Source organism: Microbacterium sp. 22179, from assembly GCF_052045715.1.
In the GTDB taxonomy this organism is placed as follows: Bacteria; Actinomycetota; Actinomycetes; order Actinomycetales; family Microbacteriaceae; genus Microbacterium; species Microbacterium galbinum.
Map to the genome: position 1 here is coordinate 1 of NZ_JBQEPJ010000002.1, position 112175 is coordinate 112175.

The window sequence follows — 112175 nt, forward strand, 5'->3', positions numbered from 1 at the left end:
CTCAAGGATCGGATGCTCCCACGACCCAGTCATCACAACCAGGCCCGAAGGGCAACTTCTCTATCTTACCCATCTCATCCGGCTTGTCAAGTCGGCGTGTCGAGCAGATCAGTGATCCGCTGCACAGCCAGACAAGCTGTAGAAGAGGTGAGTTTCCCATCCTAGACGCAAGCGCCTGTTCTCTCAAGTGAGAGTGGATCGGGAGTCGTTCTCCGCTTGAGGGGGGTGAAGCTCTAGGCTTTCTCCGCTTCCCTGTGGGGCGAACAAGTAATAAGTTACGGGGATTCCGGGGTTCTGGCAAATCGGGGCGCACCGCTCGGGCGTGTCGCAGGGGCTCCCGGATCGCCTTCGTCCCGGTCACAGGCGTTTTCCCGCCCGCGACGCGCCGGGGCTACGCTCGGCGCATGCCCACCTCACTGCTGCGACGCGTCTTCGAGGATCTGGCGATCACTCCCCCGGTGGACGTCGATGCCCCCGAACCGCGGGGCACCGTCCCCCTCCCCTCTCGGCTCGCGACGGACGAACTCGCCCGCTCCAGCGTCGCGGCGATCAGCGCCGTCGCGGGACGCGACCTCCGGACGATCGGCCTCGAGCGCATCGCCGTGGCGTATCGGAGCGATCGCTTCCTCACGATCGACGGCTCCTCTCCCCCGGTCTGGTCGCCGTTCTCCGGGTTCTGGTCAACTGGTGACGGTTGGCTCCGCACCCACGGGAACTACCCGCATCACGCGGCAGCCCTGCGTCGCGGCCTCGGCGTCGCGCCGAACGGTGACGCCACGGACGTGGCGGCCGCTCTCGCCCGTATCACCGCCGTCGACGCCGCCCGTGAGATCGCTTCTGCGGGTGGGCTCGCCGTCGTCGTGGAGCATGAACGTCCCGCGGTCGATCGTGCTCTGCGCACGACAGCACTCGTCGAGGTATCGCGTGACGGCACCCGCCCGTCGCTCGCAGACCTGTCGAGACCCCGGTCACCCGACGCTCCGCTCGCGGGGTACCGGGTGCTCGATCTCACACGCGTCATCGCCGGACCGGTGTGCACGCGCACGCTCGCCCTCCTCGGTGCCGACGTGCTGCGCATCGATCCTCCGCATCTGCCCGAACCGGAGTGGCAGCACCTCGATACCGGTCACGGGAAGCGAACGGCTCTCCTCGATGCCCGTTCCCCGCAGATGGAGGAGCTGCTGTCGTCCGCGGATGCCGTCGTGCTCGGATACCGTCCGTCGAGCATCGCGCGCCTCGGGCTCGATCCGGACGCGCTCGCGCGTCGGCATCCGCACCTGGTGATCGCCCAACTGAGCGCCTGGGGCGGCGAGCATCCGGACCGGGCGGGATTCGACAGTCTGGTGCAGGCAGAGTCCGGCATCTCCTGGATCGAGTCACGGGATGGGCGTGCGCCCGGCGCGCTCCCTGCTCAGGCGCTCGACCACAGCGCGGGATACCTGTTGGCCGCCGCCGTCTGCGTCGCTCTCCGTCGGCGCGAGCTCGAGGGCGGAAGCTGGATCATCTCGACCTCGCTGCGACGGATCGCCGCCGAACTGCTCGGGCTGCCCCGACACGATGTCCTCGCCGCCGAGCGAACGATCGACGGCTCAGGCCATACGACGCGGTTCTCCGTCGGCGGGCGGAGCATCGTGACCGTCGGCTCGGTGATTCCGGGATTCGACTTCGCAGCCCCGCGGCCCTGGGGACGGGATCAGCCGCGCTGGTGACGTGAGCGGCGCATCGCGAGTACGAGGCACAGCAGGATCGTGGCCGCTCCCCAGATCGCGCAGGCCGGAGGCAGCACCCGGTAGGCGAGGTGCTGCGCGGTGAACTCCGCGTCGAGTGGACCCCAGATCAACAGTCCCACGATCCACGATCCGATCAGGACGACGGGGAGCGACACCCACCAGGCGACGCGCACACCCTGCGGCACGCGGCGATCCAGGGTGGGTCGAGGCGACCGACGCCGCACCCAGACCAGCGCCCAGATGCCGATGATCGCCAGCCCGATCACGCTCGATCCGTGCTGCAGCCACTTGTAACCCGGTAGCGGGCCCCACATCTCGTCGAGCGCCGGGACCAGCTCGACGCCGGTACGCCCTTCGTGCGTGAAGAGGTCCCAGAGGATGTGCGAGATCACTCCGAGGATTAGCGACGCGGCGAGCAGCACCGGGTATGCCCGACGCCCACCGACTCCCACGGCCTCCCCCGCCGCCGCGAACGCCGAGCGATTCCACCCCTCGGGAAGCCGCCGCGCGACCCATGCCGGAACGAGCTCCGGCACGGCCGGACGCAGCACGACGCGCCACACGAGGAAGAGCACGAACGCGAGGAGCGCGGTCCAGACCACGTTCCCCGCGGTGTGGGTGAACTCGTAGTTCAGTCCCACGCCGCGGAGGAACAGCGGAAGGTCGGGGGTCATCGCCCCGATCGCGATCGCCGCCGGCACGAGCGGCGTCCGGACGAACGGAAGTGCGACCAGCGCGTGGCTGGGTGTGAACGGCATCCGTCCTCCTCGGTGTCGGCGCCGAGGCGCGACGGCACGGAACCGTCAGGCGATGAACACGCCGGCCAGGGTCTTCTTACCGCGACGGAGCACGGAGACCCCACCGGGGAGACCACCACGCACCGTGTCGTTCTCGTCTTCGACGCGCGCGCCGTCGATCGAGACGCCGCCCTGGGCGATCGCACGCCGCGCCTCGGAGAGACTCGACACCAGACCGGTCGAGACGAGTGCCTCGACCACTGGCGAGCCCAGCGCGACGGTCGTATTCGGGAGCTCCTCGAGCGCGGTCCGCAGCGTGGCCGCATCGAGTGCGGTCAGGTCACCCTGACCGAACAGCGCGTCAGATGCCGCGATCACCGCCGCCGTCGCCTCGACGCCGTGCACGGTCGCGCACACCTCGAGCGCGAGGCGCTTCTGCGCGGCGCGACGGAACGGTTCGGACTCGACGAGCGCCGCGTACTCCTCGATCTCGGCGCGCGAGAGGAAGGTGAAGACCTTCAGACGCTCGATCACATCGGCATCCGCGGTGCTCAGCCAGAACTGGTACATGCGGTACGGGCTGCACATCGATGCATCCAGCCAGATCGCATTGCCTTCGCTCTTGCCGAACTTGGTGCCGTCGCTGTTCGTGATCAGCGGGGTGCCGATCGCGTGCGCCGACGCCCCCTCGGAGCGCCGGATGAGATCCGTGCCGCTGGTGAGGTTGCCCCACTGATCGGAACCGCCGGTCTGCAGCACGCAGTCGTACTGGCGGTAGAGCTCGAGGAAGTCCATGCCCTGGAGGATCTGGTAGCTGAACTCGGTGTAGCTGATGCCCTCGTCGGAGTTGAGGCGGGCTGCGACCGCGTCCTTCTTGAGCATCGTGCCCACACGGAAGTGCTTACCGACCTCGCGCAGGAAGTCGATCGCCGAGAGCGGCGCCGTCCAGTCGAGGTTGTTGACGATCCGAGCGGCGTTGTCGCCCTCGAAACTGAGGTAGCGCTCGACCTGAGCACGCAGACGATCGACCCACTCGGCCACCGTCTCACGCGTGTTCAGTGTGCGTTCGGCCGTCGGCCGCGGATCGCCGATCAGCCCCGTCGACCCTCCGACGAGCCCCAGCGGCTTGTGACCGGCGAGCTGGATGCGGCGCAGCGTCAGCAGCTGCACGAGGTTGCCCAGGTGCAGGCTGGGTGCCGTGGGATCGAACCCGCAGTAATACGTGATGGGGTCTCCCGCGAGCAGGGCGCGCAGCGCCTCCTGGTCGGTGGACACGTGGACGAGGCCACGCCACACGAGTTCGTCCCACACGTTCTCGAACGTGGGGTCGATCGCCGGCGTCGCAGTCGTCAGAGCGGGATCAGACACGCTTTCCAGGCTATCAGCGCCGGATGCCTCACCCGTTCGCCGACCACCAGACGAGGAACGCCGCGCCGAGGGCGATCACCCAGCTGACGAGGCTGCCGACCAGGAAGTACTCGGCCCGCGCACCGGTCTCGCGTCCGCGCGAGATCTCGGGGAATCGCACGATGCCCTTGGCCGCGAGCATCGCCGCCAGGAGCGGGTACGCCGCAGCGAGCGTCAGCATGAGCACCAGGATCCGCTCGAGGGGGCCGATCAATCGCCCGCCCTGGAATGCACTACGCCGATCGATCGCCGCCGTCGGTTCGGATGCGGATGCCGATGACTCGCCGTCGGCCCGCTCCGCATCGGCGGGGGTCGGCTCGAGCTCTCGGCGCTCGACCGGGCGCCAGGTGTGTTCGCCGTCGAGAGCCGCGCGCACCACGAGGTTCGCGGATTCGAGAAGAAACGCCGCCGCACCGACCACCAGGACGGCGAGATCGAAGGAGATCGCGCCGACCGGCGAATCGAGGCGCCACACCTCGCCGATCAGGCCCGCGCCCGAGCGCTCGGGGAGAGTGACCACAGCGCCGACGCTGACGATGCCGAGCAGCACGGCCGGCCAGAACCCGGCGGGTGATGGATGGTCGTCGGGCATGCACCACACCCAGAGGCCACCGACCACGAGCGCAGCCAGCATCGGGAGCAGCGCATCGCCGACGCTGCCGAGCACGAGGAGCAGCACCGCGACCACCAGATAACCGATCCAGCGGCGCGCGGCGAACTGCCGCACGAGGTCGACGGCACCGACCGCGAGAAGGAGGAAGCCGGCGAGGATCATGCGATGTCACCGCGCAGCGTCGCCAGGCCGTCGATGAGCGCCTGGGCTCCGGCCCGACGCAGCGACTTGGAGACGCTGGGTTGGGTCACGCCCTCGATCTCGGCGAGTTCTTGCTGGGAGCGGCCCACCACGCGACCGTAGGTCAGCCGTCGCTCCCGCTCGCTCATCGCTCCCACCAGCTCGTCACGGACGAGGAGGTAGGCGTTCGATACCGCGATCGTCGACTCCATGACCTCATTCTGACCGGGGGCACCGACAATCCACGTGCGCGAGCGCGGGACCGCTCGTCGTTCGCGCTCGTGGGCGAGGTCGATCGCCTCACGTGCAGCCCACCATCCCGGCCCGTCGGGAAGCGCTCCGTGCGCGGAATCCACGCGGCGGACCTCACCCACACCGAGCCCGAACCGCAACCCGATGCCGTCGGGAAGCGCGAGATGGATCATCAGGAGCGACGTCATCGCCCCCTCGAGATCGCCATAGACGGCCTGCTGCTCGTCGCCCACTGTCGGGGTGAGGGGCTGCAGCGCCAGCGGGCGATCGCGCTCGGCCTGAGCGATCGCGTCGTCGAGTCGACGCTGGGCGACCCCGCGGTCGCTCAGCGAACGGGAGCCGACGATGTCGGCGATCACGGCGATGACCATGTGTATAACCGTACCACGCATATTCTTGAGTTATGCCTTTATGGGCTATATTCTCGAGATATGCCTGAATCGCAGAACGTGCAGAACGTCCCGTGGAGCGCCGGAACCTGGACCCATCCTCCCCTCTCGACCGAGAGCAGACAAGAGCTCATCGCCACCGCCGTCGAAGGAAGCGATGCCTGGCGGCACACCGCCTACGGATTCGTCCACGACACCGAGCACGCGCTCCTCGCCCCGCTCGCCGTCGGCGAAGCCATGGAGGTCACCTTCGACGCGCCCTGGACCGGAGAGTTCGATCAAGCCGGCGTGTTCGTGCGCATCGACGACGAGCACTGGATGAAAGCCGGCCTCGAGTACGCCGACGGGCACCTCGGCCTCGGCGCCGTCGTCACCGCCATCCGCTCCGACTGGTCCGTCGGGTACGTCGACGACTGGCTCGACACCGAGGTCACGGTGCGCGTGAGCCGGTGGGCGGATGCCCTGATCGTGCGTGCCCGCGCGGCCGACGGCCCGTGGCGACTCGTGCGGGTCGCCCCGTTCGACGGCGACGCCGCGGCATCCGCCGGGCCGTTCCTCGCCGGGCCGACGCGCAGCGGACTCGCCGTGCGGTTCTCCCGATGGACGCGGACACCCGCCGACACCGACCTGCACTGAGCACCGGGCTCCGGCCCACCGAGGCCGGAGCCCGGCTCAGATACCGAGCGCGTGCGCGGCGGCCTGTGCGCGGGCGACGAGTTCGGCGCGCTGCTCGGCCACGCGCACCGGAGCGGTTCCACCGATCCCCGTGCGCGAGGCGACGGAGCCCTCGATCGTGAGGACCTCGCGCACCTCCGGGGTCAGATGCGAGGAGACACCGGCGAGCAGCGCGTCGGACGCGTCCTCGAGACCGATCCCCTGCTCCTCGCAGGCGCGCACCAGCGCACCCGAGATCTCGTGCGCGTCGCGGAACGGCACCCGCCGCTTCACGAGCCACTCCGCGACATCCGTCGCGAGCGAGAAGCCCTGCGGTGCGAGAGCCGCCATCCGATCCGTGTCGAAACGCAACGTGGCGATCATGCCGGCGAAAGCGGGAAGCACGACCTCGAGGGTGCGAACCGAGTCGAAGACCGGCTCCTTGTCCTCCTGCAGATCGCGGTTGTAGGCCAACGGCAGTCCCTTGAGCGTCGCGAGAAGCCCCGAGAGATTTCCGATGAGGCGCCCCGACTTGCCCCGCGCGAGCTCGGCGATGTCGGGGTTCTTCTTCTGCGGCATGATGCTCGACCCTGTCGAGTAGCCGTCGTCGAGGGTCACGAAGCCGAACTCGCGCGTGTTCCAGAGGATGATCTCCTCCGACAGGCGCGAGACGTCGACACCGATCATCGCGGTCACGAAGGCGAACTCGGCGACCACGTCGCGCGCGGCCGTACCGTCGAGTGAGTTCTCGGCCGGACGATCGAGCCCCAGCTCCGAGGCGACGAGCGACGGATCGAGACCGAGCGTGGAACCCGCGAGTGCTCCCCCGCCGTACGGCGAGACGCCGGCCCGTCGACGCCAGTCGACCAAGCGCTCGAGCTCGCGAACCAGCGGCCAGCCATGGGCCTGCAGGTGATGAGCCAACAGCACGGGCTGTGCGTGCTGGAGATGCGTACGCCCCGGCAGGATCGCCTCGGGGTGCGCCTCGGCCTGCGCCACGAGCGCGTCGATCACCCGCAGGATGTCACGGGCGATCACCGCCGCGTGGTCGATGAGGTACATGCGCACGAGCGTCGCGATCTGATCGTTGCGACTGCGGCCGGCGCGCAGGCGTCCGCCCAGCTCCGGGCCGAGCTCGGCGATCAGCGCCTGCTCGAGCGCGCCATGGACGTCCTCATCAGTCGGCGCCGGGAGCAGCGTGCCGTCGGCGACCTTGCGCGCGACCGCGTCGAGGCCCGCGTGCATGCGCACCGCCTCCTCCGGCTCCAGATAGCCCGCCGCCTCGAGGGCCGTGGCGTGGGCATGCGAACCCGCGATGTCGTACGGGGCCAGGATCCAGTCGAAATGCGTCGACCGGCTCAGCTCCACGAGCTCGGGTGACGGACCGGTCGCGAACCGGGCACCCCAGAGAGCGCCCTCGTTCGTGCCGTCGCTCTTCGCGCCGCTCATGCGGATGCTCCGGCGAGGGCCGATGCCGAGCCGTTCTTACGCAGCAGCCACACCAGCAGCGCCTTCTGCGCGTGCAGGCGGTTCTCGGCCTCGTCCCACACCACGCTCTTCGGGCCGTCGATGACCTCGGAGTCGACCTCATATCCGCGATCGGCGGGAAGACAGTGGATGAAGATCGCCTCCGAGTCGGCGAGCGTCATCGTCTCGGGCGTCACCTTGTAGCCGCCGAGATCACGGATGCGCGCGATCTTCTCCTCTTCCTTGCCCATCGACACCCACGTGTCGGTGACGACGACGTCGGCGCCGGCCGCAGCCTCGACCGGATCGGTGTACAGCGTGATGGACCCACCTGTGTCGGCCGCTCGACGGTCGGCCGCCTCCACGACGTCCGCCCGTGGCGAGTAGTCCGCGGGAGAGGCGATGCGCACGTGCATGCCCGCCGTGACGCCGGCGAGTGCATAGGAGTGCGCCATGTTGCTCTGCCCATCGCCGAAGAACGTCAGCGTGAGCCCCGCGAGCTCGCCCTTGTGCTCACGGATCGTGAGCAGATCGGCGAGCAGCTGACAGGGGTGGAAATCGTCGGACAGCGCGTTGATCACGGGCACTCGGGTGCCCGCCGACATCTCTTCGAGTCCCGACTGCGCGTAGGTGCGCCACACGATCGCGGCGACCTGGCGCTCGAGAACCCGCGCGGTGTCCGAGGGAGTCTCCTTGCCGCCGAGCTGGCTGCTCGCGGTCGAGATGATGAGGGGCGATCCGCCGAGGTCGGCGATCCCGACCGCGAAGGAGACACGGGTGCGGGTCGACGACTTGTCGAAGATCACCGCGACCGTCTGGGGTCCGGCGAGGCTCTTGTCGGCCCACCGATCCTTCTTCAACTCGATCGCGAGATCGAGGATCTCGGCCTGTTCGGCGGGCGTGAGGTCATCGTCGCGCAGCAGATGGCGGGTCATGCGGATACCTTTCCGGGGAGCGTCGCGAAGACGTCGGAGAGCGTGGCCGCGAACAGCTCGCGGAACTCGGAGATCTCGGCGTCGCCGATCGTGAGGGCGGGCGCGATGCGCACCGTGTCGGGATTGGCCGCGTTGACGATGAGGCCGCGCTCCTGCGCCGCAGCGACCACCGCACCCGCGACCGGCTCGGCGAGGGCGACGCCGATCAGCAGACCGCGACCGCGCACACCCGAGACCAGCGGCGATTCCAATCCGAGGATCGTCTCGCGCAACTCCTCACCGCGTCGGGCGGCGTTCTCGACGAGCCCCGCGTCCTCGATCTCGGCGAGCACGGCATCCGCCACCGCGGTGGCCAGCGGATTCCCACCGAAGGTCGAGCCGTGCGAGCCGGGGGTGAACAGATCGCTCGCCGCGCCGTAGGTCACGAGCGCCCCGATCGGGAAGCCCCCGCCGATCCCCTTCGCGAGCGTGATCGCATCCGGGGTGATGCCCTCATGGCTGAACCCGAACCAGGCGCCGGTGCGCCCGGCACCGGTCTGGATCTCGTCGACGATGAGGAGCGCTCCGTGCGCGAGCGTCAGCGAGCGGGCGGCGGCGAGGTAGCCCTCGGGAAGCTCGACCACGCCGGCCTCGCCCTGGATCGGCTCGACGATGACCGCCGCGACGCGATCGTCCATCGCGGCTTCGAGCGCCTCGATGGTCGCCGGGATGTGCTCGACGCCGCCGGGCATCGGCTCGAACGGGGCGCGCATCGCCTCTTTCGCGGTCAGCGCGAGCGAGCCCATCGTGCGGCCATGGAAGCCGTTCTCGAGGGCGATGATGCGCGGACGCTCGGCACCGCCGTGCAGACGGGCGAGCTTGAACGCGGCCTCGTTCGCCTCGGCGCCGGAGTTCGAGAAGAACACCCGACCGTCGATCCCGGCCCCCGCCAGACGCTTGAGGCGTGCGGCGAGCGCGAGCTGCGAGGGGGTCGCGAAGTAGTTCGAGACGTGGGCGAGCGTCGCGGCCTGGCGAGAGACCGCTTCGACGAACACCGGGTGCGCGTGGCCCAGGGAGGTCACGGCGATCCCCGCGAGGAAGTCGAGGTGGCGTCGGCCCTCGGAATCCCACAGATAGGAGCCCTCGCCACGCGTCAGCAGCGCCAGGCGCGCTCCCGCGTTGAGTACGAGGTCGCGTTGCGCGTCGTCCTGCCAGATGGTCATCCTGCCACCACTTCCGTTCCGATTCCTTTGCTGGTGAAGAGTTCGACGAGCACCGAGTGCGGCACGCGTCCGTCGATGATCGCCGCGGCGTCCACTCCGCCCTCGACCGCGTCGAGGCAGGCGCGCATCTTCGGGATCATCCCCGACTCGAGACTCGGCAGCATGTCGATGAGGGCCGTCGACGTCAGATGGGACACAAGCGAATCGCGGTTCGGCCAGTCGGCGTAGAGTCCCGGCACGTCGGTGAGGATCACGAGTTTGCGGGCGCCGAGAGCGATCGCGAGCGCAGCCGCCGCCGCGTCGGCGTTGACGTTGAGGGAGTGCCCCGGGTGGTCGAGATCGGGCGCGATGCTCGACACGACGGGGATGCGCCCGGCGACCAGATGATCGATGACCGCCGTCGGATCGACCTGCACGACGTCGCCGACCCGCCCCAGATCGACCTCTTCACCGTCGACCATGACCCCGCGACGGCGACCGCCGAACAGGCCCGCGTCCTCACCGCTGAGCCCCGTGGCGATCGGGCCGTGGGAGTTGATCTTGGTGACCAGCTGCGGGTTCACCTGGCCGGTGAGCACCATGCGCACCACGCCGATCGCCTCGGTGTTGGTGACGCGATACCCGCCCTTGAACTCGCTGGGGATCTCGAGGCGTCCGAGCATGTCGGAGATCTGGGGGCCGCCGCCGTGCACGACCACCGGCTGCACGCCGACGTAGCGCAGATACGCGATGTCCTGCGCGAAGGCGTCCTGCAGTTCGTCCGACACCATGGCGTTGCCGCCGTACTTGACCACGACGATCTGGTCGCGGAACTTCTTCAGCCACGGCAGCGACTCGATGAGCGTCGTCGCCTTCTGCGCCGCCTCTTCGGCGGGAGTGTCCTGGATGTCGGTCATGAGGCGTAGGCGCTGTTCTCGTGCACGTAGTCGTGGGTGAGGTCGTTCGTGAGGATCGTGGCGGATGCCTCGCCCGAACGCAGGTCGATGACGAGGTTCGTCGCCCGAGGCGTCAGGTCGACATCTTCGCGCGGACGATCCGGACCGCCTGCGGTGCACACGCGCACGTCGTTCATCCAGACGTCGACGTCGTAGGGGTCGAACTGCGCGGACGTCGTGCCGATGGCGGCGAGCACCCGACCCCAGTTGGGGTCGTTGCCGAAGATCGCCGCCTTGAAGAGATTGTTGCGGGCCACCGAACGGCCGACCTCGACGGCATCCTGCTCGGACACCGCGCCGCGCACCTCGATCGTGATGTCGTGGCTCGCGCCCTCCGCATCGCCCTGCAGCTTGACCGCCAGTTCCTGGCAGAGCTCGCGCAGCGCCGAGCGGAACGCATCCAGGTCGGGCTTCACCCCGCTCGCCCCGTTGGCGAGGAGGGTGACCTGGTCGTTGGTCGACATGCATCCGTCGGAGTCGAGCCGGTCGAACGTGGTGCCGGTCGCTGCGCGGAGCGCGGCATCCGCCTCGAGCGGCTCGAGATCGGCATCCGTCGTCACCACGACCAGCATGGTGGCGAGTCCGGGAGCGAGCATTCCCGCGCCCTTCGCCATGCCGCCGATCGTCCATCCGTCGCCCTGCACGACCGCCGTCTTCGCGACGGTGTCGGTCGTCATGATCGCCTGGGCCGCGGCGTCGCCGCCGTCGGCGGACAGCGTGGCGATGGCCTGGTCGGTACCGGCGAGCACCTTCGCGCGGAACACCTCGTCACCGGTGCCGATCAACCCGGTCGAGCACACGAGCACGTCACCCGCGCTGATGTCGAGCAGCTCCGCGGCCTTCTCGGCCGTCTGGTGCGTGGTCTGGAATCCGAAGCTTCCGGTGAAGCAGTTCGCGCCACCGGAGTTGAGCACGACCGCCTCGACGACGCGATCGGCGATCACCTGCTGCGACCAGATGATCGGGTTCGCCTTGGCGCGGTTGCTCGTGAACACGGCGGCGCCGACCTTGCGCGGGCCGCGGTTGACGACGACGGCGACATCGGGCTTGCCGGTGGACTTGAGGCCGGCGGCGACGCCTGCCGCTTCGAAACCTGCGGGGGCGGTGACGCTCACGGGGCGACTCCGTTCACTGAGAGCGCGCGGTCCTCGGGGAGGCCGAGCGCGATGTTCATGGACTGGATGGCGGCGCCGGCGGTCCCCTTGACGAGGTTGTCGACCGCGGCGACCACCGTGACCCGATTCGCCGCACGGTCGATCGCAAGACCGATCAGCGCGGTGTTCGCACCGAGCACGTCGGCGGTGCGCGGGAACACGCCCTCGGGCAGCAGCTGCACGAAGGTCTCGTCACCGTAGGCGTTCTGCCAGGCGGCGCGGATGTCGACGTCGGACGCACCGGGCACGATCGGCGCGGTCGACGTCGCGAGGATCCCCCGCGACATCGGCACGATCACCGGGGTGAACGAGATGCGGATGCCGTCGCCCGATGCGCCGGTGCTCGCGGGCGCCGCTGCGGCGAGCGCCTGCCGGATCTCGGGGATGTGCCGGTGGGTGCCGCCCACGGCGTAGGGGTTCGCGGTGCCGAGGACCTCGCTGGCGAGCAGGTTGGTCTTCAGGCTCTTGCCCGCACCGGAGGGGCCGACCGCGAGCACCGAGACGATGTCGCCCGGGTCGATCACACCGGCGGCGACCCCGGGGGCGAGGCTGAGGCTGACGGTGGAGGCATTGCAGCCGGGAGCAGCGATGCGTGTGGCACCGCGCAGGCGCTCGCGCTGCTTCGTTCCGTCGACGAGGAGCTCGGGCACGCCGTAGGTCCAGGCATCGTGGAAGGGGCCTCCGTAGAACGCGTCCCAGGCGTCCTGCGACGTCAGACGGTGATCGGCACCGGCGTCGATGACGAGCGGAACGTCGCCCAGCGCATCCGTGTACTGCCCGGACTGTCCGTGCGGGAGCGCGAGCACGACGATGTCGTGACCCGCGAGGATCTCGGGCGTGGTGTCCTGCAGGGTGAGGTGCGCGAGGGAGCGCAGGTGGGGCTGATGCTGGACGAGCGGCTGTCCGGCGTTCGAGTGCGCCGTGACGGTGCGGATCTCGATGTCGGGGTGAGCGGCGAGGAGGCGGAGGATCTCGCCGCCCGCATAGCCGGATGCGCCGGAGACGGCGACGGAGTACGTCATGCTTCTACCTTAACGGTCGGGGCTGTCGGGGACCGGGGCGGCGACACCGGTGCTCGACCATCGTCCGCCGGGATCGGCAGGCAGGAGCGCGGGGTCGCCTAACGTCGGCGGTCGCGGCGTCGGCGCACCGGAGCGGCGCTCGGGACGAGCGTCGAGACAGCGGAAGCGGCCGAAGGCATGTCGCGACGATAGCGCGCCCTCGACGGCATCCGCAAATCCGTCACGTCACCGAGCGTCACTCGAGCTCGGCGAGGAGTTCCACCTCTTCCGCGCGGCTGAGCCCGGCGCGGCGCGGACGATCCACACCGCGCAGGAGCTCGTCGGCCACGACCCGCGCGGCCGTCGCGTCGAGCGGGCTCAGCGCGCCCCCCGTCGCGAGGAACCTCTTGTTGCGACGGGTCATGAATCCGGTCATGTCGACCGGCAACCAGAGCGGCAACGAGCGCACGCCCATCCAGTACTCCACGCTGCGCGCGCGCAACCACTCCTCGCTCGCCTCGCGCACGCCGCCGGTGTGTCCGGCGGCGCCGCGCACGATCTCGAGCATGTCGGCGAGCGGGATGCTGTCGCCGACCGCGTTCACCGCGCCGACGGCTCGCGAGGAGGCGACGTACGCGGCGAGGTCGTCGACGTCGACGATCTGCGCGGTCCGGCCGGCCAGGGGCGGTACCAGCACCGGTCGCTCCCCCGCCCGTGCGAACGCCGCCGCCCAGTAACCGAAGCGGTCGCTCGGGTCGCCCTCGCCCACGATCAGACCGGGTCGCACGATCAGCGCCCGATCGCCCAGCGCGGCGACGGCATCCTCCGCCGCCGCCTTCTGCGCACCGTAGTCGGCATCCTCCGCGCGGGAGGACGGATGCCGTGGCGCGCTCTCGTCGGCGCCCACCGTCTCGTCGTCGGCGTACACCGAGACGGACGACACGAAAGTCCAGCGGGCGGCGCGGTCTCCGAGCTCGTCGACGGCCCGGGCGACCTGGAGCGCCGAGGACGAGACGTCGACCACGAGGTCCCATTCGCCGTCGAGCGCCGCGTACGGATCGGCGCCGGTCCGGTCCCCGACCACGAGCGTCGCCCCCGGCGGCACCGGGCGGGCCCCCCGCGCGAGGCAGGTCACGGCGGCGCCCTCGTCGAGGAGTCGGCGGGCGATCCGGCTCGACAGCCATCCGGTGCCGCCGAGGATCAGGGCCTTCGTCATGACACCAGCACACCAGGATCGGCGCGCCGACGGAAGCGCATCCGCTCAGAGCAGAGTGTCGGATGCGCCTGACACGATGGGGCCATGCTCACGACCCTCGCCGTCTCCGGCTACCGCTCGCTCGTCGACGTCGTCGTGCCGCTCGATCCGCTCACCGTGATCACGGGGGCGAACGGCACGGGCAAGTCGAACCTCTACCGCGCCTTGCGCCTGCTCGCGGCGACCGGCCACGGCCGCGCGGTCGCCGCCGTCGCACGGGAGGGAGGCCTCGATAGCGTGCTGTGGGCGGGCCCCGAGACGCCGCAGGGTGAAGGAGCCCAGGGCACACGGCGCAGCCGACCGATCTCGGTGCGCCTCGGCATCGCCGCCGACGAGGTCGGGTACCTCATCGACCTGGGCCTGCCGCAGACCGACGCGCGCAGCCTCTTCACGCGCGACCCGGAGATCAAACGCGAGCAGTTGTTCAGCGGCCCGTTCGCGCGGCCGGGAACGCTGTTCGTCGATCGTCAGCGCGGCGGCGTGCGGGTGCGGGGCGACGACGGCTGGGAGTCGGTGGATCAGCCGATGGGACCGGGCCAGAGCGTGCTGCTCGACCTCGTCGACGGCACCGCGCGGTGGGAGACGGCATCCTTGCGCTCCCGGATCGCCAGCTGGCGCTTCTACGACCACTTCCGCACCGACGCGTCCGCCCCCGCGCGACAGCCGCAGGTCGGAACGCGCACGCGCTGGCTGAGCGACGACGGCTCCGACCTCGCCGCCGTGTGGGCGACGACGACGGAAGCCGGACGCGGCGCTCCGCTCGACGAGGCCGTCGACCGCGCCTTCCCGGGATCACGCGTGCAGATCTCCGTCACCGACGGCTCGTTCCGGTTGCAGCTGCGGCAACCCGGGTTGCTGCGCCCGCTCGACGCCGCCGAACTCTCCGACGGCACGCTCAGGTACCTGCTGTGGTGCGCGGCACTGCTGCCCGCCGACCCGCCGCCGCTCCTCGTCGTCAACGAGCCCGAGTCGAGCCTGCACGAGAGCCTCATCGATCCTCTCGGCTCATTGCTCGCTCATGCAGCGTCCCAGACGCAGGTGATCGTCGTCACCCACTCGGCACCCCTCCGCCGCGCACTCGCCGAGGCGGGCGGGTCGGTCGTCGAGCTCGAGTCGAACGGCTACGGAACCCGTGTGCGCGATCAGCTGCCGCTCGAGCGTCCGAGCTGGCACTGGCCGTCGCGCTAGCGGGAACGCTGCGCGACGGCCAGTGCCTGCGAGGGGATCGTGTGGGACTCAGTCGCGGAGAGCCGCCCCGAAGCGCTCGGCGGCGACGGCGACGCCCGCGAGCTTGGCTTCGCTGGCCTCGGCCGCCGTGAGAGTGCGATCGTCGGCGCGGAAACGCAGGGCGAAACTCAGGCTCTTCGAACCCGAAGGAACGCCCTCGCCGCGGTAGTCGTCGACCAGGCGCACTGATTCGAGGAGCGCACCCGCGCCCTCGGCGAGTGCTGCCTCGACGTCCGCGGCCGGAACCTCGATCGGCACAGCGAGCGAGACGTCCTGCGTCGCGGCGGGGAAGGTCGAGAGCGATGCGGCGACGATGCGCTCGCCCGCGAGGGAGAGCACGAGATCGAGATCGACCTCGAGCACGGTCGCTCGCCCAGGGAGATCCGCATCCGCGGTGACAGCGGGGTGGAGTTCGCCGACGTAGCCGACGACCCGATCCGCGACGCGCAGGTCGCCCGTGCGTCCCGGGTGGAGGGCGGCTCGCGTGCTCTGCACGACGTCGATCTCGACGCCTGCGGCCGTCGCGATCACGCGCACGGCGTCGAGAGCATCCGAGAGCCCGGCCGCCTCGGCCGGACGTCCCGGCTGGCGCGGGGTCGCGTTCCCGGTCAGGAGAGCGGCGAGGAAGCGGTTCTGCGGCGGGATCGATGCGTTCAGCTCGGCGAGGGTCTCCTCCGAGGGGCGCTCCCCGAGTGGCGGAACCTCATCCGTGCCGTAAGTCGTCCCGGCTTCGGGCAGGAACACCGCACCCGTGTCGAAGATCGCGAGGTCGGTGAGTCCGCGTGAGATGTTGCGGTGCGCCGTCTGGAGCAACCCCGGCACCAGCGAGCGTCGCAGGAACGGCGCCTGGCCGTCGAGCGGGTTCGCCAGCCGGATGCTGGGCAGGTGCTCTCCCGTCGCCGATCCGTGGAGGTCGTTCTGCGCCTCGGTCGTGAACGGGAAGGCGGGGGTCTCGACGAAGCCCGCGGACGCCAGGGCGTTCGCCACCCGGCGGCGGCCCTGCTGGTGCGCGGTGAGTCCGCGGCCCGACGGCGGCGTGGGAAGCACCGAGGGGATGCGGTCGAGGCCGTGGATACGGGCGACCTCTTCGGCGAGCGTCCACTTGTCGGTCAGATCGGGACGCCAGGTCGGAGGGATGACGGTCCACCCGTCTTCGGCAGCGGTCACCTCCGCACCGATCGTGGTGAGGGCGCCGGTGATCTCGGTCTCGGTGTAGTCGACGCCGATCAGGCCCTCGACGAAGCCTGCGGGCAGGTCGATCTCGCCGACGAAGACCTCGGCGAAGAGCGCGCCCCCCTCGTCGGTGAGCGTGCCGCCGGCCAGCTCGACCATGAGGTCGGCCGCACGACGGGCCGCCACGAACGGGATGAGCGGGTCGACGCCGCGCTCGAAGCGCTTGGACGCCTCGCTGGGCAGCTTGTGCCGGCGTGCGGTGCGCGCGATCGTGGTGGGATCGAACGACGCGGCCTCGATGAGGACATCGGTCGTCGTGTCGCTCATCTCGGTCGTGCCGCCGCCCATGACGCCGGCGAGGCCGATGGGTCCGGATTCGTCGGTGATGAGCAGATCCTCGACGTGGAGCGTGCGCTCCTGGCCGTCGAGAGTCGTCATCTTCTCGCCCGCCCGAGCGCGGCGCACCGTGATGCCGCCCGTGAGCTTGTCGAGGTCGTAGCCGTGCAGCGGCTGGCCGAGTTCGAGCATGACGTAGTTCGTGATGTCGATCAGCACGCCGAGCGAGCGCATGCCCGCGAGCGAGAGCCGCGCGATCATCCAGGGAGGTGTCGGGCGGGACGGGTCGACCCCGCGGACGACCCGGGTCACGAACTCGCTCGCGCCCACACGTCCGCGCACGGGCGCCTGATCGTCGACGATCGCGACATGGCCGGTGCCCGGCTGCAGCTCGGCGAAGTCCCGCTCGGCCGGGTCGCGGAACTCCGCTCCCGTCGCGTGCGAGTACTCACGGGCCACGCCGCGCAGGGAGAAGGCGTACCCGCGGTCGGGCGTGACGTTGATCTCGACCGCGACGTCGTCGAGCCCGAGGAGGGCGATCGCGTCGGTACCGACCGGGGCGTCGATCCCCAGGTCGGACAGCACGAGGATGCCGTTGTGCTCGTCACCGAGCCCGAGCTCCCGCGCCGAGGCGATCATGCCGTCCGACACGTGCCCGTAGGTCTTGCGGGCCGCGATCGGGAACGGGCCGGGCAGCACCGCGCCCGGGAGCGTCACGATGACCTTGTCTCCGGCGACGAAGTTGTGGGCGCCGCAGACGATGCCGCGCACGCCGCCGTTCGCCTCGCCGACGTCGACCTGGCACCAGTTGATGGTCTTGCCGTTGGACTGCGGTTCGCCCTCGAGCGAGACCACCTGTCCGACGACGACGGGACCCGTGATGTCGAAGCGGTGCACGTCCTCCTCTTCGAAGCCGACCGTCACCAGTGCCGCAAGGACGTCCTCGGGGGACGCATCCGCTGCCACATCGACATACTCACGCAACCACGAAAGCGGGACGCGCATCACACCACCATCCCGTACTGCTCGCTGAATCGGACATCGCCCTCGGCCATGTCACGCATATCCTGCACATCGCTGCGGAACATGAGTCCCCGCTCGATGCCCATGCCGAACGCGAAGCCGCTGTACACCTCGGGATCGATCCCGGCCGCACGCAGAACGTTCGGGTTGACCATGCCGCAGCCGCCCCACTCGATCCACCGTGCGCCGCCCTTGAAAGTGGGGTGCCACAGATCGAGCTCGGCGGAGGGCTCGGTGAAGGGGAAGTAGTTGGTGCGGAAGCGCATCTTGGCCTCGGGACCGAACAGCTGCTTCGCGAAGTGGTCGAGCGTGCCCTTGAGGTGCGCCATCGTGATGCCCTTGTCGATCACGAGACCCTCGAACTGGGTGAACACCGGCAGGTGCGTCGCATCGAACTCGTCGGTTCGGTAGACGCGCCCGGGGCAGAGCACGTAGATCGGCACCTCGCGGTCGAGCATCGAGCGCACCTGGACGGGACTCGTGTGCGTGCGCATGACGAGGTGTCGCGAGGCGGGGTCGACGTAGAACGTGTCCTGCTCCTGCCGGGCGGGGTGGTCGACGTCGAAGTTGAGCGCGTCGAAGTTGAACCACTCGTGCTCGAGTTCGGGACCCTCCGCGATCTCCCATCCCATGCCCACGAAGATGTCGCAGACCTGGTCCTGGAGCAGGGAGAGCGGATGCCGCGCACCGACGCGCGTGCGCGACGGCACCGCCGTGATGTCGATGCGTTCGGCTTCGAGGCGCGCCGCGACCTCGGCGGCAGCGAGCTCGGCCTCCTTGGCGGCGAGCGCCTGCGTGACCTGACCGCGCCCCTGGCCGACGAGCTTGCCGAAGGCGGCCTTGTTCTCGGGGGCGACCTGACGCATCGAGGCGTTCAGGACGGCGAGGGGCGAACCGTCGGCCACGTGGGCGGCACGGGCCGCCTTGAGCTCGGCGGTGTCGGTCGCTGCGTTGATCGCTGCCAGGGCTGCGGCGACGGCTGCTGCGACCGCTTCCGGGGTGATTTCTGGAGTCTCGGACACGAGAGACGAGTCTACCGGCGCGGGGTGGCGGGATCGGACGCCCCCGCCACCGTCATGCTCCGGGGGCCGTGCTTCGCCCGCTGTCGGTCCCGCGCTGCAGGGTGATCAGTTCGGTGTTCGTCTCGCCGGCGTGCTGACGCGGGTCCGGAGCTGCGTCTCCCGCCTTGGGCGAACGCTTGGTACGGCGCTGCAGACGGAACGCGATGTAGGAGAGCACCAGGCAGACGGCGACGTACATGGAGCCACCGACGATCGCCGCAGGGATGAGCGGAGAGCCGTAGGGCGCCTGGTTGCCGATCTGGTTGATCACGTACAGCAGCTCCTGGTACGTGATGATGAAGCCGAGAGCCGTGTCCTTCAGCGCGACGACGAGCTGCGCGATGATCACGGGCATCATCGCTCGCACGGCCTGCGGCAGGAGGATGAACCACATGACCCCGCTCTTGCGGAGTCCGATTGCGTACCCGGCCTCGGCCTGCCCGCGCGGCAGCGACTCGACACCGGCGCGCAGCACCTCGGCGAGCACCGAGCCGTTGTAGACGATGAGCGCGATCACGACCGCGAAGTAGGGCGACATCTTGATGCCGACGACGGGGAGGCCGTAGTACAGCAGCATCATGAGGACGAGCACGGGGACGGCGCGCAGCACCTCGATGATCCACCGGACCGGTTCCCGGACCCAGGCGTGCTCGGAGAGACGCCCGATGCCCAGGACGAAGCCGAGGACGAGCGAGCCGACGCCGGCCGCGGCGAAGGCGGCGAGCGTGCTGAGAAGCCCCTCGCCGAAGCGGACCCAGACCGCGGAGTAGGAGAAGATGTTCCACTTCTCCGCCGAGAACTGCCCGGTGGCGAAGAGCCGCCACACGACCCAGCCGAGCACGGCGAGCACCACGAGCACGGTCGCGACTCCGATGAGTCTGTTGCGCGCGATGGCGCGGGGACCGGGGACGTCGAAAAGAACGGAACTCATCGCGAGATCCTCCACTTGTTCTCGAGCACTCGCTGGACCCAGGCGAGCAGCAGCACCAGCACGACGAAGATGACCATGACCCACAGCAGCACGACCAGGGCGCTCTCGCCGCGCTCGCTGAGTGCGGCGCGGATCGTGCCCAGGTTGACGACGGAGAAGCCCGCCGCGACCGTCGTGTTCTTCATGAGGGCGATGAGCACGCTCATCATCGGGGGGACGACGGATCGGGTCGCCTGCGGCAGGACGACGTAGCGCATGACCTGACCGAAGTTCAGGCCGATCGCCCGGGCGGCCTCAGCCTGCCCGACGGGCACCGTGTTGATACCGGCGCGCAGCGCCTCCGCGACGTAGGTGGCCGTGTAGAGACCGAGGGCGATGACCGCGAGCAGGAGGGAATTGACGCGTTCGCCGAGAAGGATCGGCAGGCAGAACGCGAAGAAGAACATGACCAGGGTCAACGGGGTGTTGCGGATCCAGTTCACGTAGACGCCGCCGACCGCGCGGGCGATCGGGACCGGGGACACTCTGGCCGCGCCGACGATCAGTCCGAGGACGATCGCGATGAGACCTCCACCCAGGAACAGCGCGATCGTTCCCCACAGCGCTTCCCCCCAGAGATCGAGGTGGTCGGTGATGACTCCCACTGGTGCTCCTGTCGATTCGAATTGGCGCGACGCTCTGCCGATGGGCGGGGCGGCCGAGGATATCGGCCGCCCCGCTCGGATCAGCTGATCGGGTCGACCTCGGGCTGGGTCGCCTTGACTCCGGAGGCTCCGAGGTTGTTCTCGAAGATCTGCTCCCAGACGTCGCCGCCGTCGGTCAGCTGCGTGTTGAAGTACTCGACGAGTGCGGTGTCATCCTTCGCCACACCGATGCCGTAGCGCTCCTCGCTGAAGGGCTCGCCGACGACCTTGAGGTTGTCGGGGTCCTGAGCCGCGTAGCCGATGAGGATCGCCTCGTCGGTCGTGACGGCGTCCACCTGGCCGTTCTTGAGGTCCTCGACGCACTTGGAGTAGGTGTCGTACTCCTTGGTGGGAACCTCGGGGTAGTTGGTGTTGATGTTCTGGATAGGCGTGGAGCCCGTGGCCGAGCACACCGTGGTCGAGGAGTCGAGGTCGTCGACGCTCTCGATGTCGCTGTCGGCCCCGACGAGGAGGCCCTGGCCCGTCACGAAGTACGGACCGGCGAAGGAGATCTGCTCCTTGCGCTTGTCGGTGATCGAGTAGGTGCCGACGTAGTAGTCGATGTCACCGTTCACGATCGCCTGCTCGCGGTTCGCCGAGGCGATCGCCTGGAACTCGATCTTCTCGGGGTCGACCCCGAGGGATGCGGCCATCCAGCGTGCGATGTCGACGTCGAAACCGGTGCGCTCGCCCGTCACGGGGTCGAGGTAGCCGAGCCCGGGCTGGTCCTCCTTGACGCCGACCTTGATCGTCCCGCTGGACGAGATCCGGTCGAACGTCGGGCTGCCGTCGAGGCTGACATCGGTCGCCACCGTCCAGGGCGTGCTGCTCGAGGCGTCGCCGCCGTCGTCGCCGCCGCCGGTGCCCGTGCTCGACGGGGTTCCGCTGTTGCAGGCGGTGAGCGCGAGCAGCGCCACCGCCGCGATTCCGATACCTGCCAGTGTCCGTGTGCGTCGCATGTGCGTCTCCTTCGTGTGCTGTGGGTGCAGGGTCTGGGGTGATCAGTGCGTGAGGAGCTTCGAGAGGAAGTCCTTGGCGCGATCGCTCTTCGGATGGGTGAAGAACTCCTCGGGCGTGGCCTCTTCGACGATCCGACCGTCGGCCATGAAGACCACGCGGTCGGCCGCCTTGCGGGCGAAGCCCATCTCGTGGGTGACGACGATCATCGTCATGCCCTCGTGCGCGAGCTCGACCATGACGTCGAGCACCTCGTTGATCATCTCGGGGTCGAGCGCGCTGGTCGGCTCGTCGAACAGCATGACCTTCGGATGCATCGCCAGCGCTCGCGCGATCGCGACGCGCTGCTGCTGCCCGCCCGAGAGCTGGGCCGGAAGCTTGGACGCCTGCTTGGCGACGCCGACGCGCTCGAGCAGCTCCATCGCCTCGCGCTCGGCGTCGGCCTTCTTGAGGCCGCGCACCTTGATCGGGCCGAGGGTGACGTTCTCGAGGATCGTCAGGTGGGCGAACAGGTTGAACGACTGGAAGACCATGCCGACGTCGGCGCGGAGTTCGGCGAGGCCGCGTCCCTCGGCGGGCAGCGCCTTGCCGTCGATGCTGATGGTCCCGCTGGTGATCGTCTCGAGGCGGTTGATGGTGCGGCACAGGGTCGACTTGCCCGAGCCGGACGGGCCGATCACGACGACGACCTCGCCGGCGTTCACGGTGAGGTCGATATCGGTCAGAGCCTGGAACTCGCCGTAGTGCTTCTGCACGTTGTCGACGACGACAAGGGCTTTACCGGTGGTCATCTTTTCTCCAAACTCGCCAGGTCGTCGGCAGTGCTCGATCGGGGGTCGGCCCCGGTGGGTTCAGTCTTCGCGCCACCCGTCCCCACGGGCATCCGCGTTCATCGTCGAACGGTGCGCGACGGACCTCACGATCGCAGAGCCCCCGGGCGCTGTCAGACTTCTTGAGGATTTCTTGAGGGTCGTAACAAGGGCGTTACGCAGCGGTCCCCGAGGGGCGCGGCGCCGTCATCCGCGCTGATCGCGATAGAAGTCCACCGCTCCGGGATGGAGGTCCACGGGCACGGTGAAGATCGCCTGACGGCGGCTCAGGAGCGCCGCCGCCGGCACGTCCTCCGCCATGCGCGAGCGCGCGTCGAAGAGCACCGTGAGCACGTCCTTCACGACCGCATCCGGGGTCGCGGACGCGACGATCAGGTAGTTCGGAACCGCCATCGTCGGCACCGATTGCGCGATCCCGTAGGCGCCGGCGGGGAAGTCCGACGAACGGTACGCGTCGGAATACCGTGCGTTGACGGCGTTGACCCAGTCCTGTTCGATCGGCAGCAGCCGCAGGGGCAGCGAACCCGAGAGGTTCTCGATGCCGGGCGTCGGCAGTCCCCCGACCCAGAAGAACCCGTCGATCTCGCCGCTCTCGAGCGCGGCGATCGACTCGCGCAGATCCAGCTGCGGATTGCTCACCGACGCGGCATCCACCCGGGCGGCGTCGAGGATGCGCGTGGCGATGACGTTGACGCCCGATCCGACGGCGCCCAGCGACACCGTCCGCCCGGTGAGATCGGTGATGTCGTCGATCTCGGAGTCCGCCCGCACGACGACGTGCACGTACTCGTCGTACAGGCGCGCCGCCGCCTGGATCGGGAGAGGCTCGTCGAACGCGCCGCGTCCGGCCACGGCGTCCGCAGCCGCATCGCCCTGGGCGAAGCCGAGCAGCGCCTCGCCGGACGCGACCCTGCGCAGGTTGTCGACGGAGCCGTCCGTCTCCATCACCTCGGCCGATACGCCGAGCGCGGTCGAGAGTTCCTCGGCGAAGTGCCCGCCGTAGTCGAAGTAGACCCCCGTCGTGCCTCCGCCGGCGATGACGGCCGTGCCCTCCGCCCACTCGCCCGCGCGCGGGCTGCACCCGCTCGCGCCGAGGACGACGACGGCGGCGCAGACCGCGGCAGCGGCACGGCGCGCGAGCCGGAGCATCCGATCCCTGGTCATTCGAACCCCCCGTTCGTGAGCACGAGCGACACCAGGAGACCCCCGCCGTCCGGCGACGACACGACCAGTTCGCCGCCGATGGATGCGAGCAGATCGGTGGCGATCGCCAGCCCGAGTCCCGTACCCGGGGTGTCGTCGCTGTCGGCGCTGCGCCAGAATCTGTCGGTGGCGTACTCCACCTGATCCCCGGCGAGCCCCGGCCCGCGATCCCGCACGGTCAACCGACAGCGTTCGCCGTCGCGTTCCACCCCCAGCTCGATCACCGAATCGGCCGGCGAGAACTTCACGGCGTTGTCGATGACCGCATCGAGTGCGCTCTCGACGATCGTGCGATCGGTGACGCACATGACGATCCCCTCCCCCGTGCGTCGGAAGCCGATGCCGCGGGGCCCCGCCACCTCGCGCCAGGCATCGCTGCGACGCTCGACGAGCGTGGTGAGGTCGACCGCGGAGAACATCGAATCGGCGCGACCGCTGCGGGCGAGGTTCAACATGGTCTCGAGGATCCGAGTCATCCGGCGCCCTTCCTCGCGCGTCTCCTCGATGTCGTCCTTCCAGTCGTCATCGAGCCCCGTCGCCAGGTGCTCGACGCGCAGCAGCAGGGCGTTGAGAGGATTGCGCAGTTCATGCGAGGCGTTCAACGCGAACTCCTGCTGGCGGGCGAGGCTGCGCTCGATCTCCTCGGCCATGCCGTTGAAGACCCTCGTCATCCGCCTCAGTTCGGGCGGCCCGGTGTCCTCCGCGACGCGCGCATCCATCTCACCGTGCTCGATCGCCACCATCGCATCGTCGAGCCGCCGCACGGGCGAGAGCACCCAGCGGGCGAGTTGGAACACCAGGAGAACGCCCAGGGAGATCGAGACGAGGGCGACCCCGATCAGGATCAGTAGCTGCTGCAGGATCGCCGTGCGCGGAGCCTCCACCTCGGCCGAGATCATCACCGCGCCGATCACATCGCCGTCGTCGAACACCGGCTCGACCATCGTGGCGTCCGAGATGATCCAGGGGAAGAAGGCCTCCGGGGCCTCCGCGCGGCGGCCGGAGAGCGCGAGTCGCACCTGCTCGGCCTCCTCCTCGGAGAGCACCCCCGGCTCCGACTCGCTCGCCGCCCAGACGGATCCGGTGAGGTCGTACACCGCGATCTCGATCCCGTAGACCTGCTCGAACCTGCGCGCCTCGCCCTCGAACACCCCGGCAGCATCCGAGCGGAGCGCCTGCCGGGCCGTCGTGGCGAAGTAGCCGAGGTCACCGATCTGTTCGGTGTAGACCGCCTGCTGGATGCTGCGCGCGGCGCTCCATCCGGTCGCGCCGCCGAGAGAGAGGAGGATCGCGACCAGGGGCACCAGGAACACGATCACGAGCCGCTTGCGCACCGGCTACGACCCCACGAGTCGATAGCCGACGCCACGCACCGTCTCGATCACCCGGTGTGAGCCCGTCTTCTTACGGATGGCTCCGACGTGCACCTCGAGCGAGTGACCGAAGCCGCGCCAATCGGTGTTCCACACCTCGCGGATGAGCCGATCCTTCGGAACGGCGACTCCGGGATAGCGCGCGAGCACCGCGACGATGTCGAACTCCTTGGGCGTGAGGTCGACCGCCTGGTCGTCGACCCGGAGCTGCCGTGCCACGAGATCGATCGCGACAGCACCGCCGTGGATCGTGACCACGCCGTCGGACTCGGGACGCACCGCTCGCGAGCGTCGTGTCACCGCCTCGATCCGGGCGAGGAGCTCGTGCACGTCGTACGGCTTCACCACGAAGTCGTCGGCGCCGGCACGCAGCCCCTTGATGCGCTCGGTGACCTGGCTGCGCGCCGTCACGACGACGATCGGCACGTCGGAGCGGCCACGGATACGGCGGCACAGATCGATGCCGTCGACGTCGGGCAGACCGAGATCGAGGAGAACGACCTCGGTGTCCGCCCCCAGGAGATCCATCGCCGCGGCGCCGTCGGACGCCCTCACGGTCGCATACCCCGAACGGGCGAGGAAGGCGTCGAGCGCCGCGGCGACGCGATCGTCGTCTTCCACGATCAGTATCCGCATGCGCTCCCCTCCTCTCTCCGTCGGCGGTGACGGACGGGCAGGAGCAAAAGTATCAGCCGACCGTCGCGGCGCGCTGCGCGAACGCGCTCTCGTACAGGCACACGCTCGCGGCGGTCGCCAGGTTCAGCGACTCCGCCTTGCCGAAGATCGGGAGGCGCAGAACGCGATCGGCCAGCGCCAGAGCGTCGTCCTCCAGGCCTCGCGCCTCGTTTCCGAACAGCCACGCGGTCGGCTCGGCGAGCACGCCCTCGGCGCGCGCGGAGAGCAGGTCGTCACCCTTCACATCCGCGGCGAGGATGCGCAGACCGGCTTCGTGCGCGCGGATGATGACGTCGTCGAGTTCCCCGCCGACCGAGACCGGGAGGTGGAACAGCGATCCCGTCGTGGCGCGCACGACTTTGGGGTTGTACGGATCGACCGTGCGTCCGGTGAGGACGACGGCATCCGCTCCCGCCGCATCCGCCGCGCGGATGATCGTCCCGAGGTTGCCGGGATCGCGCACCTCCTGGCAGATCGCGACCAGGCGAGGGGATGCCGCGAAGACGTCCCGCACGGACGTCGGCGTCTGCCGGACGACGGCCACGAGCCCCTGCGGAGTGACCGTATCGGCCATCGCGTTCAGGACGTACTCGGTGACGTGCTCGACATCGATGCCGGCATCTGCGGCCTGAGCCCGGATGTCGGGATGCCTCTCCCACCCGGTCGGGGTCGCGAAGAGCTCGACGATCGCCTCGGGACGGTAGGTCAGAGCCTCTCGGACGGCCTGCGGCCCTTCGAGGAGGAAAAGCCCGGTCTCGGTTCGTGCGCTTCGCTTCGTCAGCTTGGCGACGGCTCGGACTCGGGGGGAGCGGGGGTTCTCCAGCACGATCACAGTCTAGGGAACACCTTCCCCCCGCCGAGCCATTGAGGCAGGCGCAGTTCCAGGTTCGATCGATAGGGTGCGGGCGTGACAACCGACAGCCCATCGTCCCCGCGGGCGAGGCGACGCCGACGGATCGGGTGCGCCGCAGCGGCTGCGGGAGTCATCGGCGCAGGCCTCTTCGTCCACGGTCTCGCCGAGGGGCCGGCCGGGGACATCGCCGGGGACGCCCTCTACGCCGTGCTGATCTACGCGCTCATCGCCTGCGCGCTCCCCCGTGCGCGCTCCGGCGCGATCGCGGTGTCGGCCGCCCTCGTGTGCGCTGCCGTCGAGTTCGCCCAACTCACCGGCATCCCGCACGCCCTGGGCCAGGCGTTCCCACCCGTGCACCTGGTGCTGGGTTCGGGATTCGATCCCCGGGATCTGGTCGTCTACGTCTGCGCCGTCGCGGTGGCCGCTGCGCTCGAGGCCGGCGTGCGCTCCAGGTGGACAGCGCGTCCGGAGAAAGCAGAAGGCGCCCTCCCGGAGGAGAGCGCCTTCTGAAGAGATCGCTGCTTACGCAGCCGACTTCGGAGCGTTGACGTCGGAAGGCAGAGCCTTCTTGGCCGTCTCGACGAGAGTCGTGAACGTCGCTGCGTCGTTGACCGCGAGGTCGGCGAGCATACGACGGTCGACCGTCACACCCGCGAGGCCGAGGCCCTGGATGAAGCGGTTGTACGTGATGCCGTTCTGGCGTGCCGCAGCGTTGATGCGCTGGATCCAGAGGCGACGGAAGTCTCCCTTGCGCTTGCGACGGTCCCGGTACGAGTAGACCAGGGAGTGGATGACCTGCTCCTTGGCCTTCCGGTAGAGGCGCGAACGCTGGCCGCGGTAACCGGAGGCGCGCTCGAGGATGACCCGGCGCTTCTTGTGAGCGTTTACCGCCCGCTTGACTCTTGCCATTTTCCTGTATTCCTATCGTGCGTTCGGCGCGTCAGCGACCGAGAAGCTTGTTCGCGACCTTGGCGTCTGCCTTCGACAGAACCTGGTCCTGGTTGAGGCGACGGGTGCGACGGCTCGACTTGTGCTCGAGGTTGTGACGCATGCCAGCCTGCTGCTTCTTCAGCTTTCCGCTGCCGGTGATCTTGAAGCGCTTCTTCGCACCCGAATGGGTCTTCTGCTTCGGCATCTTCTCTTCCTTCGTATGGCGCCTTCTCAGGCGACGGTGTCAACCCGCGGTGCGGGAGTGTGTGGGGCGGGTGTCACTCCGCGGCGGCTTCGGCCGGAGCCTCGGCCTTCGCCTCGCGGGCAGCCTGCTTGTTGGCGGCGCGCTGCGCGTCGCGAACGGCGTTCTGCTCCTGCTTGGCCTCGGACTTGCTCTTCAGCGGAGCCACGACCATCACCATGTTGCGACCGTCGATCGTCGGGTTCGACTCGACGGTTCCGAGCTCGGCGACGTCCTCGGCGAACTTGCGCAGCAGACGCACACCCTGCTCGGGACGCGACTGCTCGCGGCCGCGGAACAGGATCATGGCCTTGACCTTGTCGCCGGCCTTGAGGAAGCCCTCGGCACGCTTGAGCTTGGTCGTGTAGTCGTGCGCCTCGATCTTCAGGCGGAAGCGGACCTCCTTGAGAACGGTGTTCGCCTGGTTGCGGCGAGCCTCCTTCTCCTTCTGGGCGGCTTCGTACTTGAACTTGCCGTAGTCCATGATCTTGACCACGGGCGGCTTCGAGTTGGGTGCGACCTCGACGAGGTCGAGGTCGGCTTCCTGCGCAAGGCGCAGCGCCGCCTCGATGCGGACGACGCCGATCTGCTCACCCGCGGGGCCGACGAGGCGGACCTCGGGGACGCGGATGCGCTCATTGGTGCGGGGATCGCTGATGCGGAACTCCTTAGACGATGGGATTCGGCCACCGGGATGCTGTCAGCATTCCGGGCGAAATCAGAATCGTCCCCACCCACCGGCCTTCAGAAGCCGGCTTCGCACCCTGACGACCGCCCCGCTCTGCGAGCGGATCCGGTGGAGTGCAAGACCCGGTAGCCTGGAACGGCAAGCGCGGGTGGGAAGTGAATCCTCTTTCGTGCCGGAGCATGACGCTCCGGAGCCCGACAAAGTCTAACAGAAGGCAAGGCGAAGTGACGAACCAGGCATCCAACGAGGCTGACCGCGAGCGCGAAGAGCGCTGGGCACGGCAGGAGGAGGCCGCGTCGTCCGCGACGCGCGACATCGCCGACGTCCCCGCCGTCGAGGTCATCACCACCGCCGCCGTGCACCTCATGAGCGCGGCCGCCGTCAAGCTCGGTCTCGCCGACGACCCGAACGCGCAGGATCAGCTCGACCTCGACGAGGCGCGCAAGCTCATCAACTCCCTCGCGGGACTCATCACCGCCGGTGCCCCCGAGATCAGCGACATGCACGCGCGCTCCCTGCGCGACGGATTGCGCTCGCTCCAGCTCGCCTTCCGCGAGGCTTCCGTCATCCCCGACGCGATCGGCAAGGGGCCGGGCGAGAAGTGGACCGGGCCGGTCAACTAGTTTCTCCGGGGGCGAGCGCAACGACGCCGCCTTCGTTCGCAGAACGGGGACCCTCCCGCTTCGCGGGCCCCTCCCGATGCTCACTCCCGGCGGCATCGCTGCGCTCGCCGGTCGGAACGGCTCGACCGTTGGAGCTATAGGCGCGTCAGGCGCTGCGGCGGAGTTTGACGGTGAGGGAGTCCGCGAGGACGGCGATGCGGTCGTCGGACGACCAGCGCTGAGCGAGGCGGGCGAGCACCGCGTCGAGGACCTCTCGCTCGAGTCCGTCGACGAGTTCGAGGATGACGATCAGTTCGGGACCCCGCAGACGCGCATCCGGATCCCCCGCGGCCACGGCCACGTCGATCACCGCGAGCTCCTGCGCGACGCTCGCCTGCAGGGCTGCGAACACCTCGGGCGAGAGGAAGCTCGGTTCCCACGCGTGCTCCTGCGCGATCGCCCACACCGCGGGGCGGCGGATCACGAACTCGGTCTCCGACGTCGGGTCGAGCACGATCAGATCGGTGTCGTCGGCGGATGCCGCGAGAGCCGCGCGAACGGCCTCGACGGGGATGGGTCGCGCCGACGCATCCCATCGCTGCATCGCCTCCACCGAGGAGAACACGGGTTGCACGCGACGCCCGTCCGGTGCCGCGACCGTCACGATCGAGAGCTCCTGCGTCTTGTCGACGGCGAGTCCGCTCGGGGCGACCCCCTCCTCGCCCTTCTCGGCGACGAGCGGGATGAGCACACGCGCGTGGCGGAAGGCGTCCACGACCGCCACCTGGCTGCCGGAACCCGCGCGAAAACTCAGCAGCGCGGCGAGCAGGGCGGGATCGGCGGAGCCGTCATCGGCGGCGTGCTGGTTCGCCTCGAAACTGCGCCCCTCCCACGGAACGCCGGCGGAGTCGCCACGGTTCGCCGCACCCGCGTGGTCGTGGGAACCGTGACCGTGCGGGCCGTGACCGCAGGAGTCGTCAGTCGCCGGCGACATCCAGCGCCTCAGCAAGGGTGAACGCTCCGGCGTACAGGGCCTTGCCCACGATGGCGCCCTCGACTCCGAGCGGCACCAACTCGCGCAGCGCGGCGATGTCGTCGAGGCTCGAGATGCCGCCCGAGGCGACGACGGGCTTGGGCGTACGGGCGGTGACCTCGCGCAGGAGCTGCAGGTTCGGGCCGCGCAGCGTGCCGTCCTTCGTCACATCGGTGAGCACGTAACGGCTGCAGCCCGCGTCCTCCAGGCGGTCGAGCACCTCCCAGAGGTCGCCGCCCTCCTTCGTCCACCCACGCGCTGCGAGGGTCGTGCCGCGGACGTCCAGACCGACGGCGATCGCTTCGCCGTAACGGCCGATCACGTCAGCCGCCCACTCCGGGTTCTCCAGCGCAGCCGTGCCGAGGTTGATCCGGGTCGCTCCGCTCTCGAGAGCGGCCTCGAGGGTCGCGTCGTCGCGGATTCCGCCCGAGAGTTCGATGTTCACGCCTCGGTACTGCTTGATCACCTTGCGCAGGATCGGCGCGTTGCTCCCCCGTCCGAACGCCGCATCGAGATCGACGAGGTGGATCCACTGAGCGCCCTGCGAGACCCATTCGCCGGCGGCGTCCAGCGGATCTCCGTAGCTGGTCTCCGTGCCGGCCTCGCCCTGCGTGAGGCGCACGGCCTTGCCACCGGCGACATCGACCGCGGGGAGCAGCGTGAGAGAGGGAGACTGTGCGAAGTCGTTCATGACGTCCTTGGTGTGGGGGCTCGGCGCCCGCTGCGGGCACGAGATTCGAGGGTACTCTGCGGCCGCACGGGCCTCAAAATGCGTGACGCCGGGCGGCGCCTCTCAGAGGCTCCGGGTCCAGTTGCGCAGGAGACGGATGCCCGCGTCCCCCGACTTCTCCGGGTGGAACTGCGTCGCGGTGAGCGGGCCGTTCTCGACCGCGGCCAGGAACGGATCACCGTAGGTCGTCCAGGTGAGAACGGGCTGCGGGAACGGCGGGATGACGTCGAGTTCCCAGGTCTGAGCCGCGTACGAGTGCACGAAGTAGAAGCGTTCGTCCTCGATGCCGTCGAACAGGATGCTGTCGGATCCCGGAGACACCGTGTTCCACCCCATGTGCGGGAGGACCGAGGCGTTGAGCTCGGTGACCGCTCCCGGCCACTCCCCCAGTCCCTCGGTGTTCTGCCCGCGTTCGACACCGCGTTCGAAGAGCACCTGCATCCCGACGCAGATCCCCATGACCGGGCGTCCACCCGCGAGCCGACGATCGATGATGTCGTCTCCGCCGTGCGCCCGCAGGGCGTCACGGACCGCGGCGAACGCGCCGACACCCGGCACGAGCAGTCCATCGGCTTCGAGCGCCTCGGTGCGATCGCGAGTGAGGACGGCATCCGCCCCGGCGGCGACCAGCGCCTTCACCGCGGAGTGCACGTTGCCGGACTCGTAGTCGAAGACGGCGACCCGGGGCGTGCGGGTCACAGCGCGCCCTTGGTCGACGGGATGCCGTCGACCAAGGGGTCGAGGGCCTTGGCCTGCCGGAAAGCGCGCGCGAAGGCCTTGTACTCCGCTTCGGCGATGTGGTGCGGGTCGCGACCACCCAGCACGCGCACGTGGACGGTGAGCGCCGCGTTGAAGGCGATCGCCTCGAAGGTGTGCCGGACGAGCGAGCCCGTGAAGTGTCCGCCGATGAGGTGCTGCTCGAAGCCCGCGGGCTCGCCCTCGTGCACGAGGTACGGACGGCCGGAGATGTCGACGACGGCCTGAGCGAGCGCCTCGTCGAGCGGCACGAGCGCATCGCCGTAGCGCGAGATCCCCGCCTTGTCGCCGAGCGCCTCACCGATCGCCTGGCCGAGCACGATCGAGATGTCCTCGACAGTGTGGTGCGCATCGATGTGGGTGTCGCCCGAGGCCCGCACCGTCAGATCGGTGAGCGAGTGCTTGGCGAAAGCCGTGAGCATGTGGTCGAAGAACGGAACGGAGGTGTCGATTCGGCTGGCGCCGGTGCCATCGAGGTTCAGCTCGAGCTCGACGGTGGACTCCGACGTGCTGCGCACGCGGCGCGCGGTGCGCGGGGCCGGGGTGGGGGTGCTCATGAGGCCGATTCTATCGAGGCCAGCGCATCGAGGAACGCCGTGGTCTCGGCCTCGGTGCCCGCGGTGACGCGCAGGTGGCCGGGGATCCCGACGTCACGGACGAGCACGCCCTGCTCGTAGAGACGCTGCCACGTGGCCTTCGGATCGGAGACGCCGCCGAACAGCACGAAGTTGGACCAGGACTCGTGAGGCGTGTATCCGAGCGCCTCGAGCGTCGCTGTGATCCGATCGCGCTGCGCGACGATCTCCTCGACCATGGCCAGCATGACGTCGGAGTTGCGCAGCGCGGCGACCGCCGCCGCCTGGGTGAGCGCGCTCAGGTGGTACGGCAATCGCACGAGACGCAGGGCGTCGATGAACGCGGGATCGGCGGCCAGGTATCCCACCCGCGCTCCGGCGAAGGCGAAGGCCTTGCTCATCGTGCGCGACACCGCGAGCCGCGGGCGTCCCTCCAGCAGCGTGAGCGCCGAGGGTGCGTCGTGCGGAGCGAACTCCTGATAGGCCTCGTCGACCACGACCACACCGCGCGCGGCCGCATAGACGGCCTCGATGACGTCGAGTCCGAGCGGCGTACCCGTCGGATTGTTCGGCGAGCACAGGAGCACCACGTCGGGATCGACCTGCTCGATCTGAGCGACCGCCTCTTCAGGGGTGATCGTGTAGTCGGGTTGGCGCTCCCCTGCCACCCAGCGCGCGCCCGTCCCCTGCGCCAGCAGGGGGTACATCGAGTAGGTCGGCGCGAAGCCGAAGACCGTCCGCCCCGGGCCGGCGAAAGCCTGGAGGATGTGCTGGAGCACCTCGTTCGAGCCGTTGCCCGCCCAGATCTGCGAGGCGTCGAGGCCGTGACCGAGGTACTGCGCGAAGCCCTCACGGAGAGCCGTAAACTCGCGGTCGGGGTAGCGATTCACGTCGCGGAGCGCGACCGCGATGTCGTCGAGGATGTCACTCGCCACGGCATCCGGTACGGGGTGCGTGTTCTCGTTGACGTTCAGAGCGATCGGGAGCGGCGCCTGAGGTGCCCCATACGGGGTGAGCCCTCGGAGATCGTCGCGGAGAGGGAGATCATCGAGCGAAGAAGTCACCACTCCATGCTAGGCCGCACGGCAGGGCCCGCTCTCCGCGTTACCGCCTTTTGCGGTGGGGACGACGGCCGGACGAGTCAGCTCGCGTACTCCGCGGGGATCGACAGCTCCTGGCCGATCTGCAGCACGCCGCCCTGCAGCATGTTGAGACGAGTGATCTCGCCGATCACCTCTCGCGGGTCGGACTCGGGCGAGACCTCGGCCGCGATCGACCACAGCGTGTCGCCCGGCATCACGGTGACCGTCTCGAACGTCACCGTGCCGGCCCCCTCGCCGGTCGCCAGCGCGCTGCCGCCGCTGAGCGCGGCGAAGGCGATGCCGACTGCGAGAGGAAGCGCAGCCAGAGCGAGCAGCACACGACGACCGCGCGCCGTCAGCCGGAGACGCGTCGCCGGGCGGACCGGACGGACGGCTGCGGTGCTGAAGGTGATGCTGCTCATGTCGTTCTCCTCTGCCTTGCTCCGGTGAACCGGAGGTCTGTCATCACCCGCGAGCGATGACCACGTTGGCGTAGCGTTCGCATCCGCCTCTCGGCCGGGAGGGGCGAGTGCGAAGCTACGTTCCGAAGGTATCTTCGAACTCGAATATCTGTCAAGCTTTCTTCGAAATCACGTTCGCGATTTCACCGACACGCTCGAACAGATCTTCCACATCCGCGCTTTTCTCGGATACGGTTTCGATACCAACACCGAACCACGGGCCTCCGACATTCGAAGAAGGACGCCGGAATCGCGCACCGAAGGAGCATCATGAGCGAGATCACCGCCCCCGATCCCGAGGCACCGCGCACACGCCGTCGGAAGAGCCTGAGCCCCAAGCAGATGGCCATTCTCGAGGTGATCCAGGCGTCGATCGCCCAGCAGGGGTATCCGCCGAGCATGCGCGAGATCGGCGACGCCGTCGGGCTCAAGTCGCTCTCGAGCGTGACCCACCAGCTCGGCCAGCTCGAGCTCAGCGGCTACCTGCGTCGCGATCCCGGCAAGACGCGTGCGATGGAGGTCCTGATCGATCTCCCCGGCACGAGCACCGAGAACCCCGCCGATGTCGCCACTCCCGTGGGCGACGCCGCTCTGGTGCCCCTCGTCGGTCGCATCGCCGCCGGCGTCCCGATCACGGCCGACCAGCACGTCGAGGAGATCTTCCCCCTGCCGCGACAGCTCGTCGGCAAGGGCGACCTGTTCATGCTCAAGGTCTCGGGCGAGTCCATGATCGACGCGGCGATCTGCGACGGCGACTGGGTCGTCGTCCGCTCCCAGCACACCGCCGAGAACGGTGAGATCGTGGCGGCGATGCTCGACGGTGAGGCGACGGTCAAGACCTTCCGGCGCCGCGACGGCCATACCTGGCTGCTTCCGCGCAACTCGGCGTTCGAACCGATCCTCGGCGACGAAGCCGTCGTCCTCGGGAAGGTCGTCGCCGTCCTCCGCGCGGTCTGACGCACGTACGGGCCCGGCGCGCTCGCGCCGACGCATAGGCTCGAAGCATGTCGTCACCGTACGGTTCCTGGCCCTCGCCCTTCACCCCGGCATCCGTCGCCGCGGCCTCCCCGCGCCTCGACGGAGCACGATTCGTCGGCGAGGAGATCTGGTGGGCGGAGTCCGTGCCTGCCGAGGGCGGTCGCATGACGGTGCGCTCATCGCTCGGACATGAGGTGCTCCCTGCTCCCTGGAGCGCTCGATCGCGCGTGCACGAGTACGGCGGTGGAGCATGGACGGCGGACGCCGATGGCACCCTCTTCTTCGTCCAGGCCGACGATCAGCGCGTCTACCGGCTCCGTCGCGGCACGGAGCCCGTCGCTCTCACTCCTCCAGGCCCCGCCCACGGCGGGCTGCGTGTGCAGAACGGCCGCCTTCTCGCCGTCCGCGAGGACCTGACATCGACGGAGCACCGTCGGGCGATCGTCGAGATCCCGACCGACGGGTCTGCCGCGGAGTCCCCGTCCGCCGTCATCGTGCACGCCGAGAGCGGCGCCTTCTATGCCCACCCCTCCCTCTCGCCCGACGGCACGAGGCTGGCCTGGGTCGAGTGGTCGGGCGAGCGGATGCCGTGGGACGAGGCGCACCTGCGTCTGCGTGACCTGCGCTCCGGCGAGACGGGCTCGGTGTCCACGCGTGCGGCCCTACAGCCGGAGTGGATATCCGAGAACGAACTCCTCTTCGCGGACGACCGAGACGGGCGCTGGGCCGTGCACCGGGTCACCGTCGACGGGATCGCGCCCACGGCCGCGCCGGTCCCTCTCACCTCCGCCGACGCCGACACCGGCTACGGACTGTGGGTGCTCGGCAATCGCTGGTTCCAGCCCCTCGATGACGGCCGTCTCGTGGCGGTGCGCACGAACGGCCGGGACGAGATCGTCGTCCTCTCCGGCGACGGTTCCGAGCGACGCCTCGAGGTGCCGTGCGACGGGCACGTGAGCATCGATGACGTCGTCGGCTCGCTCGTCCTGCTCTCGGGGAACGGATCGGGCGTCACCTCCGGCGTGTGGTGCGCCGATCTCGACACGGGTGCCGTCGTCGCGGTCCGCGGAGGCGAGGCCGTCGATCCCGCGTGGATGCCGCCGCCCCTCGCTCTCACCTTCGACGGCCGTCACGGCCCGGTGCACGCCTACGCGTATCCGCCCGCGAACCCGGGTGCTGCGGCATCCGCGGACGAACTCCCGCCGTACCTGGTGCTGGTGCACGGCGGCCCGACCGCTCACGTGACCGGGGCGACCTCGGCGGCGCTCGCGTTCTACACGAGCCGCGGGATCGGGGTGCTCGACGTGAACTACGGCGGGTCGACCGGCTATGGACGCGCCTATCGCGAGCGGCTCGACCGCCAGTGGGGCGTCGTCGACGTCGACGACGTCATCGCTGCGGCGCACGGCCTCGCGGCGGCGGGCCTCGCGGACCCGACGCGCATCGCGATCCGCGGAGGCTCGGCCGGTGGTTGGACGGTCCTCTCCGCGCTCGTGCGCGGGGGCGCGTTCGCGGCGGGCATCTCGCGCTACGGCGTCTCCGACCTGAGGATGCTCGTCGCCGACTCCCACGACTTCGAGAAGCACTACATCGACGGCCTCGTCGGTCCGCTCCCGGCATCCGAGGAGCTGTACATCGAACGCTCGCCTCTGACGCACGCCGACCGGATCGACGTTCCGGTGCTCCTGCTCCAGGGAGCCGATGACATCGTGGTGCCTCCGTCGCAGTCCGAGGCGATCCGCGATGCGCTCGCCCGACGGGGCGTCGATCACGAGTACGTGCTCTACCCCGAAGAGGGGCACGGCTTCCGGCGCGCGGAGACGGTCGTCGATGCCCTCGAACGCGAACTCGCGTTCCTCGGTCGGGCGTTCGGCTTCACGCCGTCGCCGTGACCTGCGGCTATTCGCCGACGCGGTTGCGCAGTCGCATCGCGCGTTCCGCTTCGCGCGTGTCCTGACGCTCACGGAGCGTCTGGCGTTTGTCGTACTCGCGCTTTCCCTTGGCGAGTGCGATCTCGACCTTGGCGCGACCGTCGGAGAAGTACAGCTTGAGCGGGATCAGCGTGTAACCGCCCGCGGAGACCGCGTGGGCGATCTTTACGATCTCCTCGCGGTGCAGCAGCAGCTTGCGGATGCGCTTGGCCGAGTGGTTCGTCCAGTGCCCCTGCGAATACTCGGGGATGTGCACGGAGTCGAGGAAGACCTCGTTGCCCTTGACGAACGCGTAACCGTCCGAGAGGTTCGCGCGCCCCTGGCGCAGTGACTTGACTTCGGTGCCGGTGAGCACCATCCCCGCCTCGTACGACTTCTCGATGTTGTAGTCGTGACGTGCGCGACGATTGGTCGCGATGACCTTCTCCCCGCGTTCCCTGGGCATGATGCTCTCCTGATCCGTGTCGTGCGCTCGCACAACAGCCTTTCAGCATACCTGCGTCACGTGCCTCCGAGCCACTTCCGACCCGGCCGAGACGGTCAGGTGCGCAGCCAGCGCCGGATCGCGAAGCCCGCCGAGAGTGCGGCGAGCACGACGCCGATGCCGATCAGCACCGGCACGACCCACGCGGCATCCTGCATTCCGATCCAGGTCGTGATGAACGGCACGCGTCCCCGCAGGTAGCCGTTCACTCCGAAGTGCACGCCGGCGAGGATCGCCGCACTCGCGAGCGCCGATCCCAGCAGGGCGGCGAAGACGCCTTCGAGCACGAACGGCGTCTGGATGAAGCGGTTCGACGCGCCCACCAGGCGCATGATCCCGATCTCCTTGCGCCGCGCGTAGGCCGACAATCGGATGGTCGTGGCGATGAGCAGCGTCGCCGCGATGAGCATGAGCACCGCGATCCCGACGGCCACGTACGTCGCGACCGTGAGCGCCGAGAACAGCGGTTCGAGATATTGCAGCTGATCCTTGACCTGCTCGACGCCGGTCTGACCGCTGAAGGCTTCGGAGAGCACCTGGGACTGCCCCGGATCCTTCATCGTCACGAAGAAGACCTCGAACGCCTGGTCCGGGGTGATCACGCTCGCCTGCTCCTCGCCCACCTGCTCGACGAGCTTGGCGTAGGTGTCTTCCTTCGTGTCGAAGGTCATCGAGCTGATGAGCGGCGCGAGCGCGTCGCCCTCGAGCTGGGCGCGCACCGAGGCGACCTGCTCTTCGCTCGCAGCCCCGTCTACGCAGGTGTCGGACTCCGACACGGCCGAGCACATGTACACCGCGACCTGGGCGCGTTCGCTCCAGTACCCGCGCATGACGCCGATCTGCGACTGCATCAGGATCGCCGCGCCCACGAAGGTGAGCGAGACGAACGTCACGAGCACGACCGAGATCACCATCGAGATGTTCCGGCGCAGGCCCAGCAGGGCCTCGGTGAGGATCAGTCCGATTCTCATGAGGTCGGACCCACTTCCTCGTCGTCGCCGCTGGAGAGGCCGAGTCTGTCGGCGACGCCGAGTTCGGCGACGTCGACCTCGGGAAGGACGATCGGATGCGTGCGCGGACCGGTGGAGGGAGGCGTCGGCGCGGCGTCGGCTTCGGCGGGCGCAGCCTCATCGGCGGCGGGTTCCGCGGGAGCCGCGGCGGGGACCTGGCCCGGAGCCGGCGCGGCCGGGGTCGGAGCGGATGCCGCGGCTTTGCGCTGCGCGCTGAGCTCCTCGGTCAGTGCGGCCCGCACGATCGACAGATCAGACGTCTGGCGCTGCACCTCCTGCACCGCCGTGAGCGCAGCCGCGGCGGCGGCGCCGCGCACCTCCTCGGGAACGAGACGCGGGATGTTGGAGGTGTCGCCGTAACCGCCGTGCACCTCGTCGCGCACCATCACGCCGTCGCGGAGCTCGATGACGCGGCGCTTCATCTGATCGACGAAACCGGCCTCGTGTGTGGCCATGAGCACGGTCGTTCCGCCCGCATTGATACGTGCGAGGAGCTGCATGATGTCGACCGAGGTGGCGGGGTCGAGGTTTCCCGTCGGCTCATCGGCGAGCAGCACCTGGGGGCGATTGACGAGAGCGCGCGCGATCGCGACGCGCTGCTGCTCACCGCCCGAGAGCTCATGCGGCATGCGCTTCTGCTTGCCGTCGAGACCGACCAGGGCCAATGCCTCGGGAACGGCCTGCTGGATGAAGCCCCGCGACGAACCGGTCACCTGGAGGGTGAAGGCGACGTTCTGGTACACCGTCTTCGACGGAAGCAGGCGGAAGTCCTGGAACACCGAGCCGATGTGGCGTCGGAAGTACGGCACCTTGCGGTTCGCGAGCGAACGGAGGTCGCGCCCCATCACGGCGACGCGGCCCGTGGTGGGCACGTCCTCGCGCAGGATGAGCCGCAGGCAGGACGACTTCCCGGAACCCGAGGCACCGACGAGGAAGACGAACTCCCCGCGCTGCACCTCGAAGTCGACTCCGGAGAGGGCGGGCTTGGACGTCCCGCGGTAGCGTTTCGTGACGTTCTCGAACCGAATCATGGCGTTACGAGCCTAAGCGCGCTCCCCTCCCGCGCCGCGCGCGACACCCCGCGCGGACCGGACGCACGAGAAGGCATCGTTCGACATCCGTCTCCGTCGATGTCACGAGCCACTGCTATACATGAAGTGGCAGTCCGCGCCATCCACGCGGACGTGAGATCCGAGGGGGATGCCATGACGACACCTGCAGGCTGGTACGACGACGGTTCCGGGCGTCAGCGCTGGTGGGACGGCGAGCAGTGGACCGAGCACTTCGCTCCCGAGACGACCGCTCCCGAAGCGAGTGCTCCCGAGGCGACGGCTCCCGAGTCGAGCGCGCCCGAGACGACCACCGTCTCCGAGCAGCCCAGCGAGCAGGTCACCGAGGAGCCGCTCCCCGTCGTCCCGACCGAGGCCGAGGTGGACGCGACCATCGCGGTCGCCGAAGAGAGCGAGCCGTCGGCACATGCGGATGCCGCAGCCGAGGGGCCGGCATCCGACGTCGCCCCCGAAGCACCCGCATACGTCGCCCCCGAAGCCCCGGCCTACGTGGCTCCCGAGGCGCCCGCGTACGTCGCTCCCGAGGCACCCGCCTACGTCGCTCCCGAGGCACCCGCTTACGCAGCGCCGGCCTACGCAGCACCCGGCTATCCGACCACCGCCCCCGGAGGCGCTCCGGCCTACGGCGTCGCTCCGACGGGCGCATACCCCGGCAGCGCTCCCTCCGGCGGCGCCCCCGGCGGGTACACCCCGTACCCCGGATCCCCCGTAGCCGAGCCCCGCCCGATCTCGGTGCTCGGCCTGGTCGGACTCGGTCTCGCCGTGCTGGGAACGATCCTCGTCTGCTTCCTGCTGACCGCGGTCTTCGGCTGGATCCTCCTCTTCGCCGGGCTCGTGGTCTCGATCGTGTCGCTCTTCCTCAAGGGCAAGAAGTGGCCGGGAATCACGGGAATCGGAGTGTCCGTCCTCGGAGGCATCGTCGGCGGCATCATGGCGATCGTGTTCTTCACATTCGGCATCGCCCAGATCGCCATCGACACCGCGGAGTCGTACTCGCCCCCGCCCGTTCCCTCGATCGGCACCGACGGCGGAGAGGACTCCGGCGAGATCGTCGAGGGCACGATGGGCTCTCCCGTCACGGTGAACCAGTACTCGGGCGAGAGCGAGGTCACCATCACCGCCGCGTCGTGGGGCACCTCGAACGGCTCCAGCTTCGAAGCCGAGAACGGCGGATACCTCTCGGTCGAGCTCACGTGGGAGGCCATCAGCGGCGATACCTCCGTGAACCCGCTCTACTTCACGGTGGTCGATGCCGACGGCAACGAGGGCACCTACGACTACTTCGGCGACGCCACGCTCGAGTCCGCCCAGCTGGCCCCGGGCGAGACCGCGCAGGGCACGCTGTCGTTCGATGTCGCGCAGAGCGACTCCTACACGATCGTCATCACCGACGAACTGCTGCAGGACGTCGCGGAAGTGACCATCGAGGCCAGCGCCCGCTGACCGCGGAGCGTCGAGACGAAGAGCACCACCGAGGTGTCGACTCCCGCAGGCTGGTACGACGACGGATCCGGGCAGAAGCGCTGGTGGGACGGATCGGGATGGACGGCGCACGTCGCCGCCTCCGCGGCCCCCGCGATCGTGTCTCCTGAGCCCGCACCGTTCGTACCGCCGTACACGCCGCCCCTCGCCCCGCCGGTGCCCACCGCACCGCCGGGGGCATCGCCGATCGCCGCGCCGCAGTACCTTTCGGCACCTGCAAATCCGTCGGCGCCGCAGTCCCCCTCTGCAGCGGCCTACCCGCAGTACCCGTCCGCACCGCAGTACTCGCCCGCTCCGCAGTTCTCGCCGTACCCGTCGGCCCCTGGGATGCCGGCGCCGTACGGCGGCTACGCACTCCCCGGAGCCTCTCCCGCGCCGTTCCCGGCCGTCGGACTCGCCGGTCTCATCGCCGCCGCACTCGGAACGATCGTGGCCTGCATCCCCCAGATCCCGCTCATCGGATGGTTGCTCCTCGGCGCGGGACTGGTCCTGTCGCTCGTGTCGCTGTTCCTCCGCGCCCGGAAGTGGGCGGGAATCGCCGGGCTGGCGGTCTCCGTGCTCGGGGCGCTTCTCGCGGCCGTGCTCTCGTTCGTCCTCGTGGGTTCGTTCTCCGCGTCAGGGAGCGCGGACGACGTTCCCGGCAGCGAGGTGATCTACGCCAGCGACCTGGAGGTGGGCGACTGCCTGCCCGAGGGGCTGGACGGAGAAGAGTTCTTCGAGGTGACGATCGTGCCGTGCGACGGTCCGCACGTCGACGAGATCTACTACGAGTTCGATCTACCGGACGGAGAGTTCCCCGGCGAGGAAGCACTCGCCGACGCGGCCATCCGCGAGTGCGAGCCCGAGTTCGAGGACTTCGCCGATATCGCCTACGAGGAATCCGAGCTGGACTACTGGTGGCTCACTCCGACGGAGACGTCGTGGGCCGGCGGAGACCGCACCATGCAGTGCCTGATCTACAGCTACGACGGCACCGTGACCGGCACCCTCGAAGGCGCCGCCCGCTGAGCCGCGGACGGACCGTTCGAGATCAGTCCTCTTCGGGACGCTTGCGCCAACGGATGCCGGCGGAGATGAAGCCGTCGAGGTCGCCGTCGAAGACCGCCATCGGGTTGCCCGACTCGTACCCGGTGCGAAGATCCTTCACGAGCTGCTGACCGTAGAGGAAGTACGAACGCATCTGGTCGCCCCAGCTGGCGGTGATGTTTCCCGCGAGTTCCTTCTTCTTCGCCGCTTCCTGCTCCTTCTGCAGCAGGAGGAGGCGGGTCTGCAGCACGCGCATGGCTGCGGCGCGGTTCTGGATCTGCGACTTCTCGTTCTGCATCGACACGACGATGCCGGTCGGAAGGTGCGTCAGTCGCACGGCGGAGTCGGTGGTGTTGACCGACTGGCCGCCGGGGCCGGACGAGCGGAAGACGTCGACGCGGATGTCGTTCTCGGGGATGTCGACCTCGGTCGCCTCCTCCATGAGCGGGATGACCTCGACCGCGGCGAACGACGTCTGACGCTTGTCGGCCGAACCGAAGGGGCTGATGCGCGCCAGGCGGTGGGTACCGGCCTCGACCGACACCGTGCCGAACGCGTACGGCGCGTCGATCTCGAACGTGGCCGACTTGATGCCCGCGCCCTCGGCGTAGGAGGTGTCCATGACCTTCACGGGGTACTTGTGCCGCTCGGCCCAGCGCAGGTACATGCGCATGAGCATCTCGGCGAAGTCGGTCGCGTCGTCGCCACCCGCGCCGGAGCGGATCGTCACGATCGCGGAGCGCTCGTCGTACTCGCCGTCGAGCAGCGTCTGCACCTCGAGCTGGTTGATCATCTCGGTGAGGGCTGCGAGTTCGGTGCGAGCCTCCTGCGCGGAGTCCTCGTCACCCATCTCGTTGGCCAGGTCGACGAGCACTTCGAGGTCGTCGAGGCGCTGGGCGATGCCGGTGACGCGGGCCAGCTCGGACTGGCGGTGGCTCAGCGCGCTGGTGACCTTCTGCGCGTTCTCGGTGTCGTCCCAGAGGTCGGGGGCACCGGCTTCTTCGCTGAGCCGCGCGATCTCGTCGCGGAGCCGTGCGACATCGACGACCTCGCTGATGTCGCCGAAGGTGTGCCTGAGTGCCTGGATGTCGGCGGAGAGATCGAGTTCGAGCATGATCACCGAGCCTATCCTGTCGTCGCCGCGGGAGTAGCCTCGAACGGTGAGCAGTGCATCCACGGTCCTCCGACGGTTCGGGCCGATGGTGTACCTCCCGACCGTGCTGTTCTCGCTCGGCGAAGGCGCGGTGATCCCGCTGATCCCCGTCATCGCCGCATCGATGGGCGCCGACGTCGCGTTCGCCGCGCTGGTCGCCTCGGCGCTGGTCGTCGGTCAGCTCTGCGGCAATCTGCCCGCCGGATGGGCGGTCGCGCGTATCGGCGAGCGGTTCACGATGGTCATCGCCGGCGCGATCGCCATGCTCTCGGCGGTCGGGATGGTCTTCGCCCCGTCGATCGGCGTGCTGGCGGCATCCGTCTTCGTCCTCGGTTTCTGCGCCGCCGCCTTCGGGCTCGCGCGTCACGCCTTCATGACCACGCGGGTGCCCATCGAGTTCCGCGCACGTGCGCTGTCGTTGCTGGGCGGCAGCTTCCGCCTGGGGATCTTCATCGGGCCGTTCGTCGCGGCGGGTCTGCTGGAACTGTTCGCCACCGAGACCGCCGCGATCTGGTTCTTCCTCGGATGCCTCACGGTGATGGTGCTGCTCGTGCTCTTCGGCCCCGATCCGGAGAAGACGATCCCGCCCGCTGTGACCTCCCCCATCCGTATCGGCACGGCGGAGGACTCGGGCGAGGTGGTCAGCGGAGCGATCCCCACCTTCGAGCGGATCGGGATCTTCCGCACGATGTGGCAGCAGCGCACGGTGCTCAGCCGGCTCGGCCTCGCCGCGGCGTCGCTCTCGGCCGTGCGTTCGGCCCGCCAGGTCGTGCTGCCGCTCTGGGGCCTCTCGCTGGGCCTCGATGCGCAGACGATCGCACTGGTCGTCGGGATCTCGGGCGCGATCGACTTCGCGCTGTTCTACGCGAGCGGGCAGGTCATGGACCGGTTCGGCCGGATGTGGGCGGCGATGCCGGCGATGATCCTGATGGGAGCGGGCTTCGTCGCCCTCTCGCTGTCGCACGACGTCGAGGCACCGGTGCTGTGGTTCGGGATGTTCGCCGCGGTGCTCGGTGTGGGCAACGGCCTGTCCAGCGGCATCCTGCTCACGCTGGGCGCCGATGTCGCGCCGAAGCGCGAACCCGCGGCCTTCCTCGGATCCTGGCGGACGCTGACGGATGCCGGTGGGGCGATCGCGCCGCTCCTGGTGTCGGCGATCACGGCGATCGCGTCCCTTCCTGTCGCAGCCGCTGCGATCGGGGTGATCGGACTGCTCGGTGCCGTGGGGTTCGTCCGGTGGATCCCCCGGTTCGTCCCGAGGGTGCGGGATGACGACCCGGTGCCGCCTCCCGGCTGACGGTCGCTCATCGCAGCGCGGTGCGGCTCGTCGCGGCCGCTTCGAGCACGACGCCGTCGGGCACGAAGGGCGAGAACACCGGCGGATGCCAGGGTGCCGTCACCGTCACCCGCACCGAGACACCGTCGGGTGTCCACGCGTCAACGAGAGCGGCATCTCCCTCGATCGCGTCGATGACCTCGAGCGCCTGCTCCCGCATGTCGCCGTCGTCGAGCTCGGCACGGACGCCGTGGTCATCGGCGACCAGTGTGAACCCGTCCGCTGCCGCTGCCGCCGCCGAATCGGCCACCGCGTCGAGACGTTTCTGCGCGAGGTACAGGTCGGTGGCGCACACGCAGACCAGCACGATCGCGAGCGCGAGGAGCACGTAGCCCAGGGTCAGGAGCAGGATGCTGCCCTCCTCGGCCTCGCTCGTACGACGCCGCATCATCCGCTCCCCCAACCGCGACCGACCTTCTGCACGGAGGTGGCCTCCAGAGGAACGGCGAGCGCGCTGTCGAGCCCGAGCATCTCCGGCACGAACGGCATCCGCACGACCGTGGTGACCGTCACGCGGAGCGTCGCGCCGCCCGTGGGGCACTCGGCACCTTCGGGCACGCAGGAGAGAGCGACGTCGGTGGCCTCGGCATCCATTCGGTACTCCTCGACGACCGCGGTGAGCACGTCCGCGGCGAGCGCCGCGGACTCCGGGCCGGTCGACAGCGCGATGGTCCGGGCGATGTGTCTCGCAGCGGCCTCCGCCCCCAAGGACTGCTCCTGGATCGCGCCCAGGACGATCACGAGGTAGGCGAACGGCACCAGCAGGATCACTCCGACCGTGATGAACTCCAGCGCGGCGGAACCGTCGTCATTCCTCCCCCAGGCTCTCCATCGGAGCATGCGCGGTCACCTCCCAGGCGGCGGGGATACCGATCAGGCCCACCAGTGGGAACGTCGTCCGGATGCGCACGTCGACGCGATCGCGGTCACCGAGGTCGGTGACGCCGACGGCGATGTCCTCGGCATACGCGGCCCCGACCGCGCGCTCGATCACCTCGCGCGCCCGCTCGGCGCCCTCCTCGGGCGTGGTGTCGGCGAGCGCCGCGTGGTACGCGCCCTCGACCGCTGCATCGTGCACCACGTTGCGGACGTAGACGGCGACACCGAGCTGGATCACGGCGAGTGTGAGCGCGGTGAGGAGCGTGCCGACGAGAACGAACTCGACGGGGCTCGATCCCCGCTCGTCGTCGCGGATCCCGGACGCACTCACTGGATCCCGGAGACCCGCTGGATCGCCTGCTCGAACAGATCCGATAGCGCCGGACCGGCGACCGCCCAGATGAGCACGACGAGGCCGGCGGTCATGAGCGTCACGAGCACCCAGCCGGGCACATCGCCGCGGTCATCGTGCGCGAGCGCGCGCAACCACCGGGTCGCGCGGGCGCGGAGGGGAAGGGTCGGGTTCATGGGTTTCCTTTCGTGGGAGCTCAGCCGATGCCGAGGCGGAGGATGAAGAGTCCGGGGTAGATCGCGAAGAAGACCGACAGGGGCAGGATCAGGAAGACGAGCGGCAGGAGCATGAGGATCTCCTTTCGCCCGGCCTGCTCGATGAGGATCCGCTTGGCGTCCTCGCGGGCGTCGCCCGCCTGCGCCTGCAGGACGGCGGCGAGGGGTGCGCCGTGCTCGAGCGCGGCGATCACCTGATCGATCGCGCGCGAGAGGCCCGGCAGCTGGAGTCGTGCGGCGGTCTCGCTCAGCGCCTCCGCCAGCGGGGACCCGGTGCCGACCGCGAGGACGACCTGCCGGAACTCGCCGGTGAGCTCGCCGGATCCGACCGATGACACCCGCCGCAGAGCGTCGAGGAACCCCTCGCCGGCGGACAGGCAGAGGGCCAGGAACTCGAGCGTCGTCGGAAGCTCGTCGGTCAGGCGGGTGCGTCGCGCCTTGACCCGAGTGGACAGTTGCATGTCGTAGAGGGCTCCGGCAGCCCCTCCGCAGAGGAGCGGAAGGACGGCCACGGGTGCGGTCATGCGGCCGGTGAGCATGAGGACGACGATCACCAGCGCACCGCCTGCGATCCCTCCGACGATCCATCCGAGCTGGCGAGCCCGGAATCCCGAGGGAGTGACACTCGCGCCCGACTGCGCGATGCGACGAGCGAGCGCTTCTCCCCCGCCGAGCACCCTCTCGAAGAGAGCGAGGAGATGCTGCCAGGGTGAGCGCCTCCCCGTGGGGAGCAGGGCGATCGACGGGAGCGCCGAGAGTGGAAGGTCGGCATCGTCCACGACGTCGCGCACGTACGGAGCGATCCGCACGGCCAGGGATGCGGCACCCCAGCGCGGCACGACCGAGAGGATGCCCAGGATGCCGAGTCCGAACATCCCACCCAGCAGTGCGGCGATCGCGATCGACGACCCGGTGCTCATCCGAACCACCGACGAGGCTCGGGCAGGCGTCCGATCCGCACCATCACCCGGAAGGCGACGGTCGACACGGCGGCTCCGAGACAGATCACCAGCACACCTTCGGGCGTGCCGTAGGCCTCGGCGCCCTCGGGCCGCATCACCAGCAGGCCGAGGATCACCCATGGCGCCACCGCGCCGAGCACGGCGGCCCCGCGGATCCATGACTGGCGCGCCTCGACCTCGCCGCGGAGGGCGGCATCGGCACGGACAGAGGCGGCGAGCGCGCGGAGCACGCCCGTCAGCTCGGTACCACCCACCTGCCGGGCCATGCGCAGGGTCTCGATGATGCGGTCCCCGATGGGGTCGGCGAGCGTGTCCTTGAGGCGATCGAGGCTCGTCTCGAACCGCCCCGTCGCCCGCACATCGTGCGCGAACACCGCGAACGCCGGTCGCAGCATCGCCGGCGCGGAGTCCTCCAACGCTCCGACCGCATCGGGGAGGGACAGGCCGACGCGGATCGATGCGATGAGCAGATCGCATACGTCCGGCCAGAGCTGGCGGCGAAGACGGCGCAGACGCAGTCGACGCCCCCGCAGGTACCCGATCGGCGCCGAGCCCGCTGCGAGCCCGGCGAGGAGCGCCAAAACCGGAAGACCGGAGATGAGCCAGGCGGCAGCCGCCGCGGCGAGCGCCGCCGCGATCATGCCCGTGAGCACCGCTCGCGGCGTCAGCGCGCCGATCCCCGCCTCCGCGACGAGCCGAGCGAGATGCCCCCGACGGGGCGTCGTGCTCTTCGGCGCGCCCGGCGGCCACAGCCACGGCGAAAGGCACAGCAGCGCTCCTGCGGCCAGGAGGGCGCCGAGGAACAGCGTCACGAGTCGCGCCCCGGGGTACGCAGAGCGGTGCCGCGCCCGGGGTCCGAGTAGATGACGCGGGTGACGATCCGTCCGTCGGCGATCTCGCCGGTCGGGGCGATGACTTCGCGTACCCGTCGTCCGCCCTCCGGATCACGCACGCAGTGCACGACGAGATCGACGGACGCGGCGAGCGCCGGCACGATGAAGGAGCGGTCGATGTTCCGCCCGGCCAGGAGAGGCAGCATCGTGAGCTTGTCGAGCGCATCGTCGGCGGAGTTCGCGTGCACGGTCGCCGCTCCCGGCACCCCGGTGTTGAGCGCCAGCACCAAGTCGAGCGCCTCGGCATCGCGCACCTCCCCGACGACCAGCCGATCGGGACGCATGCGGAGGGCTTCCTTCACGAGCCTGCGGAGGGTGATCTCACCGGAGCCCTCCAGACTCGCCTGGCGCCCCTGCAGCGCGACGAGATCGGGTCCGTCGACCGAGAGCTCGAAGGTCTCCTCGACCGTGACGATGCGCTGCAGGTCGGCGCAGGCGGCCAGGAGGGCGCCGAGCATCGTGGTCTTGCCCGCATGCGTCGCCCCGGAGACGATCACACTCCGCCCCGCACGCATCTCATCGCCGAGGAATCGCGCGAGATCGACGGGGAGCGCCCCCTGCGCGGCGAGCGCATCGAGAGTCCGGTGCCCGGGCAGGAACTTTCGGATGTTGACCGCCCACCCGCCGCGCACCACATCGGCGATCGCGACGTGCAGACGGGAGCCGTCGGGCAGCGAGGCGTCGACGAACGGCTGGCTGATGTCGACGCGGCGACCGGTGGACTGCAGCATCCGCTCGACGAGGTCGCGCACGACCGTCTCGCCGAGCCGTAGGTCGACGCGCTCGGCCACTCCGCCCCGGGCGATGTGCACCTGGTCTCCCCCGTTCACCCAGATCTCCTCGATGCCCGGATCGTCGAGCAAGGGCTGCAACGCCCCGTACCCGCTGACCGCCGCGAGCACATCGCGGACCGAGCGCGCCTCGTCGTCGATGAGCTCCTGCCCTCGGGCGAGTGCCAGGTCATTGTGCCTGCGGACCTCGGCCTCGGTGATCCGACGGACGGCATCCGGATCGATCGAGGGGTCGGTGCCGTCGCTGCGCAGACGAAGGCGCACACGATCGGCCACGGCGAGAGAGGGAGGATTCACGCCGAGCATCCTCGCAAGAATCGCGAGAACGGCGCGGAAGTTATCCACAGCGAAGACGGAACGACCTCGGAACGGCCCTCGTCCTGCACTGAAGACGTGGCCTCCGACCCCTCGGAGCCCCCGGTGCCCGGATCGCCGCGCGGACGGTCACGCGGCCGTCGATCGGACGGTCGAGTCACCCGACGGATCGAGCGATCCCCGCCCTCTCCTTGTACCGGATTCTCCCGGGAAAGCGGAGGCCTCTGCTCGGTAGACTGTGAGCACCGCGCGGGAGTGGTGGAATTGGCAGACACGCAGGATTTAGGTTCCTGTGCCCCAGGGCGTGTGGGTTCAAGTCCCACCTTCCGCACAGGACGAGCGCATTCGCGCGTTCGGCTGCTCGACCGCCGCACCATCGCACCACGACGGGACACTCATGCATCACGCCGCGCTCATCCCCTGGCTCGACCCGGCCACGATCATCGGCACGGCGGGTCCGTGGGCTCTCCTCGTGGTGTGCTTCATCGTCTTCGCCGAGACCGGACTGCTGGTCGGCTTCCTGCTCCCGGGTGACACGCTGCTCGTGATCGCGGGCCTGCTGTCGCACGCGATCGCAGGTTCCGAGCACGGCGTCTTCGGCATCAACGTGTGGTTCGTGGCGCTGCTGATCGGTCTCTCGGCGTTCGTCGGCGGCGAGGTCGGCTACGTGATCGGCCACAAGGGCGGTCCGGCCGTCTTCGAGCGCAAGGAATCGGGACTCTTCAGCAAGAAGAACGTCGAGCGCACGAACGCGTTCTTCGAGCGCTTCGGCGGCATCACCGTGATCCTCGCCCGGTTCGTGCCGATCGTGCGCACGTTCGCCCCGGTCGCCGCGGGCGTCGGACACATGCCGTGGCGCAAGTACACGCTCTACAACCTCATCGGTGCCATCCTCTGGGGCTTCGGTCTCACGATGTTCGGCTACGCCATCGGGTTCATCCCGCCCGTGGCGGACTTCGTCGAGAGCTACATCGACCTGATCCTGCTCGCCGCCGTCGGCGGCACTGCTCTGGTCACGCTGTGGCACTACCTCCGCGAGCGCTACAAGGCCAAGAAGGAAGCCGAGGCCGGCCACGACGTCGTCACCGATGCGGCCGAGGCAGAGGCCCTCACGCTCGATTCCGAGGTCTTCGACCGCGCGCCCGACCTGGACGGCGACGGCAAGCACTGACGACGCGGGCTGAAAGCGGGCGCGGGCGTCAGCCCGCTTTCCTCTTCGCCGGCGCCTTCTTCGCGGCAGGCTTCTTCGCGGCCGACTTCCCGGCGTCGGCATCCTTCCCGTCACCGCCGGACTTCTCCGCGGAGCCCTTCGCCCGCTGTTCCTTCGACTTCGCGACGCTGGCGCGCAGGGCCTCCATGAGGTCGATGACCTCGCCGCCCTTCTCCGCTCCCTCCGCCTCGCCGAAGGTGTCGGCGACATCGAAGCCCTCGCCCGCATCGATCTTGGCGTCGATGAGCGTGCGCAGCTCCTTCTGGTACTCGTCTACGAACTCCTCCGGGTCGAAGTCGCTCGAGTAGCTCTCGACCAGCGATGCCGACAGTTCGAGCTCCTTCTTCGAGATCGACACGTCCTCGTGCAACGAAGGGAAGTCGACCTCGCGCACCTCGTCGGCCCAGAGCAGCGTCTGCAGCACGAGCACGTCCCCGCGCACCCGCAGCGCGGCGAGACGGGTCTTCTGCCGGAGCGTGAAGCGCACGATCGCGGTGCGGTCGCTCTGCTCGAGCGTCTTGCGCAGCAGCACGTAAGCCTTGGGGGATTTCGAATCCGGCTCGAGGTAGTACGGCTTGTCGAGGGTGAGCAGATCGACCTGGTCGCTGGGCACGAACTCCACGACATCGATCTCGCGGCTCTTCTCGGACGGGAGAGCGGCGAGATCGTCCTTGGTGAGCAGGACGGTGTGCCCCTCGTCGACGTAGGCGCGATCGATGTCGGAGTAGGCCACCGTCTCACCGCAGACCTCGCACGTGCGCTGGTAGCGGATGCGTCCCCCGTCCTTGTCGTGCACCTGGTGCAGCGGAACGTCGTGGTCCTCGGTGGCGGAGTACACCTTCACCGGCACGTTGACGAGCCCGAACGTGACCGCGCCCTTCCAGATCGTTCTCATGACCCCAGTGAACACCAGCGGCACCGGCCGAGACCAGCCCTTGACTACGCTGGCTCCATGGTCGTCGACGGTCGGATCGTGCAGGTCGAAGGACGCCGCCTGCGCGTGACCAACCTCGACAAGGTCGTGTATCCCGAAACCGGTACGACGAAGGGCGAGATCTTCGCCTACTACTCGGCCATCGCGCCGCAGCTGCTGCCCCTGCTCGCCGGTCGCCCCGTGACCCGCAAGCGCTGGGTCGAGGGTGTGGGGACGGCGGATGCCCCGGCCGATGCCTTCTTCACGAAGCAGCTCGAACGCGGGGCACCCGAGTGGATTCCCCGCCAGGCGATCGTGCACTCCGACGGTCCGAAGGACTATCCGCTGGTCGACGAGGTGCCGACCCTGGTGTGGCTGGCTCAGGTCGCGGCGATCGAGCTGCACGTACCGCAGTGGCGGTTCGGATCTGACGGACTGCCCGGGCGACCCGACCGCCTGGTGCTCGACCTCGACCCGGGCCCCGGCGTGGGACTCGCGCAGTGCGCGGTTGTCGCCCGTCTCGCCCGCGGCATCCTGACCGGGATGGGGCTCGAACCGGTGCCGGTGACCAGCGGCAGCAAGGGCATCCACCTGTACGCGTCGCTCCCCGGCGAGCAGACGAGCGCCGAGATCTCGATGGTCGTGAAGGAACTCGCCCGCGTCATCGAGAACGAGCACCCCGACCTCGCGACCGCCACCATGTCGAAGGCCGTGCGGGGCGGCCGGGTCTTCCTCGACTGGAGTCAGAACAACGGCAAGAAGACGACGATCTCGCCGTACTCGCTGCGCGGCCGCGCCCGGCCATGGGTGGCAGCTCCCCGCACCTGGGACGAGCTCGACGACCCCGGTCTCGCACAGCTCGACCTCGACGAGGTGCTGGAGCGCGCGGCAGCCGGCATCGACCCGATGGCGGCGCTGCATCCGACGGATGCCCCGGCCCCGACTTCCCCTCCAGCCGCCCAGTCGAAGGCGGAGCGACACCGGCCGAGCAGCCGCGGCGCCTCGCCCGTCGCGCTCGATCCGGAGGCGACGCTCCCGACTTTCGAGCCGATGCTCGCCGAGCACGGCACCCCCGCACTCGCGCGCCGCCTGAGCGATCCCGCCTGGGCCGAAGTGAAATGGGACGGCATCCGCGCGATGGGCACCTGGTCGAACGGACGGATGCGTCTGCACGCCCGCCGAGGCACCGACATCACGGCGCGCTACCCGGAGCTCACGAGTGACGGCGCCCCGTTCCTGCCGGCGGCGGACGCGGTCGTCGACGGAGAGATCGTCGCCTTCGACCACGACGGCCGCCCGAGCTTCTCGCGGCTGCAGAACCGCATGCACCTCACCCGCGCGCGCGAGATCGAACGAGAGGTCGTGCGCACGCCCATCGTGTACATGCTCTTCGACCTGCTGCGCCTCGACGGCCACGATCTCACCGGCCTCCCCCTGCACCAGCGGCGCACGCTCCTCGATGACCTGATCGCCGATCTCGACGCGCCGGTGCAGGTACCGCCGGTGTTCGACGACGTCGATGACGCTCTCGCCGCGAGCGACGACTTCGGTCTCGAAGGCGTCGTCGTCAAGGACCGCGACTCGCGTTACCGCCCCGGGACTCGCTCGCCCTCCTGGCTCAAGCTCAAGCACACTCGCATGCAGGAGGCGGTCATCGTCGGCATCCGTCCGGGCAAGGGCGATCGCGAGCGCACGCTCGGTTCCCTCCTGCTCGCGGTGCACGACTCCCCCGGCTCGCCCCTGCGCTACGTCGGCCGGGTCGGAACCGGGTTCACCGAGCGCATCCTGCGCGATCTGCTCGACCTGCTCGAGCCGCTGCGCACGAAGACCGCACCCCTCGACGGGGTTCCCGCGCCCGACGCCTCCGACGCGCTCTGGGTGCGCCCGGAAGTGGTCGGCGAGGTGGAATTCGCGAACTGGACGCCGGACGGGGTGCTGCGGCACGCGCGCTGGCGCGGACTGCGCCCCGACAAATCGCCCGATGAGGTCGTACGCGAGAGCTGACCCTCAGGCGTGGTGCGGCTCGCAGTCCGACTGCTCCGCCGGTTCGATCTGGAACGTCGAGTGCTCGACGTCGAAGTGCTCGGCGAGGCATCCCTGCATCTCCGAGAGGAGCCTGGTCGATCGTCCGTCGGCGAGGATCGCCGGGTCGACGAGCACGTGCGCGCTGAACACCGGCGCACCACGGGTCAGTTGCCAGACGTGCACGTCGTGCACCCCGACCACACCGTCGTAGCCGAGCAGGTGCGAGCGGATGTCGGCCACCGCCGTCCCCTTCGGCGCCGACTCGGAGAGCACCGAGAAGACCTCCCGCAGCAGAGAGATCGCCCGCGGGATGATGAGGATCGCGATGAACATCGAGGCGATGGCATCCGCCGGCATCCAGCCCGTCGCCACGATCACGATCGCCGCGACGATCACGGCCGCCGAGCCGATCAGGTCTCCCATCACCTCGAGGTACGCCCCGCGCACGTTGATGCTGGTGCGCTGCGCGCGGCTGAGCAACCACATCGAGACCGCGTTCGCCAGCAGACCGACCACCGCGACGGCGAGCATCAGCGGACCCGCCACCTCGACCTCGCCCGGGTCGATCAGGCGGCCGACGGCCTCGAACCCCACCCACCCCGCGAGCAGGATCAGGATGATCGCGTTGATCAGCGCGCCGAAGACCTCGGCCCGCTGATATCCGAACGTGCGACGGTCGTCGGCGGGGCGCGCGGCCACCGCCGCGGCGATGAGCGCGATCACGAGTGCCGAGGCGTCCGTGAACATGTGCGCGGCGTCGGCCAGGAGCGCCAACGAACCGGTCAGCAGAGCGCCGACCACCTGCACCACCATGATCGTCGCGGTGAGGCACAGCGAGATTGTCAGAAGACGCCGGTGACCGGCCGAGCGGATGCCGCCGGCAGCGGGAGCGTGATCGTGCATGCCTCCAGGCTAAGCGCGGAATCAGCCGTTCAGCCGCGATTTCGCTAGTCGGGAAGGGTAACGAGAACCAGTCTCATCTCGCGCTGCGCCGGACGGTAACTCAGAGGTCGGCGAGCAGTGGAGCCAACTCCTCGAACGCGCGGGCGCGATGGGACTGCGCCTGCTTCTCCTCGTCGGTGAAGTCCCCGACCGAGCGCTCTTCCCCCGCCGGCTGACCGTCGGGGATGAAGATGGGGTCGTACCCGAACCCGCCCCCGCCGGAGGCGGCGTGCGCGAGCCGCCCGGGCCAGATGCCGGTGACGACCTTCTCGGCACCATCGGGTGAGACGAGCGCGATCGTCGAGGTGAAGTGCGCGGCGCGATGCGGGTCGGCGATGTCGCGCAGCTGATCGAGCAGCAGCTCGAGGTTGGCGACGGCATCCTTCTTCTGCCCCGCCCAGTAGGCGGAGAACACGCCCGGCGAGCCGCCGAGCACGTCGACGCAGATTCCCGAATCGTCGGCGAGCGCCGGAATTCCGGTGTGCGCAGCCGCGGCTCGAGCCTTGATCAGCGCGTTGTCGGCGAAGGTCACTCCGTCCTCGACCGGTTCGGGTCCGTCGTAGCCGACGACTTCGAGGTCGGGGCGCACCCGGGCGACGATCTGCTGGAACTCGGCGACCTTGTGCGGATTGTGCGTGGCCAGGACGACCTTCATCGTCACTCGGCCGCCAGCGCGGCGATCTGCCGCTCGGTGAGGGTCGCGCAGCCGTCGACGCCGAGCTGCAGCAGCGCGTCGAGTTCGCGCTTGTCGAAGGGCGCACCCTCGGCGGTGCCCTGCACCTCGACGAACAGACCGCGGCCGGTGACGACGACGTTCATGTCGGTCTCCGCGCGCACGTCCTCGACGTATGCCAGATCGAGCATGGGCTCTCCATCGATGATGCCGACCGACACCGCGGCGACCGAGTCGAGCAGCGGGGTGGAGTTGCGACCGATGAACTTCTTCTCACGGCCCCACTCGATCGCGTCGGCGAGGGCGACGTACGCGCCCGTGATCGCCGCGGTGCGCGTTCCGCCGTCGGCCTGCAGCACGTCGCAGTCGATCACGATCGTGTTCTCGCCGAGCGCCTTGGTGTCGACGACCGCACGCAGCGCGCGCCCGATCAGGCGGGAGATCTCGTGGGTGCGCCCGCCGATGCGACCCTTCACGCTCTCGCGGTCGTTGCGGCTGTTCGTGGCGCGAGGCAGCATGGCGTACTCGGCGGTGACCCACCCCTTGCCCTTGCCGGTGAGCCAGCGCGGAACGCCGTTCGTGAAGGATGCCGTGCACAGCACCTTCGTCCCGCCGAAACTGATCAGCGCGGAGCCCTCGGCCTGAGAGCTCCATCCGCGCTCGATCGTGACCTCGCGGAGCTGGTCGGTGGAGCGGCCGTCGGCACGCACGATGTCAGACATGGGCTTCCTTCGTTTCGGGGAGAGGGGGTACCGCTCAGCGCGGCTCGGAGAGGGAGTCGGGAAGGGGGATGACGCCGGTCTGGACGAGCTGCACGTCGCGCACCTCGCGACCCATCAGGCGGTTCGCGAGCGCGGTGAAGTCCGAGGCGGAGTCGCCCGTGGCCTCGTACACGTACCGCGCGGTCGCGTCGGGCGGGGCGAGCAGATCGCCGCGGACGAGCTGACGGTAGACGTCGCCGGCCGTCTCGTCATCGCTCGACACGAGCGTGACGCCCTCGCCCATCACGTAGCTGATGGCGCCGCGCAGGAACGGGTAGTGGGTGCAGCCGAGCACGAGCGTGTCGACTTCCGCTTCGCGCAGCGGCGCGAGGTACTCCTCGGCGACGGCGAGCACCTCCGGGGTGCCGGTGATGCCCGCCTCGACGAACTCGACGAAGCGCGGGCAGGCCGCGGTGAACACCTGCAGCCGCTCGTTGACCTCGAGCATGTCCTGGTACGCGCGTGAGCCGATCGTGCCGACCGTGCCGATCACGCCGATGCGTCCGTTGCGCGTCGTCGAGACGGCCCGCCGAACGGCGGGTCCGATGACCTCGACCACCGGCACGTCGTAGCGCTCGCGCGCATCGCGGAGCATGGCCGAGGATGCCGTGTTGCAGGCGATCACGAGCATCTTCACGCCCTGGTCGACGAGCGTGTCGAGCACCTCGAGCGAGTAGCGGCGCACGTCGGCGATGGGCTTCGGCCCGTAGGGCGAGTGGGCGGTGTCGCCGATGTAGACGAACGACTCGCGGGGCAGCTGGGCGCGGATGGCCCGCGCCACCGTGAGCCCGCCGACACCGGAGTCGAAGATACCGATCGGCGCGTCGTTCATGACTCCCCAGCCTAGTCGCGACGACACGGCCGCAGGTGAGCCGCGCTCACTAAACTGAGCGCATGACCTCGTCGACGGCGCTGCTCACCGACCGCTACGAACTCACGATGCTCGCCGCATCGCTGCGCGACGGGACCGCATCGCGCCCGAGCGTGTTCGAGCTCTTCTCGCGCCGCCTCTCGGGCGGACGCCGGTTCGGGGTCGTCGCTGGCACCGGGCGCCTGCTCAGCCTGGTGCGCGACTTCCGCTTCGCTGACGACGAGCTTCGTTTCCTCCGCGACAACGACGTGGTCGATGCGGCATCCCTGCGCTACCTCGAGGATTACCGGTTCACCGGGTCCATTCGCGGATACCGCGAGGGCGAGCTGTACTTCCCCGGCTCCCCCATCCTCACCGTCGAGGGCAGCTTCGCCGATGCGGTCGTGCTCGAGACGCTGGCGCTGAGCGTGCTCAACCACGACTCGGCCGTCGCCACGGCCGCCTCGCGCATGAGCATCGCGGCGGGCGAGCGCCCCCTCGCGGAGATGGGATCGCGACGCGCCGCCGAGCGGTCGGCCGTCGCGGCCGCCCGCGCCGCCTACATCGCCGGGTTCCGATCGACGAGCAATCTTGAGGCCGGGCGCACGTGGGGCATCCCGACGATGGGCACCGCCGCGCACTCCTGGACCCTGCTCCACGACAGCGAGGAAGAGGCCTTCCGGTCGCAGATCGAGAGCCTCGGAACCGACACCACGCTGCTCGTCGACACCTACGACATCCCGACGGGCGTGGAGACGGCGATCCGCGTCGCCGGCACGGGTCTCGGCGGGGTGCGCATCGACTCCGGAGACCTGCCCACCGTGGCGGCCGCCGTGCGCGAGCAGCTCGACGCCCTCGGGGCCACCGAGACCCGCATCACGGTCACGAGCGACCTCGACGAGTACGCCATCGCGGCCCTCGCCGCGTCGCCCGTCGACGCCTACGGCGTCGGTACGTCGGTGGTCACGGGATCGGGATATCCGACGGCCAGCATGGTCTACAAGCTCGTCGCCCGACAGGATGCCGCGGGCTCGTGGATCGGCGTCGCCAAGGCTTCCGCGGACAAGGCGTCGCACGGCGGCCGCAAAGCGGCCTTCCGTCGCCTCGAGGACGGCGTCGCCACCGCGGAGGAGGTTCTCGTCGCCGACGGCTTCGAGAAGCTGGACGGACCGGCATCCTCCGTCGGCGGGCGCCCGCTCCAGGTGACGTTCATCGACAACGGCGAGATCGACTCCGCGCACGAGGGAGTCGCGGGAACGGCATCCGCCCGCGAACATCACCTCCGCGTCCGCGAGGAACTGCCGGTGCGCGCGCTCGCGCTGAGCAAGTCCGACCCGGCCATCCCCACCGTCTACATCGACGTGGAGTGAGATCGCGCCCGCGCGGTCAGCGCGTCATCGACTCGTAGATCTCCTTGCACGTCGGGCAGATCGGGAACTTCTCGGGGTCGCGCCCCGGTGTCCACTTCTTGCCGCAGAGTGCGCGGACCGGCTTGCCGGTGATCGCCGACTCGAGGATCTTGTCCTTCTTCACGTAATGCGAGAAACGCTCGTGGTCACCCGGCTCGAGATTCTCCTCTCGGAGGAGCTCTTCCAGTTCGCGATCAAGCGTTGCCACGCCGCCCTGATCGGGGCTGTCCAGCGGAGTACTCATCCCGTGAGTCTAGCCGCGTCCACGCGTGCGCGGGGCGGCGTCACGCGGTCTCGACGAACTCCATGAGGCGTTCCCCGCTGCGTTCGAAGATGAGGCCGCCGACGACCGCTCCGATGACGAAGACACCGACGCCGGTACCGAGGCCGGCCCAGAACGTCGCCATCGCCTGCTCCTCCCCCGCGAGGAGGTTCGAGGCGAAGAGCCAGATGACCGGGCCGCTGACGAGGATCGCCCCGAGGAACGCGACGGCCGGCCCGTAGGCGCCGCGCGACGTCGGACGCTGCGGTTGCTGGAACGGACTGTCGCCCGGGCGTGACACCGCGTACGGCGCGACGACCGACACGATGCTCGACAGGCCGAGGGCCGAGAGCAGCAGGCTGGATCCGAGACCGATCAGCGGCAGCAGCAGATGCCAGTCGTCGATGACGAGGAGCGTGAGCGGAACGGCGATCGCCAGGACCGGAATCGACACCAGGAGAACGGGGACCAGGCGCCCGAGCCGATCGGGCAGCCCGCGCACACCGCTGGCGACGTGCGTCCACAGGGCCGTCGAGTCGTAGGCGACGTCGTTGTGCGGCAACCATCCGAAGAAGAGCGCCATCACGGGGACCGGCACGAGGGCGGCGATCTCGAGCGGTACCCCGGCGACCAGGAGCGGGAGCACCGTGAGGACCCCCGCGACCGGGACGACGATCACGTTGACGATGTAGCGGCGGTCGCGCAGCCAGTACACGAGGCTGCGCGAGGCGATGGCTCCGAAGGCCGTCGACGGCAGGAGGGCGAACCACCCGAGACCGGTGCGTTCGCGCGCGGCCACGGGCCGCTCGGTCGTCGTGAGCAGGCGGCGGACCAGCCATTCCCACACCACCCAGAGCCCCGCGAGGGTCACGACGGCGATGAGGCCGATGAGCCACGTCGTCGAGCTCTCGGGCGCCTGGAAGAGCGCGCCGGGCGCCGCTCCGAGCGGGGTGAGGGAGATCACGCCCGTCAGCGAGATCAGGGATGCCGGCACCTCCCCGTCCCACCGGAACGACGCGAGGAACACGGCGACAGGGAACGCGACGACGAGCAGCGCGAGCACGAACAGTGCCGTGAGCTCGCGCGAGCGCCGTTCGGGCAGCAGCAGCGCATTGACCGCCATGCCGATGCGCGCGACCAGGATGGTGCTGACGATGCCCACCACCGTCATCCCGACCGCGAGCGGCCACGCGACGCCGAGCTGCACCGCCGCGATGCCGACGCTGAGGTACACGGCCAGGAGAGCCAGGCTCGGGACGCTGATCAGCGACGCGACGACGAGGATCCACGGCATCTGACGCTCGTCGACGCCGAAGACGGCGAAGCGGCGAGGATCGAGCTGGTCCACGGCTCCCACGAGGATCGGGCCGATGAGGAAGCCGAGGAGGATCGCGGCGCCGCCGAGGACGGTGACCGTGCGGGCGACCCCGAGCGGTGCGCCGGAGAGGCTGAGCACCGAGGTGCAGACGACGACCGTGATCGCCACGACGACGAGGAAGGACAGGATCGACCGCGTCCGGCGCTCGCCGCGCAGCGATCCGAGCAGAAGGGCGAGCCTCAGTCGGAGAACGTGTGCAGCCACTCGAGTCCCTCCACCTCTCCGATACCGCCGGAGAGCTCGACGAAGCGCGCTTCGAGCGTCTGGCCCGCCCGCACCTCGTCGATCGTCCCCTCGGCGAGCACTTCGCCGTCGACGATGATCGCGACGCGCGAGCACACCCGCTCCACGAGATCCATCCCGTGGCTCGACAGGATGACGGTGCCGCCGTGCGCGACATACGCCCGCAGGATGTCGAGGATCACCGCCGAGGAGACGGGGTCGACCGATTCGAACGGCTCGTCGAGCACGAGCACGCGCGGCGAATGGATCATCGCCCCCGCGAGCATGACCTTCTTGGTCATACCCGCCGAGTAGTCCGAGACGACGCGACCGAGCGCATCCCCCAGATCGAACGCGCGCGCGAGATCGGCGACGCGCTTCTCGATCACGTCGGAGGCCAGGCCGCGCAGGAGCCCGTAATAGTAGAGGAGCTGACGGCCGGTCAGGCGGTCGAACGTGCGCAGGCGATCGGGGAGGACGCCCATCACCCGCTTCGCCGCCTGGGAGTTCGTCGCCTGGTCGATGCCGCAGATCACGACGCTCCCGGCGTCGGCGCGCAGCAGCCCCGCGATGATCGACAGCGTCGTCGTCTTACCGGCTCCGTTGGGTCCGACGATGCCGTAGAAGGAGCCTGCCGGCACCGACAGGTCTATGCCGTGCACGGCGCGATTGTCGCCGAAATGCTTGACGAGCCCGCGGATGTGCAGAGCCTCGACGTCCGACGCAGCGGGGGCGGCCGATTCCGCGGCGACGGCGGATGCCTCGGACCGGACGTCCGTGGCCTCGACCTCGGGCCCGGCTTCGGTGGTCTCCGTCTCAGCGATCTCGGCCTCGACGACCTCGGGCTCGACGACCTCAGGCTCGACGACCTCAGGCTCGGCGACCTCCGCCTTGACGGCCTCGGGCTCGACGACATCCGCCTCCGCGGTCTCCGCTTCGACGAGCACCTCGTCGACGCCGACCGTCGCTCCGGCACCGGCCGTCCCGTCGACCTCGACCACCGCCTCAGGCGGGTCGATCCGGGTCGACTCGATCGTGACGGGAGCCTGCGGCTTCGGCTCGGCGACCTCCGCGGCCTGAGCCGCGGCCGCCTTCGCCGCAGCGGTCTTCGCGGCGGCAGTCTTCGCCGCGGTCGTGCGAGTGGAAGCGGCGCGTGACGCGGCGGTGCGTGCCGTCGACTTCGCCGCCTGAGCCTTCGTCGCCGCGGTCTTCGCCGCAGCGGTCTTCGCCGCCGTCGACTTCGCCGCGGTCGACTTCGCTGCAGCCGATTTCGCGGCCGCTGTCTTCGCGGCCGTGGTCTTCGCTGCGGTGGTCTTCGCCGCCGTGGTCTTCGCCGCAGCGGTCGTGCTCGCGGCGGTCGTCTTCTTCGCCGCCGCCGACTTGGCTGCGGCCGTTTTCGCCGCCGCGGACTTCGCGGGTGTACGCGTCGTCGTGGCACGCGCTCCGGCAGCCGGCCGCGCGGGAACCTTCTTCTCGATCGGGCCCGCCGCCGAGACGGGCTCGATGACGATGTCGGTGCCCGCAGCGGCCTTCTCCGCCGCGGCCTTCGCCGTGCTCGGGCGCTTCGCGGGCGTGTGGGCTGCGGGAGTCTTTTTCGCGGCGGGCGTGCGGGGCGCGGAAGCCTTCTTCGCCGCCGCGGAGGACGCGGATGCTCGCTTCGACGTCGCCGTCCGCTTCTCCGGGGTCGCCTTCGATTCGGTCGTGGGGTCCTCCGCCTTTTCGGGGCGGGCGTCGGGGGAAGCAGTCACGGGTTCTACGGTATCAACGCGAGCCGACTTCCCCGGGGTCGGTCGCAACATTCACCCTGACAATCACCCGGGCGCCTTCCCCGACGTCGACCCTGGGTATACGGTGTGGACTGGGTCACGAAACGGCAACGGGCGCCGTGAGACCCGGTGTTTCCCAGGGTCCATCGCTAGCATGAACGCGGCACGACGAAGTGTCCGGCTGGTTAACCGGCCATGAACACACCTTCCAAAGGAGCACTCGTGACTCTTCAGACCGTCATCCTCGCAGCCGGCATGGGCTCGCGCCTGGGCCGTTCGCTGCCCAAGCCGCTCACCGAACTCGGCGACGGCCGCACGATCATGCGCCAGCAGCATGACAACATCCGCGCCGCGTTCGGCACCGACGCGCGCATCACCACCGTGGTCGGCTACCGCGCCGAGACCATCATCGAGGCCTTCCCCTCCGCCAACTACGTGCACAACGAGCGCTACGACGAGACCAACACGTCGAAGAGCCTCCTGCGCGCCCTCGGCGCGACCGGACGCGGCGGCGTGCTGTGGATGAACGGCGACGTCGTCTTCGATCCGATGATCCTCGGCCGCGCGGCCTCGTTCATCGAGCGCGATCAGTCGTTCGTCACGGTCAACACCTCCAAGGTCAGCGACGAAGAGGTGAAGTACACGGTCACGGCCGAGGGCTTCATCAAGGAGCTGTCGAAGACCGTCACCGGCGGCCTCGGCGAGGCCGTGGGTATCAACTACATCTCGTCGGCGCAGAAGAAGGCGTTCATGCGCCAGCTGCAGCGCGTCGACGACCAGGACTACTTCGAGCGCGGCCTCGAGCTCGCGATCGCCGAGGACGGCCTGCTGCTCGAGCCGATGGACGTCTCCGACCTGTACGCGGTCGAGGTCGACTTCGCCGAAGACCTCGAGCGGGCGAACCTCTTCGTCTGAGTCGCTGCCGACAGCGTCCAGCAAAAACGCCGGGAGCCGCACCCTCAGGGGTGCGGCTCCCGGCGTTTTCGCGGGCGGGGTTCCTAGGATCGTCACATGGCCCCGAAGGTGCACAAGATCCACTCCCTCCCGGACGACGCCCCGTGGGACAAGGGCATCCCTCCGACGGGATCGCCCGAGCATCCGTTCGTCGTCCGTGGCCTCGATCGCGTGCTCTCCATCCAGCGCCCGCTCGTGCTCGCGCACATCCGCAGCATCCGTCTGCGCAATCCCCATGCGTCACCCGCCGAGATCGTACGGATCCTCGAACGGCGCTACCTCGCCGCCGTCACCACCGGTGGGGCAGCGGTCGGAGCCACAGCCGTCGTACCGGGGATCGGCACCGGCGTGACGCTCGCGCTCTCCGGCGTCGAGACGGTCGGCTTCGTCGAGTCGACCGCCCTGTTCGCGCAGTCGGTCGCCGAGGTGCACGGCATCGCGGTCGCCAACCCCGATCGCGCCCGGGCGCTGGTGATGACCCTGATGCTCGGCAAGGAGGGCGTCGACCTGGTCGGACAGCTCGCCGGTCAGGTCGCCGGCCGCGGCGGCACCCGCAACGCCTACTGGGGCGAGCTCGTGACGAAATCCCTCCCCCGTGCCGCCGTCGGACCGCTCGTCGATCAGCTCAAGAGCATGTTCGTGAAGCAGTTCGCCGCGCGCGGCGGCGCCTCGTTCCTGGGCAAGGCGCTGCCGTTCGGAGTGGGCGCGGCGATCGGCGGCGCGGGCAACCACATCCTCGGCCGACGCGTGCTGACGACCTCGCACCGCGCGTTCGGGGCCGCTCCCCTCGACCTCCCTCCCGAGCTCGAACCCGTTGCCGGTGCCGAGAAGGTCGAACTCCGCGTGCTCCGCGGCGCGCGCTATGCGGGTTCTGCGGTCGCGGGCGCGGCCGGTACGGCGGCGCGCGGGGTGGGCTGGGCGGGTCGCAAGGTCGGGGAGCTGACCACCCGTCGCGGACGCGGCGCGAGCGGAGAGCTGGAGTCCGATTCCGCCCCGCGCGGCGACCACGAGCTCCCCGAGAATCCGGGCGCCGACGCTCCGCTGCGCTGATCGGACAGAGAGCACCTCACCAAAGGATCACGCCACCCGTTGTGGCGAGCATCCAACAGGCCGAGCCGCGGCGACGATAGTGTGGAATCCGTGACGGACAAGCCCGACCTCTTTACCACCGCCGGCAAGATCGCGGATCTGCGCGCTCGCTACACCGAAGCCGTCGTCGACGCAGAAGCGAAGGCGAAGGAGAAGCAGCACGCCAAGGGCAAGATGACCGCCCGCGAGCGCATCGAGCTGCTCGTCGATCCCGGGAGCTTCGTCGAGTTCGACGAGTACGTGCGCCACCGCACGACCGCGTTCGGCATGGATCGCTCCCGGCCCTACGGCGACTCGGTCGTCACCGGTGTCGGCACGATCAACGGGCGCACGGTCGCGGTCTACTCGCAGGACTTCTCGACGTTCGGCGGGTCGCTCGGCGAGGTCGCCGGCGAGAAGATCATCAAGGTCATGGAGTTCGCCCTCGCGGGTGGCATGCCCTGCATCGGCATCCTCGACTCGGGAGGGGCGCGCATCCAGGAGGGTGTCGTCGCGCTCGGCAAGTACGGCGAGATCTTCCGTCTGAACACCCGCGCCTCCGGTGTCATCCCGCAGATCTCGATCATCATGGGCCCGGCGGCCGGCGGCGCGGTGTACTCCCCCGCCCTCACCGACTTCGTGATCATGGTCGACAAGACGAGCCAGATGTTCGTCACCGGCCCCGACGTCATCAAGACGGTCACCGGCGAAGACGTCGGCATGGAGGAGCTGGGCGGTGCGTACACGCACAACACCCGCTCCGGTGTCGCCCACTACCTCGCGGAGGACGAGGACGACGCGCTCGACTACGCGCGCACTCTGCTCAGCTTCCTGCCGGACAACAACATGGCAGAACTCCCCTCGTACGAGGGTGTCTTCGAGTTCGAGACGACGGATGCCGACCGCACGCTGAACACGATCATCCCGGACTCGGCCAACCAGCCGTACGACATCCACACGGTGATCGAGCACGTCGTCGACGAGGGCGACTTCCTCGAGGTTCAGCCGCTCTTCGCGCCGAACATCGTCATCGGCTTCGGCCGCATCGAGGGCCGCTCGGTCGGCATCATCGCCAACCAGCCCTCGCAGATGGCGGGAACGCTGAACATCGAGGCCGGCGAGAAGGCGAGCCGCTTCGTCCGCTTCTGCGATGCATTCTCGATCCCGATCGTGACGCTCGTCGACGTTCCGGGCTACCTGCCGGGAACCGACCAGGAGTGGACCGGCGTGATCCGACGCGGAGCCAAGCTGCTTTACGCGTACGCCGAGGCCACCGTGCCGCTGGTGACCGTCATCCTGCGCAAGGCCTACGGCGGCGCCTACATCGTGATGGGCTCGAAGCAGCTCGGTGCCGACGTCAACCTCGCGTGGCCGACCGCCGAGATCGCGGTCATGGGCGGCCAGGGCGCCGTGAACATCCTCTACCGGGGTGAGATCAAGAAGGCCGAGGAAGCCGGCGAAGACGTCGCCGCCGTGCGCACCCGCCTCGCGAACGAGTACACCTACAACGTCGCCTCGCCGTTCCTCGCCGCCGAGCGCGGTGAACTCGACGGCATCATCGAACCCGCGAACACGCGCGTCTCGATCGCCAAGGCACTCCGCGCCCTGCGCGGCAAGCGCGCTGAACTGCCGCCGAAGAAGCACGGGAACATCCCGCTGTGATCGACGAGAGGGACGAGCGCCCCGCGCTCGAGATCACCCGCGGCACGGCGACCGAGGAAGAGCTGGCCGCGCTCATCGCGGTGGTCAGCGATGCATACGCGGCCGAGGAATCGGATGCCGTCGCCGAGGAGCCGGTCGTCTCGGCGTGGACGCGCACGCAGCGCTCCCTGCGCAAGCCGCTGCGCAGGGACATCCCTTGGGGACGCTTCGCCCGCTGAGCACCGCCGGGCTCTCCCGGAACCGTGGATCAGCGCGCGAAGCGCAGCGTGACCAGCTGGAACGGCCGCAGCGACAGCTCGACGCCCGTCGCGACGCCGGTGACCGCCGCCCGCGGTGTCTCCCGCTCGAGGAGGTCGGTCTCCACGACCGACCCGAAGTCGAACGACGGTGTGACCTCCCCCACCGCCCGTCCGCCGTGCGCTTCGTACAGCCGGACGATCACATCACCGCTCCGGTCCTCCGCGAGCTTGACCGCCTCGATCACGATCGCGTCCGACGACACCGCGAATAGCGGCGAGACGGGGCCCGAGCCGCGCATCGAGCGTGCGGGCAGATTCAGGCGGTACCCCTCGCGCACGGCATCCGCGATCCCCGCATCCGGACGGATGCCGACGCGGAAGGTGTGTCGTCCCTGATCCGCCTCCGGATCGGGGAACAGCGGTGCCCGCAGGAGGGAGAGCCGCACCGTCGACGCCGTGCCACCGCCCTCACGGGGCGCTCGCGTGATGTCGTGGCCGTAGGTCGAGTCGTTCGCGATCGCGACCCCGAAGCCCGGTTCTCCGACGTGCACCCAGCGGTGCGCGACCGTCTCGAAGCGGGCGACGTCCCACGACGTGTTGGTGTGGGTGGGCCGGTGCACGTGGCCGAACTGGATCTCGGATGCCGCACGATCGCTGTGCACGTCGAGCGGGAAGCCGAGCTTGAGCAGCTTCTGGCGCTCGTGCCAGTCGACGATCGTCTCGATGTCGAGGCTCGGGGAGCCCGCCGCGAGCGTGAGGACCTGAGTGATGCGGGACGCACCGAACTCCCGGTCGATCCGCACGACGGCGGCGGTCGGGTGCGCGACGACCTCGACCGCCACGGCATCCCTCAGCTCGACGGCGTGCCGGCGGTAGTGCTCGTCGATGTCCCAGGCATCCCACGCCGTGGGGGTGTCGCGGTGCAGCGTCAGCAGGTTCCCGCGCTCCCCCGTCGGGATCGTCTCGCGCCCGGTCGCACGCACGCTCAGCGAGGAGATGAGTCCATCGGCATCCACCACGACCCGCAGATGCTCGTTCTCGAGCACGATCTCCTCGCCGTGCCTTCCGGCACGGGCCGCCGCATTCGCGGACTCCGCGACCCCGATCGCCAGGCCTGCCACACCATCCGACGGGTAGGGGCTCGCGTTGGCGACCAGTTCCACCTCCCCGCGGCCTGCGACGACCTCGAGCGCGGTGTCGATGAGACCGTCGAGCGCCTCGAGGACCTCCGCGTAGCGGCGCTCGGCCTCGCGGTGCACCCAACCGATCGAACTGCCGGGAAGGATGTCGTGGAACTGCTGCAGGAGAACGGTCTCCCACGCCTCCCCCAGCGCGTCGTACGGGTACTCGGCACCCGCCAGCGCTGCGCTCGTCGCCCACAGCTCGGCCTCGCGCAGGGCGTGCTCGCTGCGCCGGTTACCGCGTTTGGTGCGCGCCTGCGAAGTGTAGGTGCCGCGGTGGAACTCGAGGTACATCTCCCCCGACCACACCGGCGGATCGGGGTACTCGGCCTCGGCCGTCTCGAAGAAGCGCCGCGGATCGGAGAGGGTCACGGTCGGTGATCCCTCCAGCGATCGCAGTCGTGCGGCGGCGGCGAGCATCTCGCGGGTCGGCCCGCCTCCGCCGTCACCGTATCCGAAGGGCACGAGCGAGGCGGTCGCCGCGCCCTTCTCGGCGAACTGGCGCTCGGCGCGGGCGAGATCCGCACCGGAGAGCTGCGAGTTGTACGTGTCGACCGGCGGGAAGTGCGTGAAGATGCGGGTGCCGTCCAGGCCTTCCCACGTGAAGGTGTGATGGGGCATCGTGTTCGTCTCGTTCCACGACATCTTCTGCGTCAGCATCCACCGTGACCCGGCGGCCCGCGCGATCTGCGGGAGCGCGGCCGAGTATCCGAACGAATCGGGCAGCCAGACGTCGAGGGGCTCGACCCCGAACTCCTCGAGGAAGAAACGCTTTCCCCGCACGAACTGGCGCGCGAGGGCCTCGCCTCCCGGCATGTTCGTGTCGGACTCCACCCACATGCCGCCCGCGGGGTGGAATCGACCGGCCGCGACGGCGGTGCGCAACCGCTCGAAGAGCTCGGGCTGGAACCGCTTCATCCAGTCGTACTGCTGCGCCGACGACGCCGCGAACGAGAACTCGGAGTCCTCTCCGATCAGCGAGAGGACGTTCGAGAACGTGCGCGCCACCTTGCGCTGCGTCTCGCGCACCGGCCACAGCCACGCGGAGTCGATGTGGGCGTGCCCGACCGCGTGGGCGGAGTGCGCGGACGCGGATGCCGGGCGGGCGAGAACCTCCGAGAGTGCGGCGCGCGCATCGGCGACGGTGCCGGCGACGTCGTCCGGATCCGTCGCGTCGACCGCGTGCTCGAGGGCGCGCAGGATCTCGGCGCGGCGGGAGGAGCTCTCGGGGAGCTCGGCGCGCAGACCGTCGAGCACCGCGATGTCCTGCAGAAGTTCCCAGACCGTGAGGTCGAGCACGGCCACGTCGGCGCGACGCAGCTCGTACAGCGGTTCGTCGCCGGCGGAGTCCCACTCCCCGAGCGGCGTGGGGCCGAAGGTGCGGAACCCGTCGCCCACGTCCGGGTTCGCCGCCGCCTCGAGGTAGAGCTCGATCGCATCGCCCGGAGCACCGTCGAGCGGCACGTAGGCGTTGCGCGGCTCGACCGCCTTGACGATGGATCCGTCCGGCCGGTACACCGTGCCCTCGGCCTGGAACCCCGGCTGCGCGCCGTGGAAGCCGAGGTCGAAGACGAGTTCGGCCCGCTGCCCGGCATCGGTCGTCGGGATCGTCCCGGTCACCCGCAGCCACATCGTGCTCCAGGCACGCCCCCACGGCGAGCCGACGGCGAAGGGGGCGTACGTCTGCCCGAAGGCCTCGGCGAACGGCACGGGTTCACCCGGGACCTGCCAGGCCTCGAGAGTGAGCTCGTGCGAGTGTGCGTACAGCGCGGGCTCGAGGCGCTCCCGCACGAACCGGCGGATGCGTGCTTCGACCAGCGAGGAGTTGTCGTGCATGACGGGTTTCCGATCGACGATGACGGAGGAACACCCGAATACTACATCGATTGGATTTAAGGAGCGACAGGAACGTCCGAGCGTTCCGACAGCATCAGCGTCGAGCTCCGCGGGGTGAGCGCCCGATCGAGCACCACGCAGGCCGCCCCCACGGCTCCCACGTCGGCCCCCACGACCGTGCCGTCGATCGGGATCTCCCGCAGCGCTCGCGTCGCGCTCAGTCGCTGCACGTGCTCCGAGATCTCGGCGAGGTAGACCTCCGAGACGTACCCCCAGAAGGGTCCCCCGAGCACGATGCGCTCCACGTCGAGGACGTCGGTGAGCACCACCAGGAGGGCGGCGGTGCACCGTGCGGCACGGCCGAGGATTCCCGCGGCGGCCGCCTCCCCCTGCTGCGCCCGCGCGCAGACGTGCGCGAACCGCGCCTCGAGCGCACCGGGCTCGTCATCGTCGCCCTCCGCAGACAGCACCCCCGCACGCACCGCCTCCGCCACGATCGACTGCGGCGTGCACGTGACGGCGACGCATCCCCGGGATCCGCAGGCGCACGGCGGCCCCTCAGGATCGACCACGATGTGCCCGATCTCGCCGAGGTTGCCGGTGCGTCCGCGCGTGACATCGCCGTCGCGCGCGAGCGCCGCACCGAGCCCCGTGCCGAGGTAGAGGAAGACGAACGAGTCGTCCACGGGACCTCGGCGCGTCCAGAGCTCACCCATGGCCGCCGCAGCGGTGTCCTTCTCCAACGCCACCGCGAACCCGGTCGCCGCCGACAACAGCTCACGCAGGGGCACCCGGCGCCATCCGCGCAGCATGGGCGGGTCGACCACCGTCCCGTTCGCCTCGTCGAGGGGTCCGGGAGCGGCGAGTCCGATACCGAAGATCCGCGAGCGATCGACACCGACCTCGGTGATGAGGGCATCGATCGCGCGTGCCATCTCGTCGATGATTCGCCCGGGTTCGGGTGATCCCACCGGGATCAGGCGCCGCGCGACCACCGCGCCTGCGAGGTCGAGGAGCACCACCGTCACCACGGCGGGATCGAGATGGACGCCCACCGAGTACCGGCTCTCCGCGACCAGACGGAGCAGGACGCGGGGCTTTCCCGGGCCGTTGATGGCACGCCCGGCCTCGGCGATCAGTCCCTCGTCGAGGAGGCGGCGGGTGATGTTCGTGAGCGTCTGCGCGGAGAGTCCGGTGGTCGCGGCGAGCTCCGTACGGCTCAGCGCCTCACCCGCGCGGCGGATCGCCTCGATCACGACCGCCTGATTGAAGTCGCCCATTCGGGGCAGGTTCGTTCCGCGCCGCGTGCTCATCCGGCCATCCTCCCGCATCCGCGCACCTATGTCCCCCAAAATACCTACAGACACGGGGGTCGCGAGCCGCGAAACTAATGGAGACGCTTCGCGTTCGATCGGTCTCTCTGTCCCAGGGTAGACAGACGGTGATCGATCATCCGCGGCTGGTTTTCGGGTAACTGAGCCGCATGGCGAGGGGCTGGCGATATCGCCGCCCCTCGCCCATTCTCACCTCTTCTTCGACTCCGGCACCCTCCCCCAGCCGGAGCCGAAGAGACGCGCCGTCGCCGGTGGTTCAGCCGCGGGCGGCGCTGCGCGGGATCTCGTGCCACACGTCGACGGAGTCGTCGTCGCGCGACGATCCCGACCCCACGCGCCCGACCACCGTCACCGCGGTGCGATCGTCCTTGGCGGAACGGATGATGAGGCGTCCCGCGTGGGCCTCCGCCAGGACGCCGGCGAGCTCGTCCCGGATCTCGATGCGACGCGCCTCGTCGACCCCCTCGAGACCGCCCTCGTCGAACACCGTGACGACCGCACCGCGCCGACGCGCCGCTTCGATCGCATCGCGGACCGCATCGTTGAGCAGGTCGGCTCCGCGCAGCTCATCACGCAGGCGCCCCTCGGCGAGCCGGGCATCGAGACGCTCCTCCTCGGTCAGAGAGCCACGCGTCGCCACCGCGCGACTGAGCACGGGGCCGGCGACCGCGAGCGCGAACTGGGTGCGCACGCGACGCTCGCGCTGACGCACGAGCTGGGTGGCGTGCCAGGCCGACACGGCCTGCTGGATCTCGGCGAGGCGCTCGGTGTCGCGCACCGCCCGGTCCCAGAACCACACCAGGAGGTTCGCGACGACCACCCACATGATCGATCCGACCAGGCCGAAGTTGAGAAGGGACTCGAGGAAGCCCAGGAAGACCGACGACGTCGCCACCAGGAGAAGCAGGATCAGCCAGCCCGTCAGGAACCGCCGCCGGACGATGAGGATCACGCTGAGCAAGCCCACGCCGCCGATGTACCAGGTGGCGAAGGGGGCGGTCCGCCCTGCCTCGTTCAGCGAGAACGTCACCGCGATCGGGATGATCACGCTGGCGATTACCGCCAGCATCGCCGTCCACAACGGCAGCTTCACCGTATCCGGAGAGCCGAGGATCGCGAGGTTGACGACCAGGAGGTAGAGCGCGATCGCGAGCACCATGAGCAGCGGTGCCGTGGGCTGCACGATCCACCACACGGCGCGCGCAGCGAAGTACAAGGCGAAGCCGACCGCGAGAGACGTCGCGACGCTGCGGACGGTCCGGTTCATGAGGCGCTCCAGCCCAGGGTCACGGTCGTGCCCCTGGCATCCGAATCGATCCGAGCCGTTCCGGCCACCCCGGCCATGCGCGCGAGGATCGACGCGCGGATCCCCAGGCGGTCCTCGCCGATCGCCGTGAGGTCGAACCCCGCTCCGGTATCGCTCACGATCACGCGGATGCCGTCGTCACCCTGCGAGTCGGCGAGGATGTGGAGTCCCCGCCCGCCCGCGTGCGTCACCGCGTTGCCGATCGCCTGACGCGCGGCGAGCACGAGCGCGCGCGCCACGCGGCCGGGAATCGCCCCGGGAGTACCGGTCTCCTCGACGATCGCGTCCACGCCCATCTCCGACAGTGCCCGACGCAGCTCCGACACGATCTGGCTGACGGCGACCGGCTCATCGCTGCCCTCCTGGGCGACCGCCGCTTCGGTGTTGGCGAGACGGGTGAGCGCCTCGCGCGCCATCGCCACCGCGAGTTCCTTCGCCCTGTCGCTCTCGGCCCGCTCGGCGGCGATCAGCGCCGCGAGCACGCTGTCGTGCATGAGCGCCGACATCGCGATGCGCTCCTCCTCCGCGGCGGCCGCCGCCGCCGCTGCCGCGTAGGAGGCGACTGCGTGCCCTCGCGCGTCGTCGACGCCCGCGGCGACCGAGCGGAACATCCACCCCAGCGAGATGATGACGATGCCGAGGATCAGCGTGAACGAGACATCGAACGCCGTCGTGGTCCAGAACTCGCGGGAGAACTCCCCCTGCACGAGCCGCACGTAGCCGTAGACGAACGGAACGGCTACCGCCCAGGCGTACTGCACGCGCACCGGGAAGGCGAGCATCGCGGCCACGACGCCGACGTTGACGAAGAAGAAGATCCACGGCTGTTTGGCCGCGAGCCCGTCGCCGATCGTCACGACGTTGGGCCAGGCGGCGAGCACGAGCACGTAGGTCACGGCGAAGATGCCGGACGCGACACGGACTCCCCGGCCGATCAGGCAGCAGACCAGCATCACCGCGAACGGCACGTAGACGAGGAAGACGATGACGGCGTGGCCGACGTTCGCATCCGCGAGGGAGGGGATCGCGACGAACAGCGCCTGCACGCCGAGTGCCGTCGACCCGATCGCGACGACCGTGGCGAGGATGCGCTCCATGCGCTTGCCGGTGAACCGTTCGAATTCGGTCTCGGCCGCTCCGGGAGACGGGATCTGGTTCCACGCCTCGCGGATGCTGAGGGACTCAGCGGCCACTCGACGCCCCGTCTGGTTCGACGATGCCGTCTTCCATCGCACGGCGGAGCAGGTCGACCTTCGTCGGCGCCGGGCGCCCGACCTCGACGTACTTCACGCGGATGCGGGTGATGTTCTCCTTGGCCGTCGAGTACGCGACACCGAGACGCTCGGCGACCGCCTTGAGCGGCAGCCCGGCGGCGTACAGGCGGAGCACCTCGCGCTCGCGAGTCGAGAGCTGCGCATCGGCGAAATCGCGGTCGCCGTCGACCGCGCTCGCCCACTCCACGTTGTTGAGCGCCTCGCCGTGGGCGACGGTGCGGATCGCGTCGAGCACGTCGTCGAGCGCGGATGACTTGCTCACCACGCCCGCGGCTCCGGCGGCGAGCGCCTCTCGGACCGCGGCCGGACGATCGGCGACGCTGTGGATGACCACGCTCGCGCCGTCGGTGACCAGCGAGGTCACGTTCTCGGTGACCGTCGTCCCGTCGCCGAGGGTGAGATCGAGCACGACGACCTCGGCGGGTGCCGCGCCGGATGCGGCGCGCCAGTCGAGGTACGACACGACCGTGCTGCCCGAGAAGACGATGGTCTGCCCGTCGCGCGCGCACGCCGCTTCGAGTCCCAGGCGGACGGACTCGTGATCATCGATGAGGGCGACCGTGCTCATCCCCACAGCCTAGTCAGCGGGTGAGCAGCGCGACGACCTCGAAGTGATGCGAGTGCGGGAACAGATCGAACCCGCGCAGCCGGTCGACATTCCAGCCGAGCCCCCGGAACGTGCCGAGGTCGCGTGCCAGGGCGACCGGATCGCAGGCGACGTAGGCGATCGCCTCCGGAGCGAGGGCGTGCACCGCCTCGACGACCTGGCGGCCGGCGCCCGCGCGCGGCGGGTCGAGGATGACGGCTCCGCTGCGTCCGCCTCCGGTGCGCGTGGCGAGGAACCGGTCGACCCGCGCCGTCACGGCGCTCACCGCGAGCGGGGCGAGGTTCTCGGCGGCATGCTGGGTCGCCCGGGCGCTCGATTCGACGGTGACGATGTCGGTGCCGCCGAGATCGGCGAGCGTCGCGGCGAACAGGCCGACCCCGCCGTAGAGGTCGAAATGCGTCGCCCGCTCGTCGACGTGCCCGTCGAGAAGGCCGTAGACCGCCGCATCCAGAACGGATGCCGCACGTGGATGCACCTGCCAGAACCCGGTGGAGTCGACCGCGAACCGCCGGTCGTTCACGACCTCGTGGATCACCTCGGGAGCCGGGCGGCGTCGGAACCCGCGGGCGACCTTCGCCGGACGCTCGGTGGCGTCGCGGCGGATGACCCGCACCGTGCCGTCGGCCGGTTCGACGAGTTCGATGCGTCCCGGTGCCTCTCCATGCAGGGAGAGTGCGGCCTCGGCGATCGCCGGCCGCGCGAGCGGGTGGGAGGTCACGGGGATCACGCGGTGGCTGCGGGCCGCGTACGGACCGACCTGCCCCGCGTCGTCGACGTGCAGCGTGACACGCGTGCGCCAGCCGCTCCCGTCGCCCGATTCGACGGCCTCGATCTCGGGGGCCTCGAGACCCGCGCCGGCGAAGCGGTCGAGCGCCTCGGTCAGCACCTGCCGCTTGAGGACGCGCTGGTGGTCGAGATCGATGTGCCCCAGATCCGCTCCGCCCGGACGATCGGCGGGATCGCGGGTCACGTCGGCCTCTGCCCAGAGGTGCGGACGACGGTGCTCGGACGCGTCGAGCACCTCGACGGTCTCGGCGCGCCAGAAGCTGCGGGTCGAGGCATCCGCTCCCTCGCCGGGTGCGATCAGCCGGGCACGGACGCGCTCGCCCGGGATGGCGTCGGAGACGAAGACGACGCGTCCTTCGTGGCGGGCGACGAAGGTGCCGCCGTGCGCGATCCCCGTGATGTCGAGGTCGAGCAGATCCGCATCGGGGGAAGTCATCCTTCGAGGATACGGCGGTCCACGGATACGGTGGACCACATGCGCGTCTGTCTCGCCTCCACCTCTCCCGCCCGTCTGATGCTGCTGCGACAGGCGGGGATCGAGCCGCTCACCCTCTCCCCCCACGTCGACGAGGACGCGGTGGCCGCGGCCGCCGCGGCCGAACGGGGTGCGGAGCTGCCACCCGCGGAGCTCGTGCTGCTGCTGGGACGGGCCAAGGCCGCCGATGTCGTCCGTCGCCTCTCGTCCGAGGACCCCTCCTTCGATGGCATCGTGATCGGGGGCGATTCGATGTTCGAGCTCGACGGACGCGTCTACGGCAAGCCCTACACGGCGGAGGAGGCGACGCGCCGCTGGCGCGAGATGCGCGGCGCCACCGGCGTGCTGCACTCCGGACATTCCGTCTTCCGCGTCTCGCCCGGCGTGGAACCGGTCGAGGCCACCGCGACGGCCGCGGCATCCGTCACCTTCGCCGACGACATCTCCGACGCGGAGATCGCGGCCTACGTCGCCTCGGGCGAGCCGTTGCTGGTCGCGGGCGCCTTCACCGTCGACAGCCTGGGCGGGGCGTTCATCACCCGGGTCGACGGCGATCCATCGACCGTGGTGGGGATGTCCCTCTCGACCGTGCGGCGCCTCGCCGCCGACCTCGGCGTCGTCTGGACGGACCTCTGGAACACCCCGACCACGTCGTAGACTCCCCTCCACGTTCTCGGCTCTTTCTTGTGGGGAGTCGTCAAATGGATCCCCCTGCTTCTCGCTAGGCTGGCAACCATGCCTGCTATCGCCAAGGTGCTCATCGCCAACCGCGGCGAGATCGCCGTCCGCATCATCCGCGCCGCCCGGGATTCCGGAATCGCCTCGGTCGCCGTCTACGCCGACCAGGACCGTGACGCGCTGCACACGCGACTCGCCGACGAGGCCTACGCACTCGGAGGCGCGACGAGCGCCGAGACGTACCTCCAGATCGAGAAGATCCTCTCCGTCGCCCGGCGCGCCGGTGCCGACGCCGTGCACCCCGGATACGGCTTCCTCGCCGAGAACGCCGAGTTCGCCCGCGCCGTGATCGGTGCCGGACTCATCTGGATCGGCCCGTCGCCCGAGGCGATCGAGGCCCTCGGGGACAAGGTCACCGCGCGCCACGTGGCGGAGAAGGTGGGCGCCCCGCTCGCCCCCGGCACGCCGGGTCCGGTCGAGACCGCCGACGAGGTCGTGGCCTTCGCGAAGGAGTTCGGCCTGCCGATCGCCATCAAGGCGGCCTACGGCGGCGGCGGGCGCGGTCTCAAGGTCGCCCGCGAGCTCGACGAGGTCGCCGAGCTGTTCGAATCGGCCACGCGCGAGGCCGTCGCGGCCTTCGGTCGCGGCGAGTGCTTCGTCGAGAAGTACCTCGACAAGCCTCGCCACGTCGAGACCCAGTGCCTGGCGGACGCCGAGGGCAACGTGGTCGTCATCTCGACCCGCGACTGCTCGCTGCAGCGTCGCCACCAGAAGCTCGTCGAGGAGGCGCCCGCGCCGTTCCTGACCGACGAGCAGAACGCCCAGCTCTACGCCGCGTCGAAGGCCATCCTCAAGGAGGTCGGCTACGTGGGCGCCGGAACCTGCGAGTTCCTCATCGGCGCCGACGGGACGGTCTCGTTCCTCGAGGTCAACACGCGCCTCCAGGTCGAGCACCCGGTCTCCGAGGAGGTCACCGGTATCGACCTCGTGCGCGAGCAGTTCCGCATCGCCGCCGGCGGCACGATCGACTACACCGACCCCGAGCCCCAGGGTCACTCCTTCGAGTTCCGCATCAACGGCGAGGACCCGGGTCGCGGCTTCCTCCCCCAGCCGGGCCCCGTCCACGTCTTCAAGACCTTCGGCGGTCCCGGCATCCGTCTCGACTCCGGCGTGACCGCCGGCGACGCGGTCTCGGGCGCCTTCGACTCGCTGCTGGCGAAGATCATCGTCACCGGCAAGGACCGCGAGGAGGCGCTGGAGCGCTCGCGCCGCGCGCTCGACGAGTTCGAGGTCGCGGGTCTCCCCACCGTGCTCCCCTTCCACCGCAAGGTCGTGCGCGACCCCGCCTTCACCGCCGAGAACGGCGAGTTCGGCATCTTCACGCGCTGGATCGAGACCGAGTTCGTCAACGACATCCCCGCATGGGACGGCGAGCTCGAGGCCCCGGCACCGGGTGCCGGTCGCCACACGGTGGTCGTCGAGGTCTCCGGCAAGCGCCTCGAGGTCAGCCTGCCCGACCGCGTGGCCGTCGCCGCCGGCAGCGCCGGGCGTCCCGCCGCCGTGCCGCCGGCGCGTCGCAGCCACGCCACCACCGCCAACGCAGGCGCCTCGGGCGATGCGGTCAAGTCGCCCATGCAGGCGACCGTCGTCAAGATCGCCGTCGAGGAGGGGCAGCAGGTCGTCAAGGGCGACCTCGTCGTCGTACTCGAGGCCATGAAGATGGAACAGCCTCTGCAGGCCCACAAGGACGGCGTCGTCGGCAACATCAATGCGGATGCCGGTGCCACCGTCTCCGCCGGTCACCAGCTGCTCACGATCAGCTGACCCCTTCGACTGGCTCAGGGACCCAGGTACGCGAAAGGCGCCCCACCGAGGTGGGGCGCCTTTCGCGTCGTCCGCTCAGGAGATGTTGAACAGGTGCATCGCCCGGCTCGCGTCCGTGATGCTGCTGGACAGCGAGGGGTACGCCGCGAAGACGCGCGAGACCTGATCGACCGTGAGGCGCCGCTCGACGGCGATCGCGATCGGGTAGATCAGCTCGGAGGCCTTCGGGGCGACGATCACGCCGCCGATGACGGTTCCCGACCCCTTGCGGGCGATGAGCTTCACGAAGCCGTCCTTGATGCCCATCATCTTCGCGCGCGGGTTCGCCGCCAGCGGGAGCTTGTAGACCATGCCGTCGGCCACGCCGTCCTCGACGTCCTTCTCGGAGTACCCGACGGTCGCGATCTCGGGCGCGGTGAAGATGTTCGAGGTGATCTTGATCTGCTCGAGCGGGATCACGATGTCGCCGAGAGCGTGGAAGACGGCCGTACGGCCCTGCATCGACGCGACGGAAGCCAGGGGGAAGAAGTTCGTGCAGTCGCCCACCGCGTAGATGTTGGGCACTGAGGTGCGCGCCACGCGGTTCACCCGGATGTGCCCCTGCTCGGTGAGCTCCACGCCCGCCTCGGCCAGGCCGATGTCGGCGGTGTTGGGGATGGATCCGACCGCCATGAGGCAGTGGCTGCCGTCGACGGTGCGGCCGTCGGAGAGCGTGACGGTGACGCCGTCCTTCGTGGTCTCGACCTTGTCTGCGCGGGCCTTCGAGAGCACGGTCATGCCACCGCGCTTGAAGACCTTCTCGAGCACGCGGGCGGCATCCTGGTCCTCACCGGGAAGCACCTGGTCGCGACTGGAGACGAGCGTCACCTTCGCACCGAGGTTCATGTACGCGGAGGCGAACTCGGCACCGGTGACACCCGAGCCGACCACGATCAGGTGCTCCGGGAGGGACTTCATGTCGTACAGCTGCGTCCACGTGAGGATCCGTCGGCCGTCGGGCTTGGCGGAGTCCAGCTCGCGGGGAGCCGCGCCGACCGCCACCACGATGGTGTCGGCCTCCACGCGGTCGAAGTCGGTGCCGCCCTGACCGGTCGAGACGACGATCGCGTCGGAACCCTCCAGCCGCCCGTGACCAGAGAGGATGCGCACACCCGCTTCGAGGAGAGTCGCCCGCATGTCCTCCGACTGCTGCCCGGCGAGGGCCATCAGTCGCTTGTTGACGGCGGCGAGGTTGATCGCGATCTCGGGCTTGAGCGGCTTGCCCTTCTCGCCCTTCGCGTAGAACTGCACACCGAGGTCGCTCGCCTCGGAGATCGCGACCGCGGCATCGGCCGTCGCGATCAGACTCTTCGACGGCACGACGTCGGTGAGGACTGCCGCACCGCCCACGCCGACGCGCTCGACCAGGGTCACCTCGGCTCCGAGCTGAGCGGCAGCCAGGGCCGCCTCGTAACCGCCGGGACCGCCGCCGAGGACGGCGACGCGCTGAGTGCGCTCGAAAGGGGTGGAAGACATGAAAGCCATTCTTCCGCAATCTTGGCAGCCGAGCCGTCACCTTCCTAGAGTGGAGCCTATGTCCGAGACTCACAGCAACCCCCTGGACGACCCGAACGCCAACCCGTTCGAGGTCGCCGCCACCGCCGCCGCCGACATCGCCCGGCTGACCGGCGTCGAGAAGCACGACATCGCGCTCACGCTCGGCAGCGGTTGGGGCAAGGCCGCCGACATCATCGGCGAGACCGTCGCGACCATCCCCGCGACCGAGGTCACCGGCTTCTCCAAGCCCGCGCTCGAGGGCCACGTCGGCACCCTGCGCAGCATCCGCACCCCCGACGGCAAGAACGTCCTCGTCATCGGCGCGCGCACCCACTACTACGAGGACCACGGCGTCCGTCGTGTCGTGCACAGCGTGCGCACGGCGGCCGCGACCGGCGCCAAGATCATGGTGCTCACGAACGGCGCCGGCGGCATCCGCGAGACCTGGACGCCCGGCCAGCCTGTGCTCATCAGCGACCACATCAACCTCACCGCCGACTCCCCGCTCGAGGGCGCCACCTTCGTCGACCTCACCGATCTGTACGCGAAGCGCCTGCGCGACATCGCCCGCAGCGTCGACCCGAGCCTCGACGAGGGCGTCTACACGCAGTTCCGCGGCCCGCACTACGAGACGCCGGCCGAGGTGCAGATGGCGAAGGTCATCGGCGGGCACATCGTCGGCATGTCGACCGCTCTCGAGGCGATCGCCGCCCGCGAGGCGGGCATGGAGGTGCTCGGCTTCTCGCTGATCACGAACCTCGCCGCCGGCATCCAGAAGACGCCCCTCAGCCACGCCGAGGTGATCGAGGCCGGCCGCGAGGCGGAGCCGGTGATCTCGGCCCTCCTCGCCCGAGTGGTCGAGGCGCTGTGAGCGAGGAGCGGCTCGCCCAGGCACGCGCCTGGATGCGCCAGGACCCCGACCACGAGACCCGCGACCAGCTCGCCGGGATCATCACGCGCGCGGCGAGCGGCGAGGAGGCGGCGCTCGCCGACCTCGACGACCGCTTCGGCGCCCGCCTGGCCTTCGGAACGGCGGGTCTGCGCGGCGAACTCGGGGCCGGGAGCAACCGCATGAACCGGGTGCTCGTGACGCAGGCCGCCGCGGGCTTCGCGGCGTACCTGCGCGAGCGCTCGGGAGGCGCGACGCCGACCGTGGTGATCGGCTACGACGGACGCCGCAACTCGCGGGTGTTCGCCACGGACTCCGCCGAGATCTTCGCCGGCGCGGGGCTGCGTGCCGTGCTGCTCCCCCGTCTGCTGCCCACACCGGTGCTCGCGTTCGCGGTGCGCCACCTCGGCGCGGATGCCGGGGTCATGGTGACCGCGAGCCACAACCCGCCGAACGACAACGGCTACAAGGTCTACCTCGGCGGTGCCGACGAGGGCTCGCAGATCGTCGCCCCGGCGGATGCCGAGATCGCGGCGTCCATCCAGCGCATCGCGGATGCCGGCAGCATCGCCGATCTCCCCCGCTCGACCTCCTACGAGGTCGCGGGCGAGGACGTCGTCGATGCGTACGTGGCCGCCACCGCCGCGGTCGCCCCCGCTCCCGCGGGCGCATCGGGCCTGCGCTGGGTGTACACGGCGATGCACGGCGTCGGGTGGGAGACCTTCGCGCGCATCGTGACCGCCGCAGGGTACCCGCGGCCCGCCGTCGTCGGCGAACAGCTCGCGCCGGACGCGACCTTCCGCACGGTCTCCTTCCCGAATCCGGAGGAGCCGGGAGCGATGGACCTCGCGTTCGCGCGCGCCCGTCGTACGAACGCGGACTTCATCCTCGCCAACGACCCGGACGCCGACCGCCTCGCCGTCGCCATCCCCGACGACACGACCCCCGAGGGCTGGCGTCGTCTGACCGGCAACGAGGTCGGCCTGCTCCTGGGCGCCCGCGCCGCGCGCGCCGCCGCCGGTACGCCCGGCGCAGCGCTCGCGTGCTCACTGGTGTCGTCGCCGGGCCTCGGCGCGATCGCCGCGCACCACGGCCTCGACTTCCACGAGACGCTCACGGGGTTCAAATGGATCTCCCGTGCGCCCGGCATCGTCTTCGGTTTCGAGGAGGCCCTCGGCTATCTCGTGAACCCCGAGACGGTGCGCGACAAGGACGGCATCTCCGCGGCCGTCGCGATCCTCGGCCTCGCCGCCGAGGCCCGCGACCGCGGCGCATCGATCGCGGATCTGCTCGCGGAACTCGGCGACACCTACGGGCATTTCTCGAGCGGGCAGGTCTCGATCCGCGTCGACGATCTCTCGATCATCGGGCGCGTCATGCTGGCCCTGCGCACGCTGCCCCCGGTCCAGATCGCCGGCCGCCCGGTCGCCTCGGCCGAGGACCTTCTGCACGCAGGCGCGGGTCGGCCCTCGGGCGATGTGCTGCGCTACCGGCTCGACGACGGCTCACGGGTGATCGTGCGCCCGAGCGGTACCGAGCCCAAGCTCAAGGTGTACATCGACGCCGCGGGTGGCTCGGCCGACGAAGCCCGCGCAGCGGTCGCCGAGATCGAGACCGGCGTGCGGGAACTCCTCGACGAGCGCTCCTGATCGCTCACGACGGCGCGTGGCCCCTCGGGGCCGCGCGCCGTCGGCATACCCGGATACGATCGGATCATGCCGACCCGCCACGTCATCGTCAGCGCGCACAACGGAGTGCATGCCCGACCCGTCGCCGAGATCGTCCGTCTCGTGCAGGCGCACGGGGCACCGGTCACCCTGCGCACCTCGGACGGGACGACCGTCGATCTGCGCAGCGTGCTGGCCGTGATGGACCTCGCGCTCGGCACGGGCGATGCCGTCGAGCTGCAGACCGCGGCGGGTCCGGGTGCCGATGAGCTGCTCGACGAGCTGGCGGCCGTCCTCGCGCCGGCGAGCTGACCCCGCTCTGCTGTCTGCGGTGATGACGGCGAGGCCGTTCAGCCGTCGATGACGGCGACGAGTTCGTCGAGGAAGGCCTCGAAGGTCGTTCCCCGGCGCACGATCCGCTGCACGCTCTCGCGCTCGCTGAAGACCTCGACGAGCTGCTCGAACACGGTCTGGAACGCCGCGCGATCGCCCTCGCTGAAGGCGGCGAGCGCGACCACCTGCACCCGGCCGTCGGCCCAGGCGGCCGAGCCGTCGGCGACGCCGATCGCGATGGCCGTGCGCGTCGCGGTCATCTGCAGCGCATGCGGTACGGCGAGTGCATCGGTGAACGCGGTCGACGACATCCGCTCGCGCACGATGGTGTTCTCGACGTAGTCCTCCCCGATGACGCCGGTGTCCACGAGCAGTCCCCCGAGGCGTCGGATGATCGCCTCCTCGCCCTCGTCGGGGAGCGGGTGCACGAAGGCATCGGCATCGAAGTACTGGGCGAGCTCCTCGCGCAGGTGCGTGAGCCGGCGACCGCGGCGGATGCGACCGGCGGCCTGCTGCACGCGCTCGACGTCGGAGTCGGTGAAGAACGGATGGATGCGCACGAAGCGGTCGCCGGTGAGGGCGGGCTCGATCGTGCTGAGCACGAGGTCGGTGTCGAACGACGACCAGTCCGGGTCGACGCTGGTCACCACGCTCGTGACCTCGATCGCCGAGCCGAGCGACCGGTCGACGCTCGATCGCAGCAGCTCGTGCAGCTCGTAGTACCCCGGGCAGACGATGGTGGCGGTGAGGATCGTCGCGGCCTTGCGGCTGCGTTCGAGCCGTCCGCCGACGTGCATGGCGATGTAGGCGATCTCGTCGTCGTGGATCGGGGTGCCGAGGCGGTCGTGCAGCCCCGAGGCGATCGACACCGCGACCTCGAAGATCATGGGATAGGAGGTCTTCAGCGAACGTGTGAGCGGATTGCGGGCGAAGGCCTGGCCCTGCGCACGCCGGAGCAGGTTCTGCACGTGCAGCGAGAGGCGGAGCACGAACGAGTCCTCGACGAGGTCGACGTCGTACTCGGCCGCAGCCCGGGCGAGCTCGGCGCGCACCGCGTCTTCGACCCCGGCCTCCACACCGCTGCGGGCGACCTCCCGCGTCGCCTCCTCGCCGGGAGCGACGACCCGGGTGAGCACGAGCGAGGCGAGGTGCCGGCTGTCGCCCTCCCCCAGCTCGACGCCGAAGTGCTCGGTCGCCAGGCGTGAGATCGTCTCCCCCACCCGGGGGATCTCGTCGTGCGCTCCGGTCGGCACGCCCGCGATCGCGTAGCCCGCGGCGACGCGGTCCGTCGCGATCGCGATGTGCAGGAGCACGTCCGAGATCGCGAGCTCGTTGACGAAGTAGCCGAGCGTGCCGAGTTCGCGCACGAGCGCCGACTTGAACGGGCCGACCGCCTCGGCAGACATCCCCGTGCCGGCGAGCGCGCGGCGGAACGTCTCGGGATGGAACGACGCGGCATCCATCTCGTCATGGGCGAGGCGCGAGATCAGCCGGCGCTGCTCCTCCTCGGTGCCCTGCAGGCGCACGATCTCGCGATCGCGCTCGAGCACGAGGTCCGTGCCGTCGAGGAGGCTGCGGACACGGGCGAGATCGGACTCGAGGGTCGCCTCGCTCACGTGCATCCGGTCGGCGGTCGCGTAGATGTCGATGCCGTCGGGCTCGTCGAGGAGCATCCGCACCACGGCGTGCAGGCGATCGCGTGGAGCGGACTCGCCACCCGACCGCGCGCGCAGCGCATCGCGCGCAGCGGGCCCCGCCCGATAGCCCGCGGGACCGGACTCCACGGCGTCGCCGCCAACGCGGGCGTTGAGGGCGGCGACGTACGAGCGGATGCTGCGGGGCGTCACCCCGACCAGATCGGCGAGGCTGGCAGCGGTCGCCCACGATCCCCGACGCAGCAGAGCGGTGAGGATCTGGTCCTGGCGCTGGCGCGACATGATCCTCCCTCTGCTCGTCGTACGTGCGCGACTTCTCTGTGCGCCGCCCTCCCATGATGTCAGGCCGCGGCCGGAGCAGGGGCCGGAAGCGGGGTTCCGCAGGGGCGGAAAGGATCCTGTTGGCACCCCACCCCCGGTCTTTCACAGACTGTTCTCAGGAAGGTGGAATCGATGAGGATCCTCATTGTGTGCGGCGCGGGTGCGTCGAGCACGTTCGTCGCACAGCGACTGCGGCGCGCCGCATCCGACGCGGGTCTCGAATGGGATGCCGTCGCCGGAGTGGAGTCCTCCGTCTTCCCCGGCGCACAGGATGCGCTCCTCGTCGGCCCGCACCTCGCGGACCGGGTGGACGCCCTGCGCGCGAGCGCCGGGGTTCCCGTCGCCCTCCTGCCCGCCGACATCTTCGCCGACCGCGACGGGGAACGGACGCTCGCTCTGGTGCGCGCGCTGCTCGCCGCGGAGACCACCCCGAAAGGAACACCATGACCGTTTCACGCACCGTTCGGATCGGCTCCTCCCACGGGCTGCACGCGCGCCCCGCGAAGCTCTTCGCGCAGGCCGCCAAGGAGGCGGGCATCCCCGTCACGATCGCCAAGGACTCCGGCAAGGCCGTCAACGCGGCCAGCATCCTCGGGGTCATCGCCCTGGCGATCGAGCACGGCGACTACGTCACCCTCACGGCCGACGGCGACAGCGCGGAGGGCGTGCTCGACACGCTCACCGAACTGCTGACCACCGACCACGACCAGGAATCCTGATGAGTGAGCTGCGCGGAGTCGGCATCGGGCTCGGCGTCGCGCAGGGCCCGGTCGTACGCATGACCGAGGCGCTGCCCGCGCCCGACCAGACGCCCAGCACCGTCGGCGCCGAGGCGGAGCGCGCCCGCGTGCGCGAGGCCGTGGCGGTCGTCGCCCAGGAGCTCACCGCCCGCGGCGAGGCGGCCGGCGGGTCGGCCCAGGAGGTGCTCGAAGCCCAGGCGATGATCGCCGAGGACCCGACGCTCCAGGACGAGGTCGACGAGCGTATCGACGCCGGCGCCACCGCCGAGTGGGCCGTGCACGACGCCTTCGCGGGATTCAAGGCCACGCTCGAGGCTGTCGGCGGCTATCTCGGCGAACGCGCCGCCGACCTCGACGACATCGCCCAGCGGGTGCTCGCCCGCCTGCGCGGCGTCGAGGCGCCCGGCGTGCCGAACCCGGGGCATCCGTTCGTCCTGGTCGCGCGCGATCTCGCGCCCGCCGACACCGCCCTGCTCGATCTCGACCAGGTGCTCGCGCTCATCACGAGCGATGGCGGCCCCACCTCGCACACCGCGATCCTCGCGCGTGAGAAGGGCATCGTCGCGATCGTCGGAGCGACCGAGGCAGCGGCTCTCGCGACCGGCACGACGGTCATCGTCGACGCCGCGGCGGGCATCGTCACCGCCGATCCCGCACAGGACGCCCTCGACCGCGCCGCCCAGCGCGCCGCGGAGCGCGCCTCCGCCGACGCCGCACCCGCGACGCCGGGAGCGCTGGCCGACGGCACGGCGATCCCACTGCTGGCGAACCTCGGCAAGCCCGCGGATGCCGCGGACGCCGTCGAGCGCGGCGCCGAGGGCGTGGGGCTCTTCCGCACCGAGTTCCTGTTCCTCTCGGCCACGCAGGCGCCCACGATCGCTCAGCAGCGCGAGTCGTATCGCGAGCTGCTCGCCGCGTTCCCGGGCAAGAAGGTCGTCGTGCGCATGCTCGACGCGGGCGCCGACAAGCCCCTCGCCTTCCTCAACGACGCCCACGAGGAGAACCCGGCACTCGGGCTCCGGGGCCTGCGCTCCCTGCGCGCGAGCGAGGACATCCTGCGCGAGCAGCTCACGGCCCTCGCCGAGGCGGATGCCGCCACCTCCGCCGACCTGTGGGTCATGGCGCCGATGGTCACGACCGTCGAGGAGACCGCGTACTTCACCGGCCTCGCCCGCGAATACGGGCTGAAGACCGCCGGCGTCATGGTCGAGGTGCCGGCGAGCGCGCTGCTCGCCGACCGGGTGCTCGCACACGCGGACTTCGCCTCGATCGGCACCAACGACCTGACGCAGTACACGATGGCGGCCGATCGTCTGCTCGGATCGGTCGCGAGCTTCCAGGACCCCTGGCACCCCGCTGTCCTGCGCCTCGTGCGCGAGGTCGGGGCCGCAGGTTCTCGCCTGGGCAAGCCCGTCGGCATCTGCGGTGAGGCCGCCGCCGATCCCCTCCTCGCCGTCGTGCTCGTGGGCCTCGGCGCCACGAGCCTCTCGATGGCTCCCGCAGCGCTGGCGGACGTCCGCCACGCGCTCTCCGAACGCACGCTCGACGAGGCCCGTAACCTCGCCGAGCTCGCACTGGCGGCGGACGACGCCGCCGGTGCACGCCTGGCCGTGGTGGAAGCATCCACGGCCCTCCCTCCTCACCAGAAAGAGACGACATCATGACGACGACGTCACCAGCCCCCGCGAAGGCGAACGGGCTCCGAACGGGCGTGCAGCGTTTCGGCACGTTCCTCTCCGGCATGATCATGCCTAATATCGCGGCGTTCATCGCGTGGGGCTTCATCACCATGCTGTTCATCCCGGCCGGGTTCTTCGGCGCCAAGAGCCCCTTCGGCTGGCATTGGGCTCCGGTGGCCGAGATCATCGGCGGCGGCGGAGACTCCGCCGTCATCGGATGGCAGGGGGCCATGACGGCGGTCGCCGAGGGCGCCGACGGCAACATCTTCGCCTACGTCGGTCTGGTCGGACCGATGGTCACGTACCTTCTGCCGCTCCTCATCGCTAACACCGCGGGCCGCATGGTCTACGGCGAGCGCGGTGGCGTCGTGGCGACCATCGCCACCATGGGTGTCATCGTCGGAACCAACATCCCGATGTTCCTCGGTGCGATGATCATGGGCCCGATCGCGGCCTGGATCACGAAGCAGATGGACAAGCTGTGGGACGGCAAGATCCGCCCCGGCTTCGAGATGCTCGTCAACAACTTCTCGGCCGGAATCCTCGGCATGATCCTCGCGATCGTCGGCTTCTTCGCCTTCGGCCCGGTCATGCTCGGCATCAGCGCCGTGCTCGGCGCGGCGGTCGACTGGCTCGTCTCGCTCAACCTGCTGCCCCTGGTCTCGATCATCGTCGAGCCGGCGAAGGTGCTGTTCCTCAACAACGCCATCAACCACGGCGTCTTCACCCCGCTCGGCATCGAGCAGGCCGCCGAAACGGGCAAGTCGATCCTCTTCCTCATCGAGGCGAACCCCGGCCCCGGCCTCGGTCTGCTGCTCGCCTTCACCTTCTTCGGTGTCGGCGCGGCGAAGGCCTCGGCTCCGGGCGCGGCCGTCATCCAGTTCTTCGGTGGTATCCACGAGATCTACTTCCCGTACGCGCTCAGCAAGCCGACCACCATCCTCGCCCTCATCGCGGGTGGTGCGGCCGGTGTCACGACGAACATGCTCCTCGGCGGCGGTCTCGGCTTCCCGGCCGCGCCGGGAAGCATCATCGCCGTCACCGCCGGAGCGATCGGCTCGGGCGTCGGCAACCTCGTCGTCGTCTACCTGTCGGTGCTCATCGCCGCGGCCGTGACCTTCCTCATCACGGCCGTCATCCTGCGGGCCTCCCGCAAGCGCGACCTCGAGGCAGAGGGCGACACCTTCGGCGCCGCGATCGCACAGACCGAGGCCAACAAGGGCAAGTCCTCCGCTGCGATGGACGCGCTGCGCACCTCGAGCGGCGCAGCCGCCGGTGGCACGGCCGTCGCGACCGATCGCCGCATCGAGAACGTGGTGTTCGCGTGCGACGCCGGTATGGGTTCCTCCGCCATGGGCGCGAGCGTCCTGCGCAACAAGTTCAAGAAGGCGGGCGTCGAAGGCGTCACGGTCACCAACCAGGCGATCGCGAACCTCGACGGAACGGCCGATCTCGTGATCACGCAGCAGCAGCTGACCGATCGCGCGAAGGCCCAGTCGCCGAACTCCCTGCACGTATCGGTCGACAACTTCATGAATTCCCCGAAGTATGAAGAGGTCGTCGAGATGGTGCGCGCCCAGCGCGACACCGACGCGTGACACAACCCGGTGGGCGGATGCTGCGGCATCCGCCCACCGGACCATTCTCAGAAAGGAATCATCATGAGCGTTCTCACCCTCGACCAGATCCGGATCCACCCGGGATCGGCGACGCAGGAGGAGGCCCTGCAGGAGGCGACCGACATCCTGGTCTCGGTGGGCGCCGTGACCCCGGCCTACGTCGACGCGATGCGTCAGCGCGAGGAGACGGTCTCGACCTTCATGGGCAACGGTCTCGCGATCCCTCACGGCACCAACGAGACCAAGGACGCGATCCTCGCCTCGGCCCTCTCCGTCGTGCGCTACGACGGCGGCGTGGACTGGGCGGGCGAGCCGGCGACGTTCGTGATCGGCATCGCCGGACGCGGCGACGAGCACCTCGAGATCCTCTCGCAGATCGCGATCCTGTTCTCCGACGAGGACGACGTCGCGAAGCTGACGGCGGCGCAGACCCCCGACGAGCTCTTCGCCCTGCTCTCGGCGGTGAACGAGGGATGAAGGCCGTCCAGTTCGGCGCCGGCAACATCGGCCGCGGGTTCGTGGGCCTCCTGCTCCACGAGGGCGGCTACGAGGTCGTCTTCTCCGATGTGGCGGATGCGCTCGTCGATGCGATCAACGCGGTCGACGCGTACACGGTGCACGAGGTCGGCCCGGGGGGCGTCGATCGCACCGTGACCGGGTTCCGGGCCGTCAACAGCAAGACCGATCCGGATGCCGCGGCCGACGAGGTCGCCACGGCCGACGTCGTGACCTGCGCGGTCGGCCCGACCGTCCTGCGTTTCATCGCACCGACGATCGTCGCGGGTCTCACCCGCCGCTCCCCCGACGCCGCGCCGCTGGTGATCATGGCGTGCGAGAACGCGATCGGCGCGACCGATCTGCTCCGCGCCGAGATCGAGAGCGCCGCGGGCGCCGACGCGCGCGAGCTGCTCGCGAAGGCCGTGTTCGCGAACACCGCCGTTGACCGCATCGTCCCGGCCCAGCCCGAGGGTGCGGGCGTCGACGTCACGGTCGAGCCGTACTTCGAGTGGACGATCGAGCAGGGTCCGTTCGGCGGCTCGCTGCCGAACATCCCCGGCGCGCACTTCGTCGACGACCTCGCCCCGTACATCGAGCGCAAGCTGTTCACCGTCAACACCGGTCACGCGGCCACCGCGTACTTCGGCGCCCGCGCCGGCATCGACCGGATCTCCGACGCCCTCGCCGATCCGCAGATCGCTGCAGCGGTCGGCGCGGCCCTCGAGGAGACCTCGGCGGTGCTCGCCGCGACCCACGGGCTCGACCCGGCCGATCTGGCCGAGTACCGCGCGACCATCCTCGAGCGCTTCCGCAATCCGGCGCTCGTCGACACCGTGCAGCGCGTCGGACGCCAGCCGCTGCGCAAGATCTCGCGGCACGAGCGGTTCATCGGACCGGCCGCCGCCGCAGCCGAGCACGGCCTGTCGACGGACGCGCTCGTGGCGGCGATCGCCGCGACCCTCGAGTTCGAGAATGCCGACGACACCCAGGCCGTCGAGCTGCGCCAGCTGCTCGGCGCGCTCGACGCGCAGACGTTCACGACGCGCACGACGGGGCTGGAGCCGCAGCATCCGCTCTTCGCCGCCGTCGAGGCTGTCGTGGCCGCCCGGCAGGATGCCCTCCGCGCCGCCTGACCCATCGATCGCGGACGCCCCCGCACCCCGATACGATCGGGGTGCGGGGGCGTTTTCGGTACACGGACGTGCGGGGGCAACATGGACACCTATGCCGTGATCGGCGCGGGGCCGTCGGGCCTGGCCGCCGTCCGCGCTCTGCGGAAGCGCGGCATCCCCGTCGATGGCTACGAGGCCTCGCACGGCGTCGGCGGTCTCTGGGACATCTCCAATCCGCGCAGCACGATGTACGAGTCGGCGCACCTCATCTCGTCGCGCACGACGACCGAGTTCCGCGAGTTCCCGATGCGATCGACGGTCGACTATCCGGGGCACGCGGCGCTGCTCGAGTACTTCCGGGAGTACGCCGATCACTTCGGTCTCACCGAGCTCTTCCGCTTCGACACGCGCGTCACCCGGCTCGACCCCCGCGACGACGGCGGTTGGGACCTGACGAGCGTCGGCCCGGACGGCGAGCGCACGCACCGGTACGCCGGCGTCGTGCTCGCGAACGGCACGCTCGCCGAGCCGAACGTCCCCACCTTCCCGGGCGAATTCACCGGCGAGGTGCTGCACACGAGCGCCTACTCCTCCCCCACGCAGCTCGCGGGACGCCGGGTGCTCATCATCGGCGCCGGCAATTCGGGCTGCGACATCGCAGTGGATGCCGTGCACCACGCCGACGCGATCGACATGAGCGTGCGTCGCGGCTACTACTTCGTTCCGCGCTACCTCTTCGGTCGCCCGAGCGACACCCTGAACCAGGGCCGTCCGCTGCCCGCCCGGCTCAAGCAGGCCCTCGACTCCCGCGTGCTGCGCGCATTCACCGGCGACCCCGTGCGGTTCGGCTTCCCGAAGCCCGACTACCGCATCTACGAGTCGCACCCGATCGTGAACACCATGGTGCTCAATCACCTCGGCCAGGGCGATCTGCGCGTCCGGCTCGACGTCGACCGCTTCGACGGCTCGACAGTGCACTTCCGCGACGGATCGTCCGGCGAGTACGACCTGGTGCTCCTCGCGACCGGCTACCGACTCGATTATCCGTTCGTCGATCCCGCGCACCTGAACTGGCGCGGCGCCTCCCCCCGGCTCTTCCTGCACGTGTTCCCGTCGTCGTTCAACGGGCTGTTCGTGATGGGCATGATCGAGGCATCCGGGATCGGCTGGCAGGGCCGTTACGAGCAGGCGGAGCTCCTCGCCGCGTATCTCGACGCGGCGGAGCGGGACCCGGCCCGCGCGGCGCGGTTCCGCGCGAGGGTGACCGATTCCGCCTGGCCCGACCTCACCGGCGGGTATCACTACCTGGGCCTCGACCGCATGGCCTACTACGTCAACAAGGACGCCTACCGCGGCGCTGTCCGGCGCGAGCAGCGGGCTCTCGCGCAGCCCGCGTGAGCGGTGCTCCCCCGCATCGCGCGTACCCTGGAGAGGTGCAGAAGAAGCGTGGCCGGCGCGTCCTGAAGTGGACGCTGTGGAGCATCCTGATCCTCGTCCTCCTCGGCGCCGGCGGCATCGTCGCCTGGAGCCAGATCGGTGTGATGGGGGCGGAGAAGGCACCCCTCGCCGCCGTGCGCGAGAACCCCGCGGTCACGGTCGACGACGCGGAGCAGGGCATCGTCCTGGCGCCCGCCGACGGGGATTCCGAGATCGGTCTCGTCTTCGTGCCCGGCGCGAAGGTCGACCCCTGGGCGTACGCCGCGATCCTGCAGGGCGTCGCCGAGGAGGGGGTCACGGTCGTGATCACGCGCCCCTGGCTGAACCTCGCCTTCTTCGACCCGCGCCCCCTCGACTCCTTCACCTCCGCCGCGCCCGACGTCGACGTGTGGGCCGTGGGCGGCCACTCCCTGGGCGGCGTGCGCGCCTGCCAGCTCGCGGCGGATGCCGACGCCCTCGTGCTCTTCGGCTCGTACTGCGCCAACGATCTGTCCGGCACCGATCTCGCGGTGCTCAGCCTCGCCGGCTCCGAGGACGGCCTCTCGACGCCCGCGAAGATCTCGGATGCGCGCGGAAACCTGCCCGCCGATGCCGACCTCGTCGAGATCGACGGCGCCTCGCACGCCTCGTTCGGGGACTACGGCCCGCAGGCCGGCGACGGCACGCCGTCGATCTCCGACGAAGAGATGCACGCCACGGTCACCGAACTCCTCGGTGCGTTCCTCTCCGAGGACGCGCTGGCCGCCGCGGGCTGAGCGCGGAGGTCAGCCGATCCGCGAGATCAGCGACTCGAGGCCCATGCCGTAGTCGATGCGCACGACCGGCAGCGCCAGCTTGTCGGTGCCGATCTCGACGTAACCCGGCTCGATGGTGCGCGCCATCTCGAAGCCGGCCTGGGTCACACCCTGCTTCGCCGTGTCGTTGTAGTGCCCGAACGGGTAGGCGATGACCTCGCGCACGCCCAGCACGTCGCCGGAGGTGTTGAGGTCGGCGGCGATCTCGTCGGCGGTCCAGTTCTCCATCCGGCCCCGACCGTTGGCACCGGCCTGATGCATGTCGTGCGTGTGCGAGCGGCGCAGCACGTACGGCGACGGCGGCGGGTCCTGCCGGTAGGCGGTGATCATGAACGACGTCGAGAGCAGCTTGTACTTGTCGACGACCGGCACGGCGAGGTCGAACCACGTCTGGTCAGCGTCGTCATCGGTGATGATGACGGAGCGCGCGGGAAGCGACAGCCGGCCGTCGATGAACGCACTCAGCTCGTCCCACGTGGGCAGGTAGAACCCGGTCGTCGCGATGTGGTTCATCTGCGCGTCGAAGTCGCCGATGTACGCGTAGTTCCCGCGCAGCCAGCCCGACTCCCCCTCGGGGTTCGGGGTGAACTGGTGGTACATGAGGATCGGCACCTGCACATCGGCCGCCGTGTTCGCCTCGGGCGTCGTCCACCCGCCGAACAGCTCGACCTCGTCATCCGTGCAGACGACCGCGTCCGCACCGTTGACGCGCGCCGCGACGTTCTGGGCCGCCGCGTCGTCGGCCGTGGCGTACCACCCGGCGAACACGCGACCGTCCTGCGCCGGGATCGGCAGGTACTGGTAGAGCGCGCCCTGCGACTGCACCTGCATGTCGAGCGCGATGCCCTCGCCCGTGAACGACACGGCGCACCCGTTCGGATCACCGGAGTCGGCGACGAGCTGCTGCGCCGCGGTCAGCGGGCGCTCGATCGGCGTCGCCTCGACGCGCGGGACGGGCTCCGGCTCGCGATTCATCCACGTGAAGGCGGCAGCGGCACCACCCGCCACGACCGCCACGGCGACGACCGCGCCGATCCAGATCCCCCGGCGTCTGCGCCGTGCCCGCGAACGGCTCCCCCGAGTCGTCATGGTCAGGCGTCGAAGCCTTCGGCGATCATCTCCACGAGCTCTTCGCGCTCCTCGACCGGGAGGAACGTCGCGGCCGCGGCATTGAACTGGAAGGTCTCGAGGTCGTCGAGGTCATACTCGAACGCCTCGACGAGAAGGGCGAGCTCACGGGTGAGCGAGGTCGCGCTCATGGTGCGGTTGTCGACGTTCACGGTGACGGCGAAGCCGAGCTGGTAGAGCAGATCGAACGGGTGATCGGCGAGCTCCGAACCCCAGGCGGCGACCGCCCCGGTCTGCAGGTTCGACGACGGCGACAGTTCGAGCGGGATCTCGCGGTCGCGGACCCAGCGAGCCACCTCGCCGAACTGCACCTGCACCTCATCGCCCTCGCGCGTGATGACCTCGAGGTCCTCGGCGATGCGCACGCCGTGCCCGAGCCGCAGAGCACGTCCGTCGAGCAGGGCGGAGCGGATCGAGTCGAGTCCGGCCGCCTCGCCGGCGTGCACCGTCACGGGGAAGAAGTTGTCGGCGAGGTAGTCGAAGGCCTCGCGATAGTTCGACGACGGGAAGCCGTCCTCGGGGCCCGCGGTGTCGAAGCCCACCACGCCGCGCCCGCGGAAGTCGACCGCGAGTTCCGCGATCTCACGGGCACGATCGTGCTGGCGCATCGCCGACAGCAGCTGGCCGACGCGGATGCTGTGACCCGCGGCGTCCGCGGCGTCCTCGCCCTCCTCGATCCCCTGCTGCACGGCCTCGACGACCTGCTCGAGGCTGAGGCCGCCCGCCAGGTGCTGCTCGGGCGCCCAGCGCACCTCGCCGTAGATCACGCCGTCCTTCGCCAGGTCCTGCACGAACTCCCGGGCCACCCGGGTCAACGCCTCCGGCGTCTGCATGACCGCGATCGTGAGGTCGAACGTCTTCAGGTACTCGACCAGCGAGCCCGAATCGCTCTGCTTCGCGAACCAGCGCCCGAGCGAGCGTGCATCGCTCTGCGGCAGCTCGATGCCCGCGGCATCCGCCAGCTCGACGATCGTCGCCGGACGCAGCGCGCCGTCGAGATGGTCGTGCAGCGACACCTTCGGCAGACTCCGCAGGGAGATCCCCTGGATCTTGACGTCGCCGTTCGCATCGATCGCCATGGGGATCCTCCAGTCGCAGAAAAGTGTGGCGGTGGTGACCGCCGTGTTCAGGGTAGCGGGCCGGAGGTCAGGCCGTGATGCGTTCGCGCACGATCGGTCCGCGCGCGGGCGCATCCGCTCCGATCTCCCACGCTCCCTCGAGCGCCTCGATCGCGCGCGGGAAGCGCGCCTCATCGGCCGCCGAGAGCGTGAACAGCGGCTGTCCGGCGACGACGCGGTCACCCGGCTTCGCGTGCAGGTCGATCCCCGCCTCGAAGATCACGGGGTCCTCTGCGCGCGCACGGCCGGCGCCGAGACGCCAGGCCGCGATGCCGAACGGCAGGGCGTCCATGCGGCTGACGACGCCGTCGGCGGGCGCCGTGACGACGTGGGTCTCGCGGGCGACCGGAAGCGCGGCATCCGGGTCGCCGTCCTGCGCGCGGATCATCGCCTTCCACTGATCCATCGCGCGCCCGTCGTCGAGAGCCGCCTCCACATCGGCATCCGGCTGACCGGCCAGCGCGAGCATCTCGCGGGCGAGCGCGATCGTGAGCTCGCGGACGTCGGCGGGACCTGCGCCGGCCAGGATCTCGACCGACTCGCGCACCTCGTTGGCATTGCCGATCGCGAAGCCGAGGGGCACGTTCATGTCGGTGAGCAGGGCCGTCGTCGCGACGCCCGAATCGGTGCCGAGCGCGACCATCGTGCGAGCGAGCTCGCGCGCACGATCGATGTCCTGCATGAAGGCGCCCGACCCGAACTTGACGTCGAGCACGAGGGCGTCCGTGCCCTCCGCGATCTTCTTCGACATGATGCTCGACGCGATCAGCGGGATCGCCTCGACCGTGCCGGTCACGTCGCGCAGCGCGTAGAGCTTCTTGTCGGCGGGGGCGAGACCGGAACCCGCCGCGCAGATCACCGCACCGACGTCGCCCTGCATCTGGGCGAACATCTCCTCGTTGCTGAGCGCCGCGCGCCAGCCGGGGATCGACTCGAGCTTGTCGAGCGTGCCGCCCGTGTGGCCCAGGCCGCGGCCGCTGAGCTGCGGCACCGCCACCCCGAACGCCGCGACCAGCGGAGCGAGCGGCAGCGTGATCTTGTCGCCCACGCCGCCCGTGGAGTGCTTGTCGACCGTCTTCTTGCCGAGGGCGGCGAAGCTCATCCGCTCCCCCGACGCGATCATCGCGTCGGTCAGCACACGGATCTCGTCGCGCTCCATGCCGCGCTGGAAGATCGCCATCGCGAACGAGGCCATCTGCGCGTCCGACACGTAGCCGCGCGTGTACGCGTCGACCATCCATCGCAGGGCGGGTTCCGGAACAGCTCCGCCATCGCGTTTCGCGCGGATGACGTCGACCGCGTCGTAGGGCTCCACCGTGCTCATCGTGCGTCCTCCAGGTCGCGGGGGCCGAACGCGTCCGGCAGTACTTCGTCGATCGTGCGGATGCCGGAGACGGTCTCGAGCAGCATTCCGGGCATCGCGTGCTCGAACAGCAGCTGACGGCAGCGGCCGCACGGCATGATCGTCTGCCCGTCGTTGTTCACGCACACGAAGGCGACGAGCTGGCCGCCGCCGGACATGTGCAGATCGCCGACGAGAGCGCACTCGGCGCACAGCGTGACGCCGTACGACGCGTTCTCGACGTTGCAGCCGGCGACGATGCGCCCGTCTCCCACCAGTGCCGCAGCCCCCACGCGGTAGCGCGAGTAGGGGGCGTAGGCCTTCTCCATGGCGGACGTGGCGACCTGACGCAGCTCGTCCCAGTCGATGTCTGTCATGTCTCTCCTAGGACTTGATGTACGGTTCGCCGTCGGCCGCGGGGGCCCGCGACTTCCCGACGAGGCCGGCGACCGCGAAGATCGTCACGACGTACGGCAGCATGAGCATGAACTGGCTCGGCACCGGGGATCCGATGACGCTGAGCACGCCCTGCAGGTTGGTGGCGAAGCCGAACAGCAGCGCCGCGAGTGTGGCCTTGATCGGGTCCCACTTACCGAAGATCACCGCGGCGAGGGCGATGAAGCCCGCGCCCGCCGTCATCTCCTGGTTGAAGCGCGGCACCGAGACGAGCGTGTAGAACGCGCCGCCCATGCCGGCGACGGCACCGGCGAGCAGGATCGCCCGGTAGCGGGTCGCCAGAACCTTGATGCCGACCGTGTCGGCCGCCTGCGGGTGCTCGCCGACCGCGCGCAGGCGCAGACCCCACCGGGTGCGGTACAGACCGAACCAGACGAGCGCGACCACGAAGAACATCAGGTAGACGATGAACGACTGGCGGAACAGGATCGGGCCGATGATCGGGATCTCGCTCAGCACGGGGATCGACACGGTGTCGAACGTGGCCGGGCTGTTGAGGGTCTCGGTGTTCGGGGCGAGCACCACGCGGAAGAGGAAGGTCGTCAGACCGATCACCAGCACGTTGAGCACGACACCGACGATGACCTGGTCGACGTAGTACGTGATCGTGAAGACGCCGAGCACGAGCGAGACGAGCATGCCCGCCCCCATCGCGGCGACCAGACCCGCCCACGGCGAACCGGTGATCGACGAGGCGATCGCCGCCGAGAAGGCACCCGCCAGCAGCTGCGCCTCGATCGCGATGTTCACGACACCGGCGCGCTCACCGATCACGCCGCCCAGGGCGCCGAAGATCAGGGGCGTGGCCAGGGCCAGCGCTCCCCCGAGCAGGCTGATCATGCGCAGCGTCTCACCGGCGGCGGCCCAGGCGAGGAAGCCCAGCAGGAGGGCCGCGACGTAGACGATCACCAACCACAACGGGATGCTGCGACGAGCGGATGCCCGCACGAACGCGAAGACGGTGACCGCGGCGAGCACCACGACGGCGACCCAGGCGGTCGCGTTCGCGGGCAGGATCACGTCCGGGATCGCGAAGAACGCGTCGGCCGAGGCCAGCCGGAAGGTCGTCTCCCCGTCGCGCGGGGCGAGCAACGGCAGGAGGGCGAACAGGACCGTGAAGATCCCGAAGATGATCGGCGCCTTCCACGAGGCGACGGCGACGGCGCGCGGCTCCTCGATCGCGACGGCGGCATTCGTGACGGCGCTCATGCCGACACCTCCTGCTTCTGCGACTTCTTGGCCGCTCGGGTCTTCTTGCGTGAGGGACGCCCGGGCTGCGGGAGACCGAACATCGCGCGCACCAGCGGGGGCGCGGCGATGAAGAGCACGATCAGCGACTGCACGACGAGCACGATCTCGATCGGGATGCCCTGCGAGGACTGCATCGTGAAGCCACCGGTCTTGAACGCCCCGAAGAGGAGTCCGGCGCCGAGGATGCCGATCGGCGAGGAGCGCCCGAGCAGAGCGACCGTGATGGCGTCGAAGCCGATGCCCGCGTCGATCGAACCGCCGAAACCGCTGGTCTCGGTGCCGAGGATCTGGCTGATGCCGGCGATGCCGATGAGGGCACCGGCGATGAGCATCACGACGAAGTACATCTTTCCGACATCGATGCCGGCGACGCGCGCGGCCGCCGGGTTCTCCCCGACCGCACGGAAGCGGAAGCCGAGCGAAGAGCGCTCGAGCAGCCACCAGGTGAAGGCGACGGCGGCGAGTGCCACGAGGAAGCCCCAGTGCAGCTTGTAGGAATCGCCGAGCAGCGACGGGAGCACCGCGGAGTCGGGCATCGGAGCCGTCTTCGGGTTGCTCGACCCCGGAGCCTGCAGGATGCCCTGCGTCGCCAGCATCCAGGCCAGCAGGTAGAAGGCGATGTGGTTGAGCATGATCGTCGTGATCACCTCGTGCGCGCCGGTGCGCGCCTTGAGCAGTCCGGCGATACCGGCCCACAGGGCCGCGGCGACCATACCGGCGATGACGGCGGCGATCAGGTGCAGCGGGAACGGCATGTCGATCTGCGTCGCGACGTATCCGCCGGCCGCGGCCGCCATGAGCATCTGCCCCTGACCACCGATGTTGAACAGCCCGGCACGGAACGCGAGGCCGACGCCGAGTCCGGCCGCGATCAGCGGCGTCGCGAACTTGAGCGTCTCGGTCAGCGGACGGATGCCGGTGGCGAAGTCGTCGGCGTTGAAGTTGTAGATCGCGCCGCGGAACAGCGCGGCGTACGCACCGCTGACGGCCTGCCAGACGGCGGCGATCATGTCACCGGGACGGGCGAAGAAGTACCCCGCCGTCTCCTGCACCTCTTCGTTCGTCGCCGCGATCATGATCGAGCCGACGACGACCGCGATCAGGACGGCGAGCACCGAGATGATCGCGTTGCCCGAGACGATCTGCTGGAACGCGACGCGCCACCGCGAGGGGGCCACGACGGTCTCCGGCTCGGCGAGCGGTCCCTTGGTCTCTACGACGCTCATGCGCTCTCTCCGTTCATGCCCGCCATCATCAGACCGAGCTGATCGCGGGGGGTGTTGCCGGGCACGATGCCGACGACGCGGCCGCGGTACATCACGAGGATCCGGTCGGCGAGGGCGGCGACCTCGTCGAGCTCGGTCGAGATCACGATCACCGGAACACCGGCATCGCGCGTGTCGATGATGCGCTTGTGGATGAACTCGATCGATCCGACGTCGACTCCGCGGGTCGGCTGCGCGGCGACGAACAGCGCGAGGTCGCGGCTGAGCTCGCGGGCGAGGACGACCTTCTGCTGGTTGCCGCCCGACAGACGGCCGGCGGCCTGCGCCGGTCCCTGCGTACGGATGTCGAACTCGGCGATCTTGGCGCGGGCGAACTCGTCGAGAGCACCACGGCGCACCGTTCCGGCGGAGACGAACTCCCCGCCGAACGACCGGTCGAGCATGAGGTTCTCCGAGATCGAGAACTCCTTGACGAGACCGTCGACGCTGCGGTCCTCGGGCACGAAGCCCACACCCGCGTCGAGGATCTGCCGTACGCTGCGTCCGACGAGCTCTTCGCCGTCGAGGCGGATGCTTCCGCGCACGTGGTCCTGCAGGCCGAGGATCGCCTCGGTGAGCTCGGTCTGGCCGTTGCCCTGCACACCGGCGATCGCGAGGACCTCTCCCCCGTGCACCTCGAAGCTCGCGTCGTCGACGAGCACGATGCCGGAGCGGTCGGTGACGGTGAGACCCTGCACGCTGAGACCGTTCTCGCGCAGCGTCGGGGCGTCCTTGTGGACGGTGAGCTCGACCGCGCGGCCGACCATGAGCGAGGCGAGTTCCTCGTTCGAGGCCGTGGGCGATGCCTCGCCGACGACCTTGCCGAGACGGATCACGGTGATGCGATCGGCGACCTCACGGACCTCGCGGAGCTTGTGGGTGATGAAGACGATCGACGTGCCCTGCGACTTGAGCTGGCGCATCGTCGCCATCAGCTCGTCGGTCTCCTGCGGGGTGAGCACGGCGGTCGGCTCGTCGAACACGAGCACCTTCGCCTCGCGCGACAGCGCCTTGATGATCTCGACGCGCTGCTGCACGCCGACCGGGAGGTCTTCGACGAGCGCGTCGGGGTCGACGGCGAATCCGAAGCGGTCCGAGATCTCGCGCACCTTCGCGCGAGCGGCCGCGAGGTCGAGACGACCTCCGAATCGGGTCTGCTCATGGCCGAGCATGACGTTCTCGGCGACGGTGAAGACGGGGATCAGCATGAAGTGCTGGTGCACCATGCCGATGCCGGCCGCCATGGCGTCGCCGGGTCCGTCGAAGTGCTGGACGACGTCGTCCAGCAGGATGTCTCCCTCGTCGGCCTGGTAGAGGCCGTAGAGAACGTTCATCAGCGTCGACTTCCCGGCGCCGTTCTCTCCGAGAAGACAGTGGATCTCACCCTCTTCGACGGTGAGATCGATGTGGTCGTTGGCTGTCAGCGCCCCGAATCTCTTCGTGATGCCGCGCAGTTCAAGCTTCATGTATTCGATCCTATTCAGCAGACCGGAGCGTCGGGAATGCCTCCCGACAGGACGGAACGGGGAGGCCGACGAGCGTCGGCCTCCCCGTTCTCAGTGAATCACTCGCTCAGGTAGGAGTTGACGGTGACGGTGCCGTCGATGATGTCCTGCTGCAGCTGGGTGACCTCGTCCTGCAGGCCGGCGTCGACCTTGTCGGCGAAGTTGTGGAGGTCGGCGATGCCGACGCCCTCGTTCTCCAGCGTGCCGATGTAGGTCTCCGGGTCGAACTCGCCCTTGCCGCTGGCGAGGACGGCCTCGTAGGTCGAGAGGTCCATGGCCTTGAGGACCGAGGTGAGCACGACATCCTCCGTGCTCGGGTCGGTCTCGAACAGGTCGGCGTCGGCGCCGATCAGGGCGACATCCTTACCGGACTCCTTGATGGCCTGCTGCGCCGACTGGTAGATCGGGCCGCCGACGGGGAAGATGACGTCGACGTCCTGGTCGAGAACGTTGACGGCGACCTGCTTGGCGTCCTGGTTGGCCTCGAAGCCACCCGTGAACGAGCCGGTCTTGCCGTCCCAACCGACGACCTGGACGTCGGTGCCCTTGACCTCGTTGTAGTGGTCGACGCCCTGCTTGAAGCCGTCCATGAAGATCGTGACGGTCGGGAACTCCATGCCACCGAAGGTGCCGACCTTGCCGGTCTTCGAGTAGCCGGCCGACAGGTAGCCCGCGAGGAAGGCGGCCTGGGCGGTGTCGTAGAGGAGCGGCTTGATGTTGTCCGCGTCCTTGGTTCCGTCGAAGTCGTTGTCGGCGGCGTCGTCGACGAGGATGAAGTCGACGTCCTCGTTGGCGGTGGCGGCCTCGACGGTCGCGGCCGAGAGGGCGAAGCCCACGGCGACGATCGCGTTGCAGCCCTCGTCGACGAGGTTCGTGATGTTGGGACCGTACTCGGTCTCGGCGTTGGACTGGACGTCCTTCAGCTTGACGCCGAGCTCATCGGCGGCCTTCGTGGCGCCCTCGAACGAGAGCTGGTTGAACGACTTGTCGTCGAAGCCGCCCATGTCGGAGACGATGCAGGGCAGGAAGTCGGGGGTGTCGCCGCCCGCGTCGCCGCCCGATTCGGCCGGTGCCTGGCCACAGCCGGCGAGAGCGAAGATGACGCTCGCGGCGACGGTCGCGCCGAGAAGCTTCTTGGTGGTGGAGATGGTCAACTCAGTGCCTCCCTGAACGGAACCGCGTCCCTCGCGGATCGATCAAAGTTACCTACTGTTTCACCCTTTTCGCATACCGGCGGCCCTGGGTCCGGTGAATCTTTACAAACTCGAAACCTGGAGCGCCGATGAGCACGATGCGCTGCTCATCAGAGCACATCGCCCCGTCCCGTGAGTTTGAGCGACTCCACGACACCCTTCACCCGCTGCGCATGCTCGACCGTCGTGACCAGCAGCGCATCGGGCGTATCGACCACCACGATGTCCTGAACGCCCACCAGGCTGATCACCCGCGAGGTCTGACTCACGAGAATTCCGCTCGCGGCATCCGACAGCACCCGGGCGTGCGGCCCGAGGACCGCGAGATCGTTCTTGCGCCCGTTCGTGATGAGCTTCGTGAGCGAGGCGAAGTCCCCCACGTCGTCCCAGTCGAAGTGGCCCGGAACCACGGCGAGGCGCCCGCGGCGCGCGGCCGGCTCGGCCACGGCGTAGTCGATCGCGATCTTCTTCAGACGCGGCCAGATCCGATCGACCGCGGGACCGCGGGCCTCGCGGTCGTCCCAGGCCTCGGCCAGCTCCTGCAGTCCCGCGTGCAGCTCGGGCTCGTTCGCCGCGAGCTCGTCGAGCAGCACGCTCGCCTTCGCGATGAACATCCCCGCGTTCCACAGGTAGCCGCGGTCGGCGAGGTATCCCTTCGCCGTCTCGAGGTCGGGCTTCTCGACGAAGGTGTCGACCAGCGCCGCCTCGCGCGCGCCGTCGACCACGAGCTCGGCGCCCATCTTGATGTAACCGAATCCGACGGCCGGCTCCGTGGGTGAGATGCCGATGGTGCAGATGTAGCCCTCGCGGGCGACCTCCACGGCATCCCGCACCGCGAACTCGAACACGCGCGTACCGCGGATGACGTGATCGGCGCTGAACGACCCGATGATCACGTCGGGGTCGCGGCGGTGGAGGATGGCGGCGGCGAGGCCGATCGCAGCTGCGGACTCCCGCGGCTCGGATTCGAGGAAGACGTTCAGATCGGCGATGCCCGGCAGCTGCTCCTCGACCGCGGCGCGGTGAGCGCGACCGGTGACGACGGCGATTCGATCGGGGCCCGCGAGGGGGACGAGCCGGTCCCAGGTGTCGCGCAGCAGCGAGTGGCCCGACCCGGTGAGGTCGTGCAGGAACTTCGGTGCATCCGCTCGGGACAGCGGCCACAGCCGGCTGCCGATTCCGCCCGCGGGGATCACGGCGTAGAAGTCTTCGATCGGTTGCGTCATGCCGCCAGGGTATCCCGGGGCGATCGCAGACTCCCGGTGCTGCTCAAGAACGCCTCAAGACCGGCCGGAGTTAGGTTCCCCTTCGTCGCCCCCCGCTGGAAGACGGGAATAGGATGGACACCGATCGGGCGTGCCTGGCGGCATGCGACCGACGCACATCGATCCAGGGAGGACGACCGTGTCCACGAGCGCTCGCTTGACACCGTCGATTTCGGAAACCACGTCCAAGACCCCCCGCGGCACCCTCTACCGGGGTCGCGAAGGCATGTGGTCGTGGGTGCTTCACCGCATCACCGGAGTCGCCATCTTCTTCTTCCTGTTGGTGCACGTGCTCGACACGGCGCTGATCAGGGTCTCACCCGAGGCGTACAACGCCGTCATCGGCACCTACAAGAACCCGATCATGGCGATCGGCGAGGTCGTCCTGGTCGCGGGCATCGTGTTCCACGCGATGAACGGACTGCGCATCATCGCCGTCGACTTCTGGTCGAAGGGCGCCAAGTACCAGCGACAGCTCTTCTGGGGCGTGCTGCTGGTGTGGGGCGTCATCATGGCCGGTTTCGTGCCGCGACACCTCATGCTCGCGTTCGCCGGATTCACGGGGGGTGGACACTGATGTCCTCGCAGACCATCGCAGCGCCGGCCCGTCGCCGCCGCGGATTCAACCTCGAGAAGTGGGGCTGGATCTTCATGCGCGCCTCGGGCATCGTGCTCGTCGTGCTGATCTTCGGCCACCTCTTCATCAACCTCATGGTCGGCGAGGGCATCCACGCCCTGGACTTCGCGTTCATCGCCGGCAAGTTCGCGACCCCGTTCTGGCAGTGGTGGGACGTGCTGATGCTGTGGCTCGCGCTGATCCACGGCGCGAACGGCATGCGCACGATCGTGAACGACTACGTCACGAACAACACCGCCCGCAAGGCGCTCATCTGGGCACTCGGCCTCGCCGCCGGACTGCTGATCCTGCTCGGCACGCTCGTCGTGTTCACGTTCGACCCCTGCTTGGGCGTGACCGAGTCGAGCACGCTGTGGGATTCGTGCCAGTCGCTGGGCAACTAAAGAAGAAGGCATACGAGAAGTGACTACCGAGACGCAGGATTCCGTCGTCCGTGACGGCGTGCACTACCACCAGTTCGACATCGTCATCGTGGGCGCCGGCGGCGCTGGCATGCGCGCGGCGATCGAGGCGGGCTCCGGTGCGAAGACCGCGGTCATCTCGAAGCTGTACCCGACCCGCTCGCACACGGGCGCGGCGCAGGGCGGCATGGCCGCGGCGCTCGCCAACGTCGAGGAGGACTCCTGGGAGTGGCACACCTTCGACACGGTCAAGGGCGGCGACTACCTCGTCGACCAGGACGCGGCGGAGATCCTCGCGAAGGAGGCCATCGACGCGGTCATCGACCTCGAGAACATGGGCCTCCCCTTCAACCGCACGCCCGAGGGCAAGATCGACCAGCGCCGCTTCGGCGGTCACACGGCCGAGCACGGCAAGACGCCGGTGCGCCGCGCCTGCTACGCGGCCGACCGCACCGGCCACATGATCCTGCAGACGCTGTTCCAGAACTGCGTCAAGCTCGGCATCAACTTCTTCAACGAGTTCTACGTGCTCGACCTGCTGACGGTGAAGGATGCCGACGGCAAGACGCAGGTCTCCGGCGTCGTCGCCTACGACCTCTCCACCGGTGAGCTGCACGTCTTCCAGGCGAAGGCCGTGATCTTCGCCACCGGCGGATTCGGAAAGATCTTCAAGACCACCTCCAACGCGCACACCCTCACGGGTGACGGCGTCGGGATCGTCTGGCGCAAGGGCCTCCCGCTCGAGGACCTCGAGTTCTTCCAGTTCCACCCGACCGGTCTCGCCGGCCTCGGCATCCTGCTCACCGAGGGTGCCCGCGGTGAGGGAGCGATCCTGCGCAACGCCTCGGGCGAGCGCTTCATGGAGCGCTACGCGCCGACCATCAAGGACCTCGCTCCGCGCGACATCGTCGCGCGCTGCATGGTGCAGGAGGTCGCGGAGGGCCGCGGCGCCGGTCCGCACAAGGACTACGTGCTGCTGGACTGCACGCACCTGGGTGCCGAGGTCCTCGAGACCAAGCTCCCCGACATCACCGAGTTCGCCCGCACGTACCTGGGTGTCGACCCGGTCGTCGAGCCGGTGCCCGTGATGCCGACCGCGCACTACGCGATGGGCGGCATCCCCACGAACAACAATGGCGAGGTGCTCGCCGACAACGACACCATCGTGCCGGGTCTCTACGCAGCAGGAGAGTGCGCGTGTGTCTCGGTGCACGGCGCCAACCGCCTCGGCACCAACTCGCTGCTCGACATCAACGTGTTCGGCAAGCGCTCCGGCCGCAACGCGGTCGAGTACGTCAAGACGGCCGAGTTCGTGCCGCTCCCGGAGAACCCGGCCGGATTCGTCTCCGACATGCTCGAGGGTCTGCGCAACAACCAGGGCACCGAGCGCATCGCCGTGCTGCGCAAGACGCTGCAGGACGAGATGGACAAGGGCGCACAGGTCTTCCGTACGCACGAGTCGCTCCAGCACGTGCTGGGCGTCATCGCCGAGCTGCGCGAGCGCTACAAGAACGTGCACGTCGACGACAAGGGCCACCGCTTCAACACCGACCTCCTCGAGGCCGTCGAGCTGGGCTTCCTGCTCGACATCGCCGAGGTCGTCGTCTACGCCGCGCAGAACCGCGAGGAGAGCCGCGGCGGCCACATGCGCGACGACTTCCCGAAGCGCGACGACGAGAACTACATGCAGCACACGATGGCGTACCTCACCGGAGACGCGCACTCGTCCGACCCGGGCGACCACATCAAGCTCGACTGGAAGCCCGTCGTCTTCACCAAGAACGAGCAGGGCGAGTTGAACTACCCGCCGATGGAGAGGAAGTACTGAGCATGTCGAACGCCATCGCCGAAGCCCCCGCAGACACGACCGAAGAGACCGGGATCCAGTCCTTCATCGTCACCTTCAACATCCGCCGCTTCGACCCCGAGGTCGACTCCGAGCCGCACTGGGTCGACTACGACGTGGAGCTCTACTCCACCGACCGCGTGCTCGACGCGCTCCACAAGATCAAATGGGAGGTCGACGGCTCGCTGACCTTCCGTCGCTCCTGCGCGCACGGCATCTGCGGATCGGATGCCATGCGCATCAACGGTCGCAACCGCCTCGCCTGCAAGACGCTGATCAAGGACCTCGACATCTCGAAGCCGATCTACGTCGAGGCCATCAAGGGACTCCCCCTCGAGAAGGACCTCGTGGTCGACATGGAGCCGTTCTTCGCCTCCTACCGCGAGGTGCAGCCGTTCCTCGTCGCGAGCTCCGTTCCCGAGAAGGGCAAGGAGCGCACGCAGTCGATCGCCGACCGCGAGATCTTCGACGACACCACCAAGTGCATCCTGTGCGCGGCGTGCACCTCGTCGTGCCCCGTCTTCTGGACCGACGGTCAGTACTTCGGCCCGGCCGCGATCGTCAACGCGCACCGCTTCATCTTCGACTCGCGCGACGATAACGCCGCCGTGCGTCTCGACATCCTCAACGACAAGGAGGGCGTCTGGCGCTGCCGCACGACCTTCAACTGCTCCGAGGCCTGCCCCCGTGGCATCGAGGTCACGAAGGCGATCGCCGAGGTCAAGCAGGCTGTTCTGCGCGGACGCCCCTGACCTGCATCCGGCATTCGTTCGAGAACGGGCGGCTCCCTCGGGAGCCGCCCGTTCTCGCGTTTCGGCCCGTTGTCACCGATCGATAATGTGGAGGGCATGTCCGCTCCCCGCCCCCTCCGCGCGCGGCTCGAGGCTCCCATCGAGCGTGTGACGGAGCTGAAGGACCGCACCCTCGCCGCCTTCCCCGTACGGGTCTGGCGCAACTTCGCGTTCAGCAACGGCTTCCTGCTGTCGGCGGGGATGAGCTACTACGTGCTCTTCGCCCTCTTCGCGCTGCTGTACGTCGGCTTCGCGGGCGCGGGTCTCTGGCTCGGCGCGAGCAGCCTCGCGATCGAAGCCCTCGTGCGCCTGGTCAACACGTACATCCCGGGGCTGATCGCCCCGGAGGGCGGCCTGTTCTCGGTCGAGGACGTCACCCAGATCGCTCAGGACTCCACGGGCATTCTGGGTGTCACCGGAGCGATCGCCGTCGGCGTGGCGCTGTGGACCGCGGTGAGCGCGGTGACCTTCACCCGGCGCGCGGTGCGCGACCTCTTCGGGCTGCCGTTCGATGCGCGCCCGTACTGGTTGCTCAAGGTGCGCGACTTCTTCGCGGCGATCGTCTTCGGCGGGGCCATGCTCGTCGGCGCGGTGCTCATCTCGCTGAGCGTCTGGGCGCTGGAGCAGATCTTCCTGCTCTTCGATTGGAGCACCGGCACCTGGTTCTTCTCGTTCGGCGCGCAGACCGTCTCGGTCGTCGTGGCCTTCGCCCTCGATGCGACCGCGCTGGCGATGCTGGTGCGCTTCCTGACGGGTACGCATCTGCACTGGCGATTCATCTGGCCCGGTGCGATGCTCGGCGGAGGCGCGATGGTCGTGCTGCAGCTCGGTGCCGGATTGCTGCTCTCGCACGTGCCCAGCAATCCGCTGCTCGCCTCCTTCACCGTGATCATCGGTCTGCTGCTGTGGTGCCGCTGGCTGGCGATCGTGGTGCTGATGGCGGCCTCCTGGATCGCGGTGGCGGCCGAGGACAAGGATCAGCCGCTCGAGCGCGAGGACGAGGAGACGGCGCGTCGGGCCGAGAAGCAGGCGCTCCTGCTCGCCGCCCGCGTGCAGGTGCGCCGAGCGCAGGAGGCCGTCGACACGGCGCCCTGGTACCGGCGCCCGGCCGCACGACGCGCGCTGAACGCCGCGCAGCAGAGGCTGACGGATGCGCGGGCGGACGCCGAGGCGGACGCCGTGACGACAGGCAATGTCCGACCCCGCCCGTAGGCTGGTTCACATGCCTCATCTGCGTATCGCCTCGGTCAATGTCAACGGGATCCGGGCGGCCGCTCGCAACGGCATGAGCGGATGGCTCGACGCCGCCGACGTCGACGTCCTGACGCTCCAGGAGGTCCGCGGTCAGGACGAGCATCTCGCAGCCGCCCTGCCCGGCTGGTCGTTCGTGCACGACGAGGCGACCGCTAAGGGTCGCGCCGGCGTCGCGATCGCCAGCCGCGTTCCGGCGCTCGCTTCCCGCACGGCGTTCGGCGCCGAGGACTTCGACTCGAAGGGCCGGTGGATCGAGGCCGACTTCCTGCTCGGCGACCGTCCGCTCACCGTGGTCAGCGCCTACGTGCACTCCGGCGAGGCAGACACCCCGAAGCAGGACGAGAAGTGGAAGTTCCTCGATGCTCTCGGCCCGCGCTTGAGCGAACTCGGCGCCGACGATGCGCTTGCCCTGGTGACCGGCGACCTCAACGTCGGCCACCGTGAACTCGACATCAAGAACTGGCGCGGCAACCGCAAGAAGGCCGGGTTCCTCCCCCGTGAACGCGCGTACTTCGATCGCTTCCTCGGCGCAGCGGGCACCGAGGTGACGGGTGTCGACGGCACGGTCGGCACCGGGCTCGGCTGGGTCGATGTCGGCCGCCGCTTCCACGGAGAGGTCGAGGGGCCCTACACCTGGTGGTCGATGCGCGGACAGGCGTTCGACAACGACTCCGGGTGGCGCATCGACTACCACCTCGCGACGCCCGCACTCGCCGAGCGCGCCACCGGCTACCACGTCGCCCGCGCCGCCGCGTACGACCAGCGCTGGAGCGACCACGCTCCGGTCGTCGTCGACTACACCTACTGACCCGGCACCGGCGGCTTCCCCCGCCCCATAGGATTGAACGCGTGACCAAGCCTCGCCTCTACTCAGGAATGCAGCCCTCCGCCGACTCCCTCCAGATCGGCAACTACATCGGGGCGCTCCTCCAGTGGCGTGATCTGCAGAGTTCGTACGACGCGTACTTTTCGGTCGTCGACCTGCATGCCCTCACCGTCGCTCAGGACCCCGCAGTGCTGCGCGAGAAGACGCGCCGCACCGCCGCGCAGTACATCGCCGCCGGCATCGAGCCCTCGCAGTCGACCCTGTATGTGCAGTCGCACGTGCGGGCGCACGCCGAACTCGCCTGGATTCTCAGCACGATCACCGGCTTCGGCGAGGCCGGGCGCATGACGCAGTTCAAGGACAAGTCGGCGCGGTACGGACAGGACGCCACGAGCGTCGGGCTCTTCACGTACCCGGTGCTGATGGCCGCCGACATCCTGCTGTACCAGACCGATGTGGTGCCCGTGGGCGACGACCAGAAGCAGCATGTCGAGCTCACCCGCGACCTTGCGGAGCGCTTCAACTCGCGCTTCGGCGAGACGTTCACGGTGCCGATGCCGGTGATCCAGAAGGACACCGCGCGCATCTACGACCTGCAGAACCCGACGTCGAAGATGTCGAAGTCGGCCGAGAGCGACGCCGGCGTGCTGTGGATGCTCGACGATCCGGCCAAGTCCGCGAAGAAGATCATGCGCGCGGTGACCGACAACGAGGGCTCCGTGCGCTTCGACCGTGAGAGCAAGCCCGGCGTCTCGAACCTGCTCACGATCTATGCGGCCCTCTCCGGCCGCCAGGTCGCGTCGATCGAAGACGAATACGCCGGACGCGGCTACGGCGACTTCAAGAAGGGCCTCGCGGAGGTCGTCGTGTCGGAGTTCGAACCGGTGCGCACCCGCGCGCTCGAGCTCCTCGACGATCCGGCCGAGCTCGACCGCATCCTGGCGGACAACGCCGGACGCGCGGATGCCGTGGCCGACGCGACCCTCGCGCAGGTCTACGACCGCGTCGGCCTTCTCCGCCGGGTCTGACCCTTCACCCTAGGATGACCTCGTGACCGATCCCCAGCTTCCTCCGCCGTCCGGTTCCGTGCCCTCGGGCTTCGTTCCCCCGGCTCCGCCGGCCGCACCGCCCGTCGCACCCGCACCGCCCGCAGCCGCTCCGGCTCTCGCACCTGCGGCGTACGGGGCGTCCGTTCCGCCCGTTCCGCCGGCGCCCGGCTACGCCGCGCCTCCCGGGGCCTATCAGGTGCCGGTCGGCGGATACGCGGCTCCCACCGGTGCGTACACCGTCCCCGACCCGGCACCCCGGCCGTCGAAGTTGACCGGCACGCTGTCGCTGGTCTTCGCTCTCGTCGCCGCCGTCGTCACGCCGATCGTGGCGGCGTTCGCCTCGTACGAGATCGGCCGACGGGTGCCCGAGGCGATCGTGCGCCTCAACAGCGACGACCTCTCGTCGCTCGCCGTCCTCTCCCCCGCCCGCGACCAGGTGCTGTGGGCGGAGATCTCGTTCTGGGCCGGCACGATCCTCGGCATCGCCGCGATCGTGCTCGGCATCATGGCCATCGCACGCAAGCGCGGTCGCGGCCAGGGAATCGGCGCGCTCATCGTCGCGGTCGTCGGCCCCGCGATCTTCTTCCTCATCGCCGGGGTCGCGCTCGGCGCCGGAGCGGCAGCCGGAGGCATCGGCCTCTACAGCTGAGGCGCCCTGCACAGCACGACACCGCGCCCTGCGCAGAGCACGACTCGGCGCCCTGCGCCTCAGCGCGGTGCGTGGTGCTTCTGCTGGGCGGCGAGGAGTCCCTCGCCGATGAGGAGCTCGACGGCGTCCGCGGCATCCGAGACGAGGATCGGCAGGTTCGGTTTCTCGTCCTTGCCGAACGGCGAGAGCACCCAGTCCGCCGGATCCTGGCGTCCGACGGGGCGCCCGATGCCGACCCGTACACGCGGGAACTCGGGAGTGGTGATCGCGCGCGCGATGTCGCGCACGCCGTTGTGACCACCATGCCCTCCCCCGGTCTTCAGCTTGACGGTGTCGAAGGGGATGTCGAGCTCGTCGTGCACGACGATGATCTGCTCCGCCGGCACCGAGTAGAAGCGCGCGAGCGCCGCCACGGGCGTGCCCGAGACGTTCATGAAGGTGTTCGGCTTGGCGAGCACGAGCTTGTCGCCGCCCGGCCGGAGCCAGGTCTCGACGACGCGCGCTCCGCCCTTGTGCTCGCGGAAACTCTCGTTGCGGCGCGCGGCGAGCTCGTCGACCACCATCTGCCCGATGTTGTGACGGGTCGCTTCGTAGCGCGGGCCCGGATTGCCGAGCCCCACCACCAGCCAGGGGGAAGTCATGTCCTCATCCTCTCGCACGGGCGCGGCGGCCGCCCGGTCAGGGTACGACAGAGGGGACGCGATCGGATCGCGCCCCCTCTGTCGGTGATTCAGCCGGAGATCACTCCGCGGCGGGCTCCTCGGCGGCAGCCTCTTCGCCCTCGGCGGGCGCCTCGTCCTCTTCGACCTCGAGGGCCGGGATGGAGATGGCGACGACGAGCACCTCGGCGTCGGTCAGCAGCGTCGAGCCCTTCGGGAGCTTCACGTCGGCAGCCGTGATGTGCGTGCCGTCCTCGAGGCCCTCGACCGAGACCTCGACGTTCTGCGGGATGTGCGTGGCCTCGGCCTCGATCGACAGCGTGGTCGCGTCGAGGTTGGCGATCGTGCCGGGAGCCGATTCGCCGGTGACGACGATCGGCACGTCGATGGCGACCTTCTCGCCCTTCTTCACGACCAGGAGGTCGATGTGCTCGATGATCTGGTGCACCGGGTCCTTCTGGACGTCCTTGACCAGGGCGAGCTGCGGCGTGCCCTCGATGTCGAGCTCGAGCAGCGCGTTGGCGCGACGGATGATGAGCGAGACCTGGTGGCCGGGCAGTGCGACGTGCACGGGCTCGGTGCCGTGGCCGTAGATAACGGCCGGGATCTTGCCGGCGGCGCGCAGACGGCGGGCGAAGCCCTTGCCGAAGCTGTTGCGCAGCTCGGCCTGGACCTTGGTGTCTTCAGACATGAGGTTCTCCTTCGGGGCACGCAGCGATTGCGCCGCGCGGTGGTCTGTGTGTTGTCGTGTTCTCGACATGGACACGTGAGGAAAGCCACCGGGGACTCGCATCGCCGCGTCGATAACGGACGCTCGCGCACGCGCGCAATCATCCCTCGCCGAGGTACTCGATCAATGGTACCGGATCACCCGATAGGCTGGGGACACCGTTCGCCTTCTCGCAGATCACGGAGACCCCTCATGCTCGACGGAGCCTTCTTCTCGCACGTCATCCTCTGGGTCATCGGCGCGATGACCGTCGGCGCCACGATCGCCAGCTTCGCCGCGCTGTTCTCGCTTGGCCGCTCCGGCTACCGCAAGGACTGACCTCTCAGGCGGCCGGGTCCCCGATCGCCGCCCGGATCGACGAGACGCTGCGTTCGACGTCCGCCGGCTCGACACGGATGCCGTTCTCGTCGCTCTCGAGCGACTCGAGGGTCGCCAGTTGCGAGTCGAGCAGCGCCGCCGGCATGAAGTGATCGGTCCGGGCACGCATCCGCTCCTCCAGCGCCGCCCTGTCGACGGTCAGCTCCGCGAAGAACGCATCGGACGACTCCGCCCTGATCGCATCGCGGTAGATGCGACGCAGCGCCGAGCACGCGATGACGATCCGATCGTCGGCCTGGAGCGCCCGTCCCACGACGCCGAGCCACGGCATCCGATCGTCGTCGTCGAGCGGGATGCCGGCGGCCATCTTGTCGACGTTCGTGATCGGGTGTAGGTCGTCGGCGTCGATGAACCGGGCCCCGATGCTCTCGGCGAGCGCGAGGCCCACCGTCGACTTGCCACAGCCACTCGGCCCCATCACGATGATTCGCACGGTCATCGAACTCCTCCTTCGTCGAACGCGCTCAAGAGAGTTCCGCTCAGTAGAACTCGACGGTGTCGACGACCGCACGCAGCGGTCGACCGTCGAGCAGCCGGGAGGCGTTGTCGGCGAAGCGGCGCGCGATGCGCTCCTCCTCGTTCGCGTTGATCGCCGCCGTGTGCGGGCTCACGAGGACCCGGGGATGACTCCACAGCGGTGACTGATCGGCGAGCGGCTCCTGCTCGAACACGTCGAGGCCGGCGAACGCCACGCGCCCGTCGTCGAGAGCCGTCAGGAGCGCGGCCTCGTCGACGACCGTGCCGCGACCGACGTTGGTGAGGATCAGTCCCGGCTTCACGGCGGCGAGCACGTCGGCGCCGATCAGGTGGTGGGTCTGCTCGGTGCCCGGCAGGGTCACGACGATCGCGTCGACCTGGGCCACGGCATCCGTCAGCTCGGAGAGCGGGATCAGACGGTCGACACCATCCACCGGCTCGCCCGAACGGGTCGTGCCCCACACGGTCGCGCCGAGCGCGTGGAAGCGGCGCGCGCACTCCGCTCCGATGCCGCCGAGGCCGACGACCAGCACGGTCATCTCGTCGAGCTGACGCATCTGCCAGCGATCCGGCCAGGTGCGGCTGCGCTGGTCGGCGAGGAGCCGGGGAAGTCCCTTCGCCCCGGCGAGCACCGCGAAGACCGAGAACTCGGCGAGCGTGCCGCCGTGCACGCCCGCGCTCGTGGTGAAGACGACGCGATCGAGTTCGGCGCGGTCGAGGCCCGCGGCCTTGACCGACGCCCCTCCGCCCGCCGCCGTCGTCATCACCCAGCGCAGGGCGGGATTCGCACGCACGGTGCGCGCGAGCGCCGCCGCGTCCACGTCGGGGATGCCGAAGAGGACATCGGCGGAGTCGACCATCGCGTCGAAGGCCGTCTGCTGCTCAGCGGTGCGGACGTGGTCGGGATCCCCCGACCAGTCGGCGGGCCAGCGCGCGGGATGCACGAGCGAGTGGTCGCGCACGACCTCCAGCCGGGGCTCGAGTTCTTCGATCAGTCGGCACTGCTCCTCGGGCAACGGCACCGTTACCACCGCTCGCAGTCTGGGTCCGCTGTGCACCACGCTGATTCCTCCTCGAAGACGCCGTCTGCATCCAGCGTAGAGGCCCCCGGAGCGGCGCCCTGCCGGTCGCTGACGCAAACCGAGACACACGCGCACGGGTCCCCGGTGACAGCGATACGCTGAGAACAACCCTTCTTCACGATCGAGGAGCCTTCTGTGCCCGAAGCATCAGCCAACATCGGAGTCGTCGGACTCGCCGTCATGGGGTCGAACCTCGCCCGCAACCTCGCCAGCCGCGAGGGCAACACGGTGGCGATCTTCAACCGCAGCTATGAGAAGACCCAGAGCCTTCTCGACGCGCACCCCGAGGCCGGTTTCATCCCGGCGCAGTCCTACCGGGAGTTCGCCGACTCGCTGCAGAAGCCGCGCACGGCGATCATCATGGTCAAGGCCGGCGGCCCGACGGATGCCGTGATCGACTCGCTCGTCGAGGTCTTCGAGCCCGGAGACATCATCGTCGACGGCGGCAACGCGTACTTCCCCGACACGATCCGTCGCGAGAAGGCCGTGCGCGAGACCGGTATCAACTTCGTCGGCGCCGGCATCTCCGGTGGCGAGGAGGGCGCCCTCACGGGTCCCTCGATCATGCCCGGCGGCTCGGACGAGTCGTGGGTCACCCTCGGCCCGATCCTGAAGTCCATCGCCGCGATCGCCGAGGGCGAGCCCTGCGTGACGCACGTCGGCCACGACGGCGCCGGTCACTTCGTGAAGATGGTGCACAACGGCATCGAGTACGCCGACATGCAGCTCATCGCCGAGGCCTACGAC

110 protein-coding genes and 1 tRNA gene (1 of these 111 running past the window's edge) are annotated in these 112175 nt (G+C 69.6%); 41 read left to right on the top strand and 70 right to left on the bottom strand.

The annotated features are described in order from the left end of the window. Positions 1–404: 404 nt before the first annotated feature. A complete protein-coding gene (locus ACTJKK_RS05065; protein ID WP_440747206.1) occupies positions 405–1709 on the top strand; it encodes a CoA transferase in 1305 nt (434 codons plus the stop codon). Here the strand turns inward: ACTJKK_RS05065 and ACTJKK_RS05070 are convergent. From ACTJKK_RS05070 to ACTJKK_RS05085, 4 genes are read right to left on the bottom strand one after another with little or no spacing between them, the layout of a single operon-like run. Then, positions 1694–2488: a DUF4184 family protein gene (locus tag ACTJKK_RS05070; protein ID WP_440747207.1), complete on the bottom strand. Its 795-nt coding sequence runs from the start codon at positions 2486–2488 to the stop codon at positions 1694–1696. The genes ACTJKK_RS05065 and ACTJKK_RS05070 overlap by 16 nt on opposite strands. A 45-nt stretch (positions 2489–2533) precedes the next feature. After that, positions 2534–3835, bottom strand: coding sequence for a tyrosine--tRNA ligase (gene tyrS / locus ACTJKK_RS05075; RefSeq protein ID WP_247634412.1), 1302 nt, complete (start codon positions 3833–3835; stop codon positions 2534–2536). A gap of 28 nt (positions 3836–3863) precedes the next feature. Beyond that, positions 3864–4649, bottom strand: a complete 786-nt coding sequence (locus ACTJKK_RS05080) for a hypothetical protein (RefSeq protein WP_440747208.1) — start codon at positions 4647–4649, stop codon at positions 3864–3866. Next, positions 4646–5290 (bottom strand): SatD family protein, encoded by a 645-nt coding sequence (locus tag ACTJKK_RS05085; protein WP_247634410.1) that lies wholly within the window; start codon positions 5288–5290, stop codon positions 4646–4648. Before ACTJKK_RS05085 ends, ACTJKK_RS05080 begins: the two co-directional genes overlap by 4 nt. A gap of 60 nt (positions 5291–5350) precedes the next feature. Here ACTJKK_RS05085 and ACTJKK_RS05090 point away from each other — a divergent pair, with 60 nt between their 5' ends. Beyond that, the gene (locus ACTJKK_RS05090; RefSeq protein WP_440747209.1) at positions 5351–5944 is read left to right on the top strand and encodes a DUF1349 domain-containing protein; all 594 of its coding nucleotides are present in this window, start codon (positions 5351–5353) and stop codon (positions 5942–5944) included. Positions 5945–5980: 36 nt separating this feature from the next. Here the strand turns inward: ACTJKK_RS05090 and argH are convergent, their stop codons facing one another. From argH to ACTJKK_RS05125, 7 genes are all read right to left on the bottom strand, one after another. Then, a complete protein-coding gene (argH, locus tag ACTJKK_RS05095; RefSeq protein ID WP_440747210.1) occupies positions 5981–7411 on the bottom strand; it encodes an argininosuccinate lyase in 1431 nt (476 codons plus the stop codon). Then, positions 7408–8364 carry an ornithine carbamoyltransferase gene (gene argF, locus ACTJKK_RS05100; RefSeq protein ID WP_440747211.1) on the bottom strand — a complete coding sequence of 319 codons (957 nt, stop codon included), beginning with the start codon at positions 8362–8364 and terminating at the stop codon, positions 7408–7410. The genes argH and argF overlap by 4 nt, the downstream gene beginning before the upstream one ends. Further along, a complete protein-coding gene (locus ACTJKK_RS05105) occupies positions 8361–9566 on the bottom strand; it encodes an acetylornithine transaminase (RefSeq protein ID WP_440747212.1) in 1206 nt (401 codons plus the stop codon). The genes argF and ACTJKK_RS05105 overlap by 4 nt, the downstream gene beginning before the upstream one ends. Continuing rightward, positions 9563–10462, bottom strand: a complete 900-nt coding sequence (gene argB, locus ACTJKK_RS05110) for an acetylglutamate kinase (RefSeq protein ID WP_247634407.1) — start codon at positions 10460–10462, stop codon at positions 9563–9565. Before argB ends, ACTJKK_RS05105 begins: the two co-directional genes overlap by 4 nt. Next, positions 10459–11616: a bifunctional glutamate N-acetyltransferase/amino-acid acetyltransferase ArgJ gene (argJ, locus tag ACTJKK_RS05115; protein ID WP_440747213.1), complete on the bottom strand. Its 1158-nt coding sequence runs from the start codon at positions 11614–11616 to the stop codon at positions 10459–10461. The genes argB and argJ overlap by 4 nt, the downstream gene beginning before the upstream one ends. Next, entirely contained in the window at positions 11613–12677 is a 1065-nt protein-coding gene (gene argC, locus ACTJKK_RS05120) for an N-acetyl-gamma-glutamyl-phosphate reductase (protein ID WP_440747214.1), read from the bottom strand. Before argC ends, argJ begins: the two co-directional genes overlap by 4 nt. A 235-nt stretch (positions 12678–12912) precedes the next feature. After that, entirely contained in the window at positions 12913–13872 is a 960-nt protein-coding gene (locus ACTJKK_RS05125) for an NAD-dependent epimerase/dehydratase family protein (protein ID WP_440747215.1), read from the bottom strand. 84 nt (positions 13873–13956) lie between these two features. Here ACTJKK_RS05125 and ACTJKK_RS05130 point away from each other — a divergent pair, with 84 nt between their 5' ends. After that, on the top strand, positions 13957–15099 hold the full coding sequence (locus ACTJKK_RS05130; RefSeq protein WP_440747216.1) for an AAA family ATPase: 1143 nt from the start codon (positions 13957–13959) through the stop codon (positions 15097–15099). Positions 15100–15147: 48 nt separating this feature from the next. Here the strand turns inward: ACTJKK_RS05130 and pheT are convergent, their stop codons facing one another. From pheT to ACTJKK_RS05180, 10 genes are all read right to left on the bottom strand, one after another. Next, the gene (gene pheT, locus ACTJKK_RS05135) at positions 15148–17652 is read right to left on the bottom strand and encodes a phenylalanine--tRNA ligase subunit beta (protein WP_440747217.1); all 2505 of its coding nucleotides are present in this window, start codon (positions 17650–17652) and stop codon (positions 15148–15150) included. Continuing rightward, positions 17652–18692 (bottom strand): phenylalanine--tRNA ligase subunit alpha, encoded by a 1041-nt coding sequence (gene pheS / locus ACTJKK_RS05140; RefSeq protein WP_440747218.1) that lies wholly within the window; start codon positions 18690–18692, stop codon positions 17652–17654. Before pheS ends, pheT begins: the two co-directional genes overlap by 1 nt. 52 nt (positions 18693–18744) lie before the next feature. Next, entirely contained in the window at positions 18745–19662 is a 918-nt protein-coding gene (locus ACTJKK_RS05145; protein WP_247625349.1) for an amino acid ABC transporter permease, read from the bottom strand. Continuing rightward, positions 19659–20306, bottom strand: a complete 648-nt coding sequence (locus ACTJKK_RS05150; protein WP_247625348.1) for an amino acid ABC transporter permease — start codon at positions 20304–20306, stop codon at positions 19659–19661. Before ACTJKK_RS05150 ends, ACTJKK_RS05145 begins: the two co-directional genes overlap by 4 nt. 80 nt (positions 20307–20386) lie before the next feature. Then, positions 20387–21304: a glutamate ABC transporter substrate-binding protein gene (locus tag ACTJKK_RS05155; RefSeq protein WP_247625347.1), complete on the bottom strand. Its 918-nt coding sequence runs from the start codon at positions 21302–21304 to the stop codon at positions 20387–20389. Positions 21305–21346: 42 nt separating this feature from the next. Next, positions 21347–22093 carry an amino acid ABC transporter ATP-binding protein gene (locus ACTJKK_RS05160; protein ID WP_247625346.1) on the bottom strand — a complete coding sequence of 249 codons (747 nt, stop codon included), beginning with the start codon at positions 22091–22093 and terminating at the stop codon, positions 21347–21349. A gap of 225 nt (positions 22094–22318) precedes the next feature. After that, positions 22319–23281: a TAXI family TRAP transporter solute-binding subunit gene (locus tag ACTJKK_RS05165; protein WP_440747219.1), complete on the bottom strand. Its 963-nt coding sequence runs from the start codon at positions 23279–23281 to the stop codon at positions 22319–22321. Positions 23282–23292: 11 nt separating this feature from the next. Beyond that, positions 23293–24669 carry a sensor histidine kinase gene (locus ACTJKK_RS05170; protein ID WP_247634398.1) on the bottom strand — a complete coding sequence of 459 codons (1377 nt, stop codon included), beginning with the start codon at positions 24667–24669 and terminating at the stop codon, positions 23293–23295. A 3-nt stretch (positions 24670–24672) separates the two neighbouring features. Continuing rightward, positions 24673–25344, bottom strand: coding sequence for a response regulator transcription factor (locus tag ACTJKK_RS05175; protein WP_247625343.1), 672 nt, complete (start codon positions 25342–25344; stop codon positions 24673–24675). 52 nt (positions 25345–25396) lie between these two features. After that, positions 25397–26209 (bottom strand): TrmH family RNA methyltransferase, encoded by an 813-nt coding sequence (locus ACTJKK_RS05180; protein ID WP_440747220.1) that lies wholly within the window; start codon positions 26207–26209, stop codon positions 25397–25399. Between the two features lie 81 nt (positions 26210–26290). On the opposite strand from ACTJKK_RS05180, the gene ACTJKK_RS05185 reads away from it, so the two are divergent. After that, positions 26291–26746: a DUF2809 domain-containing protein gene (locus ACTJKK_RS05185; protein WP_440747221.1), complete on the top strand. Its 456-nt coding sequence runs from the start codon at positions 26291–26293 to the stop codon at positions 26744–26746. A gap of 12 nt (positions 26747–26758) precedes the next feature. On the opposite strand, the gene rplT is transcribed toward ACTJKK_RS05185, so the two are convergent. The 3 genes from rplT to infC all read right to left on the bottom strand — a co-directional run bounded on the left by rplT (position 26759) and on the right by infC (position 28089). Continuing rightward, positions 26759–27145 carry a 50S ribosomal protein L20 gene (gene rplT / locus ACTJKK_RS05190; RefSeq protein WP_045252681.1) on the bottom strand — a complete coding sequence of 129 codons (387 nt, stop codon included), beginning with the start codon at positions 27143–27145 and terminating at the stop codon, positions 26759–26761. Positions 27146–27176: 31 nt separating this feature from the next. Then, positions 27177–27371, bottom strand: coding sequence for a 50S ribosomal protein L35 (gene rpmI / locus ACTJKK_RS05195; protein ID WP_247625340.1), 195 nt, complete (start codon positions 27369–27371; stop codon positions 27177–27179). A gap of 73 nt (positions 27372–27444) precedes the next feature. Then, on the bottom strand, positions 27445–28089 hold the full coding sequence (infC, locus tag ACTJKK_RS05200; protein WP_308194271.1) for a translation initiation factor IF-3: 645 nt from the start codon (positions 28087–28089) through the stop codon (positions 27445–27447). 230 nt (positions 28090–28319) lie between these two features. Between infC and ACTJKK_RS05205 the strand changes: the two genes are divergently transcribed. Beyond that, entirely contained in the window at positions 28320–28718 is a 399-nt protein-coding gene (locus ACTJKK_RS05205; RefSeq protein WP_247634396.1) for a DUF1844 domain-containing protein, read from the top strand. Positions 28719–28863: 145 nt separating this feature from the next. Here the strand turns inward: ACTJKK_RS05205 and ACTJKK_RS05210 are convergent, their stop codons facing one another. The 6 genes from ACTJKK_RS05210 to ACTJKK_RS05235 all read right to left on the bottom strand — a co-directional run bounded on the left by ACTJKK_RS05210 (position 28864) and on the right by ACTJKK_RS05235 (position 33295). Beyond that, on the bottom strand, positions 28864–29691 hold the full coding sequence (locus ACTJKK_RS05210; protein WP_440747222.1) for an SseB family protein: 828 nt from the start codon (positions 29689–29691) through the stop codon (positions 28864–28866). Next, complete coding sequence (gene priA, locus ACTJKK_RS05215) at positions 29675–30421, bottom strand: bifunctional 1-(5-phosphoribosyl)-5-((5-phosphoribosylamino)methylideneamino)imidazole-4-carboxamide isomerase/phosphoribosylanthranilate isomerase PriA (RefSeq protein WP_440747223.1); 747 nt, start codon at positions 30419–30421, stop codon at positions 29675–29677. Before priA ends, ACTJKK_RS05210 begins: the two co-directional genes overlap by 17 nt. A gap of 102 nt (positions 30422–30523) precedes the next feature. Then, complete coding sequence (gene hisH / locus ACTJKK_RS05220; protein ID WP_247634393.1) at positions 30524–31159, bottom strand: imidazole glycerol phosphate synthase subunit HisH; 636 nt, start codon at positions 31157–31159, stop codon at positions 30524–30526. Then, positions 31156–31773, bottom strand: a complete 618-nt coding sequence (gene hisB, locus ACTJKK_RS05225; RefSeq protein ID WP_247625335.1) for an imidazoleglycerol-phosphate dehydratase HisB — start codon at positions 31771–31773, stop codon at positions 31156–31158. The genes hisH and hisB overlap by 4 nt, the downstream gene beginning before the upstream one ends. Then, the gene (locus ACTJKK_RS05230; protein ID WP_440747224.1) at positions 31770–32855 is read right to left on the bottom strand and encodes a histidinol-phosphate transaminase; all 1086 of its coding nucleotides are present in this window, start codon (positions 32853–32855) and stop codon (positions 31770–31772) included. The genes hisB and ACTJKK_RS05230 overlap by 4 nt, the downstream gene beginning before the upstream one ends. Positions 32856–32932: 77 nt before the next feature. Continuing rightward, positions 32933–33295, bottom strand: a complete 363-nt coding sequence (locus tag ACTJKK_RS05235) for a LysM peptidoglycan-binding domain-containing protein (RefSeq protein WP_247625333.1) — start codon at positions 33293–33295, stop codon at positions 32933–32935. Positions 33296–33604: 309 nt separating this feature from the next. Here ACTJKK_RS05235 and lexA point away from each other — a divergent pair, with 309 nt between their 5' ends. Together lexA and ACTJKK_RS05245 are read left to right on the top strand one after the other, a co-directional pair. Continuing rightward, the gene (gene lexA / locus ACTJKK_RS05240) at positions 33605–34291 is read left to right on the top strand and encodes a transcriptional repressor LexA (protein ID WP_247625332.1); all 687 of its coding nucleotides are present in this window, start codon (positions 33605–33607) and stop codon (positions 34289–34291) included. A 47-nt stretch (positions 34292–34338) separates the two neighbouring features. Then, positions 34339–36204 (top strand): S9 family peptidase, encoded by a 1866-nt coding sequence (locus ACTJKK_RS05245; RefSeq protein ID WP_440747225.1) that lies wholly within the window; start codon positions 34339–34341, stop codon positions 36202–36204. Between the two features lie 7 nt (positions 36205–36211). Here ACTJKK_RS05245 and smpB read toward each other — a convergent pair whose 3' ends face one another. The 3 genes from smpB to ftsE all read right to left on the bottom strand — a co-directional run bounded on the left by smpB (position 36212) and on the right by ftsE (position 38768). After that, a complete protein-coding gene (gene smpB, locus ACTJKK_RS05250) occupies positions 36212–36688 on the bottom strand; it encodes an SsrA-binding protein SmpB (protein ID WP_247625330.1) in 477 nt (158 codons plus the stop codon). A gap of 95 nt (positions 36689–36783) precedes the next feature. Further along, complete coding sequence (gene ftsX, locus ACTJKK_RS05255) at positions 36784–37698, bottom strand: permease-like cell division protein FtsX (protein ID WP_247625329.1); 915 nt, start codon at positions 37696–37698, stop codon at positions 36784–36786. After that, complete coding sequence (gene ftsE / locus ACTJKK_RS05260) at positions 37695–38768, bottom strand: cell division ATP-binding protein FtsE (RefSeq protein WP_440747226.1); 1074 nt, start codon at positions 38766–38768, stop codon at positions 37695–37697. Before ftsE ends, ftsX begins: the two co-directional genes overlap by 4 nt. Positions 38769–38942: 174 nt before the next feature. Here ftsE and ACTJKK_RS05265 point away from each other — a divergent pair, with 174 nt between their 5' ends. Both ACTJKK_RS05265 and ACTJKK_RS05270 read left to right on the top strand, forming a co-directional pair. Next, complete coding sequence (locus ACTJKK_RS05265) at positions 38943–40250, top strand: DUF2510 domain-containing protein (RefSeq protein ID WP_440747227.1); 1308 nt, start codon at positions 38943–38945, stop codon at positions 40248–40250. 33 nt (positions 40251–40283) lie between these two features. Beyond that, positions 40284–41297 (top strand): DUF2510 domain-containing protein, encoded by a 1014-nt coding sequence (locus ACTJKK_RS05270; RefSeq protein WP_440747228.1) that lies wholly within the window; start codon positions 40284–40286, stop codon positions 41295–41297. 22 nt (positions 41298–41319) lie between these two features. Here ACTJKK_RS05270 and prfB read toward each other — a convergent pair whose 3' ends face one another. Continuing rightward, the gene (gene prfB, locus ACTJKK_RS05275; RefSeq protein WP_247625325.1) at positions 41320–42429 is read right to left on the bottom strand and encodes a peptide chain release factor 2; all 1110 of its coding nucleotides are present in this window, start codon (positions 42427–42429) and stop codon (positions 41320–41322) included. A gap of 85 nt (positions 42430–42514) precedes the next feature. Between prfB and ACTJKK_RS05280 the strand changes: the two genes are divergently transcribed. After that, a complete protein-coding gene (locus tag ACTJKK_RS05280) occupies positions 42515–43765 on the top strand; it encodes an MFS transporter (RefSeq protein WP_440747546.1) in 1251 nt (416 codons plus the stop codon). Positions 43766–43772: 7 nt separating this feature from the next. Here ACTJKK_RS05280 and ACTJKK_RS05285 read toward each other — a convergent pair whose 3' ends face one another. The 7 genes from ACTJKK_RS05285 to ACTJKK_RS05315 are packed head-to-tail and all read right to left on the bottom strand — an operon-like array spanning position 43773 to position 48193. Beyond that, entirely contained in the window at positions 43773–44192 is a 420-nt protein-coding gene (locus ACTJKK_RS05285; RefSeq protein ID WP_440747547.1) for a pilus assembly protein TadG-related protein, read from the bottom strand. Then, entirely contained in the window at positions 44192–44644 is a 453-nt protein-coding gene (locus tag ACTJKK_RS05290; RefSeq protein WP_440747229.1) for a TadE family protein, read from the bottom strand. The genes ACTJKK_RS05285 and ACTJKK_RS05290 overlap by 1 nt, the downstream gene beginning before the upstream one ends. After that, positions 44613–45014, bottom strand: coding sequence for a TadE/TadG family type IV pilus assembly protein (locus ACTJKK_RS05295; protein WP_440747230.1), 402 nt, complete (start codon positions 45012–45014; stop codon positions 44613–44615). The genes ACTJKK_RS05290 and ACTJKK_RS05295 overlap by 32 nt, the downstream gene beginning before the upstream one ends. Then, positions 45011–45211 carry a hypothetical protein gene (locus ACTJKK_RS05300; RefSeq protein ID WP_440747231.1) on the bottom strand — a complete coding sequence of 67 codons (201 nt, stop codon included), beginning with the start codon at positions 45209–45211 and terminating at the stop codon, positions 45011–45013. The genes ACTJKK_RS05295 and ACTJKK_RS05300 overlap by 4 nt, the downstream gene beginning before the upstream one ends. A gap of 20 nt (positions 45212–45231) precedes the next feature. Beyond that, on the bottom strand, positions 45232–46170 hold the full coding sequence (locus ACTJKK_RS05305; protein ID WP_440747232.1) for a type II secretion system F family protein: 939 nt from the start codon (positions 46168–46170) through the stop codon (positions 45232–45234). Continuing rightward, positions 46167–47024 carry a type II secretion system F family protein gene (locus ACTJKK_RS05310; RefSeq protein ID WP_247634348.1) on the bottom strand — a complete coding sequence of 286 codons (858 nt, stop codon included), beginning with the start codon at positions 47022–47024 and terminating at the stop codon, positions 46167–46169. Before ACTJKK_RS05310 ends, ACTJKK_RS05305 begins: the two co-directional genes overlap by 4 nt. After that, a complete protein-coding gene (locus ACTJKK_RS05315; protein ID WP_440747233.1) occupies positions 47021–48193 on the bottom strand; it encodes a CpaF family protein in 1173 nt (390 codons plus the stop codon). Before ACTJKK_RS05315 ends, ACTJKK_RS05310 begins: the two co-directional genes overlap by 4 nt. A 267-nt stretch (positions 48194–48460) precedes the next feature. Here ACTJKK_RS05315 and ACTJKK_RS05320 point away from each other — a divergent pair. Further along, a tRNA-Leu gene (locus ACTJKK_RS05320) sits at positions 48461–48542 on the top strand. Between the two features lie 66 nt (positions 48543–48608). Next, positions 48609–49382 carry a DedA family protein gene (locus ACTJKK_RS05325; RefSeq protein WP_440747234.1) on the top strand — a complete coding sequence of 258 codons (774 nt, stop codon included), beginning with the start codon at positions 48609–48611 and terminating at the stop codon, positions 49380–49382. Positions 49383–49410: 28 nt separating this feature from the next. On the opposite strand, the gene ku is transcribed toward ACTJKK_RS05325, so the two are convergent. Beyond that, a complete protein-coding gene (gene ku, locus ACTJKK_RS05330; protein WP_440747235.1) occupies positions 49411–50316 on the bottom strand; it encodes a non-homologous end joining protein Ku in 906 nt (301 codons plus the stop codon). A 57-nt stretch (positions 50317–50373) separates the two neighbouring features. Here ku and ligD point away from each other — a divergent pair, with 57 nt between their 5' ends. Next, positions 50374–52338, top strand: a complete 1965-nt coding sequence (gene ligD, locus ACTJKK_RS05335; protein WP_440747236.1) for a non-homologous end-joining DNA ligase — start codon at positions 50374–50376, stop codon at positions 52336–52338. Positions 52339–52341: 3 nt separating this feature from the next. Here the strand turns inward: ligD and ACTJKK_RS05340 are convergent, their stop codons facing one another. The 4 genes from ACTJKK_RS05340 to murI all read right to left on the bottom strand — a co-directional run bounded on the left by ACTJKK_RS05340 (position 52342) and on the right by murI (position 55567). After that, a complete protein-coding gene (locus ACTJKK_RS05340; RefSeq protein ID WP_440747237.1) occupies positions 52342–53262 on the bottom strand; it encodes a cation diffusion facilitator family transporter in 921 nt (306 codons plus the stop codon). Positions 53263–53362: 100 nt separating this feature from the next. Further along, positions 53363–53956 carry an RdgB/HAM1 family non-canonical purine NTP pyrophosphatase gene (rdgB, locus tag ACTJKK_RS05345; protein ID WP_440747238.1) on the bottom strand — a complete coding sequence of 198 codons (594 nt, stop codon included), beginning with the start codon at positions 53954–53956 and terminating at the stop codon, positions 53363–53365. 2 nt (positions 53957–53958) lie between these two features. Continuing rightward, positions 53959–54696: a ribonuclease PH gene (rph, locus tag ACTJKK_RS05350; RefSeq protein ID WP_247624797.1), complete on the bottom strand. Its 738-nt coding sequence runs from the start codon at positions 54694–54696 to the stop codon at positions 53959–53961. 34 nt (positions 54697–54730) lie between these two features. Then, complete coding sequence (gene murI / locus ACTJKK_RS05355) at positions 54731–55567, bottom strand: glutamate racemase (protein ID WP_247624798.1); 837 nt, start codon at positions 55565–55567, stop codon at positions 54731–54733. 62 nt (positions 55568–55629) lie between these two features. Here murI and ACTJKK_RS05360 point away from each other — a divergent pair, with 62 nt between their 5' ends. Then, on the top strand, positions 55630–56955 hold the full coding sequence (locus ACTJKK_RS05360; protein ID WP_440747239.1) for a nicotinate phosphoribosyltransferase: 1326 nt from the start codon (positions 55630–55632) through the stop codon (positions 56953–56955). Positions 56956–56971: 16 nt separating this feature from the next. On the opposite strand, the gene ACTJKK_RS05365 is transcribed toward ACTJKK_RS05360, so the two are convergent. The 3 genes from ACTJKK_RS05365 to ACTJKK_RS05375 are packed head-to-tail and all read right to left on the bottom strand — an operon-like array spanning position 56972 to position 60604. Beyond that, positions 56972–57238 (bottom strand): DUF3039 domain-containing protein, encoded by a 267-nt coding sequence (locus ACTJKK_RS05365; protein WP_247624800.1) that lies wholly within the window; start codon positions 57236–57238, stop codon positions 56972–56974. 40 nt (positions 57239–57278) lie between these two features. Beyond that, the gene (locus ACTJKK_RS05370) at positions 57279–58838 is read right to left on the bottom strand and encodes a hypothetical protein (RefSeq protein WP_440747240.1); all 1560 of its coding nucleotides are present in this window, start codon (positions 58836–58838) and stop codon (positions 57279–57281) included. Beyond that, the gene (locus tag ACTJKK_RS05375) at positions 58814–60604 is read right to left on the bottom strand and encodes an ABC transporter ATP-binding protein (protein ID WP_440747241.1); all 1791 of its coding nucleotides are present in this window, start codon (positions 60602–60604) and stop codon (positions 58814–58816) included. Before ACTJKK_RS05375 ends, ACTJKK_RS05370 begins: the two co-directional genes overlap by 25 nt. A 240-nt stretch (positions 60605–60844) precedes the next feature. On the opposite strand from ACTJKK_RS05375, the gene ACTJKK_RS05380 reads away from it, so the two are divergent. The 4 genes from ACTJKK_RS05380 to ACTJKK_RS05395 all read left to right on the top strand — a co-directional run bounded on the left by ACTJKK_RS05380 (position 60845) and on the right by ACTJKK_RS05395 (position 64524). Next, on the top strand, positions 60845–61537 hold the full coding sequence (locus tag ACTJKK_RS05380) for an NTP transferase domain-containing protein (protein ID WP_247634340.1): 693 nt from the start codon (positions 60845–60847) through the stop codon (positions 61535–61537). A 96-nt stretch (positions 61538–61633) separates the two neighbouring features. Continuing rightward, positions 61634–62626, top strand: coding sequence for a hypothetical protein (locus ACTJKK_RS05385; RefSeq protein WP_440747242.1), 993 nt, complete (start codon positions 61634–61636; stop codon positions 62624–62626). A gap of 90 nt (positions 62627–62716) precedes the next feature. Then, positions 62717–64306, top strand: a complete 1590-nt coding sequence (locus ACTJKK_RS05390) for an acyl-CoA carboxylase subunit beta (RefSeq protein WP_372491583.1) — start codon at positions 62717–62719, stop codon at positions 64304–64306. After that, entirely contained in the window at positions 64303–64524 is a 222-nt protein-coding gene (locus ACTJKK_RS05395) for an acyl-CoA carboxylase subunit epsilon (RefSeq protein WP_247624806.1), read from the top strand. Before ACTJKK_RS05390 ends, ACTJKK_RS05395 begins: the two co-directional genes overlap by 4 nt. 29 nt (positions 64525–64553) lie before the next feature. Here the strand turns inward: ACTJKK_RS05395 and ACTJKK_RS05400 are convergent, their stop codons facing one another. The 6 genes from ACTJKK_RS05400 to ACTJKK_RS05425 form a co-directional block, all read right to left on the bottom strand. Further along, the gene (locus ACTJKK_RS05400; RefSeq protein ID WP_440747243.1) at positions 64554–67562 is read right to left on the bottom strand and encodes an alpha-mannosidase; all 3009 of its coding nucleotides are present in this window, start codon (positions 67560–67562) and stop codon (positions 64554–64556) included. Positions 67563–67618: 56 nt separating this feature from the next. Further along, a complete protein-coding gene (locus tag ACTJKK_RS05405) occupies positions 67619–68875 on the bottom strand; it encodes an ROK family transcriptional regulator (protein ID WP_440747244.1) in 1257 nt (418 codons plus the stop codon). A 277-nt stretch (positions 68876–69152) separates the two neighbouring features. Next, positions 69153–70163, bottom strand: a complete 1011-nt coding sequence (locus tag ACTJKK_RS05410) for a hypothetical protein (RefSeq protein ID WP_336641921.1) — start codon at positions 70161–70163, stop codon at positions 69153–69155. After that, the gene (locus tag ACTJKK_RS05415; protein ID WP_440747245.1) at positions 70160–71395 is read right to left on the bottom strand and encodes a sensor histidine kinase; all 1236 of its coding nucleotides are present in this window, start codon (positions 71393–71395) and stop codon (positions 70160–70162) included. The genes ACTJKK_RS05410 and ACTJKK_RS05415 overlap by 4 nt, the downstream gene beginning before the upstream one ends. Next, positions 71385–72044, bottom strand: coding sequence for a response regulator transcription factor (locus ACTJKK_RS05420; RefSeq protein ID WP_247624811.1), 660 nt, complete (start codon positions 72042–72044; stop codon positions 71385–71387). The genes ACTJKK_RS05415 and ACTJKK_RS05420 overlap by 11 nt, the downstream gene beginning before the upstream one ends. Positions 72045–72057: 13 nt before the next feature. After that, the gene (locus tag ACTJKK_RS05425; RefSeq protein WP_440747246.1) at positions 72058–73305 is read right to left on the bottom strand and encodes a class I SAM-dependent RNA methyltransferase; all 1248 of its coding nucleotides are present in this window, start codon (positions 73303–73305) and stop codon (positions 72058–72060) included. Between the two features lie 39 nt (positions 73306–73344). Here ACTJKK_RS05425 and ACTJKK_RS05430 point away from each other — a divergent pair, with 39 nt between their 5' ends. Both ACTJKK_RS05430 and ACTJKK_RS05435 read left to right on the top strand, forming a co-directional pair. Further along, positions 73345–74001 (top strand): Maf family protein, encoded by a 657-nt coding sequence (locus tag ACTJKK_RS05430; protein WP_440747247.1) that lies wholly within the window; start codon positions 73345–73347, stop codon positions 73999–74001. 78 nt (positions 74002–74079) lie between these two features. Next, complete coding sequence (locus tag ACTJKK_RS05435) at positions 74080–75846, top strand: ATP-binding protein (RefSeq protein ID WP_440747248.1); 1767 nt, start codon at positions 74080–74082, stop codon at positions 75844–75846. A gap of 75 nt (positions 75847–75921) precedes the next feature. Here the strand turns inward: ACTJKK_RS05435 and ACTJKK_RS05440 are convergent, their stop codons facing one another. Continuing rightward, a complete protein-coding gene (locus tag ACTJKK_RS05440) occupies positions 75922–77370 on the bottom strand; it encodes an NAD(P)H-quinone dehydrogenase (RefSeq protein ID WP_440747249.1) in 1449 nt (482 codons plus the stop codon). A gap of 49 nt (positions 77371–77419) precedes the next feature. On the opposite strand from ACTJKK_RS05440, the gene ACTJKK_RS05445 reads away from it, so the two are divergent. The 3 genes from ACTJKK_RS05445 (at position 77420) to ACTJKK_RS05455 (ending at position 80250) form a co-directional block, all read left to right on the top strand. Beyond that, positions 77420–78253 carry a purine-nucleoside phosphorylase gene (locus ACTJKK_RS05445; protein ID WP_440747250.1) on the top strand — a complete coding sequence of 278 codons (834 nt, stop codon included), beginning with the start codon at positions 77420–77422 and terminating at the stop codon, positions 78251–78253. Continuing rightward, a complete protein-coding gene (locus ACTJKK_RS05450) occupies positions 78250–79920 on the top strand; it encodes a phospho-sugar mutase (RefSeq protein ID WP_440747251.1) in 1671 nt (556 codons plus the stop codon). The genes ACTJKK_RS05445 and ACTJKK_RS05450 overlap by 4 nt, the downstream gene beginning before the upstream one ends. Before the next feature lie 66 nt (positions 79921–79986). Next, a complete protein-coding gene (locus ACTJKK_RS05455; RefSeq protein WP_247624818.1) occupies positions 79987–80250 on the top strand; it encodes an HPr family phosphocarrier protein in 264 nt (87 codons plus the stop codon). A gap of 38 nt (positions 80251–80288) precedes the next feature. On the opposite strand, the gene ACTJKK_RS05460 is transcribed toward ACTJKK_RS05455, so the two are convergent. Then, positions 80289–82208 carry a BglG family transcription antiterminator gene (locus ACTJKK_RS05460; protein ID WP_440747252.1) on the bottom strand — a complete coding sequence of 640 codons (1920 nt, stop codon included), beginning with the start codon at positions 82206–82208 and terminating at the stop codon, positions 80289–80291. Positions 82209–82379: 171 nt separating this feature from the next. Here ACTJKK_RS05460 and ACTJKK_RS05465 point away from each other — a divergent pair, with 171 nt between their 5' ends. The 8 genes from ACTJKK_RS05465 (at position 82380) to ACTJKK_RS05500 (ending at position 90087) form a co-directional block, all read left to right on the top strand. Then, entirely contained in the window at positions 82380–82694 is a 315-nt protein-coding gene (locus tag ACTJKK_RS05465) for a PTS sugar transporter subunit IIB (protein ID WP_247624820.1), read from the top strand. Beyond that, a complete protein-coding gene (locus ACTJKK_RS05470) occupies positions 82691–82966 on the top strand; it encodes an HPr family phosphocarrier protein (RefSeq protein WP_247624821.1) in 276 nt (91 codons plus the stop codon). Before ACTJKK_RS05465 ends, ACTJKK_RS05470 begins: the two co-directional genes overlap by 4 nt. Continuing rightward, positions 82966–84651 carry a phosphoenolpyruvate--protein phosphotransferase gene (ptsP, locus tag ACTJKK_RS05475; RefSeq protein WP_440747253.1) on the top strand — a complete coding sequence of 562 codons (1686 nt, stop codon included), beginning with the start codon at positions 82966–82968 and terminating at the stop codon, positions 84649–84651. Before ACTJKK_RS05470 ends, ptsP begins: the two co-directional genes overlap by 1 nt. Beyond that, positions 84648–86264, top strand: coding sequence for a PTS mannitol transporter subunit IICB (locus ACTJKK_RS05480; protein WP_440747254.1), 1617 nt, complete (start codon positions 84648–84650; stop codon positions 86262–86264). Before ptsP ends, ACTJKK_RS05480 begins: the two co-directional genes overlap by 4 nt. 63 nt (positions 86265–86327) lie before the next feature. Beyond that, the gene (locus ACTJKK_RS05485) at positions 86328–86762 is read left to right on the top strand and encodes a PTS sugar transporter subunit IIA (protein ID WP_247624824.1); all 435 of its coding nucleotides are present in this window, start codon (positions 86328–86330) and stop codon (positions 86760–86762) included. Next, positions 86759–87916, top strand: coding sequence for a mannitol-1-phosphate 5-dehydrogenase (locus tag ACTJKK_RS05490; RefSeq protein ID WP_440747255.1), 1158 nt, complete (start codon positions 86759–86761; stop codon positions 87914–87916). The genes ACTJKK_RS05485 and ACTJKK_RS05490 overlap by 4 nt, the downstream gene beginning before the upstream one ends. A gap of 81 nt (positions 87917–87997) precedes the next feature. Further along, the gene (locus ACTJKK_RS05495) at positions 87998–89293 is read left to right on the top strand and encodes a flavin-containing monooxygenase (RefSeq protein WP_440747256.1); all 1296 of its coding nucleotides are present in this window, start codon (positions 87998–88000) and stop codon (positions 89291–89293) included. A gap of 35 nt (positions 89294–89328) precedes the next feature. Then, on the top strand, positions 89329–90087 hold the full coding sequence (locus tag ACTJKK_RS05500) for an alpha/beta hydrolase (RefSeq protein WP_440747257.1): 759 nt from the start codon (positions 89329–89331) through the stop codon (positions 90085–90087). A gap of 9 nt (positions 90088–90096) precedes the next feature. On the opposite strand, the gene ACTJKK_RS05505 is transcribed toward ACTJKK_RS05500, so the two are convergent. The 9 genes from ACTJKK_RS05505 to ACTJKK_RS05545 form a co-directional block, all read right to left on the bottom strand. Next, positions 90097–91215, bottom strand: coding sequence for a polysaccharide deacetylase family protein (locus tag ACTJKK_RS05505; protein WP_440747258.1), 1119 nt, complete (start codon positions 91213–91215; stop codon positions 90097–90099). A gap of 2 nt (positions 91216–91217) precedes the next feature. After that, entirely contained in the window at positions 91218–92333 is a 1116-nt protein-coding gene (locus ACTJKK_RS05510; RefSeq protein ID WP_247624829.1) for an adenosine deaminase, read from the bottom strand. A 67-nt stretch (positions 92334–92400) separates the two neighbouring features. Continuing rightward, complete coding sequence (locus ACTJKK_RS05515) at positions 92401–93696, bottom strand: thymidine phosphorylase (protein ID WP_440747259.1); 1296 nt, start codon at positions 93694–93696, stop codon at positions 92401–92403. After that, positions 93693–94091, bottom strand: a complete 399-nt coding sequence (locus ACTJKK_RS05520) for a cytidine deaminase (protein WP_247624831.1) — start codon at positions 94089–94091, stop codon at positions 93693–93695. Before ACTJKK_RS05520 ends, ACTJKK_RS05515 begins: the two co-directional genes overlap by 4 nt. A gap of 7 nt (positions 94092–94098) precedes the next feature. Next, positions 94099–95379, bottom strand: a complete 1281-nt coding sequence (locus tag ACTJKK_RS05525; protein WP_440747260.1) for an ABC transporter permease — start codon at positions 95377–95379, stop codon at positions 94099–94101. Further along, the gene (locus ACTJKK_RS05530) at positions 95376–96647 is read right to left on the bottom strand and encodes an ABC transporter permease (RefSeq protein WP_440747261.1); all 1272 of its coding nucleotides are present in this window, start codon (positions 96645–96647) and stop codon (positions 95376–95378) included. Before ACTJKK_RS05530 ends, ACTJKK_RS05525 begins: the two co-directional genes overlap by 4 nt. After that, entirely contained in the window at positions 96644–98152 is a 1509-nt protein-coding gene (locus tag ACTJKK_RS05535) for an ABC transporter ATP-binding protein (protein ID WP_247956571.1), read from the bottom strand. The genes ACTJKK_RS05530 and ACTJKK_RS05535 overlap by 4 nt, the downstream gene beginning before the upstream one ends. Before the next feature lie 98 nt (positions 98153–98250). Further along, positions 98251–99345 carry a BMP family lipoprotein gene (locus ACTJKK_RS05540; protein WP_247624835.1) on the bottom strand — a complete coding sequence of 365 codons (1095 nt, stop codon included), beginning with the start codon at positions 99343–99345 and terminating at the stop codon, positions 98251–98253. 149 nt (positions 99346–99494) lie between these two features. Next, positions 99495–100610 (bottom strand): mannose-1-phosphate guanylyltransferase, encoded by a 1116-nt coding sequence (locus ACTJKK_RS05545; RefSeq protein ID WP_440747262.1) that lies wholly within the window; start codon positions 100608–100610, stop codon positions 99495–99497. A 178-nt stretch (positions 100611–100788) separates the two neighbouring features. On the opposite strand from ACTJKK_RS05545, the gene sdhC reads away from it, so the two are divergent. The 8 genes from sdhC to ACTJKK_RS05585 all read left to right on the top strand — a co-directional run bounded on the left by sdhC (position 100789) and on the right by ACTJKK_RS05585 (position 108102). Beyond that, complete coding sequence (gene sdhC, locus ACTJKK_RS05550) at positions 100789–101226, top strand: succinate dehydrogenase, cytochrome b556 subunit (RefSeq protein WP_440747263.1); 438 nt, start codon at positions 100789–100791, stop codon at positions 101224–101226. Beyond that, the gene (locus ACTJKK_RS05555) at positions 101226–101669 is read left to right on the top strand and encodes a succinate dehydrogenase hydrophobic membrane anchor subunit (RefSeq protein WP_247634316.1); all 444 of its coding nucleotides are present in this window, start codon (positions 101226–101228) and stop codon (positions 101667–101669) included. Before sdhC ends, ACTJKK_RS05555 begins: the two co-directional genes overlap by 1 nt. 19 nt (positions 101670–101688) lie before the next feature. Further along, on the top strand, positions 101689–103515 hold the full coding sequence (sdhA, locus tag ACTJKK_RS05560; protein WP_440747264.1) for a succinate dehydrogenase flavoprotein subunit: 1827 nt from the start codon (positions 101689–101691) through the stop codon (positions 103513–103515). 2 nt (positions 103516–103517) lie between these two features. Continuing rightward, a complete protein-coding gene (locus ACTJKK_RS05565; RefSeq protein ID WP_247624840.1) occupies positions 103518–104285 on the top strand; it encodes a succinate dehydrogenase iron-sulfur subunit in 768 nt (255 codons plus the stop codon). A 96-nt stretch (positions 104286–104381) separates the two neighbouring features. Next, the gene (locus tag ACTJKK_RS05570) at positions 104382–105536 is read left to right on the top strand and encodes a YihY/virulence factor BrkB family protein (protein WP_440747265.1); all 1155 of its coding nucleotides are present in this window, start codon (positions 104382–104384) and stop codon (positions 105534–105536) included. A 10-nt stretch (positions 105537–105546) separates the two neighbouring features. Continuing rightward, positions 105547–106386 (top strand): exodeoxyribonuclease III, encoded by an 840-nt coding sequence (locus ACTJKK_RS05575; RefSeq protein ID WP_440747266.1) that lies wholly within the window; start codon positions 105547–105549, stop codon positions 106384–106386. A 41-nt stretch (positions 106387–106427) separates the two neighbouring features. Then, positions 106428–107432 (top strand): tryptophan--tRNA ligase, encoded by a 1005-nt coding sequence (gene trpS / locus ACTJKK_RS05580; protein WP_440747267.1) that lies wholly within the window; start codon positions 106428–106430, stop codon positions 107430–107432. Positions 107433–107454: 22 nt separating this feature from the next. After that, positions 107455–108102, top strand: coding sequence for a hypothetical protein (locus tag ACTJKK_RS05585; RefSeq protein ID WP_247624843.1), 648 nt, complete (start codon positions 107455–107457; stop codon positions 108100–108102). Positions 108103–108161: 59 nt separating this feature from the next. Here ACTJKK_RS05585 and pth read toward each other — a convergent pair whose 3' ends face one another. Both pth and ACTJKK_RS05595 read right to left on the bottom strand, forming a co-directional pair. Beyond that, on the bottom strand, positions 108162–108743 hold the full coding sequence (pth, locus tag ACTJKK_RS05590) for an aminoacyl-tRNA hydrolase (protein WP_404598464.1): 582 nt from the start codon (positions 108741–108743) through the stop codon (positions 108162–108164). 100 nt (positions 108744–108843) lie between these two features. Beyond that, complete coding sequence (locus ACTJKK_RS05595) at positions 108844–109452, bottom strand: 50S ribosomal protein L25/general stress protein Ctc (protein ID WP_247624845.1); 609 nt, start codon at positions 109450–109452, stop codon at positions 108844–108846. A 231-nt stretch (positions 109453–109683) separates the two neighbouring features. Between ACTJKK_RS05595 and ACTJKK_RS05600 the strand changes: the two genes are divergently transcribed. Then, complete coding sequence (locus ACTJKK_RS05600; RefSeq protein WP_281731609.1) at positions 109684–109809, top strand: hypothetical protein; 126 nt, start codon at positions 109684–109686, stop codon at positions 109807–109809. Positions 109810–109813: 4 nt separating this feature from the next. Here ACTJKK_RS05600 and ACTJKK_RS05605 read toward each other — a convergent pair whose 3' ends face one another. Both ACTJKK_RS05605 and ACTJKK_RS05610 read right to left on the bottom strand, forming a co-directional pair. After that, positions 109814–110308 (bottom strand): gluconokinase, encoded by a 495-nt coding sequence (locus ACTJKK_RS05605; protein ID WP_440747268.1) that lies wholly within the window; start codon positions 110306–110308, stop codon positions 109814–109816. A gap of 40 nt (positions 110309–110348) precedes the next feature. Beyond that, on the bottom strand, positions 110349–111377 hold the full coding sequence (locus ACTJKK_RS05610; protein ID WP_440747269.1) for a D-2-hydroxyacid dehydrogenase: 1029 nt from the start codon (positions 111375–111377) through the stop codon (positions 110349–110351). A 186-nt stretch (positions 111378–111563) separates the two neighbouring features. Here ACTJKK_RS05610 and gndA point away from each other — a divergent pair, with 186 nt between their 5' ends. Continuing rightward, a protein-coding gene (gndA, locus tag ACTJKK_RS05615; RefSeq protein ID WP_440747270.1) for an NADP-dependent phosphogluconate dehydrogenase crosses the window boundary here: on the top strand, positions 111564–112175 show its beginning. Its footprint extends 843 nt past the window's final position; the window shows 612 of its 1455 coding nt (coding positions 1–612); it begins with the start codon at positions 111564–111566; its stop codon lies beyond the right edge, outside the window.

Excerpts from the sequence above, each read along its gene's own strand:
- ACTJKK_RS05425 (WP_440747246.1), bottom strand. The coding sequence starts at position 73,305 with ATGACTTCCCCCGATGCGGATCTGCTCGACCTCGACATCACGGGGATC.
- prfB (WP_247625325.1), bottom strand. The coding sequence starts at position 42,429 with ATGCTCGAACTCGATCTCTCCGCCGACATCCAGGCACTCAGGCACACC.
- ACTJKK_RS05340 (WP_440747237.1), bottom strand. The coding sequence starts at position 53,262 with ATGCACGATCACGCTCCCGCTGCCGGCGGCATCCGCTCGGCCGGTCAC.
- ftsE (WP_440747226.1), bottom strand. The coding sequence starts at position 38,768 with ATGATTCGGTTCGAGAACGTCACGAAACGCTACCGCGGGACGTCCAAG.
- ACTJKK_RS05520 (WP_247624831.1), bottom strand. The coding sequence starts at position 94,091 with ATGACAGACATCGACTGGGACGAGCTGCGTCAGGTCGCCACGTCCGCC.
- ACTJKK_RS05090 (WP_440747209.1), top strand. The coding sequence starts at position 5,351 with ATGCCTGAATCGCAGAACGTGCAGAACGTCCCGTGGAGCGCCGGAACC.
- argH (WP_440747210.1), bottom strand. The coding sequence starts at position 7,411 with ATGAGCGGCGCGAAGAGCGACGGCACGAACGAGGGCGCTCTCTGGGGT.
- ACTJKK_RS05445 (WP_440747250.1), top strand. The coding sequence starts at position 77,420 with ATGTCCGAGACTCACAGCAACCCCCTGGACGACCCGAACGCCAACCCG.
- ACTJKK_RS05505 (WP_440747258.1), bottom strand. The coding sequence starts at position 91,215 with ATGACGACTCGGGGGAGCCGTTCGCGGGCACGGCGCAGACGCCGGGGG.
- ACTJKK_RS05470 (WP_247624821.1), top strand. The coding sequence starts at position 82,691 with ATGACCGTTTCACGCACCGTTCGGATCGGCTCCTCCCACGGGCTGCAC.
- ACTJKK_RS05305 (WP_440747232.1), bottom strand. The coding sequence starts at position 46,170 with ATGAGCACCGGGTCGTCGATCGCGATCGCCGCACTGCTGGGTGGGATG.
- ACTJKK_RS05290 (WP_440747229.1), bottom strand. The coding sequence starts at position 44,644 with ATGCTCCGATGGAGAGCCTGGGGGAGGAATGACGACGGTTCCGCCGCG.
- ACTJKK_RS05435 (WP_440747248.1), top strand. The coding sequence starts at position 74,080 with ATGCCTGCTATCGCCAAGGTGCTCATCGCCAACCGCGGCGAGATCGCC.
- ACTJKK_RS05300 (WP_440747231.1), bottom strand. The coding sequence starts at position 45,211 with ATGAACCCGACCCTTCCCCTCCGCGCCCGCGCGACCCGGTGGTTGCGC.
- argC (WP_440747214.1), bottom strand. The coding sequence starts at position 12,677 with ATGACGTACTCCGTCGCCGTCTCCGGCGCATCCGGCTATGCGGGCGGC.
- ACTJKK_RS05125 (WP_440747215.1), bottom strand. The coding sequence starts at position 13,872 with ATGACGAAGGCCCTGATCCTCGGCGGCACCGGATGGCTGTCGAGCCGG.
- ACTJKK_RS05385 (WP_440747242.1), top strand. The coding sequence starts at position 61,634 with ATGGCCCCGAAGGTGCACAAGATCCACTCCCTCCCGGACGACGCCCCG.
- ACTJKK_RS05235 (WP_247625333.1), bottom strand. The coding sequence starts at position 33,295 with ATGAGCAGCATCACCTTCAGCACCGCAGCCGTCCGTCCGGTCCGCCCG.
- argB (WP_247634407.1), bottom strand. The coding sequence starts at position 10,462 with ATGACCGACATCCAGGACACTCCCGCCGAAGAGGCGGCGCAGAAGGCG.
- ACTJKK_RS05525 (WP_440747260.1), bottom strand. The coding sequence starts at position 95,379 with ATGAGCGCCGTCACGAATGCCGCCGTCGCGATCGAGGAGCCGCGCGCC.
- ACTJKK_RS05485 (WP_247624824.1), top strand. The coding sequence starts at position 86,328 with ATGAGCGTTCTCACCCTCGACCAGATCCGGATCCACCCGGGATCGGCG.
- ACTJKK_RS05360 (WP_440747239.1), top strand. The coding sequence starts at position 55,630 with ATGACCTCGTCGACGGCGCTGCTCACCGACCGCTACGAACTCACGATG.
- ACTJKK_RS05480 (WP_440747254.1), top strand. The coding sequence starts at position 84,648 with ATGACGACGACGTCACCAGCCCCCGCGAAGGCGAACGGGCTCCGAACG.
- ACTJKK_RS05530 (WP_440747261.1), bottom strand. The coding sequence starts at position 96,647 with ATGAGCGTCGTAGAGACCAAGGGACCGCTCGCCGAGCCGGAGACCGTC.
- ACTJKK_RS05155 (WP_247625347.1), bottom strand. The coding sequence starts at position 21,304 with ATGCGACGCACACGGACACTGGCAGGTATCGGAATCGCGGCGGTGGCG.
- ACTJKK_RS05210 (WP_440747222.1), bottom strand. The coding sequence starts at position 29,691 with ATGTCGCCGGCGACTGACGACTCCTGCGGTCACGGCCCGCACGGTCAC.
- rph (WP_247624797.1), bottom strand. The coding sequence starts at position 54,696 with ATGTCTGACATCGTGCGTGCCGACGGCCGCTCCACCGACCAGCTCCGC.
- ACTJKK_RS05510 (WP_247624829.1), bottom strand. The coding sequence starts at position 92,333 with ATGGCGATCGATGCGAACGGCGACGTCAAGATCCAGGGGATCTCCCTG.
- ACTJKK_RS05420 (WP_247624811.1), bottom strand. The coding sequence starts at position 72,044 with ATGAGCACGGTCGCCCTCATCGATGATCACGAGTCCGTCCGCCTGGGA.
- rplT (WP_045252681.1), bottom strand. The coding sequence starts at position 27,145 with ATGGCAAGAGTCAAGCGGGCGGTAAACGCTCACAAGAAGCGCCGGGTC.
- ACTJKK_RS05165 (WP_440747219.1), bottom strand. The coding sequence starts at position 23,281 with ATGCTCCGGCTCGCGCGCCGTGCCGCTGCCGCGGTCTGCGCCGCCGTC.
- ftsX (WP_247625329.1), bottom strand. The coding sequence starts at position 37,698 with ATGAGAATCGGACTGATCCTCACCGAGGCCCTGCTGGGCCTGCGCCGG.
- smpB (WP_247625330.1), bottom strand. The coding sequence starts at position 36,688 with ATGCCCAGGGAACGCGGGGAGAAGGTCATCGCGACCAATCGTCGCGCA.
- ACTJKK_RS05565 (WP_247624840.1), top strand. The coding sequence starts at position 103,518 with ATGTCGAACGCCATCGCCGAAGCCCCCGCAGACACGACCGAAGAGACC.
- ACTJKK_RS05515 (WP_440747259.1), bottom strand. The coding sequence starts at position 93,696 with ATGAGCACGGTGGAGCCCTACGACGCGGTCGACGTCATCCGCGCGAAA.
- rpmI (WP_247625340.1), bottom strand. The coding sequence starts at position 27,371 with ATGCCGAAGCAGAAGACCCATTCGGGTGCGAAGAAGCGCTTCAAGATC.
- ACTJKK_RS05085 (WP_247634410.1), bottom strand. The coding sequence starts at position 5,290 with ATGGTCATCGCCGTGATCGCCGACATCGTCGGCTCCCGTTCGCTGAGC.
- ACTJKK_RS05065 (WP_440747206.1), top strand. The coding sequence starts at position 405 with ATGCCCACCTCACTGCTGCGACGCGTCTTCGAGGATCTGGCGATCACT.
- murI (WP_247624798.1), bottom strand. The coding sequence starts at position 55,567 with ATGAACGACGCGCCGATCGGTATCTTCGACTCCGGTGTCGGCGGGCTC.
- ACTJKK_RS05555 (WP_247634316.1), top strand. The coding sequence starts at position 101,226 with ATGTCCTCGCAGACCATCGCAGCGCCGGCCCGTCGCCGCCGCGGATTC.
- ACTJKK_RS05145 (WP_247625349.1), bottom strand. The coding sequence starts at position 19,662 with ATGAGTTCCGTTCTTTTCGACGTCCCCGGTCCCCGCGCCATCGCGCGC.
- ACTJKK_RS05545 (WP_440747262.1), bottom strand. The coding sequence starts at position 100,610 with ATGACGCAACCGATCGAAGACTTCTACGCCGTGATCCCCGCGGGCGGA.
- ACTJKK_RS05280 (WP_440747546.1), top strand. The coding sequence starts at position 42,515 with ATGGTGTACCTCCCGACCGTGCTGTTCTCGCTCGGCGAAGGCGCGGTG.
- ACTJKK_RS05430 (WP_440747247.1), top strand. The coding sequence starts at position 73,345 with ATGCGCGTCTGTCTCGCCTCCACCTCTCCCGCCCGTCTGATGCTGCTG.
- priA (WP_440747223.1), bottom strand. The coding sequence starts at position 30,421 with ATGAACGACTTCGCACAGTCTCCCTCTCTCACGCTGCTCCCCGCGGTC.
- ACTJKK_RS05495 (WP_440747256.1), top strand. The coding sequence starts at position 87,998 with ATGGACACCTATGCCGTGATCGGCGCGGGGCCGTCGGGCCTGGCCGCC.
- pth (WP_404598464.1), bottom strand. The coding sequence starts at position 108,743 with ATGACTTCCCCCTGGCTGGTGGTGGGGCTCGGCAATCCGGGCCCGCGC.
- hisB (WP_247625335.1), bottom strand. The coding sequence starts at position 31,773 with ATGAGCACCCCCACCCCGGCCCCGCGCACCGCGCGCCGCGTGCGCAGC.
- ACTJKK_RS05440 (WP_440747249.1), bottom strand. The coding sequence starts at position 77,370 with ATGGCTTTCATGTCTTCCACCCCTTTCGAGCGCACTCAGCGCGTCGCC.
- ACTJKK_RS05405 (WP_440747244.1), bottom strand. The coding sequence starts at position 68,875 with ATGAGCACGCGGCGCGGAACGAACCTGCCCCGAATGGGCGACTTCAAT.
- ACTJKK_RS05570 (WP_440747265.1), top strand. The coding sequence starts at position 104,382 with ATGTCCGCTCCCCGCCCCCTCCGCGCGCGGCTCGAGGCTCCCATCGAG.
- ACTJKK_RS05400 (WP_440747243.1), bottom strand. The coding sequence starts at position 67,562 with ATGCACGACAACTCCTCGCTGGTCGAAGCACGCATCCGCCGGTTCGTG.
- ACTJKK_RS05105 (WP_440747212.1), bottom strand. The coding sequence starts at position 9,566 with ATGACCATCTGGCAGGACGACGCGCAACGCGACCTCGTACTCAACGCG.
- ligD (WP_440747236.1), top strand. The coding sequence starts at position 50,374 with ATGGTCGTCGACGGTCGGATCGTGCAGGTCGAAGGACGCCGCCTGCGC.
- ACTJKK_RS05455 (WP_247624818.1), top strand. The coding sequence starts at position 79,987 with ATGCCGACCCGCCACGTCATCGTCAGCGCGCACAACGGAGTGCATGCC.
- argF (WP_440747211.1), bottom strand. The coding sequence starts at position 8,364 with ATGACCCGCCATCTGCTGCGCGACGATGACCTCACGCCCGCCGAACAG.
- ACTJKK_RS05130 (WP_440747216.1), top strand. The coding sequence starts at position 13,957 with ATGCTCACGACCCTCGCCGTCTCCGGCTACCGCTCGCTCGTCGACGTC.
- ACTJKK_RS05070 (WP_440747207.1), bottom strand. The coding sequence starts at position 2,488 with ATGCCGTTCACACCCAGCCACGCGCTGGTCGCACTTCCGTTCGTCCGG.
- ACTJKK_RS05080 (WP_440747208.1), bottom strand. The coding sequence starts at position 4,649 with ATGATCCTCGCCGGCTTCCTCCTTCTCGCGGTCGGTGCCGTCGACCTC.
- ACTJKK_RS05265 (WP_440747227.1), top strand. The coding sequence starts at position 38,943 with ATGACGACACCTGCAGGCTGGTACGACGACGGTTCCGGGCGTCAGCGC.
- ACTJKK_RS05285 (WP_440747547.1), bottom strand. The coding sequence starts at position 44,192 with ATGCGGCGTCGTACGAGCGAGGCCGAGGAGGGCAGCATCCTGCTCCTG.
- ACTJKK_RS05175 (WP_247625343.1), bottom strand. The coding sequence starts at position 25,344 with ATGCGGATACTGATCGTGGAAGACGACGATCGCGTCGCCGCGGCGCTC.
- ptsP (WP_440747253.1), top strand. The coding sequence starts at position 82,966 with ATGAGTGAGCTGCGCGGAGTCGGCATCGGGCTCGGCGTCGCGCAGGGC.
- ACTJKK_RS05535 (WP_247956571.1), bottom strand. The coding sequence starts at position 98,152 with ATGAAGCTTGAACTGCGCGGCATCACGAAGAGATTCGGGGCGCTGACA.
- ACTJKK_RS05410 (WP_336641921.1), bottom strand. The coding sequence starts at position 70,163 with ATGAACCGGACCGTCCGCAGCGTCGCGACGTCTCTCGCGGTCGGCTTC.
- ACTJKK_RS05605 (WP_440747268.1), bottom strand. The coding sequence starts at position 110,308 with ATGACCGTGCGAATCATCGTGATGGGGCCGAGTGGCTGTGGCAAGTCG.
- ACTJKK_RS05595 (WP_247624845.1), bottom strand. The coding sequence starts at position 109,452 with ATGTCTGAAGACACCAAGGTCCAGGCCGAGCTGCGCAACAGCTTCGGC.
- ku (WP_440747235.1), bottom strand. The coding sequence starts at position 50,316 with ATGAGAACGATCTGGAAGGGCGCGGTCACGTTCGGGCTCGTCAACGTG.
- ACTJKK_RS05460 (WP_440747252.1), bottom strand. The coding sequence starts at position 82,208 with ATGTCGCGCCAGCGCCAGGACCAGATCCTCACCGCTCTGCTGCGTCGG.
- ACTJKK_RS05465 (WP_247624820.1), top strand. The coding sequence starts at position 82,380 with ATGAGGATCCTCATTGTGTGCGGCGCGGGTGCGTCGAGCACGTTCGTC.
- ACTJKK_RS05575 (WP_440747266.1), top strand. The coding sequence starts at position 105,547 with ATGCCTCATCTGCGTATCGCCTCGGTCAATGTCAACGGGATCCGGGCG.
- ACTJKK_RS05245 (WP_440747225.1), top strand. The coding sequence starts at position 34,339 with ATGTCGTCACCGTACGGTTCCTGGCCCTCGCCCTTCACCCCGGCATCC.
- ACTJKK_RS05365 (WP_247624800.1), bottom strand. The coding sequence starts at position 57,238 with ATGAGTACTCCGCTGGACAGCCCCGATCAGGGCGGCGTGGCAACGCTT.
- lexA (WP_247625332.1), top strand. The coding sequence starts at position 33,605 with ATGAGCGAGATCACCGCCCCCGATCCCGAGGCACCGCGCACACGCCGT.
- rdgB (WP_440747238.1), bottom strand. The coding sequence starts at position 53,956 with ATGAAGGTCGTCCTGGCCACGCACAATCCGCACAAGGTCGCCGAGTTC.
- pheT (WP_440747217.1), bottom strand. The coding sequence starts at position 17,652 with ATGCGCGTCCCGCTTTCGTGGTTGCGTGAGTATGTCGATGTGGCAGCG.
- ACTJKK_RS05325 (WP_440747234.1), top strand. The coding sequence starts at position 48,609 with ATGCATCACGCCGCGCTCATCCCCTGGCTCGACCCGGCCACGATCATC.
- ACTJKK_RS05600 (WP_281731609.1), top strand. The coding sequence starts at position 109,684 with ATGCTCGACGGAGCCTTCTTCTCGCACGTCATCCTCTGGGTCATCGGC.
- ACTJKK_RS05160 (WP_247625346.1), bottom strand. The coding sequence starts at position 22,093 with ATGACCACCGGTAAAGCCCTTGTCGTCGTCGACAACGTGCAGAAGCAC.
- ACTJKK_RS05490 (WP_440747255.1), top strand. The coding sequence starts at position 86,759 with ATGAAGGCCGTCCAGTTCGGCGCCGGCAACATCGGCCGCGGGTTCGTG.